The sequence below is a fragment of the Glycomyces arizonensis DSM 44726 genome, from assembly GCF_000482705.1.
Taxonomy (GTDB): Bacteria; Actinomycetota; Actinomycetes; order Mycobacteriales; family Micromonosporaceae; genus Glycomyces; species Glycomyces arizonensis.
Genome location: NZ_AXWO01000016.1, coordinates 1 through 113,625 on the forward strand (window position 1 = coordinate 1; position 113,625 = coordinate 113,625).

The window sequence follows — 113,625 nt, forward strand, 5'->3', positions numbered from 1 at the left end:
TCGCTTGGCCCGCTTGTGGTAGCCGGACTGGTTCGGAATGTACGGGAACAGGTGTCGGAAGTTCTTGCGGGCGTAACGAACCCAGCGGCGCTCGCCTTTGACCTGGAACAGGTGCTGGGCAACCATGAGGCACACCAGCTCGGCGTCGCTGAGCTCCTTCGGCTTTCCGGGCTTTCGCCCCTCCCGGGGGATGACGTGATCGTCAACGACCACGTAGAGTGCGGTCAAGAGGGTCTCGATGTCCTGAGTATTGTTCACACTTCACTCAACGAGACCCTCTCCTGCTGGTCACGACCCGACCGGGTTAGGAATCAATCATCTAGAGCGGCTCGCCGGTCTCCAGCAGGGTCTTCATGCTCGACAGGAGCTGCGGCCAGCCCTGGCCGATCATGTCCCGGACGGTGCTGCCGGGTGCGAATCCGTCGTGGGTCACGGTCAGCTTGACCGCCTCGCCCGCGGGTTCGAGTTCGAAGGTGACCTTGGAGCGCGGCTCGGCGGCGATCGCGGCGAGCGCGTCCTCGTCCACCCCGGCGTTCGCGGCCCACTCGGGCGTGAAGGTGTGCCAGGTGTAGGACAGGCGCCGGGGCGGGTCGCACTCCAGGACCCGCTGGTCGGGGTGCGCGGTCTTCACGCCGTTCTCGACCCAGGTCATCGTCGAGCCGGGCCGCCAGTCGGTGTCGAGGGCGACGCCCCAGTAGCGCTTGGTGAACTCGGGCTCGGTCAATGCCCGCCAGAGCCGCTCGGGCGTGGTCTTGACATGGGTGACGTAGACGAATGCGGTGGTGGTCTCCACGGTCTGCTCCTCCAGTGCGGTCTTCAGGTCGGCCAGCGCTCGCGCCCGTTCGCGGTCGTAGCGGCTGATCCACCGGTCGGCGATGGCGTTGATGGGGGCGGCGTTCAGGTAGTGGAGCTTCTCGCGGCCTCGCCGGGCGGCGGTGACCAGCCCGGCGGCCTCCAGGATCCCCAGGTGCTTGCTGACCGACTGCCGGGCCATCGCCAGGCCCTCGCACAGCTCGCGCAGGCTCAGGCCATTGCGCTCGTTGAGCCGGTCGAGCAGTCGGCGGCGGACCGGGTCGGCCAGCGCCTTGAACACGTCGTCCATTCGCCACTTCCGGATATGCGGATGTTCGGTCGCCTCGATAATAGGCAGCCAAATGGCTGCATGTCAAGCACCTTCCGGATATCCGGAAGTCCGACAGTGTGGCCAGCGGGCCGGAGGGCGGGCCTCAGAGCCTTCCGGCGACGGTCGTGGTCACCTCGGCGACACCGTTTCTGTAGGGAAGGCCCTCGTCGTCGGGGTCCTCGCTCGGCGGTCCGCCGCGCCGCTTCACCGAGGCCTCCTCCAGCGGCAGGGCCATGATCGCCGTGGCCGAGTCCTCCTTGGCGCTGGGCTCGCGCGAGCGCTCCGAGCGCCCGGTCGACATGCGCTCGACCAGGGCCCGCATCATCAGCCACCGCTCGTGCGCGTCGGTCACCAGAGCGGCCCGGCCGTGCACCACCACGCTGCGGTAGTTCATCGAGTGGTGGAACCAGGACTTGGCGAAGACCAGGCCGTCGACGATGGTCGCCGTCAGGCACACGTCGAGGCCCTCCCGGGCGGCCAGTCCCATCGAGGAGCCGGTCGAGCCGTGGAAGTACACCGTGCTCCCCACGCGGGCGTGGAAGGTCGGCAGGATGCGCGGGGCGCCGTCGGGGCCGGTGAAGGCCACGTCGCAGAACAGGGCCTCGTCGAGGACCTGGAAGGCCGGGGCCCGGTCGTAGGCGAGGCGCTCGGCGGACCGCGTTGGGGTGGTGCGGTCGGTCTGGTTGAACAGGGTGCTCATGGGGGGCTCCCGTCGTCTTGTTTTGTACTGGTACAATACCTGAGTTATGTCGGTACATTATCAGATCACGGGCTCGGCCGCGAGCGAGATAGCCGCCAGCGTCGAGGTCGGCGTGCGCGACGGCCACCTGCGGCCCGGCCTCACCCTGCCCGCCGTCCGCAAGCTCGCCGCCGACCTCGGCGTCGCCGCGGGCACCGTCGCCGCCGCCTACCGCCAGCTGCGCCAGCGCGGCGTCGTCGAGACCGGCGGCCGGGCCGGGACCGTCGTGCGCGAACGCTCCGCCTTCACCCCCGCCGGGACCATCACCGTCCCGCCCGGCGTCCTCGACCTCGTCAGCGGCGAACCCGACCCCGAGCTGCTGCCCGACCTCGCCGCCCTCAAACCGCGCGTCGAAGTCGGCCCGGGCGACTACCGCAACGGCGGCCCCTGCCCCGACCTGCTCGACCTCGCCCGCGAGCGCCTCGCCGCCGACGGCGTCCACGGCGAGCTCACCGTCACCTCCGGGGCGCTCGACGCCTTCGAACGCGGCCTGGCCGCCCGGTGCGCCCCCGGCGACACCGTCGCCGTCGAGGAGCCCACCTGGTCCAACGGGCGCGACCTGCTGCTCGCCGCCGGGTACCGCGTCGTCCCCGTCGCCGTCGACGCCGACGGCCCGATACCGTCCGAACTGGACGATGCCTTGGCGGGCGGCGCCCGCGCCTTCGTCCTCACCGCCCGCGGCCAGAACCCCACCGGCGCCGCCGTCTCCTCAGGCCGCGCCACCGCCCTCCGCGACGTCATCGCCGCCCACCGGGGCGCCTTCGTCATCGAGGACGACCACTGGGGCGAGCTGGGCCGCACCCCGCTCCACTTCGTCGCCGACGCCGCCGAGCGGTGGATGTTCGTCCGCTCCGCCTCCAAGCCCTACGGGCCCGCCCTGCGCTGCGCCGTCGTCGCCGCCGACGCCGACACCAAGGCCCGCGTCCAAGGGCGCATGGCCATCTCCCACGGCTGGGTCTCGTGCATCCTCCAGCACTTCGTCATCGCCGCATGGGAGGACGAGGGCGTCGCCGCCCTCGTCGAGGCCGCCGGGCGGCGCTACGCCGAACGCCAGGCCGCCCTGCGCGAGGCCCTCGCCGAGCGCGGCGTCCACGCCTTCGGCCGCTCCGGGCTCAACCTGTGGATCCCGGTCGCCGACGAGACCGCCGCCGTCGTCGCCCTCCGCGACGCCGGGTACGCCGTCGCTCCCGGGCGCTCCTACTCCCTCCGCGGCGAGCAGGGCATCCGCGTCAGCACCGCCCGGCTCGACCCCGAACTCGCCCCGGCGGTGGCCGACGCCGTCGCCGCGGCGGCCGGACCGGTGGCCCCACCGGTCTGACAACTCCAGAAAGGACCCCCGATGGCAACAGCGCGAGAAGCGCCCCCCGACACCGCCGCGATCCAGCGCCGCACCCTGCGCCTGCTGTTCTGCACCCAGATCCTCGGCGGCCTCGCCGTCGGCATCGGCATCGCCTTCGGCGCCCTCCTCGTCGAGGAGATGACCGGCTCGGGCACCTTCGCCGGGCTCGCGCAGAGCCTGTTCGTCGGCGGATCGGCGCTCGTCGTCGTCCCCGCCGTCCGCATCACCGAGCGCTTCGGGCGCCGCGGCGGCCTCGTCTTCGGCTACACCGGCGCCGTCGCCGGAACCGCCGTCGTCCTCGCCGGGATCACCCTCGACACCGCCGCACTCGCCATCGGCGGCTACTTCCTGCTCGGCAGCGCCTCCTACGCCGGGCTCCAATCCCGCTACGCCGGGGCCGACCTCGCCCCGGCCGACAAGCGCGGCACGCACCTGTCGACGATCGTGTGGGCCGCGACCATCGGCAGCGTCACCGGCCCGTCCCTGGCGGCCCTGGCCGAACGCGGCTGGAAGGGCTGGCTCGGCGGCCCCGACTACATCGGCCCCACCGTCGCCATGGGCGTCCTGTGCCTGGTGACCGCGACCGTCCTGTTCGCCTTCCTGCGCCCCGACCCGCTCCTGACCGCCCGGGCGCTCTCCGGCGAGACCCACGCCCCCAGGCGCTCGGTCGCCGACGGCCTCCGCACGGCCCGCGCCGACCCGACCGTCCGCACCGCCGTCATCGCCGCCGCCCTCGGCCACTTCGTGATGGTCGGCGTCATGGCCATGACCGCCCTGCACGTCAAGCACGGCATGGACGATCCGGCCGAGGTGCTCACCGTCGTGGGCTTCATCCTCGGCCTCCACATCGGCGGCATGTACGCCTTCGCGCCGATCATCGGCCGCCTCGTCGACCGCCGCGGCCCCCGGCCGGTCCTGGCAGCGGGCGCCGCCCTCCTCGTCGCCGCCTGCGCCGTCGCCGGGACGGCCTCGGCCGGCAGCCACGTCCAGATCAGCGCCGGTCTCGTGCTGCTCGGCCTCGGATGGTCGGCGATGACCGTCGCCTCGGCGTCCATGCTCACCGGCGCGGTCACCCCCGCCCGGCGCCCGTCCACGCAGGGCTTCTCGGACATGGTCATGGGCCTGTCCGCCATGGGCGCGGGGATCGCCGCCGGGCCGATCACCGAGTATCTGGGCTACGGCATGCTCAACCTCTGCTGCGCCGTGGTGACGCTCGCGGGCGCCCCGCTCCTGCTGCGCGGGCAGCGGGAGGCGGCGCCCGCCTCTTGACCGACCTAGATGATGCCGAGCGCCAGCATCGCGTCGGCCACCTGCGTGAACCCGGCGATGTTGGCGCCCGCCACGTAGTTCCCGGGCGTGCCGTAGTCGTCGGCCGTCGCCAGGCAGCGGTCGTGGATGCCGCGCATGATCTCGGCGAGCCGCTCCTCGGTGTGCTCGAACGTCCACGAGTCCCTGGAGGCGTTCTGCTGCATCTCCAGCGCGCTCGTGGCGACGCCGCCCGCGTTGGCGGCCTTGCCGGGAGCGAAGACGACCCCGGCCTCGGCGAAGAGCCTGACGGCCTCGGGCGTGCACGGCATGTTGGCGCCCTCGGCGACGACCGTGCAGCCGTTCCGGGCGAGGTCGGCCGCGTCGTGGCCGTTGAGCTCGTTCTGGGTGGCGCACGGCAGCGCGATGTCGCAGGGCACCTCCCACACGGTGCCGCCTTCGACGTAGCGCGCGCTGCCGCGCCGCTCGGCGTACTCGGTGATCCGGCCGCGCCGGGTCAACTTCACGTCCTTGAGCAGTTCGAGGTCGATGCCCTTGTCGTCGACGACGTAGCCCGAGGAGTCGGAGCAGGCGACGACGGTGCCGCCGAGCTCGTGGACCTTCTCGACGGCGAAGACCGCGACGTTGCCCGAGCCGGAGACGACGACGCGCTTGCCGTCGAAGGACTCGCCGCGGGACTTGAGGATCTCGTCGGTGAAGAACACGGTGCCGTATCCGGTGGCCTCGGTGCGGACCTGCGAGCCGCCCCAGGAGAGGCCCTTGCCGGTGAGCACGCCGGACTCGTAGCGGTTGGTGATCCGCTTGTACTGGCCGAACAGGTAGCCGATCTCGCGCCCGCCGACGCCGATGTCCCCGGCGGGCACGTCGGTGTACTCGCCGATGTGCCGGTACAGCTCGGTCATGAACGCCTGGCAGAACCGCATGATCTCGCCGTCGGAGCGGCCCTTGGGGTCGAAGTCCGAGCCGCCCTTGCCGCCGCCGATCGGCAGCCCGGTGAGCGCGTTCTTGAAGATCTGCTCGAACCCGAGGAACTTCACGATCCCCAGGTAGACCGTGGGATGGAATCGCAGGCCGCCCTTGTAGGGGCCGAGGGCGGAGTTGAACTCGACGCGGAAGCCGCGGTTGATCTGCACCCGCCCGGCGTCGTCGACCCACGGGACGCGGAAGATGATCTGGCGCTCCGGCTCGCACAGCCGCCGGATGACCGCCGCGTCGGCGTACTGCGGGTGCTTGGCCACCACGGGCCCGAGGCTGTCGAGGACCTCGTGCACGGCCTGGTGGAACTCGGTCTCGCCGGGGTTGCGGCGCAGGACCTCCTCGTGGACGTCGCGCAGTTTCTCGTCCAGACCCGACATCGGATCATCTCCTCTCGTCGGCGGTGTCGCCGTTCGGGGTACCCGCTGGCGGGCGTCGCTCATCGGGATGCCGACGGAAAGCCGTCCCGGCGCGTTCGATCGCGGGCGCGGCTCATCGTCGGCTCACCGACCGCGGCACTGAGGTCGGCGAGGGGCAACCGGTCGGCTCAGCGGTCGGGGTGCGGCGCGATACCGATGGACAACGCTTGCCGACGCCGGTGCACAGTAAGATAGCGTAGTCCCTCCGCTCCCGCGGTGAACTCCCGTCGCGACCGGCGAGGCAGCCACACCACCGCGCCGGGTTCGAGGTCGATCGCGCCGAGCTCGGTGACCAGCCGTCCGCCGCCCGCGAGGACGTGCACGAGGACGTCGAGATCGGGACCGTCGTGGGCGCCGATGCCCCCGCCCGGCGGCAGCGCGATGACGTTCGAGTCGAGGTCTCGCTCGTCCTCCTGGAGCCGCCACACCGCCCCGCTCACGCCGGGCGCGCCGACGTCGGCCGCGAGGGCGGCGGTGTCGGCCAGGACGCGGGGGAGCGGCGTCGAGGCGAGCCTGGTGATCCGGATCCGCCAGTTCCGCTTCTCGCGGGAGAGGTACTCCCAGCCGTGGCCGCCGGGGTGCCTGGCCTCGAACTCGTCGTGCAGGTGCTTCGGGTCGTGGTCGTTGACCAGGACGAGGGAAGCGCCGACCGGCAGCGCGTCGTAGGCCTCGAAGATCGCCGGGTGCTTGTCCGGCTTGCGCATCGCCCGCACGTCGAGTTCCCGCTGCTGATCGGTTCCCTGTGAGGACATTCGCGCTCCCCGCCTCGATGTTTCTACAATGACTGTTTGTGTAAACTATAGCCGTGGTCGCCGCGACCGTGAATCCGCGCTCTCGCCCGACCGAGGACAGCGCGAGGGGAGCGTGGCCGACATGGCCGATGACGACGTGAGACACCCCGCGAGCAGACGGGACGAAGTGCTCCGGACGCTCAAGGAGGCGGCCGGGCCGCTGAGCATCGCCGAGATCGCCGAGGCGCTCGAAGTGCACCCCAACACCGTCCGGTTCCACCTCGACAAGCTCGTCGAACGCGGGCAGGTCGAGCGCGGCCGGGCCGACCGGCGCGTCCCCGGGCGCCCCGCGCAGGTCTTCCGGGCCGCGCCCGGCATGGACCCCGCCGGGCCGCGGCACTACCGGCTGCTCGCCGAGGCCCTCACCCGCGGCCTCGCCGCCGCGCCCGACTCCCGCGCCCGCGCTATCGAGGCCGGACGCGCCTGGGGGCTCCGCTCGGCCTCGGGAGCGGACGCCGCCGCGGGCGCCGACGACGCCCTCGAACGCCTCGCGGCCCTGCTCGACGAGCTCGGATTCGCACCGCAGCGGCAGGGCGGCGCGCAGATCGGGCTGCGGCACTGCCCCTTCCTCGAACTCGCCGCGTCCGGCTCCCCGATCGTCTGCCAGATCCACCTCGGCCTGATGCGGGGCGCCCTCGAAGCCTGGCGCTCGCCGGTCACCGTCGACCGGCTGGAGGCCTTCGCCGAACCCGACCGGTGCCTCGCGCACACCGCCCCGCATTGAAAGGGAACACCGTGAACCCATCGGCACCCGCACTGCGCCCCAATGCCCCATCCAGCAGTGCCCTCTTCAGCAGAGCCTTGTTCACAGGTGGCGTCGTCTGCGTCGTCCTCGGCGGCGTCGTCGCGGCCTTCACCGGGCCGCTCGACCTCGCGAAAGGCAGCTGGGCGGCGGCCTACCTCGTCCTCGTGTGCGGGACGGCGTCGTGCGCGATCGCCGCCGCGCAGGCGCGGCTGATCGGCCGCGCGATCCCGGCGGGTCCGGTCCGGACGCAGGCGGCCACTTGGGCCGCGGGCAACGCGGCGGTCATCGTCGGCACGTTCACCGAACTCCCGCTCGTGGTCGACGCCGGGGCGGCACTGCTGGTGGTGGCCCTGGGCATCGCGTTCGCCCTCACCAGAGGGGCCGCGCTCGGGCTCGCGCTGCGGGCCTACCGGGCCGCGCTGATCGTGCTCGGCGTCAGCATCCCGATCGGCATGCTCCTGGCCCACCTGCGCAATGGTGCCGTCTAACAAACAATGCCATCTGACAAACGCCCCGCCTAATAGCCGAACGCGCTCGGCGCGTTCTGGCCCGCGTCGACGGGGACGACCGCGCCGTTGACGGCCTTCGCGCCGTCCGAGAGCAGGAACGCGATCACCGACGCCACGTCCACCGGGTCCACCAGCTGCCCGCCGGGGAACTCCTGCTCGAACGCGGCGTACTCCTCGGGCCGGTCCACCCGCATCCGGTCCCAGAACCGGTCGGGCACCAGCATCGACCCCGGCGCGACGGCGTTGACGCGGACGCCCTGCGAGCCGAGCTCCCTGGCGAGCACCGCCGCCGCGTGGTTGAGCGCGGCCTTGGTGGCGCCGTACGTCAGCCCCGGCGCGGGCTTCGAGCCCGAGATCGACGACACCAGCACCGCCGAGCCGCTCGTGCGCCGCAGCTGCGGCACCGCCACGCGCAGCGCCGTCATCGCGCCGACCACGTTCACGCCCAGCGTGTAAGCCCAGTCGTCCGGCGAGGTGTCCTTCAGGTGCGTGCCCCTGGCGCCGCCCACGTTGGCCACGATGCCGTGGAAGTCGCCGAGCCGCCGCCCGGCCTCGGCGACGAACTCGACCAGCGTCTGCTCGTCGACCACGTCGAGCGCCCGCGTGAAGACCGGGACGTCGAATTTCTGCCGCAACCGCTCGGCCTCCTCGTTCAGCCGGGCCGCGTCCCGCGCGCACAGTGCGAGCGGCGCCCCGGAGGCCGCCAGGAGGTTCGCCGTCGCCAGACCCAGACCGTGGCTGGCGCCCGTGACGAGCACGGGCCGATCAGAGAAGTCGTAATCGAAGTTCACCTCTCCATCATGGCGTGTGCTGTCACCCCGTCCCCGCGGTCCCGCGCCGCCGGTGAGGCGATCACCGCCAAGTCGCGAGCGGATTGTCGAGCCTGCCCGCGTAGATCAGGCTCTCCTCCTGGTTCCCCAGGTCCACCATCTGCCGGTTGTTATTGAGCTGCAACCGATTCAGGCACGAGAGCGCGAAGGTCTCCTCGAACAGGTCGAAGCGGGCGAACTCCTCGGCCAGCTCGGGGTGGTCGCCCTGGTATCGCCTGACGACGGCCGCGGCCGTGCGCCAGAAGTCCCGCTCGTCGAGCACGCCGTCGGTGTGCAGGATCGCCGAGAGGAACCGCAGGAAGCAGTCCACGACGTCGGTGAGGATCGCCAGAGTCCGCACCTCGTCGGGGACGGCCCCCTTGATGCGCTCGGCCTCCGGCGGCACCGGCATCGACTCGTCGAAGACCGCCGCCTCCTCGCCGATGTCCTTGAGGAACACGCGGTCCACCCGGCCGCCGCGCAGCACCAGGATCACGTTCTCGCCGTGCGGCATGAACACCAGCCCGTACTTGTAGAAGCAGTGGACCAGCGGCACCAGGTAGGCCTCCAGGTAGCGCCGCAGCCACTCGCCCGGCTCCAGGCCGGAGCGGGCGATGAGCGCCGAGGCGAACGGGCGCCCCGCCGCGTCGACGTGCAGCAGCGAGGCCATCGTGGCCGCCCGCTCGCCCGGCCCGAGCTTCGGGACGGGGCTCTCGCGCCACAGCGCGGCCAGCATCTTTCGGTACGGCGAGCCCTTCGGCGCGGCCGCCGAGTAGGCCGGGTGCCGGTAGCCGACGGCCGCCCGCTCGCGCAGGACCGTCACGCCGGACTGCTTCAAGGTCGGGTCGCCGTGGACGAGCCCGGCGATGAAGTCGTTGATCGCGGGCGTGACCTCCATGTACTCGGTCGACAGCCCCCGCATGAAGCCCATGTTCAGCACCGACAGCGCGGTCTTGACGTAGTCCGAGGCGGGCCTGGAGCGGTTGAAGAACGTCCGGATCGACTGCTGCGCCTGGTATTCGTCACCCGTCTCGCCGAGCATCACCAGGCGCCCTTCGGCGATCTCGGCGGCGAACGCCGTCGATATCTTGTTCCGCCACTGCCACGGGTGGACCGGGATGAGGTGCACGTCGTCGAACGTCAGGCCGCGCTCGGCGAGCACCGACGCGAACCGCTCGCGGTCCGCCGCGTCGAACTGCGTCTCCAGGAGCCAGTCGCGCTCCAGCTCGGCCGAGGCGGCGAACATCGCGTGAGCCCGCAGCGCCGCGAGCCACAGCAGGCGCACGCCCGCGCCCGTCTCGGGCGCGAAGGCGCGGTAGTCGCCCGCGGTGAAGCCGAGCCGCCCCGAACCGGCGACGAAGCACGGGTGCCCGCCGGTCATGGCCGCCTCGATCTCCTGGAAGTCCGCGTCGACGAGCGCGGCGGCGCTCGGCTGCGGCACCGCGAGCTGGTAGGCGCCGCGGTTGACGGTGCTGGCGACCTCTTCGAGGTAGACCGGGAGGATCTCCTCGCTCAGCCCGAGCTCGCCGCTGAACGCGATGAAGAACCCGGCGGCGTCCAGCGGCAGGTCCTCGCCGTCCGCGCTCTGGCGGCGCAGCGAGGCGGGGTCGACCGCCCAGTGGTCGAGCGCGAGGCGCTCGGCCCTGAACAGGTACCGCTCACTCCCGCCCGAGAGGACGCAGTGGTCGCCGGCCTGGACGGGCGCGAGCAGCCGCTCGTGGGCGAACTCGCCGATCGCCTTGGCCAGCAAGGCCCTGGTGGCCCGGCGCCAGTGCTCGGGCCGGAGGTGGTCGGTGGGCTCGGTCATGTCGTGAGTCCTCTCGCGGCGGACCGCTCGTAGTCGCTCGGGGTGCAGAAGCTGAGGAGCGCCTTCTTGTCGCTCAACTGGACGGTGCGTTCGGAGCGGAAGCCGACCCAGTCGTTGAGCCGGTGGATCGGGGTGTTCGACGCGTCCGGCTCGACCACGACGCGTCCGGCATTGAAACCGTCGAACAGCAGGTCCATGACGGTGACCATGACGCCCCTGGTGAAGCCCGGGATCGGCGTGTTCGTCGGCGCGGTCAGCACGTGCATGCCGACGTCGCCCTCCCGGACGTCGTAGACACCGGCGAGCTCGGTGCGCGCGGGGTCGTAGACCTCGACGAGGAACGACGAGCGGTAGCGGTGCATGCCGAGGAACGCGAAGTGGTGCTCCGAGGCGGCGATGGCCTCGTGCTCGGCCCACACGTCGGCGATCGAGGCCTCGGCCATCATCCAGTACCTGCACTTGGGGTGCGTGACCCACTCGTGCAGCAGCGGGGCGTCGGCGGCCGGGTCCACCGGGCGCAGCGCGAACTCGCCCAAGCGCTCGTCGCGGCGCTTGAACACGGTCGGGGCGTGCATCATGCAGTCTCCTCGGGTGCCGTGAACTCCTGGAAGGCGATGCGCCGCTCGATCGGGTAGACCTCGCGGCCGGTCATGGCGCGGATGATCCACGAGTTGCGGTAGGCGGCCATGCCGAGGTCGGGGGTGACGAAGCCGTGCGTGGACAGCTCGGCGTTCTGGACGAACACCTCGCCGGCCCCCGCGGCGTCGACGCTGTAGTCGCGGCGGGCGTGCAGGCGGCCGGTGGCGTCGAAGCGGAGCCGGTCGCGGATGCCGTCGAGGAAGGCGGGCGGTTTGCTGCTGTAGCCGGTGGCCAGGACGAGTCCTTCGGTGCGCAGCTCGAAGTCGCGGTCCTGCTCGTGCTGGCGGATGCCGAGGGTGAAACCGTCCCCGGTCCTCGCTTTATCCACAGTGCAATTCGTGAACAGGCGGGTCGCGACCTCGCCGTGCTCGAAGCGCTTGCGGTACAGCAGGTCGTAGATCTCGTTGATGAGCTCCGCGTTGATGCCCTTATAGAGTCCCTTGTGGGCATCGTTGAGCTCGTCGCGCTTGGGCGAGGGCAGCGCGTTGAAGTAGTCGACGTAGTCCGGGCTGGTCATCTCCAGGGTCAGCTTGGTGTACTCCAGCGGGAAGAACCGCGGCGAGCGCGTCACCCAGTTGAGCCGGTAGCCGCCGGGTTCGAGGCCGTCCAAGAGGTCGCGGTAGATCTCGGCGGCGCTCTGGCCGCTGCCGACCACGGTGACGCTGCCGCACCGCCGGAGCCGGTCCCGGTACTCCAGATAGGACGAGGCGTGGCAGACGGTCTCGCCCTCCAGCGCGCGGCACGCGGGCGGCACCCACGGCGGCGTGCCGGTGCCCAGGACGAGCCGCGGCGCGAAGTCGACCCGCTCGCCTTCGGGGCCGGTGCTGCGGACGGCGTACAACCCCTGTCCACCATCCCACTCGACGGCGACCACGTCGCGCTCGAAGTGGAGGTTGCCGAGCCTGCCCGCCGCCCACCGCAGGTAGTCCTGGAACTCGCTGCGCAGCTGGAAGAACGATTCGCGGATGTAGAACGGGTAGATCCGGCCCTGTTCCTTGAGGTAGTTGAGGAACGAGTGCGGCGAGGTCGGGTCGGCGAGGGTCACCAGGTCGGCCATGAACGGCACCTGCATGGTGGTGCCCTCGATGAGCATGCCCGGGTGCCAGTCGACCGACGCCTTGCGCTCCAGGAAGGTCCCGTCGAGGCCGTCGACGGGGTCGGCCAGGCACGCCAGGCCGAGGTTGAACGGCCCCAGGCCGATGCCGATGAAGTCGTGCATCCGCGTCTCGGACATCTATGCCCCCCGGAGCTTCGCGCCGTGCCGGGCGAGCGCGTCGAGGACGGGAACGATGTCATCGAGCGTCGTCTCGGGGTTGAGCAGCGTGAGCTTGAGCGCGGCACGGCCTTCGACGCGGGTGGCGGCGACCATGCCCTCTCCGGCGGCGGCGATCGCCTCGCGCGCCAGACGATGCACCTCGTCATCGGCGCCGGTGAGGCGGAACAGGACGGTGGACAGCTGCGAGGCGGGCGCGGCGGTCTCGAAGCGCTCATCGGCCTCCAGGTGCGCCCACGCCTCGGCCGCCAGGTCGCAGACCCGGTCGAACATCGAGCCGATGGCGTCGGGCCCCAAGGTGCGCAGCGTCATCCACAGCTTCAGCGCGTCCAGGCGCCGCGTGGTCTGGAGGCTCTTGTCGACCTGGTTGGGGAAGACGGCCTCGGCCGGGTTGAGGTAGTCGGCGTGGTGGGTGACGTGCCGCAGCGAGGAGCGGTCGCGCACAATGATCGCCGATGAGCTGACCGGCTGGAAGAACGACTTGTGGTAGTCCACGGTGACCGAGTCGGCGCGCTCGATCCCGTCCACCATGCCGCGCCTGCGCCGGGAGACGAGGAGCCCGCAGCCGTAGGCGGCGTCCACATGGAACCAGACGCGGTGCGCCTCGCACACCTCGGCGATCGACGCGAGCGGGTCGATCGAGCCGAAGTCGGTGGTCCCGGCGGTGGCGACGACCCCGGCCGGAACGAGTCCCTCGCCGCGGCAGGTCTCCAGGGCCGCGTCGAGCGCGCCCGGGTGCATGCGGAAGTGCGCGTCGGCCGGGACGGTGACCACGGCGTCCTCGCCGAGCCCGAGCAGGCGGGCGGCCTTGACGACGCTGAAGTGGCTGTGGGGCGAGGCGAACAGGCGCAGCCTCGGGAGGACCTCGACGCCGCGCAGCGCGGTCTCGCTGTTCTTGCGAACGGTCTCGACGGCCTCGTCTCTGGCAAGGAGCAGCGCGTGCAGGTTCGACTGCGTCCCACCGGAGGTGAAGACGCCGTCGGCGTCGGGGCCGAAGCCGATGCGTCCGGCGGTCCAGTCGATGAGGCGCCGCTCGATGAAGGTGCCGCCCGCGCTCTGGTCCCAGGTGTCCACTGAGGTGTTCACGGAGGCGAGGACGGTCTCGGCGGCGACGGCCGGGAGCGCGACGGGGCAGTTGAGGTGGGCGAGGTAGCGGGGGTGGTGGAACCAGACGGCGTCGCGCAGGTAGAGGTCGCCGATCTCGTCGAGCGCGTCGCCGAAGGTCGGCAGGGGGCGGTCGAGGTCGACCGCGTCGAAGGCGGGCGCGAGTTCGGCGGGGGCGATGCCGGTCCAGGGCCGGTCGACCTCGGCGAAGCGTTCGGAGACCCTTTGGGCCACTTCGGTCATGAGGGAGCGGTAGGTCTCGGTCGAATTCCGATCGAGCAGCGCGGGGTTGGGTGATGAGGGATTGTGTGAGGCGGGGTTGTGTGAAGCGGGATTGTGTGAGGCGCAGTCGTGCAGTGCGGTCGCCCCGGTGGGGGAGTTCGGTGGCGTCGGTGCGAGGCGGAGGTCTGCGGCGCTGGTCGGCACTGAGCTACGTCCTTTCATGGCCGGCCGGTCGCGGCCGGGAGGATGACGGAGGTTAGCCTAACCTAATTATCGCGTCGAGAGAAGGGGGATCCCAGATGGTGATGTTCTCCACTCAGGGGGATGAACCATCCCAAGATCATTTGCTTGCGTGATGGCGCGGTCGCTCGTAGTGTGGGGTCGACGGTCGAGCTCCTCACCACCCGCCTTCCCCCGCAAGGAGAACCTCTGTGACCGAAACACCCGTCCGCTACCGGAACCCGCTCATGGACAGCGCCCGATGGAACGGCGTCGAACTCCGCGACGGCGACATCATCGTCACCACTCCCGCCAAGTGCGGCACCACCTGGACGCAGATCATCTGCGGCCTCCTCGTGTTCGGGCAGCCCGAACTGCCGAAGCCGCTCGACGAGCTCTCGCCGTGGGTCGACGCGTACTTCCGCGACCACGACGACCTCATCGCCGCCCTTGCGGCACAAGAGCACCGCAGGTTCATGAAGTCCCACACCCCGCTCGACGGCCTCCCGTCCGACGGGAGGGTCGCCTACGTCGCCACCGGCCGCGACCCGCGCGACGTCGGCGTCTCGATGGACCACCACATGGCCAACATGGACATGGAGGCGGTCATGAAGATCCGCGTCGCGACGATGGGCCCCGAAGCGGCCGCCTTCGGCGACTCCCTCCCCGCGCCGGCCCCGACCTTCTACGAGCGCTTCTGGAACTGGGTCGACTCCGACGACATCTCCATCAGCCTCAAAGGACTGCTCAACCACATCGGGCAGGTCTGGGAGAGGCGAGAAGAGGACAACATCGTGCTCATGCACTACGACGAGCTCAAGGCCGACCTCGACGGCCAGATGCGGTCACTCGCCGACGCGCTCGGCATCGCCATCGACGAGGAGGTCTGGCCGGAGCTGGTCAAGGCGGCCACCTTCGACGCGGTGCGCGGCAACGCCGAGACCCTCACCCCGGAGAACGGCATCTGGAAGGACAAGGCCGACTTCTTCCACAAAGGCTCCAGCGGCCAGTGGAAAACGCTGTTCGACGAGGACGACCTCGAACGCTACCGCGCACGGGTCAACGAGCTGACCACCCCCGAGATCGCCGAATGGCTCCACCGAGAGCCGTTCTGAGCCTCGGCCGCCCGGACGCGGACACCGCCGTCCGGGCGGCTGCGCTTGCCGCACAACAGCGCTTCACGACAGCGGCTCAGGCCGCGCGCCGCTCGGCGATCCAATCCTCGACGACGCCGGTCATGGTCTCCAGCGGGATCGACCCGCTGGAGAGCACCCGGTCGTGGAAGTGCCTGAGGTCGAACGCCGCCCCCAATTCGCCCCGGGCCCGCTCGCGCAGCTCGCCGATGTGGCGCCGCCCGATCATGTACGCCAGAGCCTGCCCCGGCCAGGCGATGTACCGGTCGACCTCGTTCGCGATGTTCACTTCGGACAGCGCCGTGTGATCCCGCATGAACGCGATCGCCTCGCCGCGCGACCACCCGAAGGCGTGCATCCCGGTGTCCACCACCAGCCGGCACGCCCGCCACGCGTCGAACGAGACCATGCCCAATCGCGCCAGATTCCCGCTGTAGAGCCCCATCTCGTCGGCCAGGCGCTCGGTGTAGAGCCCCCAGCCCTCGCCGAACGCCGTGAAGTACGAGAAGCGGCGGAACAGCGGCAGATCGCCGAGCGTCTGCCCCAGCGCGAACTGGAGGTGGTGCCCCGGCACGCTCTCGTGGAACGCCAGGGCCTCGTACTCGTACCGCGTCCGCGTGCGCGGCTCGTACGTGTTCACCCAGTGCGTGCCGGGCCTGGACTCGTCCAGCGCGGGCACCGTGTAGTAGGCCAGCGTCGAGCCCTTCGCGGCGGCCTCGGGCACCGTCCGCACCTCGCAGGGGGCGATGTCGTATTCCAAGAACGCCTCGGGGAGCGCGGCCTCGGCGCGCCGCAGCGCCCCGGTGACGTCCGCGAGGATCTCCGCGGCGCGCTCGTACCGCAGCGACGCGTCGCCGCGCAGCCGGGAGAAGACCTCGTCGACGTCACTGGTGCCCAGGGCCTTCGCGCCGAGTTCGGCGAACTCCTCGCGCAGCCGCTCGACGGCGTCGAGCCCGATCCGGTGGATCTCCTCGGGCGTCAAGTCGGTGGTCGTGAACTGCCGCGCGGCGGCCAGGTAGCCCGCCTCCCCTTCGGGCACATGGCAGACGCCGACCCGCTCGTCCGGCCGCGCCTCAGGCAGCAGCTCGGTCTCCAGGACGCTCCGCCACCGCGCCAAGGCGGGCCGGACCCGCCGCTCGACAACGCCCGCGGCCGCCTCCCTCCACTGCCGGGCGTCGACGCCCGAAGGCTCGGGCCGCAGCAGCGGATCGTCGTCGAGCGGCCCGGCCAGGTAGTCGTCGAGCTGCCCGATCGAGGCCAGCACCCCGTGGCGGGTCTGGTGGCGGCCTTCGCTCCCGGCAATCCGGTACCGCTCCAGCGCCGCGTCGAAGTAGTCGCCGAGCCCGGCGAGGCGCGCCAGGTAGTCCCGGCTGCGCCGCTCGCCGTCGAGGTTCACGTTCGGGACGCCCGAGAGCATCCGCGACACGACTCCGGCGATCGACGCGCCGGCGCCGACCTCGTGCAGCGCGGCCGTGATCGCGCCGGTCTCGTCCCGCACCAGCCGGTCGAGCATCGAGTGGGTGATCCGGTCCTGGCCTTCCAGGAGCGCGGGGTCGATGCCCGCCAGCGCGTCCCGCGTCTCGGCCAGGTGCGCGAGCCGCCCGCGGTCGCCCTCCCGGCTCGGGTCGGGCAGCCGGTCGTCGTGTCCGGCGATGCCGTAGGCCGTGGCCGCGAGCGGGTTGTCGGCCAAGCGGAGGTCGAAGTAGCGCTGTGCGACCGAGGCGAGCGATGAGTCGGACATGGGACCCCTTCCGAAGGCGCGTCGCCTGCGATGCTATGCGCCGACCGGCCGACCGGCAAGCGCCTGAGCGGTTCAGCGCTTCTTGGCAGGTCGCCACGCCATAAAGCCACCTCTTTCCAGCTTCGGCCCGTGCAGACGCGGGCAATGGTCGTGAAGGCGACGCCGTACCGGCTGGCCAGGTCTCCGTAAGACGCCTTCTCCCGGCCTCTTGCGCGACGAATCGCGCGCACCAGATCGGGAGTGAGCACCCGTCCGCGAGGTCGCATCCGTTCCCTCTCCCAGCTGTCATTCACGTTGTCCTGAGGGGTGCCGAGTTCCAGATGATCAAGCCGCACGCAGAGCCGGTTATCGCAGGAGTGGCGAAGGATGACGCCGTTGTCATACAAGTAGCCGCAGCGCTGCCATGAGTAGATGTGAGCGAGCACGATTCGTTTCTCGGGTGACGGTCCGACCATCTGGCCATACCCGTATGTGTTGACCGTGCTGTTCCAGAGCCGGCAATGCTCTGCCTCGGTTATCTTGCTGAGGAAACGGAGGTCCGCGCAGGTGGCGCGGCGACCGACTGATGGTTGCTCGCTGGTGCGACAGACACAGCCGTCCCACACGCATGCACCGGTGAATAGAGTACGATCGCCCATTGCGGGCACCTCCTGGATAGGTCGTCCGTCATGCCCCGGGAGCGTTGGAGCGCTCGCCGGGGTCTTGTGGTTTGAGGTTTCAGCCTCGTTCCCGAGGTCGCCGTTCGTGGACACCGGTCAACCGGGTGTGATTTCGTCTCCGTGTCTTGAAACGTCAGGCTGGATCACCCATTTGAATATTAAAAGAGCAGGGCTCGCGATACAAGATCAACGGATGGAATAGGTCAAATAGGAATTTAGTTGGTCATCTTGGGGTGCAACGGAATACAGGGCGACATGGCGGTGTCGGAGATTCACCCGGAAGGGTAAGCCGGGCAAGCGGATCGAGGCACGCCGAACGGCGGGCGGTGCCATCAGGCCCCGCCCGCCGCGGCAGCCGCACTAATATCCGCCCGGCGTCTCGGACAGGTCGGACTTGAGGTCGTCGATGCACTTCTCGATGTCGCTGTGGCCCTCGTCCTCGCACGCGTCCTCGGCGGCGTTGTAGACCAGCACGTACATGAGGATGGCGACCGCCAGCGCCACCACGCCGAGGACGATGCCGGTGATCGACATGCCCTTGCCGGAATGGCGCCTGCCGCTGGCGACCAGGCCGATGATGCCGAAGATGATCGCCAGCGCGGCGAGGAAGAACGAGACGATGTTGACGATCGGAATGAACGCCAGGACCAGGGCGATGATGCCGAGGACGAGAGCGGTGACCGCGAAGCCGTTGCTGCGCTTCTGCTCGTGCGCGGCGGGATCGGGCGTATAGGCCATGATGACTCCTTGGCTCGTGATGGGAGCTGCTGGGTCGGACCCGCGTGAGTGTATGGCAACTTCACGGCCCCCGAGCCGTTTTCGAGGCGAAATCAGCGGTCCAGGCCGAGATCCCTTCTCGGGTTCCCGACCATCGTCGCCGGATCCACGATGCGGTCGAAGTCGGCCTCGTCCACGCCGAGCGCGATCGCGGCCTCCCGCAGCGTCGTGCCCTCCTCGTCGGCCTTGTGGGCGATCTCGGCGGCCCTGTCGTAGCCGATGTGCGGGCTGAGCGCCGTCACCAGCATCAGCGAGCGCCCCACGTGGTCGGCCACGCTCCGCTCGTCGAGCTCGGCGCCCTCGACGCTGAAGACCCGCAGCTTCTCGGCGGCGTCGCCGAGGATCCGCGCCGAATGGAGCACGTTGTTCACCACCACCGGCCGCATCGTGTTGAGCTCGAAGTTGCCCTGCGCGCCCGCCGCCGCGACCGTCGAGTCCTCGCCCATCACCTGCAGGCAGACCATGATCGTCGCCTCCTGCTGGGCCGGGTTGACCTTGCCGGGCATGATCGAGGACCCCGGCTCGTTGGCCGGCAGCCGCAGCTCGTGCAGGCCCGAACGCGGTCCCGACGCCAGCCAGCGCATGTCCCCGGCGATCTTCATCAGCGCCACCGCGACGCCGCGCAGCCCGGCGCTGACGGCGACCATCCCGTCGAGCGAGCCCTGGGCGGCGAACTTGTTCGGCGCGGTCACCAGCGGCAGCCCGGTCAGCTCCGCCAGCCGCGCCGCGATCGCCTCCCCGAAGCCCTCGGGAGCGTTCAGTCCCGTGCCGACGGCGGTGCCGCCCTCGGCGAGCTCGTGAATCGCCCCCAGCGAGTGCTCCAGCCGCGCGCACGCGTCGCGCAGCTGCACCGCCCAGCCCGACCACTCCTGGCCGACCGTCAGCGGCGTCGCGTCCTGCAGGTGCGTGCGCCCGATCTTGACCACGTCGACCCACCGCACCGCCTTGTCCCAGATCGCGTCCGCGAGCGCCTCGAGCTGCGGCAGCGTCCGCTCCCGGATCGCGAGCAGCGCCGCCACGTGCATCACCGTGGGGAAGCTGTCGTTCGAGGACTGCCCCATGTTCACGTGGTCGTTCGGGTGGACGGGCCGCTTGGCGCCCAGCTCGCCGCCCAGCAGCTGGCTGGCGCGGTTGGCGATCACCTCGTTGGCGTTCATGTTGGAGTGCGTCCCGGACCCGGTCTGCCAGACGTAGAGCGGGAACTCCCCGTCGAGGTCCCCGGCGATCACCTCGTCGGCGGCCGCGGCTATCGCCGAGGCGATCGCCGGATCGAGCCGGCCCGCGTCGGCGTTGACGAGCGCCGCGGCCTTCTTCACCTGGCCGTAGGCGCGGGCGACGGCCTTCGGCATGCGGTCCTCGCCGATCGAGAAGTGGACCAGCGACCGCTGCGTCTGCGCGCCCCAGTAGTGCTCGGCGGGGACCTCGATCGGGCCCATCGAGTCGGTCTCGACGCGCGTGCCCCTCGCGCCGGTGCCGATCGGGATCGGTTGCAGTTCGCTGTTCGCCATCGCGTCGCCTCCGGCTGTTCGAGACCGCCTGCCGTGTCGATCCGCGGGGCCGTCAGCGACGTCCGCCGCGCGAATCCCGATCGTATCCCCGGGCGCGGCGCACCGGCCGCTCCGCGCGGAAACCGGCCTCAGGTGCCGCCGAGGGCGTCGAGCTTCGCCCGGAGCCGCTCGGCCTCGGCGCCGGCCCCCGCCTCGGCGCTGCGCCGCTCGGCCAGCGTCCACGCCTCGCGCGCCGCGCCGGTGTCGCCCATGGCCTGGTGCGTGTCGCCGACCAGCTCGCGCACCCGCGTCGCCCACCGGGCCGCGCCCGAGGCGCCGAAGCCCTCCAGCGCCTCCCGGTAGTGCCCCAGCGCCGCGTCGTAGCGCCGCTCCAGGTGGGCGACGAGCCCCGACCCGGCGTGCGCGGCGGCCCCCTCACCGGCGCTCGTCCGCAGCTCCTCGAAGCAGCCGCGGGCCGCGTCCAACTCGCCGAGCGCCGCGCTGTGCCAGCCCGCCAGGTGCACGGCCCGGTGCTCCCAGAACCGGTCCGCCGCGTCGCGGAAGCCCCGCCTCGCGACGCGGGCGTGCTCGACCGCCTCCCGGTCGCGCCCGGCGCCCCCGGCCCAGCGGGCGCGCGCGTATGCGGCGAAGCCCCGCGCCCACGGCCCGCCGTCCCGCTCGGCGAAGGCACCGGCCTGCTCCACGCGCTCGCGGGCGGCGCCGCTCTCGCCGAGTTCGAGGAGCGCGATCGCCAGGTAGCCGAGGGAGACGGCCCGCTCCAGCGCGTCGCCGCGCCGCTCGGCGGCCGCCAGCGCCGCGCCCTGGACTTCCAGCAGCTCGCGGCCGCGGTACCGGTCGGTCAACCGCTCGGCCAGGATCCAGCCGAGTTGCCAGACGCGGCGGTCGGTCCGGAAGCCCGCCTCGACGCGCAGCAGCCCCCGCAGGACGGGCCGCTCGGCGTCGAACCACGCCTCGGCCGCCGCCGCGCCGTCGATCGGCTCGATGTGGACGCCGGGCGCGGGCGGGCCGAGGTCGAGCCGGTGCCCGCCCGCGGCGGGGAACCGGTCGGCCCGGTGCGCGGCGTACAGGTAGTGCTCGATCATGCGCAGCGCCGCGGCCCCCCGCTCCGCGTCGAGGACCTCGTCGGCGAAGCACTCGGCGGCGTAGTCGCGCAGCAGGCCGTGCATGGCGTAGCGCTCGCCGCCGAGCCGGTCGACCAGGTTGCCGTCCGCGAGCTCGGCCAGCGCGGCCCGCGCCTCGGCCGGTGCGGCGCCCATGAGGCTCGCCGCCGCGGCCGGGCTCATCTCGGGCCCGGGGTGGAGCCCGAACAGGCAGAACGCCAGCGCGTCCCGCTCGTCCAGCAGCTGATAGGAGCTGTCGAAGACGGCGCGCGGATCGGAGGCGACGTCGGTGGAGACCAGGGCGCCCAGGACGCCGCCCGCGAGCCGGTCGGCGAGGGCCCGCAGCGGCAGCCGCGGATCGGCGGCGGCCCAGGACCCGACGAGCGTGAGCGCCAGCGGCAGCCGCCCGCAGGCGGCGGCGATCGTGGCGACGGCGGCCCCGTCGGCACCGGCCCGCTCCGGGCCGATGCGCCTGGCCAGCAGCGCCTCGGACTCCGCTTCGGACAGCACGCCGAGGTGGACGACCTCGGCGCCCTCGTTCGCGTCGAGGCCCACGAGCCGGTCCCGGCTGGTGACGATCGTGAAACTGCCCGAGGCGGTGGCCAGCAGCGGGCGGACGTGCGCGGCGTCGCGGGCGTTGTCGAGCACGATCAGCACCCGCCGCTGGGCGAGGATCGTGCGGTACAGCCCCGCCCGCTCGTCGAGCCCGGACGGCACCTCCCGCACGCCGAGAGCGGCGAGCGCCTCGCCGAGGACGTCCTCCGGGGCCGCGCGCGGCGCGGCCGGGTCGAAGCCGCGCAGGTTGAAGTACAGCTGCCCGTCGGGGAAGCGGTGGGCGACCCGGTGGGCCCAGCGGACGGCGAGCGCGGTCTTGCCGACGCCGCCCATGCCGGTGACGGCCGCCAGCCCGGCCTCGGCCCCCGCGTCCATGAGGAACCGGTCCAAGGCCCGGATCTCGGTCTCGCGGCCGGTGAAGCGCGGCGTGGTGCGCGGCAGCATCGCCGGGACCGGCGCGGCCCGAGCGGGCTCGGCGGACTCCGCGGAGGCGGCGTCGGGCGGCCGGTCGCGCAGGATCGCGGTGTGCAGCTCGACCAGTTCCCGGTTCGGATCGGCGCCGAGCGCGTCGGCGAGCCGCTCCTTCAACGCCGCGAAGACCTCCAGGGCCTCGGCGGTGCGTCCGCAGGCGTGCAGCGCCCGCATGAGCAGGCCGACCAGGCGCTGGCGGGTGTCGTTCGCGGCGAGGATCTGCCGCAGCTCCTGGATGGCGCCGAGGGCCCGGCCGGTCTCGATGTCGGCGTCGATGCGCTGCTCGAGCAGGACGAGCCGGTACTCGTCGAGGCGGCGGCCGATCGCCCCGGCGGCGCGCCCCGGCAGGTCGGCCAGGGCCGGGCCGCGCCACTCGGCGAGGGCCTCGCGCAGAACGGCGGCGGCCTCCTCGCCGCGGCCCTCCCGGCGCAGACGGCGCGCCTCGGACTCCTTCGCCTTGCAGCGCAGCGTGTCGAGCTCGGACTCGCCGACGCGGAAGCGGTAGGCGCGGCCGACGGTCTCGACGCGGCCGCGCTCGGCGCCGAGCTGGCGGCGCAGCACGCCGACGGTGTTCTGGATCTGCGTCTCCGGGTCGAGCGGCAGGTCGTCGCCGTAGACGCCCACCACGAGCCCGCTGAGGGGCACCGCCCGGCCCGCCTCGTCGAGCAGCAGCGCCAGGACGGTGCTGACGTTGCCGCGGGGGATCGCGGCCGGGCGGCCGTCCACGAGGACCTCCAAAGGCCCGAGCAGGCGCACGTCGAGGGTCATTGGCGTCGTCGCTTTCAGCACCACGGGAAATGGGGGGATTCCCTTCATTCTCCCACAGCGGCACGGGCTCGGCGTCTCGCGAGGCATGACGATCCGATGACCGATCCGTGAGGCGCCGGGCGACGATGCCCGAACGTCTCGCCGAACAAGGGAGGAGCCCACGATGGACCGAATCGCCATCCCCGAGGACTATGAGGACCGCCTCGCGGCGGCGCGCGCCGCGGCCGCCCGGATGCCGGACGGACCCGAGCGCCAGAGCGCCGAGCTGGCTCTGGCGCAGGCGCCGACCCGCGAGCAGTTCGCGCGGGCCGAGCGGGCGGCCTCGCGTGCCGCCGAGCTCGCCGCGCGGCTGACGGCCGCCGGATTCGACGGCACCGACACCGGTCGGGTGGTGTGGCTGCGGCTGGACTACACCGGACGGCTGGGGTCGCTGGCGTTCAGCCCGACGGTCGACCGGCTGAGCAACCGGGCCGTGGGCGGCGCGGTCGAGACGGCCTGGGGCGCGGCCGAAGCGGCCCGCGCCGAGCACGTCATGCGCGTCGAGCGCTCCGGCGCGGACCTGCTCTCGCGGTGCGTGCCCGACCCGCGCTCGGCGGACCTGCGGGAGTGGGTCGCGCGCTCGCCCGAGCGGTTCTCCAGCGACGCCTGCGACGACGACCTGTGCGAGGCCGAGGTGACGCTGGCGGGGAGACTGACCGCGTTCCGGTTCCTCGTCCCCAACGCCACCGTGGACATCGAGTACGAGCGGCTCGCCGCGGAGGCCTCAGGGGCGATCGGGCGGGCGCAGCGGCGCGCGGCCGAGCGCCTGGCCGCGCTCTGCGCCGCCGTGCCGCGGTAGCGGCCCGGACGCGCGCAGGGACCGGCAAGCGCCTGGTCGCCGCAGGCAAGCCGAAGCCCGCCGCCTGCGCGGGCGGCGGGCCGTTTCGGTTCCCTTTCAGGTCCGGTCGGGGCCGGGCGGGTCGAAGCCGGGAAGGGTGAACGGGGGCAGCTCGTCCACCGGCGGCGCCGGAGCCGCGGACGCCTCGTCCCGAGGCGGCCGGTAGTCGGCGTACGGGCTGTCCTCGTCGGTGCCGATGCCCCAGACGTCCTCCTCCGGGTCCTCCACCAGGAACGACTCGCGCTCGTACTCGTCGTCGGGGTTCACCGCGCCGCGCGAGCCGGGGGCGCCCACCATGCCGCCGGGCCCCGGCCTGCCTCCCGGGCCGGTCGGCGTCGTGGGCGAGGCGCTTCCGGACGGGGTGCCGATGAGGCCGCCGACCCCCGCACCGGCGCCGCCACCGGTGCCGGAGGGAACGTCGGCCGACAGGGGACCGCCGCCGCCTCCGATCCCGCCACCGAGGCCGCCGCCACCGGCCAGGCCGCCCGAGAGCTCCTCGTCGCCGGTGAGTTCGGAGGGGTCCCAAGAGCTGTCGTAGTCGGGAATGTCGGGAGTGGTCAGACCGGACGGGTCCGCCTCGTAGGCGGGCGGGCTCGGCGGCACCGAGTTCGGGAACTCGGGGGTCTCCAGTTCGGGCCGCTCTTCCTCAGGGCGCTCCTCCTCGGGCCGCTCCTCCTCGGGCTCCGAGTCCTCGGGAGACCGGTCCTCGGGCCGCTCATCTGTGCCCCGCTCGTCCCTGTCCTCCTCGTCTCTCTCCCGCTCGTCTTCCTCCCGGTCCTCGTCCTCGTCGTCCTTCTCCTCTTTGTCGTCGTTCTCGTCGTCGGACCCGCCGGTGTCCCGTCCTCTCCCGCGGTTCGGCTCGGACTCGTCCTCGCCCGGCCGCTCCTCCTCGCCCACCACCGGCGGGCAGATGGTGGCGCCGGGCCCGCCCTTGTCCTCCAGCGGCTGGAGCCGCTCGGCCGACATGGCCAGGGACGCCCCGGTCACGGTGTCGGTCGCCGTGAGCGCGACCAGGCCCATCTGCAGCCGCACCGTCCCCTCGTCCGCGCGGGCCTGGAACAGCGCCTGGAGCATGGGCCCGAACGACCCCGCCGCGGCGATCGCCGCCCAGTGGACGGGTCCCAGCTCCACCCGCGGCTCGGAGTGCACCACGAACCCGGCGCCGCGATAGGCGGCGTCGGTCGCCTTCAGCCGCTCCACTTGGGAGACCATCTGGGAGCCCCCCGACTGGAGGGACTCGGCGGCCTCGCCCGCCCGCAGGACCACGTCGCCCACATGGGTGTTGACGACGGCGACGTCCTCGTTGAACGCGGCGTTCGCCCGGTCCTGCCAGCCGGAGTTGATATCGGCGACCCTGCTGTTGTAATCCGTCTGGTGCTCGGTCAGGTCGGTCCCCGCCGCGCTCATCGCCGAGGCGTAGTCGACGAACGCGGCCGGATCGGAGGCCAGCGCCTCTTCGTACGTGGGCATGGGAACCTCCTAGTCCCGCCGCCTGCGCGGCAGCTCGCGTCCGATGTCCCTGAACCGCCCGCCCGCCTCGCGGTCGCAGCCGTCCATGTCGTCGGCGCTCCCGGAGACCTGCTCTCCCTGCCAGGCGACGCGCCGCTCCAGGCCCTCGGTGACCGCGCTCAGCGCGGACTGCCAGTCGACGCCCACGGCGCCGGTGAAGAAGCCGCCGTTGCTCGAAGCGGCGTTCTCGGCGGGCGCCTGTACCCGCTCGGAGGCCCGGCGGGCCTCCGGCGCGATCGTCCGCAGGCCGCCACCGCCGCCCCGCACCCGCTCCACTTCCATGTACACGTCCACGCTGTCCTCCTCCGACGCGTCGGCGCCGCGGGCGGGCGCCCGGCGGCCTCCACTGCAATGTGCCTCCGTCCATCACGGACGTGTCCCGACGCGGGCAGTGCGAAGTCATGACGATGTCGTGACGGCCCGGTCTTCCATTGGCCTGCCACCGAGAGCGAGACCAGGGAGGTGCACCGGCATGACCGACGACGGCCTGATCGACGGGTCGGCCCCGAGCGACGCGAGCGGCGACCACGCGGTCCTCTACGAGGCCGATACGCCGACGTACGACGACACCGCGCTCGTCTACGGCGACGGCGTCGTCGACTACAGCGCCATTGACTACAGCGCCATTGACAGCAGTGCCGTTGACGACACCGCCATCGACTACGGCGGCACGCCCTACACCGAGATGACGACCGCGGACCCCAGCTCCGCGATCGCCTTCGGCGACACGTCCGGCCTCGAATCCGGGAGCACCGAGCGCGCCGGATGCACCGCGGGCCTGTGCCCGCACCCGGTCGCCCACCCCGCCGAGACCGACTGGGAGCAGCTGGTCTCGGCCGTCCCGGTCGAAGGCCAGCTCGGCCGGTTCAAGCCCCGCTGCGAAGGAATGTCGTATCCGACCGACGACGACTTCCGCGCCGCGATCAGCGCCGTGCGCCCGCTCGAACCCGACGCGTTCTCGCTCCAGCGCCTGCGCACCGGATGGAACGAGGAGGTCGCCGCCGTCATCGCCGACTGGCCCCGCCTGCTCAAGACCAAGCTCACCGCCCTGTCGGCCGAGTGGGCCGGGGCGGACTTCGACGCGTTCACCGACCAGATCGACCAGACCCGCGCGCTCGTCCAGGGCATCCTCGACGACATCGACGACGCCGAGAGCGAGCTCGAGAACCGCGAAGCGGCGATCTACACGCTCCAAGGCGGCGACTCCGGCGAGATCCCCTACCCCGCGCCGCTGGTCGGCGCCGACGGCGAGTGGACGAACCTGGTCGCCGTCCACGTCAGGCCCGCGTGGTGGCACGGCGACTGCATCACGATGACCTGCGAGGAGGCCGAGCGGGCGCTCGAACTCGGCGGCGCCGACCCGAAGCTCGCCACCGACGTCAGGGCCTTCATCGAGCAGCGGACCGGCGGGCCGCTCACGGCCGAGTCGGCCGTCTCCGAGGTGCGCGTGCTGGCAGGGGAGGAGGCCAGGACGTCCTTCGAGGCCCGCATCACGGCCGAGCTCGCCGGATACGCCGAGCGGCAGGCCGCGATCGACGAGGCGATCGGGGAGAAGCGCGCGGGCCAGAGCGAGGAGCTGGCGTCGATGGCGACCGCGGGGGAGGACCTGCCGTACCCGGCGAGCGCCGACACTGCCTATATGGACACCGCCGCTCCGGTGATGGAGCAGCCCGCCGCGCCGGTCGCTCCGCAGGCGACCCAGGACCCCACCCCCGTTCCGCCCGGCGGCGACGGCTCGGTCAAGACCGCGACGGCCGCCGAGCCCGAGCCCGAGGCGGATGCGTGGGAGACGGCCCCCGAAGACGGGGAGGTCTCCGGCGGCCTCGCCGGCGGCGGCGGATTCGGACTCGGCGGAGGCGGTGGCGGCATCGGCGGCGCCGCGAGCGTGGCGACCCCAGCGGCGATCGGAACCGCGACAGGCGGCGCTTACGGTTTCGGCGGCGCCACCGGAGGCAGGTTCGCCGCGCCGACCGCCCCGGGCGCCGTGCCGTCCGGCGGCGCAGGCCCGGGAGGCGGCGCGGGCGGCCCCAGGACCGCGGTCGTCGGCGGCTCGCGGCAGCAGGAGGCCGACGACCGCAAGCGCCGGACCGAATCCAACGAGGACGAGGACCCCGAAGAGGAGGACCTCGCCTTCCGGGAGACCGAGAACGTCTGGGGCTATGTCAGGCCCGGCGACGACCCGTACATCTAGCGAGGAGGTGCGCGATGGCGCAGCAGCGGCAGTTCGACCCCGAGGCGATCGAGGAGTACCGGCTCTTCCTGGACGAACTCATCGACGCGCTCGAGAACCGGGTGCTCCCGGTGCTGAGCACCGGCACGCTGAGCCGGGCGCCGGCGTTCGGGACCGCGCCCGGCGCGGCCGAGAACGCCGCCGCGCGGTACCTGGAGTTCCACGCCGCCACGTGGCGGAACCTCCAGTACCTGCGCGGGACGCTGCACGGCCTGGAAGCTTCGCTGGCCGCGACCGCGGCCGGCGGGGACGCCGCCGAGGAGGAATCGGCCGTGCTCTTCACGGGCGCCGGGGCCGACCTCGACGGCACCATTGAGAACAGCACGGCGGCGGATGGCACCCTCTGGGGCACTGTGGACAGCGGCACCGCCGAGAGCGGCTATGCTGAGGGCACTGTCATCGGTGACGCCGTCGACGGCGGCTCCGGGGACGCCACCGTGCTGGACTCATAGCGGTCGCCCGGCCCCGAACCAGCGGGACCGGGCGACCGTTCAGGCGCTAGTCGCCCTCGTAGGCCTCCTTGAGGCCCTGGACCTCGATCTTCTTCATCTTGTACATGGCCTGTGTGGCGCGCATGGCGCCCTCCTTGTCGGGGCCGCCGAGATAGCGCTCGGCCTCGGTGGGCCAGACCTGCCAGTTGACGCCCCACTTGTCGGCGATCCAGCCGCACTCGATCTCCCTGCCGCCGCCTGAGAGCATCGCCTCCCAGATGCGGTCGACCTCGGCCTGGTCGTCGCAGTTGATCTGCAGCGACATCGCGTGGTCGTGCTTGGCCGAGTCGTCGCCGTTGATGGCGGTGAACGACTGCCCCGCGAGCTCGAAGTTCACGATCATGGCCTTGCCGGCCGTGCCGTGCGGATCCCCCTCCATGTAGGGGACGGTGCCGGTGACCTCGGCGTCCGAGAAGAGGGAGAGGTAGAACTCGACGGCCTCTTCACCGTCGCCGCTGTACCAGATGTTGGTGACGATCTTCTGCATGATGTCGGTGTCCTTTCGAGCGGGTCGGTGCGTTGTGGGAACTGATTGCATCAGTTGAGACGAGGCGGCGCGCCCGAACTCATCGCTCCGGCGCCTACCGGCCCGTGTTTTTTTAGGGGACGCCCGCCGACCGCTCCGGCGACGAAGTCCGCGCGCCGCGACCTTTGGAGGCGACCCGTTCGCATCACTGGAAACGCCGTGCCGCAAGGGTCGCGACCGCCCCGGAGCGCCCGGACGGTGAGGGGGTGATCGTCTCGACGTGGTGGAGCTCCGCTGACCACCCCGGAGCGCCCGGACGGTGACCGGTGACAGTGGAGTCTCCCGGTACAATCGGTGACGTGCGTCAACCCCTCGACGGCCTCGACCCCGCCGCCGCCGGCTCGGCCCCGCAACTGGTCGCGCTGCTCCGCGAGCTGCGCGCCGCCTCCGGCCTGAGCATCCGCGAGATCAGCCGCCGCGCCAAGGACCGCGGCGACTGGCTCCCCACCAGCACCCTCGCCGCGGTGCTCAACCGCGACTCGCTTCCGCGCGCCGAAGTGGTCGCCGCACTCGTGCGCGCCTGCGGCGGCGACGAGGCCGCGGTGGACGCCTGGCTGGCCCAGCGCGCCCGGATCGCCGCCGCCGACGTCGCCGACACCGGGCACGCCCCGCGCCAGCTCCCGCCCGCCCCGCACGCCTTCACCGGCCGCGAACGCGAACTGCGGCTGATCGACGAGCACGTCCGCGACACCGCGCCCCGCGCGGCCGTCATCGCGGGCCCCGCCGGGATCGGCAAGACCGCGCTCGCCCTCCACTGGGCCCACCGCGCCCTCGACGCCTTCCCCGACGGGCAGCTCTACGTCGACCTGCGCGGCTTCTCCGGCGCCGACCCGCTCGCGCCCGCCCCGGTCCTCCACCGCTTCCTGGCCGCGCTCGGCACCGCCGCCGAGGAGATCCCCGCCGACGGCGACGAACGCGCCGCGATGTACCGCTCGCTGCTGAGCCACCGGCGCGTCCTGGTCGTCCTCGACAACGCCCACAGCCCCGAGCAGTTGCGCGAACTCCTCCCCGGCACCGGAGGCTCGACGGCCCTCATCACCGCCCGCACCGACCTGCTCGGGCTCACCGCCACCCACGGCGTCCCCCACCTGCGCCTCGCGCCGCTCACCCGCGAGGAGTCGATGGACCTGCTCGGCGCCATGGTCGGGCGCGACCGCCTCGCCACCGACCCCGAGGCCGCCATGGGCCTCGCCGCCGCCTGCGGCGACCTGCCGCTGGCGTTGCGCCTGGCCGCCTGCCAGACCCTGGCCCACCCCGAGCAGCCCATCGGCGACCTGCGCGACCGCATCGCCCGCTCGCCGCTGGCGAGCCTCGACCTGCCCGGCGACGAGGCCGCGGGTCTGCGCTCGTGCCTCGACCTCACCCGCGACCGCCTCGACCCCGCCGAACGCCGGGCGCTCAACGCGATCGGCCTCCACCCGGCCACCGAGTTCGAACCGGCCGGGATCGCCGCCCTCACCGGCGCCGAAGCGGCCGACGCCGAGGCCGCGCTCCACCGGCTCGCCGGAGTCCACCTCGCCGCGCCGACCGCCGAAGGCCGCTGGAGCGTCCACGACCTCGTCCGCGCCTACGCCCGCGAGCAGGCCGCGGACCTGCCCGAAAAGGAGGCGGCGCTGGGGCGCCTCTACGACTGGCACCTGGCCGCCGTGGCGGGCGCCTGGAACCCCCTGTTCGGAGTCGGCCCCGAGGTCACCCCAGAGACCGCCGTCCCCGCACCGGCGTTCCCCGGGCCCGGCGAGGCCCTCCAGTGGCTCGACGCCCGCCACAGCGCCCTGACCGAGACCATCCGCCACGCCGCCGCGGGCGGAGCCCACTGGCACGCCGGACGGCTCGCGGCCGCCATGTGGCCCTACCAGAACCTGCGCGGCCTGCACGCCGAGGCATTGGGAGGCCTGGAGGTCGCGCTCGACGCCGACCGGTCCCTCGGCGACCGGAGGCACGAGGTGACGGTGCTCCGCCGACTCGGCGACACCCACCGGTCCCTCGGCGACCTCGACGAGGCCGAACGCCGCCTCACCGAGGCCCGCGACCTGGCGGTCGAACTGGGCGATCAGCGGGCCAGGCTCCTCTCCGTCGCCGCGCTCGGCTGGTGCCGCCTGCGGCGCTGGCGGCTCGCCGAAGCGCGCGCGTGCGCGGCCGAGGCCGCCGAGGGCTTCCGCGAGCTCGGCGAGACCGACCTGGAGGTGAACGCCTTCGACGACCTCGCCCACATCGACCTGCTCATCGGCGACCACGAGAGCGCCGCGTCCGGCTTCGAGCGGTCGGCGAAGACCTTCGCCGACCTCGGCTGGACCCAGAACCTCGCCTCGGCCCTGGCCGGGCTCGCGCGGGTGCGCCTGCGCTCGGGCGACCCGGGCACCGCGTCCGAACTGCTCGAGCGGGCGCTGGACGCCTACGGCAAGGCCGGGGACGAGCACGGCCGGGCCGTCTCCCGTGCCCGCCTCGCCCAGGCCCGCGCCTGCCTGCTCGAACGCGACGACGCCGTCGCCCTGGCCGAGCGGGCCCTCGATGCGATCGCGGCGATCCCGAGCACGGAGGTGCGCCTGGAGGTCCTCAACGCCGCCGGGTTCGCCTACATCAACCTCGGCGAGGCGGCGACCGCCGAGCGCCTCCACCGCGAGGCCGTCGACCTCGCCGAGGCCGCCCCCGACCCGTACGAGGAGGCGCGGGCCCGCCACGGCCTCGGCCTGGCGCTCCTGGCCCGCGGCGACGAGGACGGGGCCCTGGCGCAGTGGGGCAGGTCCCTGCGCCTCCACGAGTCGCTCGGCACCTACGAGCGGGGCGAACTCGCCGCCCTCGTCGACCGGACGCACCGGCTCTGGTCCGAACTGCCGGGCAGCGCGGCTTGAACCGCTTCATCACCGCTTGACTCCGCGGCACCCGGGCCGCGGCCCAGTGGCGCAGTGCGGCGTTGACACCCCTTGACATTGATGTATGCCTATGTTTATTATGGACGACGCTTAACCGATTCACCTTCTGGATCCCCGCTCCCCGAACGCCCGTCGGGCCACGCGAGCCACCGGCACCACCCGCGGCCCGCGCACCGCATGGACGCGCGAACCGCGGCCGCAGGCCCCACCCCGGCGCCGTTCGCCCCAGCACCAACGCAACGCAACCCCTCGCACGAGGGCCCCAGCGTGTCAAAGGAGACGCAAGTGCCTTTCTCTTCCTTCCGCGCGCCGAGGCGCGCGGTCATCGCCATGGGCGCCGCCGCCGTCGCGGCGACGAGCCTCCCGTCCGCGGCCGAAGCCCACGGGCACCGCCCGACGCCGGTCCGGATCGTCGACGACCGGGCCACCCGCGACACCCGAGCGCTCTACCAGTACCTGCTCGACATGCAGGGCCAGGGCATCATGTTCGGCCACCAGCACGACCTGTCCGAAGGCTTCACCTTCGAAGAGCCCGACGGCGAGGCCTCCGACACCGAGGCGACCGTCGGCGACTACCCCGCCGTCTTCGGCTGGGACACCCTCATCCTCCAAGGCTTCGAGAAGCCCGGCGTCTACGGCGGGACCGACGAGGAGAACATCGAGGCCCTGAGCTGGGCGTTCGAGCAGGGCGACGCGCGCGGCGGGATCAACGTCCTCAGCGCCCACCTGCCCAACTTCGTCACCGGAGGGAACTTCTGGGACACCACCGGCGGCGTGGTCGCCCAGATCCTCCCCGGCGGCGCCAAGCACGGGGACTTCAACGCCTTCCTCGACCGCATCGCCGCGGCCGTCAAGGGCGCCAGGCGAGACGACGGCACCCCGATTCCGGTGGTCTTCCGGCCCTTCCACGAGAACAACGGCGGCTGGTTCTGGTGGGGCGCCGGGCACACCACCTCCGCCGAGTACATCGAGATCTACCGCTACACCGTCGAGTACCTGCGCGACACCAAGCGGGTCCGCAACCTGCTCTACGCCTACTCGCCGAACGGCAGCTTCGCGGGCGACCCGACCGTCTACCTCAAGACCTACCCCGGCGACGAGTTCGTCGACATCCTCGGCTACGACTCCTACGACAGCACCGCCGGATCGGCCGAATGGCTCGGCGGCCTCGTCACCGACCTGGCGATGGTCGTCGACCTCGCCGCCGAGCACGGCAAGGTCCCGGCCTTCACCGAGTTCGGCGAGTCCGGCGAGGAGGGCCGCAACCTCCAGTGGTTCACCGACGTCCTCGGCGCCATCAAGGCCGACCCGGTCGCCAGCCGCGTGTCCCACATGCTCACCTGGGCCAACTTCGGCGGCGACAGCCGCGCCTACGTCCCCTATCCGGGGCACGTCATGGAGCCGGACTTCGTCGACTTCTACGAGGACCCCTACTCGCTCTTCGTCTCCGACCTCGAAGGCGTCTACGGCGCGCGCACCAGGGCCGTGGCGAGCGCGCCGTTCATGCACCTGGTGACCCCCACCGACCGCCAGCAGATCGCGGCCGACGAGACCACGATCCGGGTGCGCCTGACCTCGGCGCACTCCCGGAAGGTCACCTACGCGGTGGGGGAGGGGCGGCCCGTGGAGCTGCGCCGCGACGAGGAGGGCTTCCACTCGGGGGTGTGGGCGATCGACCCGGCCCTGCTGGAGGGCAGCTCGGTCACCGTCACCGTGAAGGCCAAGGCGTGCGGCGAGACCTACACCGACTCGGCGCTGGTGCTCCTCGGCGAGGTCGAGCCGCTCCCGGCCGGGTGGGTCGACGACTTCGAGGGCTACTTCGGCGACGACGTGACCCTGAGCGAGTCCTACAGCCACATCAACACGAACACGACGAGTCTCTCGGCCGACCACAAGGCGTCGGGGTCCTACGGCCTGGCGTACGCCTACGACTTCACCAGCGCCGGGTACACCGGCATCGGCAAGTCGGCGGGCCCGGACTGGACCGCCTTCACGAGCCTGCGGCTGTGGATGCGGGGCGACGGCTCCGCGAACGGCGCGACGTTCCAGGTCGTCGCCGACGGGGCCTATTTCGAGTACAACGTGCCGCTGTCCGGCACCGCCGGGCAGGAGATCACCGCGCCGTTCGCCGATTTCGCGCCCGCGCCGTGGGACACCGCCCACGCCGACGCGGTGCTCGACGCCGCGCACCTGGCCAAGGTGACGGCGTTCAACCTCTACCTCGGCCACGGCACCGACGCCCCGACCACCGGAGTCGTCTACTTCGACGACATCCGCGCCGAATAGGAGGGCGACTCGCCGCCGAAATCCGAGGGGAAACAGGGACGTGCCGTAACGTCACGAACGCTCGGCATGTTCCCCGCGTCAGCCCTTCGATTACCAGTCGAATGCACTGTGTTCCTCGCGTCAGCGGGGTTTCGAATCTGGCCGAGCAACACGAAAGCCGTTGTCTGCAAGTGAGACGACGGCTTTCGTCGTGTGGCTCCCCTCCTTCGGGCCTATGCGGAACTATCCCCGCAGGTAACGGCCCTGAGCAACCGCCTCGCGGTCCTTGCGGGAGTTTTCTAGCTTAGAGCTGTGCTAACTTAGAGAACTTCTAAGTCAGATGCAAGGGGTGAGGTGACATGCGCAAGGCACCATTTGTAGGGCGCAAACGGGAGATGGCAGACCTGAAATGGCGGCAGGACCTGGTCGAACGCAGTGGGGAAGGCGTAGCCGTCGCCATTCGTGGCCGTAGGCAGGCGGGCAAGTCGAGACTCGTCGAGCAGTACTGCGTCGAAGCGGCACTGCCGAGGCTCTACTTCCAAGCGAGCAGGGGGGTGGGCACCGCCGAATCGCTTGAACTGTTCATGGCGGCGCTTCGTGCATCCGACCTGCCCGGTGCCTCCACACTCCCGAACGCGGTGCCGCGAACGTGGCTGGAGGCGTTCGAGCTGCTCGCGCTCGCCCTGCCCGAGGACCGCATTTCGATCGTGGTCATCGACGAGATCCCCTGGCTGTTCCAGCAGGATTCGCGCCTGGAAGGCTATCTGCAGACCGCATGGGACCGGCTGCTCAGGAGCAAGCCTGTGCTGCTGTTGCTGGTCGGCAGTGACATCCACATGATGGAGGCGTTCATCGGCTACGACCGTCCCTTCTACGGGCGAGCCGACCCCATGGTGGTCAAGCCGCTGAACCCCGCGGACACCGCGGAGCTGACCGGCTTGGAGGGGGCGGACGCGCTTGACGCCTACCTGATCACGGGCGGCTTCCCGGGGCTGTGCAGAACTTGGGACGCGGGTTCGAACGCCTTGGAGTACTTCGCCGCGCAATGCCGCAGAGTGGCGAGTCCGCTGTTCACGATCGGTGAGCAGATGCTGGACTCCGAATTCCCGCAACCGGATCAGACCCGCAGGGTGTTCTCGGCGATCGGGAGCGGGGAGCGAACCTTCGGCAACATCGCCGCCCATGCGGGAAGGGGTCCGGATGAACCGATCAAGTCGGGCTCGCTCGGCCCGATCCTCAACCGGCTCCATGACAAGCACGCGATCGCGTTCGACCAGCCTCTCGCCACGCGGCCCGGCAACGGCGGCAAGCTGTACCGAGTCGCCGATTCGTACCTGCGGTTGTACTTGGGGATGCTCGCCGCGGCCCATGAGGAAGTGAAGCGCGATCGTCATGAGCAGGCGCTGCAGATGATCAAGCGGCGGTGGGAAAGCTGGCGCGGACGGGCGATCGAACCGGTAGTCCGCGAGGCGCTCGCTCGCGCGTCGTCTTCGGAGGGGTTCCCGTGGCCTGAGTCGGTCGAGGTCGGCGGCTGGTGGCCGCGAAGCTTCGATCCCGAAGTGGACCTCGTCGGTGCGGACCGAGCGCCCGTCGCGAGGAACGTCTTCTATACGGGCTCGATCAAATGGCTCGGCACGCCCTTCGACCGCCACGATCTGAGCAGCCTGAGGAAATCCGCTGGGGCGGTTCCCGGGGCCCCGGAAGACGGGAGCGGGTTGGTGGTGGCCAGTCGATCCGGTGTGGCTGAAGGTGTATCCGCTGATCTGGTGTGGGGGCCGGAGAACATCTTGGCCGCGTGGGCGTGACGCGAGTAGAGAAACGAAAAAGCCCGGACCGGCCTGCGCCGTCCGGGCTGTGCTCGCCGCTGTCTCAAGGCGGCTCCCCTCCTTCGGACCTATGCGGACCTATCCCCGCAGGTAACGGCCCTGAGAACCCGCCTACCGGCCCTAACAGCCACCAAACCCGACTCCGCGATAGCCGAAGTTCGCGGCTCGGATCGGGTCAGACCATCACCGTGACCGGTGGGTGCTCCGGGTCGAGGCCGCAGTGGAAGATCTGGAGGTCGTAGCCGCGACCGAGGTAGACGTCGACGGAGCCGTATCGGTTCTTGACATCCGCCGCGCCGTCGCGCTCCTCCAAAGGCATCCGGGTCGACGTCGGCGAATCCATACAGCGGTGCGGGCCGGCTTGCCGAGCTCGGGCCGCATGGCGGCGAGATCGCAGGGGCGGTCAGGCGTGGTGAAGGGCATCGAGAATCCAACGGTCGGAGGTATGTACCGCTCGGAAATTAGCAACGCCGTACGACAAGACGACGAAAGGCCGGTCAGGAGACCGGCCTTTCTGTGTCTGCTCCCCGAGTTGGACTCGAACCAACAACCTACCGATTAACAGTCGGTGGCTCTGCCAATTGAGCTATCGGGGAAGGAATCCGCTCGGTTGAACGCCGTGCGAACCGGATACGAGCGTACAGGATCGGCGCGTCTCTGTGCCACGGGGGGCGGTGTGGTCTGGGTCCAATCCGGGACGCCGTCACCCGTTCGAATGCCGTCACCTTGTCGCCCAAGTTCCGCGAAAGGCACTCATATCCTCCGTGACGTGCTCATTTACCCGGTCGCGTTTCCGTCATGAACCGCCGGGGCATCCCACCATGAGGCAGAATGACCGCTATACGCGACAGCGCCAAGTGACGGCTCGTGGACTCGCCGAGACCGAGTGCATGCACGGTCCTCGAGCTCACCGACAGGGAGGCAACCACATGCGCAAATGGTATTTCGTGGCCGGACTGGGGATCGGCTACATCCTGGGGGCCAAGGCGGGGAGGGAACGCTACGAGCAGATCATGAACTGGACCAGAGAGGTCACCGGCAACGACAAGGTCCAGCACGTGGCGAGCACCGTCCGCGACCAGGCTGGCCGGGCGAAGGACGCCGCCCAGGACAAGATCAAGGGCACCAAGTTCGGGGACATCGTCGAGGGGTTCTCCTCGAACGGTCCCGAGCACCCCAGGGCGGAGCCGTGGGACTCGGCCGGCGTCACCACGCCGACGCGCAGCGACCGCGAGATCCGCGAGGACGCGCCGGGATTCTGACGCGCACGCATCGAGCGGCGGGCGGGGGCCGCGGCCCCCGCCCGCCGCTCTTTTTCATGCGTCCTTCTTCACCGGCGCGCTGAGCCGCAGGTCGCCCACTGAGCGGCCCGCCTCGACCGTCCACGTCCCCGGGACGGTCCGCCAACCACCCTGCGCCTCGTCCCACACCTGGAACGAGCGCTCCTCGAGCGCCACGGCCACCTCGGCGGACTCCCCGGCGTCGAGCGCGACGGCCGCGAAACCGGCGAGCCGGTGGGCCTCGATGCCGCCGGGCACCTCGGCGCCCGAGTCGGGCGCCAGGTAGACCTGGACGACCTCGCGTCCGGCCCGGGTGCCGCCGTTGCGGACCCGCACCCGCACCTCCTCGCCCTCGACGCGCAGGTCCTCGTAGACCCATTCGGTGTAGGACAGGCCGTGCCCGAACCAGTACGCCGGTTCGGCGCCGCCGCGCCGCTCCCAGGCGCGGTAGCCGATGAAGACCCCTTCGTCGTAGTGCAGTTCGCCGTCCTCGTTCGGCTTGACCTGCGTGACGGGAGCGTCGGCGAGGGTCTTCGGCCAGGTCGTCGGCAGCCGCCCGCCAGGTTCGGCGCCGAGCAGCACGTCCGCCAGCGCGTGGCCGCCTTCCTGCCCGGGGAACCAGGTCAGGAGGATCGCGGCGACGTCGTCCCTCCAGGGCATCTCGACCGGGGAGCCGGAGTTGACGACGACGATCGTGTTCGGGTTGGCCGCGGCGACGGCGGCGACCAGTTCGTCCTGGCGCCCGGGCAGTCGCAGGTCGGGCCGGTCCCAGCCTTCGGATTCGGTGAGCGCGGTGGTGGAGACGACGACCACGGCCACCTCGGCGTCGCGGGCGGCCTCGACGGCCTCGGCGAGGAGCCGGTCCTCGTCGGGTCGGGGCTCGGCGTGCATGAGGCCGAACATCACCGAGGGCGGGAAGCCGGGCGGGGACGGGAGCGGCTGGTACTCCAGGCTCACGTCGATGGTCTGGCCCGCTTCGAGGTGCACGGTGCCGCGCGCGACGCCGGGACCGAAGAACGACTCGAACGGGTCGTCGGGGTTGACCGCGTAGTCGTCCTCGAACACGGTCCGCCCGTCGACGACGAGCTTGAGACGGCCCGAGCCGCGGGTGCCGAAGGTGTGCTCGCCGGTGGCGGTGGCGGTGTAGGTCCCTTCGAGGACGGCGTGGTCGAACTCGTCGTAGGTCATGCCGCCGGGGACGTAGCCCATCCATTTGACCTCGCCGCTGGCCAGCGGCTCGGCCGCCGGCTCGGTGCCGTCGGCGGCGACGGGCCGCACGCGCAGGTCGAAGCCGTTCTTGGCGTGCAGGATCTGCTCGAACAGGTCGACGCCGCGCCGGTAGTCGACGCGGTCGCCGAGGCGTTCGCGCAGCCCGTCGAGCGGGGAGGCGACCTGTTCGGGGAAGACCGTGGCCGAGCCGCCGCCGAGGACGCGCGCCTCGGCCGCGGCCGGGCCGATGAGTGCCAGGCGGTGCACGACGTCGGCGGCGAGCGGCAGCTGCGGGGCCTCCTCGCCGTCGGGGACGTCGTTCTTGGCCAGGACGAAGGAGCGGCGGGCGATTTCCCGGAGGAAGTCGCGGGCGTCGCCCGGCCCCGCGGCCGGTTCGGTGACGGCGGCCTCGACGCCGTCGAGTGCGCCGACGCGCGCGGCGAGCATGAGCACGCGCCTGACGGCGGCGTCGACGTCGGCCTCGCCGGCGCGGCCCTCGCGCACCGCTTCGGCCAGCGGCGGCCCGTAGACGGTGTCGGGGCCCGGCATCGCCACGTCGAGTCCGGCTTCGATGTCCTCGGCGGTGTGGCGGGCGGCGCTCCAGTCGGAGACGTTGAAGCCGTCGAAGCCGAACTCGTCGCGCAGGACGTCCATGAGCGCCTTGTGGGCGGTCATGGTGGTGCCGCCCACGGAGTTGTAGGCGGTCATGACGCCCCACGGCCGGACGGAGGCGGCGACCATCTCGAAGGGCCTGAGGTAGAGCTCGCGGAGAGTCCGCTCGTCGATGATGTTGTCGACGGTGAACCGGTCGGTCTCGGCGTCGTTGGCGACGTAGTGCTTCATGGTGGTGCCGACGCCGCCCTCCTGGACGCCCGCCACATAGGCCTCGGCGATGCGCCCGGTCAGGTAGGGGTCTTCGGAGAACGCCTCGAAGTGCCTGCCGCCCATGGGGGAGCGGTGGAGGTTGATGGTGGGGGCGAGGAGCACGTGGACGCCCTTGCGGCGGGCCTCGGCGGCGAGGAGGTGCCCGATCTCGCGCACGAATGCCGGGTCCCAGGAGGCGGCCTGGGCGGTGGGGCTGGGCAGTGCCAGCGACGGGTCGGCGACGGTCCAGAACCGGCCGCGCACGCCGATGGGCCCGTCGGAGAGGGTCATCGAGCGCAGGCCGATCTCGGGGACGGCGATCAGCCGCCACATGTCGAGGCCGGAGAGGAGGGCGGCCTTGGTGTCGAGGTCGAGCTCGGCGAGCGCGGCGTCGACGGCGCCGTCGTAGTCGGGGCGGTCAGGGGGGATCGTCCATTCGGGGTCACGCATGGCATGGCCTTTCCTGAGTCGGGTGCGGGCGACGTCGCTACAGAGTCGTCGGTAGGTGATGTTACCGACTTGTTCTTAACTAGTCTGTAGGGCAACGATCCCGCCTACCCGTCTGTGAGATGCCGATGTCGTCAGCACCCATATCGTCCAACGGCGTACGGCACGGCGCCCGAGGCCGGGCCCGCCGCGAGGAGATCCTCCGTGCCGCGATCGAGGTGATCGCCGAGCGCGGCTTCCGCGGCTCCAGCATCGCCGCCGTCGCCGAGAAGGTGGGCCTGACGCAGCAGGGCCTGCTCCACTACTTCCCGACGAAGGATGAGCTGCTCATCGCGGTGCTGCGCCAGCGGGACGAGTGGGACACCGGGGACGAGCCTGAGTCGGTGGGGCGCGACTGGGCCATGGCCAACCTCGAGACGCTCATGGAGGCCAACGCCGCCCGCCCCGAGCTCATCCGCACGTTCTCGGCGCTGCTGGGGGAGTCGGTGACCGAGGACCACCCGGCGAGCGCGTACTTCCACGACCGCTACCGGGGCACCAGGGAGGACATGGAGGCGATCGTCCGCCGCGAATGGGGCGAGCGCCTCCCGTCGGGGCTCACCGCGGCCGAGGCCGCGCCGCTGCTCGTCGCCGTCATGGACGGCCTCCAGTTCCAGTGGCTCCACGAGCCCGAGGCGGTCGACCTGGCCGCGTCGTTCCGGGCCTTCGTCAGCCTGCTCGGCGTGCGGGCCGCCGAATGAGCCTGCCCGCGCTGGACGCGCTCGCCTGCCCCAACTGCGCCGGACCGCTCGCGCAGACCGACCGGCGGCTCCACTGCCCGCAGGGGCACTCGTTCGACCTCGCGAAGCAGGGCTACGCGCCGCTGCTCGCCCCGGGTGCCAACACCACCACCGGCGACACGGCCGACCAGGTGGCCGCCCGCGAGGCGTTCCTGTCGTCGGGGGCGTACGACCCGCTGATGGAGGCCGCCGCCCGCGCGAGTCTGACCGACGCGCCCGGTGTCGTCGTCGAGCCCGGCTGCGGCACCGGCCACTACCTGGCGGCCGCGCTCGACGCCGACGAGTCCCGCGAGGGGATCGGCCTGGACACCTCGAAGTACGCGCTGCGGCGCACCGCGCGCAGGGTGCTGCGGCGAGCCGCCGGAACTCAAGGGCGGCTCGCCGCAGTGCTCGCCGACGCGTGGACCCGACTGCCGGTCCAGGGCGGCGCCGCCGCCGCGGTCCTCAACGTCTTCGCTCCCCGGAACGCCGACGAGATCGCGCGGATCCTCCACCCGACGGGAGTGCTGGTGGTGCTGACCCCCCGGCAGGACCACCTCCGCGAACTCGTCGACGCTCTGGCGTTGCTGAGCGTCGACCCTGCGAAACCGCAGCGGACCGCCGATCAGCTCGGCGCGGCGTTCAGCGCCGAGCGGACCGACGAGCTTCGATATTCGATTCGATTGGGACGCGAGGACGCGCTGCGCCTGGTCGCCATGGGGCCCAGCGCCCGGCACCAGGACGCGGCGGCCCTGGCCGCGGCGGTGGACCGGCTGCCCGAGCCGGTCGAGGCCACCGTCTCGGCGACGGTCACCCGCTGGCGCAGGCGCACATGAAAGCGACCGTCGCCCGGCGACGCGGCACAGCAGAACACGAAGCCCCTGGTGTCCCGCCGACCCATCGCCGCGCCGCCGAACGGCGGTCATTCCCCCGGATGGTTGGCCTTGTCCTCTTTTGTCACAACCAGTACGGTACGGAGCATCACCTCGAAGCACCTGGAGATGAGTTCAGTGTTTGATCAGAGAAGGGCCGCCGCGTTCTTCAGCGCCGCGGCCCTGGCCGCCCTCCCCGTTCTCGCCGCATGCGGCACCGGCGACGCCGGCGCCGAGCCGCTCCCCGAAGACCCCGGCACGCGGCAGCTCGGCGTCGAGGTCATCGACTCCTTCGACCACGACGCGGCCGCCTTCACGCAGGGGCTCGAACTGCGCGACGGCGTCTTCTACGAGAGCACCGGCCTCTACGGCTCCTCGGACATCCGACTCGTCGACCCCGGCACCGGCGAGGTCCTCGATGCCGAGGCGCTCCCCGACGACGAGTTCGGCGAGGGCCTCACCCTCACCGAGGACGCGGTCTGGCAGATCACCTGGCAGGAGGGCGTGGCCTACCAGCGGGACCTCGACACCTTGGCGGTCGTCGACACCGTCGCCTACGACGGCGAGGGCTGGGGCATCTGCTATGACGGCGACCGCCTCGTCATGAGCGACGGTTCGTCCACACTCACTTTCCGCGACCCGGTGACCTTCGAAGAGGAGGGCGCCGTCGAGGTCACGCTCGACGGCGAGCCGCTCGAAGAGATCAACGAGCTCGAATGCGTCGGCGGCCAGGTGTGGGCCAATGTCTGGCAGACCGACCAGATCGTCCGCATCGACCCGGGCACCGGCGAGGTCGGTGCCGTCGTCGACGCCTCCGGCCTGCTCACCGAGGAGGAGTCGTCGTCGGCCGACGTGCTCAACGGCATCGCCGCCGCCGAGGAGGAGGGCACGTTCTACATCACCGGAAAGCTCTGGCCGCGCCTGTTCCTCGTGCGATTCGCATAGGGGGATCGGTTACGGGCCGAAAGTCCGGCCGTTACGCCGTATTGCGCCCGAAAACCGGATGCGCCATGATGACGTCATGGCCATCACACCCCTAGACCGATTGCTGGAATACAACATGCACCTCTTGAAGGACTCCGGGCACCCCCGTCTCTTCGCGGCCTGGTGGCACGACCTCATCACCGCCGCGGCCTCGGCCTGGTTCTTCGGCGGGCTCGTCGCCGCCGTGCAGGCCGGTGAGAGCGGCACGTCGGACGCGTCCTTCACCTGGTGGCACCTGGTCTTCTACACCGGGTACCTCGCCACCGCCGCATGGATCGCCTACCTGGCGGTGCGCTCGCACCGCGCGGACGGGCGCACCGGGCTGGCGGCCGTCCCGCACGGCTACGGCCCCGCCGTGGTCGGCGTCCCGCTGTTCCTCGTCTCGGCCCTGGCGGACCTGATCTGGCACGGCGTCTTCGGCGCGCCCGGCTCGCTCGACCTCCTGTTCAGCCCCCCGCACCTCGGCCTGGCCGTCAGCGGCGTGCTCATCGTCGCCTCGCCGTGGCTCTCGGCGTGGCGCCGCGACGCGCTCGGCGCCGAACCGGAGGCGGTCGGCGCCCACCTGCGCTTCGCCGCCCCGGCGCTGTCGCTCGGGTACGTGTTCTCGGCGGTGGTGCTGCTGGTGTCCTACGGGATCGCGTTCGCCTGGAGCCCCCGCGAGGTGGCCTCGGGCCTCGGCGAGGCCGACGGGGCGGCCGGGTGGGCGGTGGCCGCGAGCGTCATGTTCACCACGCTCGCCGTGCTCGCCCTCGTGGTGGTCGCCTCGGGCAGGTTCGTCCTGCCGGTCGGCTTCTTCACCGTGGCGTTCGTCTTCCCGGCCTTGATGGCCGGTGCGAACGCGGGCTTCGAGAACGGCGCCTTCGCGGTGCTGTTCCTCGTCTCGGGGGCCCTGGCGGACCTGCTGACGTGGCTGGTGCGCCCGGACCTGCGCCGCCGCAAGGACCTGATCACCTTCGCGGTGATCTGGTCGCTCCTGACGTGGCTGGCGTACATGATCATCGTGCTGGCGGCCGAAGACGTGTGGCCCGCGGTCGAGATCACCACGGGCGCACCGATAGCGGCGGCCTTGATCGGCGCGGCGTTCATGCTGGTGATCCAGCCCGACCACCGCGAGGCCGCGCCGCCGCGCCCGGCTGAGCCGTCACCGTTCGACGAGGTCATCGCCCGCGCGAAGGCGATGACGGCCCACCGCGGCGACCAGGTCTAGCCCGCCGGCCTTCAACGGCGCAGCGCCGCCAGGCTCTCGGCCAGGAGCGCCTCGGAGATGAACTCCGAGTGGGTGCCCTCCTTGCGGCAGGCGAAGGCGCCCGCGACGCGGCCCGCGTCGATCGCCGCCGCGAGGCCGTCGCCGCGGCGCCTGGCCCACAGGAAGCCGGAGACGAAGGCGTCCCCGGCGCCGTTGGAGTCGACCGGCCGCCACGTCGCCCACTCCGGGACGGCCGCGCTCAGCTCGGCTACGGGGTCGATCGCGTCGTAGGCGGCGAGTTCGCCGCCGCGTTCGAGGACGTACCCGCCCCGCTCGCCGTCGGTGGCGATCACCAGCGAGGCCCGGCCGTTGTCGAGGATCCAGCGCATCGCCTTCTCCGGGGAGCCGCCGAGCTTCGCGGCCGACAGGAACACCGTGTCGGCCCGCAGCGCGTACTCCTTGTGGTGCTCGGACTCGCCGTCCCAGGCGTGGAGGTCGGTCGAGACCGGCAGTCCCAGGCGCTCCAGATCGTCGTGCATGTCGCGGTTGATGTTCGTGATCGACATGTGCACGTGGTCGGCCTGAGCGAGGTGCGGCAGATAGAAGTCCCGCGGGATCCGCAGGTCGGGGGAGTGGCGCCCGTCGTAGAACGAGTAACGCCGCCCGGCGTCGTCGACCAGGTTCACCGACCGCGGCGTGCCGCGCGGTGAGACCAGGTGCCTGAAGTCCAGCCCCTCCTCGGCATAGCGGCGCAGGATCAGCTCGCCCTGCTGGTCCTCGCCGATGTAGTCGATGAAGCGGGTGGCCAGTCCCAGATGGAGACTCCCCAGGGCCACGCCGTTGCCGGTATGGGCCACGTAGTCCCGGATCGGCTCCACGCCGAGGTTGTCGCCCTCGCCGATCGCGATCTCGGGAACGCGGACGATCGTGTCCACGCCGACGCCGCCGACCACCAGAATGTCGAGTACGTTCTTGCTCATCTTGTCTATGCCTTCCAATTTATTGGAATCTTTTGCGCTGGGTAACCCTAAGGCCGGCATGGCAGAAAATCAAGGCCCAGTCAACAGCAAGGAGCACCACCATGGTCAACCTCGCCGTCATCCACTACTCGCAGACCGGCAATGTATACGAAATGGCGAAGACCGCCGCCGACGAGGCCGCCGAGGCCGGAGCCGAGGTCAGGCTCAGGAAGGTCGCCGAGCTCGCCCCCGCGGAGGCCATCGCGTCGAACCCCGACTGGGCCGCGCACGTCGAGGCCGTCGCCGACGTTCCCGAGGCCTCGCTCGACGACCTCGAATGGGCCGACGCGGTCATGTGGGGCACGCCGACCCGCTTCGGCGTCCCGTGCGCCCAGCTCAGGCAGTTCGTCGACCAGACCGGCCCGCTGTGGCAGCAGGGCAAGCTCGCGAACAAGGTCATGTCGACGTTCGTGTCCACCCAGACCAGCCACGGCGGCCAGGAGTCGACGATCCTGGCGATGAACAACACCTTCTACCACTGGGGCGCGATCATCGTCGGCATCGGCTACACCGACCCGGCGGTGTTCAACCTCGAACTGGGCAACCCTTACGGCGCCAGCCACATCGGCAACGCCGGGGCGGTGGGGGAGCACCAGCGGCTCGCGCTGTCGATCCAGGTCGGCCGGGTCCTCGACATCGCCGCGAAGCTCACCGGCGAATGAGCGAAGGCCGGGCCCGACGGCGTCCGCCGGGCCCGGCCCCTTCCTGTTTCCCAGTGTGCGGCTTAAGCGGTCGCCCTGCGGCGGATCGCGTAGGCCAGCGCCGCCGCGCCCAGCGCGGGCCCCCAGATCAGGAACGGGAACACCGCGATGAGCTCGGGGTGAGCGCCCCACAGCCCCGTGGACGGGATGGAGATCCCGGCGAGCGTGAACAGGTAGGCCACGATCACGGCCGGGACGATCGCCACCTTCGGCGGCACCGCTCGGCCCCGCAGCCGCGGCACCCAGTACGGCCACCGCTCGCCCCACCGCTGGGCCAGCCCGAGGCACAGCACGCCGCCCGCGAGGCAGGAGAAGCCGAGCAGCAGGCCCCACAGCCGCAGCCCCGGGTTGGCCGCGAGCTCGTCGGCGCTCACCAGGTACGGCCACGGCGTCAGCCACGACATCCGCGACAGCCCGTACGGCAGCGAGCAGGCGAACGCGAGGTACGCCGCCGCCTTGCCCCACCGCTCGGCCCGCTCCGGGGCCAGCCACCCCGGGGCCGGGCGCTCGGCCCGGCGGCGGCGCAGCAGATCGGCGGTCACGCCCGCCCAGGCGAGGCCACCGGCGGCCGACCACACCTCGGCCAGCGGGTAGACCCCCATGTCCAGCAGGCCGCCGCTCAGATCGCCGAGCAGATCGGCGAGCGTGGAAGGCGCCAGCGTGCCCTGGACGACGAGCGCGGCGACCACCGCGGCCACGAGCGCCGCCGCCACCAGCTTCATGGCGGCGCCGCGCGCCACCAGGACCGAGCCGACGGCGAGCACCGCGGGCATGAAGAACGCCGCGAGGTACCCGGCCATGGCCAGCAGCATCATCGTCGGCACCAGGAGCGCGAACACCGCCGCGTACGCGGCGGTCGCCGGCCACAGCCGCGGCCTGGCGCGGGCCAGGAGGAGGCCGCCGAGGCCCGCGGCGATGAGCAGCGACGGCGCCAGGGCGCCGGGGAACGCGTCGGGGAAGACGATCCCGGCGCGCTCGTTCGGGTGCGTGAACGGGCCGCCGCCGGATGCGGCGAGCTGCCACAGTCCGAGCGGGACGGCGGTGAGCGACCAGAGGAAGGCCGCGAGGGCGGCCGGTCGCCTCGTCGATTGAACGGTGTCGTGTGTCATGGGGCAAGCCTCGGCGAAACGCCGCCGCGCGCCCTCCCTCTGCGGAGCGGACGCGCTCCCCCGCCCGGGGGAAACCCATGAGTCCACTCCGACAACACTGTCCTCATCAGTCACGGAAATGACATGAATACACACGCGCCCGCCATTGCCGCAATGCCGCCGGAATGCCGATTCCCATCGAACACAATGAATCCGAAAGGCGTGTACCGAAAAGGTCACGGAGCCATCACATATCGGGCCGCGTGTGGTCACGGTGGCTGGCGCGCCTACCCCTGCTGCAATAGTGTGTAACTCACATCACGTCAACCTCCACCTACATGGCGGATGCACATCTCGAACACAACCTAGGAGAAGCCATGTCTCGCTTTCCCCGGGCATTGCTGGCTGTAGCGACCGCGGGTGCCACAGCATTCGCCTTCGCAGCGTGCGGCGGCGCCGATGACGACGAATCCGGAAGCTCCGGCGGCGCCTGCGACGGCACCGGCATGAAAGTCGGCACGATCCTGCCGCAGACCGGCTCACTCGCATTCCTCGGCCCCCCGGAATTCGCCGGCGTCGACCTCGCCATCGAAGAGATCAACGAAGGCGGCGGCGTCATCGGCGAATGCGTCGAAGTCTTCCACGAGGACTCCGGCGACACCACCACCGACATCGCCAGCCAGTCCGCCGACTCCCTGATCGCCCAAGGCGTCAGCGCCGTCGTCGGCGCGGCCTCCTCCGGTGTGTCGTTCCAGTTCATCGACAAGCTCTACGGCGAGGGCATCGTCCAGATATCCCCGGCCAACACCTCACCGGACTTCACCACCTACGAAAGAGGCGACTACTACTTCCGCACCGCCCCCTCCGACGTCCTCCAAGGCCGCGTCCTCGCCGACCAGATCATCGCCGACGGCCACGAGCAGGTCGCGATCCTCGCCCTCCAAGACGCCTACGGCACCGGCCTGGCCGCCTCAGTCGAGGAGAACATCGTCGAGTTCGGCGGCGAAGTGGTCATGAAGACCATCTACGACCCCAACGCCTCCGAGTTCTCCGCCGAAGTCTCCGAACTGGCCGCCGCCGACGCCGACGCGGTCGTCCTCATCACCTTCAACGAGTTCACCAACCTCGCCCCCGAACTCGTCGAGAACAACCTCAGCCCCCAAGACCTCGGCTGGTACATGGTCGACGGCAACCTCTCCAACTACGGCGACCAGTTCCCCGAAGGCATGCTCGAAGGCACCAGAGGCACCTTCCCCGGCGCCGACCCGGCCGGCATCCGCGACCGCCTCCTGGAGATCAACCCCGACCTGACCGACTTCACCTACGGCCCCGAGTCCTACGACGCCACCCTGCTGCTCGCGCTCGCCGCGCAGGCCGGCGGCTCCTACGACTCCGAGACCATCAAGGACAACCTCGTCGACGTCAGCCGCGAGGGCACCAAGTGCGAGACCTACGCCGACTGCCTCGAACTGCTCGACAACGGCGAGGACATCGACTTCGACGGCCAATCCGGCCCCATCGAGTTCTCCCCCGAAGGCGACGTCACCGCCGCCACCATCGGCATCTACGAATACGAGGCCGACAACACCTACGTCAACATCGACTACCGCTTCCAAAGCCTCGAATAGCCAGACCCGACGGCAGGCCGCCCCGGTCCGAACCGGACCGGGGCGGCCTATTCGTTCAGCGGGCCCGCCCCAGCGTCCCGAGATAGAGCTCGACGACCTTCGGATCGTCGATCAGACCCTCACCCGGCCCCGTATAGGCACTGCGCCCCTGGTCCAGAACGTAACCGCGGTCGCAGATCTGCAGACACCGCCGGGCGTTCTGCTCCACCATGACCACCGTGACCCCCGTCCCGTTGATCTGCTTCGTGTTGTAGAAGACCTCGTCCTGCATCGCCGGAGACAGACCCGCCGACGGCTCGTCCAGCAGCAGCACCGACGGCTCCATCATGAGCGCCCTGCCCATCGCCACCATCTGCCGCTCACCGCCCGACAGCGACCCCGCCCGCTGCGCCCGCCGCTCGGCGAGCACCGGGAACAGACCCGAGACGAAGTCGAACCGCTCCCTGAACCGCTTCGGACGCAAGAACACCCCCATCTCCAGATTCTCCTGGACGGTCAGCGAGGGAAACACGTTGTTCGTCTGCGGCACGAAGCCCACCCCGCGCGGCACCAACTGGTGCGCCTGATGGTTCGTGATCACCTCCCCCCGCAACGTCACCGTCCCCGAACGGATCCCCACCAACCCGAAGATCGCCTTCAGCAGCGTGGACTTCCCCGCCCCGTTCGGGCCGATGATCCCCACCAGCTCGCCCTCATCGGCGTACAGATCCGTCCCGTTCAGAATCGACACGCCCGGGATGTACCCCGCGACGACCTCATCGGCGCGCAGCAGCGCCCCCCCGGCCGCCACGAGATGCCCCTCACGGCTGCACACCTCCATCGCCGACTCGTCCTCCACCGGCGCGTCAGGCTCGGTCACGAACACCGGCGGCCTCGCCTCCGGATCGGACGAGTCCGCCTCCGGCGCGACGGCGGCCGCGTCCTCGGACGGCGCCTCCGCGCCGACCTCATTCATCTCCTCATCGGACATGCCACGCCTCCTAACGCGCCGCGCCGTCATGATGCGCCCCGAGATAGGCGTCGATCACGCGCGAATCGGACGAGATCTGCTCCGGAGTGCCCTCGGTGATGACCCGGCCCGCGGCCATGACCACCGCCCAGTCGGCGATCTCATGGACCATGTCCATGTCGTGCTCCACGAACAGCACCGTCATCCCCTCCTCCCGCAACTCCTTGATGTGGTCCAGCAGCGACTCCTTCAGCGCCGGGTTCACCCCCGCCATCGGCTCGTCGAGCATGACCATCCTCGGCTCCAACATGAGCGCCCGCGCCATCTCCAAAAGCTTCCGCTGACCGCCCGAGAGCTCCCCGGCGTAGTCGTCGCGCTTGTCCGCCAACTGGAACCGCTCCAGCAGCCCCAACGCCCGAGCCCGGTTCGCCGCCTCCTGGCCGCGCCACAGCCACGGCAACAACCCCGCCCACATCCGCTCACCCAGCTGCCCGGTGGCGCCGATGAGCATATTGTCCAGCACGGTCATCCGCGTCAACGCCTTCGTCAACTGGAACGTCCGCACCATCCCCGCCTGCGCCACCTGGTACGAACGCAGCCGCTTGGCCGAGCGCCCATCGAACTCCCACGTGCCCCGGCTCGGCCGGTCGAACCCGGTCAGCAGATTGAACAGCGTCGTCTTCCCCGCGCCGTTCGGCCCGATCAGCGCCGTGATCGTGCCGCGCTCGATCTCCAAGCGCTCCACATCGACGGCCACCAGACCACCGAAGGCCCGCCTGACACCCGAAGCCGACAGGATCGGATCCGGCTTGGCCACACCCGGCTCCGGCGCCACATCGGCGAGCGCGTCCACAGCCGCCTGATGCGCCTCCCGGCGCTCGACCTCGCTACCTGACATCGAGCATCAGCTCCCTTCGATTGCCGAGAATGCCCTGCGGCCGGAAGATCAACAGCAGCACCATCCCCAGACCCAACAGGAAGAACACCAGCGGACCCACCTGCGTCCCCGACAAGACGCTCGACGGGATCAACTCGGCCCGGATCGCCTGGTTCAGCGACTGCGAGAACAAGTTGTAGAGGAACCAGAACAGCGCCGCCCCCAACACCGGACCGAACAGCCGCGCCGCCCCACCCAGAATCAGCACCACATAGAAGTAGAACGTGAAATCGGTACTGAACGTGTCCGGCTGCACATTCGCGCGACTCAACGCGAAGACGAACCCCGCCGCCGCACCGATGATCCCACCGATCACCAACGCCTGCATCTTGTAAGCGAAGACGTTCTTGCCGAGACTGCGCACAGCCTCCTCGTCCTCCCTGATGCCCTTGAGGACCCGCCCCCACGGGCTGTGCACGAGCAGACCGATCACGAGCAGGAACACCGCCACCAGCGCCCACCCGACCGTCATCACCCACAGATCCCGGTCGGAATACTGGAAGTCGAACAGCCACAGATCGACGATGAGCCGCCCGTGGTCCATCGAGACGAACCCGAACGACCACGTCGCGTCCTTGCTGTACGGACTCATCGCGAAGAACGGCTCACTGAAGCCGCGCATCCCGTCCGAACCGCCCGTGTACTCGGCCCAGACCGTCGAACGCGCCAACCGCCGCACGATCTCCGCGGCGGCGATGGTCACAATAGCCAGATAATCGGCCCGCAACCGCAGCGTCGGAATACCCAGCAGCAGCGCCATGACCACCGCCGCGAGGAACCCGACGAGGACCCCCCACCCGAACGGCAGCCCCGCGGCCACCACCGTGAGCGCGAGCCCGTAGGCCCCCATCGCCGCGAACGCCGCCTGCCCGAAATTGAGCAGCCCCGTATAGCCGAACTGGACATTGAGCCCGATCGCCGCCAACGCGTAGATGAGCATGGTCGGGCCGATGGCCTGCGTGAGCGCCTGACTGAAGACGAAGTGCCAATCCATTGCGGTCTCCTAACCTCAGCCGATCCGCTCACGGCGGCCCAGGATGCCCTGCGGCCGCGTCAGCATGACGACGATGAGCACGGCCAACGCCCCGACATACTTCAACTCGGGCGAGACCACCAACGTGGACATCTGCACGAAGACACCGATGAGCATGGCGCCGATGAACGCCCCGAACGCCGTCCCGAGCCCACCGAGCACCACCGCCGAGAACACCAGCAGCAGCAGATGCTGCCCCATGTCGAACTTGACGCCGTCATTGATCGACAGGAACACCCCGGACATCGCCGCCAGAGCCCCACCGATCGTCCACACCAGACGAACCACCCGGTTGACGTCGATGCCGGTCGACGCCGCCAACGACGGATTGTCCGCCACCGCCCGAGTCGCCTTGCCCAACCGCGTGAACACCAGAGCGGCCCCCACCGCCGAACACACCAACGCCGCGATCAAGCCCGTGTAGACCTCCTTCGGAGTGATCACCAGCCACCCCAGATCCCACGGCTCCTGCCCGACATACTGCGTGTAGCGCTCCCGCTCACCGCCGAAGAAGAACAACGTCGCAAAACGGATGAGCATCGCCACACCGATCGAGATGATCATCATCGAGATCAAACCCGTACCGCGCCTGCGCAAAGGACTCCACAAACCCCAGTCCTGCAGCCAACCGAACAACGCCCCCGCCGCGACCGCCCCGATGACCGCGATCCACACCGGAAGCCCGAACGTGACATTCACCAGCAGCGCCACGACACCGCCGAACGTGACCAGGTCGCCGTGCGAGAAGTTCGTCAACCCCGTCGTACCGAAGACCATCGACAGCCCCACCGCCGCCAAAGCGATCATCAACCCGAAATGGACGCCACTGAACAGGAGACTCACCGCGCGCTTCGCGCCGCCGGTGCCCTCCAGATCCGGATCGACCTCCTCCTCGGCCTCGGCCCCGGCGACAGGCTCCTCGCTCTCCTCGCCGCCCTCCGAATCACTCGGCGACTCGCTCTCCAACGGCTCAGCATCCGGATCGAGCTGCGTGTCCAGCGGGAACAGCACCGTCCGAACCGCCGAACTCACCTCAACCTCCAACTGCGGGCGGGCATTGCGCACCAGCAGACCGCCCGGCAGCGTCGACTCGTCCAACGTGACGATGTACGTGCCGGGCGCGTCCAGCGGAACCAGCCAAGTGCCGTCCTCGCCGCTGGCGACCGTGGCGATCTCGACGCCCTCGGCATCGGCCACGGTGATCTCCACGCCGGCGATCAGATTGTCGTCCTGGTCCTTCAAGGTGCCCTTGACGCCGACGTCCTCTTGCGCCTGGGCGGTGCCGCTCACCCCCAAACCCAGCAACAGGCCGGCCAGCGCAGCCGACAGCATCAATACCGCTCGTCTCAAGGGGCCCCCTCGGAGGTTCGGGCACCGCGGGGCGTCGTGCAGGGTTCGAGAGGCGCCCAACGGTGCGAGTGAGCCGAATCTTAGGGGAGATGTGTGCCACAACTACACCTGTCGTTATGAAACCGTTGCCAAAGTGGCGCAGATGTTATCGAGCGACCGGCAGAAAACGGCACTGCCACGGCATATCTATACTCTTCAATCGTTGAGCACCAGTGGACACCATCCGGCACACCGGTCGCAACGCTCGGCGGCGCCGAGCCCCTCCGGACACCGCCCGAGCCGGAGGTGTGAGAAGATATTTGCCGCTTGGGGCAGTAGCTCAGCTGGTTAGAGCGAACCACTCATAATGGTCAGGTCGCGGGTTCAAGTCCTGCCTGCCCCACGTTAAAGGCCCTGTTTTTGCAGGGCCTCTTTTATTGCCATCGATCTGTTCTGTCGCCTTTCGGACACCTGTTGCCGCGTGTCGCTCGATTGAATCGTGTGTCCTGCTCGATAACTTGTTCACGTGTTGCGAGGTTCCGTGTCCGGTTGTATCCCGAGACGGCTCAGGAGCAGTTCTTGAGCCGCACGTTGGGGTGCGTCCGGGTGGTCTGGAACCAGGTGCTCAACTGGCGCAAGGAGCGCTGGGCCAAGGAAGGCACGTTCGGTTCCTACCGCGATACCTCGGGCTACCTGACCAAGCTCAAACGCCATCCGGACTTCGAGTTCCTTCGCGAAGTCTCCGCCGTTCCGCTCCAGCAGGCGCTGCGGCATCAGCACCGCGCATTCGAGTCGTTCTACGCCAAGCGCTCCAACTTCCCGCGCTTCAAGTCGCGCACGCACCGCGGCAGCGCCACATTCGCCAAGACCGCCTTCAAGATCAGAGACGGTCAGCTGCACTTGGCGAAGATGGAACAGCCGGTCCGGTGGGTGTGGTCGTTCGACATCCCGGTCGATGAGCTGGCGGTTTCGAGCGTCACTGTCACGCGCGAGCCTGACGGGTCGTGGTGGGCCGCGCTGTGCGTGGAGCTCAGTGAGGAGCAGACTCCGGAGCCGCCCGAACCGACCGGGAAAGCGGTCGGGATCGACTTGGGGATCCACACCTTCGGAACCCTCTCGGACGAGGAGGCCGAGCCGCTGGAGGCGCCCGATCTCCGTCGCAAGGAGGCCAATCGCCAGCGCTATCAGCGGCGGATGGCCCGGAAGCGGAAGGGCTCGGCCAACCGCGACAAGGAACGCAAGAAGGTGGCCCGGGCCTACCGGAAGGAGCGTCAGGCTCGCGAGGACATGCTCCAGAAGGCCACCACGCGGTTGGTCGAGGAGTACGACACGATCTGCGTCGAGGACCTTCATATCGCGGGTCTGATGAAGAACCGCAGGATCGCGCGCCACATCGCGCGTATGGGATGGAGCCGCTTCCGAAGGCTGCTCGAGATCAAGTGCGAGCGGGCCGGGAAGCGGCTCGCGGTGGTCGACCGCTGGGAGCCGACCAGTAAGCGTTGCTCGAATCCGGGTTGCGGATTCGTGCTCGATGAACTTCGCCTGGAGGTCCGCAAGTGGACCTGTCCGGGCTGTGGTGCCCGGCATGACCGGGATGTCAACGCCGCGAAGAACATTCTTGCCGCCGGGCTGGCGGTGTTGGCCGGGAAACGGGGTTCGGCAGCGCCTGGAGCGCTGCCGAACTCTGCGGTCGACAAAGCCTGTGGAGCTTATGTAAGACCTCGGGGGCTCTCACCTCCGAGGCAACGGGCTGCGAAGCAGGAAACCATCCTCAGTGATGAGGTGAATCCGCTCTGAGAGTGGGAAAGCCAAGAGTGACCTGCTCTGACTCTCAGTGAGAATGCCAAGAGCGGGCCTCTTTGACTCTCTGCGGGAAAGCCAAGAGTTCCGAGCTCTGACATCGCCCTACCAGGGGACGGTCTCGCCGTCCACGTAGTCGACGTGGCCGTCGCACACGAAGGTCCCGCTCGGGCCGTCGTCGCCGATCAGGGCCATGTCGATCGCGATCTGCGCGGCCTCCTGGACATTGCGGTCGCCTCGGTTGTCGTTGAAGTCCGTCTTCGTGAAGCCCGGCGTCACCGCGTTGATCTTGATCGGAGTCTCCCTCAGTTCGATGCTGTAGGAGACGGTGAGCATGTTCAGCGCCGACTTCGAGGCTCCGTAGGCGCCGGGTTGCAGCCAGCTCGGGAGGTCGTCGCGGGTCATCGTGGCGAGCGAGCCGACCTCGCTGGAGACGTTGACGATCCGGCCCGCCTCGGATCTGCGGACCAGCGGCAGGAACGCGTTGGTCACCGCGATGACGCCGAACACGTTGGTCTCGAAGATCTTCCGCGTCGTGGCGACGGTCAGCTCGCTGGTGTTCCAGCCGCCGTCGGCCAAGGCGATTCCGGCGTTGTTCACGAGGATGTCGAGCTTGCCGTAGGTCGCTTCGACGTGTTCGGCAGCGGCGGTGATGGTCTGCCGGTCGGTGACGTCGAGGCGGACGAAGGCGGCGTCGTGGCCTTCGGCGCGGAGCTTCGCAGCGGCCTGCTCGCCGCGTTCGGGGGAGCGGGCGCCGACCAGGACGGTGACGCCCGCCTTTCCGAGGCCCTGTGCGGTGGCGTATCCGATGCCCTTGTTGGCGCCGGTGATGAGTGCGATCTTTTCGGTCATACCGCGATCCTCCGGCGGTTTCGCGCCGCCGCAAAGAGCACCGCTTGTGGTGGTACCGGTGGTACCTGGTTCAGCGGCGCGGCATGCGGCAGGCTTGGGGGCATGGACCGACAGCAGCTCGCCGACTTCCTGCGCGTGCGTCGCGCGGCCATCCGCCCCGGCGACGTGGGCCTGCCGGAGGGGTCCCGGCGCCGCACGCCCGGTCTGCGGCGTCAGGAGGTGGCGCAGTTGGCGGGGATCTCGGTGGAGTACTACATCCGCCTGGAGCAGGCCAGGGGCCCGAAGCCGTCGCGGCAGGTGCTCAACGCGTTGTCCCGCGCGCTGGTGCTCAATCGCGACCAGCGGGCCCATCTGTTCCATCTGGTCGACGAGCCGCCGGAGGCGGTCGCGCCGGGCCGCGAGGTGCCGCGCACCGTGCTCGATCTGCTCGCCGGTCTGGACGATTTCCCGGCGTATGCGGTCAATGCCGGCTACGACATGCTCGCGTGGAACCGGACGGCGGACGTGTTCATGGGGTACCTGTCGCGGCTGCGTCCCGAGGAGCGGAACATCCTGCGGTCCTCGTTCACCGGTCCGGGCGCCGCCGCGCGCCTGGCCGACGCGGAGCAGCGGGCGTTCGTGCGCGAGTGCGTGGCGGACGTGCGCGCGAGTCTCGCCAGGAATCCCGGCGACGGGGAGCTGCGTTCGCTCGTGGAGGAGCTGTTGCGTGCCAGTCCCGAGTTCGGGGCGATGTGGGCCGATCACGAGGTGGCGGTGCGGCGTGCGCGCACCAAGCGGGTCGATCATCCGCGGCTGGGGCCGGTCGAGTTCGACTGCCAGGTGCTCATGGTTCCCGGGTGCGAGTTGCGGCTCATCGTCTACGTGCCCGAGCCCGGTTCGCCGTCGGCCGAGGCGTTCGCCGCGCTCGCCGAGCAGGTCGCGGAGGAGACGGAGACCGGTGTCCTGCGTCCCTGACTAGCGCGCGACAGACATCACGTCGGGAATTCATCTCCCGGTCTCCCGCCACGCCAGGGCGCCGCTTACCCTTGGATCACAGGAGTCCCGCACTGCGTCTGTTGTGACCGGTCAGGTGCCGAAGGCGTCGGGTGCTCCTCGTCTTTCCCTTCACTCTCGACCGGAGCCGCTCCATGCGTTTGCCGCTGTTCGCCATGGCCGTGGGGTCGTTCGGCATCGGTACCGCGGAATTCGTCGTCATGGGCATCCTGCCCGCCATCGCCGACTCCGAGCATGTCTCCCTGGCCGACGCCGGGACGCTGGTGACCGCCTATGCCGTCGGCGTCGTCGTCGGCGCGCCGCTGCTGACCGTGGCGACGACGCGGTTCTCCCGCAAGCGTCTGCTCATCGCGTTCATGGCGTTCTTCGCGGCCGCGAACCTGCTGACGGCGTTCGCGCCGACCTTCGAGGTGCTCGTCGCCTCCCGGTTCGTCGCGGGGCTGCCGCACGGCGCCTATTTCGGGGTCGCCGCGGTGGTCGGGGCGAGTCTGGTGCCGTTCGAGCGGCGCGCCCGTGCCGTTTCGGCGGTCATGGCGGGTCTGACGATCGCCACCGTCGTCGGTGTCCCGCTCAGCGCCTTGGCGGTGGATCTCATCACGTGGCGGCTCGTGTTCGTGGTGATCGCCTTGATCGCCGTCGCCGCGATGATCGCGGTGGAGCTCACGGTTCCTGACACCGGCGGGATGGTCCGCCCGACGCGTCCGGGCGCGGAGGTCCGCGCCCTGCGCAGCTCCCGCGTCGTTTTGACGCTGCTGACCGGGATGATCGGTTTCGGCGGCATGTTCGCCTGCTACACGTATCTGACGCCGCTGTTGTCGGAGGTGACCGGCTTCGGTTCGTTCGCGGTCGCGTGCACGCTTGTGGTGTTCGGCCTGGGGATGACGCTCGGCAACATCGCGGGCGGCCACGCGGCCGACCGGTTCCCGCTGCGCGGCCTGTTCGCCGCGTTCTTCGCGATCGCGGCGGTCCTGGCGGTCATGGCCTTCACCGTCGCCTCGCCGGTCATGGCCGTGGTGTGCGTGTTCGCCATGGCGTTCGCCTCCTCGAACGTCAGTCCCATTCTGGCGCGGATGCTGCTCGACGGCGCGCAGGAGGCGCCGTCGCTGGCGTCCTCGCTGCACCATTCGGCGTTCAACGTGGCCAACGCCAACGGTGCCTGGCTCGGTGGGCTGGTCCTGGGCGCCGGTTTCGGCCTGACTTCGCCGCTGCTGGTGGGTGTGGGGCTGTCGCTGGCCGGGCTCGTGCTGTCGTTCGCGCTGGCGGGTGCGGTGCGGGCGGCGGATCGGCGGCCCGCACCGGCCCCGCCGCTAGGGCACCAGCACCACTTTGCCGGTCGTGCCCCGGTCCTCCAGGGCGCGGTGGGCGTCGCCCGCGTCCGCCAGCTTGAACGTGTGCACGGCGGGCGCGAGGTGCCCGGCGGCCAGTTCGGCGAGCGCCCGTTCTTCGAGGCGGCGCAGACCGCCGAGCTTCGCGATCAGTTCCGGGCCGAGCGCTGAGGTGACGGTCAGGCCCCGTGCGGTGAAGTCCTCGTCGGAGGCCCTGATGGGTCTGCCGGAGGACCATCCGAACACGATCACGCGTCCGCCGGTGCCGAGGCGTTCGAGCGCGGCGCGCCCGGCGTCGCCGCCGACCGAGTCGTACAGGAGCGTGGCCTTGCGGCCGCCGAGTGCAGTGGTGTTGAGTGCAGTGGTGTTGAGCGCGCTGTCAAGGGCTTTCGTCCAGTCTTCGGCGCGGTAGTCGACGGCCGCGTCGGCGCCGTTGGCGGTGACCTGCGCGGTCTTGTCGGGGCCGCCTGCGAGGCCGATGACATGCGCGCCCGCTCGCTTGGCGGCCTGTACCAGCAGTGTGCCGAGGCCGCCGGCGGCGGCGGGGATGATGACGACGTCGTCTGCGGTCGGCGGTCCGACTTCGAGGATCATGAGTGCGGTGCGGCCGGTGCCGATCATGGCGACGGCGGCTTCGAAGTCGATCTCGTCGGGGAGTTCGTGTACGGCGTCGACGTCGCGGACGGCCTTTTCGGCGTAGCCTCCGGCCGCGAAGCCGAGGTGGGCCACCACGCGCCTGCCGATCCACGACTCGTCGACGCCCTCGCCGACGGCGTCGACGACTCCGGCGCTCTCGCGGCCGGGCGTGGTCGGCAGTTCGGGCGGGTCGTAGGGCATCTTGCCCCGGTCGCCGGAGCGGAAGACGGTGTCGAGCAGGTGGACGCCGACGGCCCGGGCGTCGATGCGGACTTGGCCTGGGCCCGGTTCGGGGTCGGGGGCCTGTTCGTAGCGGAGCACCTCGGGGCCGCCGAACTCGTATTGGCGGATGGCGTGCATGTCGTTCCTCGTTTCGCTGTCGGCCAGTGGTGGCGGCAACGCTACGGGCGGCCCGACTGGCGCCGCATCCGTCAGTCGACTGGTCTCAGGAGACCTCGCCGTCGATGCGGGAGGCGGCCGCGGGTTCGGGCAGGCGGAACATGCCGAGGAATCGCTCGGCCATCGCCTGGTCGCCTTGGAGGGTGATGCGTCCGGCGTGCAGTGAGACGTCGAGGCTGCGTCCGCCGAGGGTGAGCCGTTTGAGCGTCTCGGCGTCGGTGCGGATGACCGCGTGCGGGTGCTCGGGCCGTCCGGGGGCCAGGAGGAGCTGGGAGTCGATGATCTCGGCGATGAACGGCCGGTCGCCGATCCACAGTTCGAACGCGGCGTCGAAGCCCTGGGCGGCGACGGGCATGAACAGGCCGCGCAGCGCGAGGATGAGCGCGTCGGTGCCGATGGGGGCGTCCAGCGGCATGGCGGCCGAGCGGGCGCCCCAGCGCAGCAGCCGGACGATGAGGCCTTCGAGTTCGCGGCCCCATTCGGTCAGCTCGTACACCTTGGAGGCCGCCGGCGGCGGGAGCCGCCGCTTGGTGATGACGCCGTGCGATTCGAGTTCGCGCAGGCGCTGGGAGATGACGTTGGCGCTGGCGCCGTGGAGGCCGCCGCGCAGGTCGGTGAAGCGTTTGGGGCCGAGGATGAGTTCGCGGACGATCAGGAGCGACCAGCGTTCGCCGACGAGGTCGAGGGCGTGTGCGGCGGGGCAGCCGTCGCCATAAGTGCGCAAGGGTTTCTCCAGGTCAGACGAGTGAAGGTTGTCTGCTTCGATCATAGGGTATCGATCAGGGAGTTCTTCATCCTGATTCGGGACCATAAGATCACGTGATCATAACGTGAGGTTGTGGCGAAACCGGCGGCGAGGCCGGGGCCCTTGCGCTCGCCGCCTCGGGTCGGGCACTATGCACAGGTGCCTGAATTGACCGCATCCTCGCTCATGGACCACCACCGCGCCGCTTCGACGCTGAAGGACCTGCTCGAAGGCAACGGCCGTTTCGTCGCCGGGAAGCCCCGCTACGCGCGTGACATCACCTCGGCGCGCGAGGCCGCCCCAGGCCAGGAGCCCGCCGCCGTCGTGTTCACCTGCATCGATTCGCGCGTGACCGCCGAGTCGGTGTTCGACTGCGACTTCGGGCAGCTCCTGGTCGTCCGCACCGCCGGGCACGTGCCGGACCGGGCCGCGGTCGGCTCGCTCGAGTTCTCCGCCGCCGTGCTGAACGTCTCCCTGGTCGTCGTGCTCGGCCACGAGCGCTGCGGCGCGATCCAGGCGGCCCTCCAGGCCGTCGAGAGCGATGAGCACGACCCCCGCGCCGACTACCTGGTCGAGCAGCTGTGGCAGCCGGCCTCCCAGGCCCTGTCCGAGGCGGGGGAGGACCACGACACCGCCTCGCACGCGCTGCGCCTGCAGGTGCGGCGCACCGTCGCCGACTTGAGCCGCCGCTCCTCCCTGGAGGGCGTGCTCGTTGTCGGCGCGGTCTACGACTTGGACACCGGAGTCGTGTCGCTGGTCGACGAGAACTGACACAATCGGGGCATGACCGATCAACCGTTGACCGAAGCCGAGATCGAGTTGGCGCTTTCCGAGCTGCCCGGCTGGAATCACACCGGCGACCGCCTGGAGCGGTCGTGGACCTTCGAGGGGCACCTCGCCTCGGTCGCCGCCGCGACCGCGGTCGGGTGGCTGCAGGAGCAGCGAAACCATCACGCGGACTTGACGATCCAGTACAACAGGCTGACCGTCTCGACCACGACGCACTCCGCCGGGCACAAGGTCTCCGCAAAGGACGTGGAGCTGGCGCAGGCGGTCTCGGAACTGCTCGGGCAGCCGCCGAGCGGAACCTGAGGAATGCGCATTTCCCTCTGCTCTGGCATGATTGAGCCAGAGCAGGTGGGGAGGGTGTCATGGACGCCTATGCATCTCGCGCCTCCAAGACCGACAGGCGGATCACGCTCGACAGGCTCGCGGTCGCCCGTCGACGGGGGTGGATCGACACGCAGGAGTACCGGCTGCGCCGCCAGCTGGCGCGCCGCGCCGAGAGCGTCGCGGAACTCCAGGCGCTGCTGTGGGACCTCGACGATCTCACGACCGGCCGCGACCACTGGCGCTACGGCCGCTGGAGGGGCCCGGTCAGGAACGGGCGCGAACTGGAGATCCAGCGGTTCGTCGGGGCGCTGCTCTTGATCGTCGCCCTCGTCGTCGTGGTGGCCGTCGTCTACGCGACCATCACCGTGGTCAACGTGTGGCGGTGAGCGCGGCCAACTTCGAGCGCAGACTCGCGAGCGCGTCGGCGATCCACGGCATCTGGAGCGGGTCGGTCGAGACCAGCGCCGCGAGCCGCTCCGAATCGGACGAGCCGTACAGGCCCGGCACCGCCACGCGCAGATGCAGGTCCGCCTGGTCGGTCCCGAACGCCGACCCCGGCAGCACGCCGACGCCGAACTCGTCGAGCAGCACCCGCGCCAGGTCGGCGCCGGTCCTCACCGACCAGCGCTCCTCCAGCGCACCGCGCAGCGGCGCGAAGTCCGGCCAGACGTAGAACCCGCCCTGCGGCGCCTCGACCGCGCAGCCGGCCTCGGCGAGCACGGCGGCCACGCCGTGCGCCACCGTGCCGTGCAGGCGCCTGGCCGCGGTGATCCGGTCGGCCAGCTCGGGCGGGTCCGACCAGGCGTAGGCCGCGGCGTGCTGCATCGGCATCGGCGTCGAGGACCACACCTCGGAGGCGGTGCCGCGCACGGTCTCTCGCAGGCGTTCGCCCAGGTCGGAGTCCGGGAACCGGGCCGCGCCGATGCGCCAGCCGCCGAGCGCGTAGTTCTTGCTCAGCGCCGTGGTCGTCACCGTCCGCTCCGGGGCCCACGCGGCCGGGGAGGGGAAGGGACCGTCCTCGAAGACCAGGTCCCGGTAGATCTCATCGGCCACGATCACCAGGTCCAGCTCGCGCGCCGCCTCGCACAGCGCCTTCACCGAGCCTTCGGAGGCCAATCGCCCGGTCGGGTTGTCCGGCAGCGTGCACACCACGACGCGCGGGTCGCGGCCCTCATCGCGGGCGGCGTGCACCGCCGCTTCGAGCCCGTCGGCGTCGGGCACGCCGCCCTCGCCTTCGGGGACCGGCACTCGGATCGGGTCGCGGCCGAGCAGGGTGGCCTGGGCCGCGTAGGACACCCACGCCGGGCGCGGGACGACGACGTCGCCGCCGGTGGCGTGGAGGACGGCGAACAGCAGCGGTTTGGAGCCGGGCCCGAGCAGGACCCGGTCGCGGTCGGTGGTCAGTCCGCGGCGGGTCCAGTAGCCCGCGGCCGCCTCGCGGGCCGAGCCGATCCCGGCGACGGGGCCGTAGGACGTCTCGGCCGCGGCCCGTGCCAGGCGCTGTCCCAGCAAGGGGTGCACCGGGATCCCGGCCTCGCCGAACGCGAGTGCGAGCACCTCCTCCCCGGCGGCGCGGCGGGCGGCGATCGTTTCACTGGCGGCGAGTGTGGCTGAGACGGTCACGAGAGTCTCCTTCGCGGAAGTGCTGTACGGCCCCAGACTGATACCGCCAGAGCATCATTGCAAGTATCTCTGGCTGTTGGCGAGCGTAAGATTTCCTTATGCTTGACGTGCGCCGACTGCGGCTGCTCTACGAGTTCGCCGCGCACGGGTCGATCGCCGCCACCGCCGTGGCCACCGGCCAGACCGCCTCGGCCGTCTCGCAGCAGCTGGCCGCCCTGGAGCAGGAGACCGGCGTCGCGCTCCTGGAGCGCACCGCCCGCTCCGCCCAGCTGACCGACGCCGGGCGCCGCCTCGTCGAACACACGGGCGCCATCCTCGAGGCCATCGACGCCGCCGAGACCGAGCTGGCCGCCGACGCGGCCGAGCCGAAGGGCCGGGTCACCGTCACCGCGTTCCCCACCGTCGCCGTCGCCCTCGCCGGGCCGATCGTGCGCCGCCTGCGCCGCTACCCCGAGCTGACGATGGTGCTGCGCCAGCAGCTCACCGTCGACGAGAGCCTCTCGCGGGTCCGCTCCGGCGAGATCGACCTCGCCCTCATCGACGACTGGTCCGGCATCCGCCGCCCGCCCACCGTCGGCCCGCTCACCTACCACCACCTCGTCTCGGACCCGCTCGTGGCGGTCCTGCCGACCGGGCACCGGCTCGCGGCCGAGCGGGAGCTCTCGGCGCACGCGCTGTCGGGCGAGTCGTGGATCGCCTCGCCGCAGGGGGAGCCCTCGCGCATGGCGCTCGACCGGCTGTGGCGGGCCGAGGGCATCACCGCGCCGGTCTCGGAGTTCGAGGGCCTCGACACGATCCTCACGTTGGTGGCCAAGGGCCTCGGCGTCACCGTCGCGCCGTGGATGGCCGCCGTCGAGCGGCGCGACGTGGCGGTGCGGCGCGTGGCCGAGCCGCTGACGGGCCGCGACGTCTACGCCGTGCACCGCACGGCCTCGACCGGGCGCCCGGCGGTCATGGCCGTGCTCCAGGCGCTGCACCAGGCGGCCAGAAAGCTCATGTCCGCCGCCGACCGGTTCTGATCAGCGCAGATGCGAAGGCGGGTACGGCGAATCCTCCTCGTCCCACGCCTCCTCTGAAGTCCGCGGCTCCGGCAGCGGCCGCTTCGACGCCTTCGGCGCCTTCGGCTTCGGCGGCTCGCGCCTGGCCACGGCCGCGGCCAGCCACGTCGTGATCGGCACGGCCGCGATGAGCCCCAGCGTGCCGACCACCGAGCGGGCGATCTCGGTGGCGATCGTCTGGCTGGTCAGCACCTGGCCCAGTGGGCGGTCGGCCGCGGCGATGAGCACCAGGAGCGGCAGCGACGCGCCCGCGTACGCCAGCACGAGCGTGTTGATCACCGACGTCAGGTGGTCGCGCCCGACCCGCATGCCCGAGCGGAACAGGCGCGAGCGTCCCCACTTCGGGTTCGCCTTGGCCACCTCGTCCACCGTGGCCGCCTGCGAGACGGTGACGTCGTCGATGACGCCGAGCGCGCCGATGAGGATGCCCGCCAACAGCAGCCCCGACATGTCGATCGGGTACTGCATCGCCAGCGACGCGGTCTCCTCGTCGAGCACGCCGTTGAGGTGCGCCAGGTGGACCGCGCCTCCGGCGAGCGCGCCGGTGAGCACGAGCGAGGCGAGCGTCCCGAGCACCGCCACCGTGCTGGTCCGGTTCCACCCGTGCGAGACGTACAGCGAGACCAGCATGATCGCCGCCGCTCCGATGACGGCCACCGGCATCGGCGAGCGGCCGTCCAGGATCGCCGGGACGATGAACAGCAGCACCACCGCGAACGTCATGCCGAGGCTCACCAGCGACCGCAGGCCCTTCCAGCGTCCGAATGCGACCACCGCGAACGCGAAGGCGATCACCAGTGCCCACAGCGCGCTGGAGCGCTCGTGGTCGATGATGTGGTACCGCTGCTCGCTCACCGAGTCCGGCGTGTAGATCAGGACGACGTCCTGTCCGGCCTCGACCTCGACGGCGCCCGGTCCGGCGGGGATGTCGACCAGCGCCTCGGTGCCCGCGTCGGGCCCCGATCGGAGGCGCACCAGGACGTCGCCGCAGCGGTCGGCCTGGAGCTGCTCGGACAGCGGGGCCTGCGCCGGGTCGCATTCGGTCTCGTGGACGGAGATGACGTGCCCCTCGACCTCGGTGCCGAAGCCCTGGTCCTCGGCCTCCCCGGCGCCGGAGGGCCACAGCAGGACGAGGCCGAGGACGGTGGCGAGCGCGGCCGGGACCAGGACCCACAGGGCCGCTCTGGGCACGGCGTCAGTCGGTGCGAGATGCTCTCGAGTCACCCGTGAGAGCATACGGGCCGCCCGGGGGGTTTCCCGGGCACCGACCCGCCGCCGCAGGTGGCATCGGCACCCATGCCACCTGCGGTCACGTGCTGTAGCGCTCTAGTCGCTAAGCGTCGACGTGGTTCATCCAGCGCACCGCCGAGTAGTTTCGCCACAGTTGCAGCAGTGCCGGGTCGCCGCTCACCGTGAGGTCGTCGAAGGGAAGCCGGTTCCACAGCGCCAGGTACAGCAGCTCGACCGGGCCCTCGATGGTGCAATGAGGCGATTCGACCTCGTTGAACGTCACCAGGGGACCCATGTCGGTCGGATGGATGTACCAGTCGCCGTGTCCGGGGGGCAGATCGGTCGCGTGGACGTGGAGCACCGACGGGTGCAGGGCCCGCACCCGGCTCGACGCCCGCCCGTGGAAGCCCAGCAGCAGCTCGTCGATGCCGTCGGCCGCGAAGTCCCGGTTGACCGGGGAGATCTCGTCTCCCCTGGCCTGCTCGGCGTCCACGCGGTGGATGGTCGTCTCGTGGGCTTGGCGCCGCACCCAGAACCGCCGCGAGGACTCCGATGGGAACACCTGCCAGCACTGGAGGTCGTCAGGGGCGGCCTCCAGCGTCCGGGCGAGTTCGCCGACCCCCAGACGGACCCAGTCGACCAGCAGCTCGTCGTGCGGCAAGGGCCCCACGACATGCTGGAACTCGCGTCGACGGGGGTCGTAGGGCAGGGCTCCTGCGACAATGGCCGTCGCCCATCGGTGGACCGTTCCTATATGGGTCAACAGGTCCTTGACGCTCCAACCGGGGCAAGTCGGCACAGCGGCGTTGAGCGCGAGTTCTCCTCCCGCGATGGCGATCCGCTCCCCCTCGGTACGCAGCATGTTGATTTGATCGCCGATATTCATCCACAGCAGTCTTTCACCTGTGTCGTGAATTACGCAAGTTAGGACCGTGAACCGATACGGAAGTGTTAAATCGGTCGACCCCCGGTGGGCGGGATCTAGGTGCCGAAGGCGACCTAAGGCGCAAAACCGGTAGGGCCCGAATCCGATAGGCTCGCTGCTCATGGCCAAGCTGCAACACCGGCTCATCGTCGTCACCGACGTCACCGGGTGTCCCAGACCGCTTGCGGCGCAAATCGGGCGCGCCCTGCGCGGCGGGCCGTTCGCACTGCTCCTGCGGGACAAGCACCTCGCGTGGGAGGACCGGCGGCGCCTGGCCGAGCGCCTGGAGCCCGTCCTGGCCGCCTCCGGGGCCGAACTGGTCGTCGCCGACCCGCCCGAGGCGGTGCGCGCCGCGCACCTGTCGGCCGCCTTCCCCGTTCCCGTGCCGCGCCCGGCCTGCCTCGGCAGGTCGGTCCACGCCGGGGAGACGGTGCACGACGATCTGGACTACATCACGTACTCGCCGATCTGGGCCTCCGGCTCCAAGCCCGGCTACGGCCCGCCCATCGGCCTCGAAGGCCTGGCCGAACGGGTCGCCACCAGCCCGGTGCCGGTGTACGCGCTCGGCGGCGTGACCGGCCCCGACCGCGCCCTCGCCGCCCGGGAGGCGGGCGCGGCGGGGGTCGCGGTCATGGGCGCGGTCATGCGCGCAAGGGAGCCCGAGCGCGTCGTGGCGGCCCTGCGGGCCGCCCTCGAACCGGTCTAGACGCCCGGTTCGAGGAGGCTCGGGTCAGGCCCGGTCGAGCCCGTTCGCGGCGATGACCTCGGTGTAGAACTTCGCGCTCGCCTTCGGGATCCGCTCCTGCGTCGTGTAGTCGACGTAGACCAGGCCGAAGCGCTTGTCGTAGCCGAAGGCCCACTCGAAGTTGTCCATCAGCGACCAGGCGGTGTAGCCGCGCACGTCGGCCCCCTCCTCGATCGCGTCGTGGACGGCGGCGATGTGCGCCCTGAGGTAGGCGACCCGTTCGGTGTCCTCGACCTCGCCGTTCGCGTCCGGCCCGGTCGCGTAGGCCGCGCCGTTCTCGGTGATCATCGTCGCCACGCCGTAGTCCTTGTGGACGCGCACCAGCAGGTCGGTCAGGCCGCTCGCGTCGATCGGCCAGTCCATGTCGGTCCGCTCCAGGCCCTCCGGCGTCCAGTTCGCGATCCCGCCCGAACCGGGGGCCACCGCGCTCTCGGGCGCGCCCGGGGCGTTCTTGACCCAGGTCGGGTTGTAGTAGTTGAGGCCCAAGAGGTCGATCGGCTGGTTGATCGTCTCCAGGTCGCCGTCCTGGACGAAACTCCAGTCGGTGTGGTGCGCGGTGCGCTCGATGACCTCGGCGGGGTAGACGCCCTTGAACAGCGGGTCGAAGAAGACCCGGTTGGACACCGCGTCGGCGTAGCGCACGGCCTCCTCGTCGCCGCGGCACTGCGCCGGGTTGAGCACGATCGAGACCTGCTCGGCGCCCGCGGCGCGCAGCGCCTTGGTGGCGAGACCGTGGCCGAGCAGCAGGTGGTGGACGGCGGCGAGCGCCGCGCCCGGCTCGGTGCGGCCCGGCGCGTGGTGGCCGTTGCCGTAGCCGAGGTAGGCCGAGCACCACGGCTCGTTGAGCGTCCACCAGGTGTCGACCCGGTCGGCCAGGCGGGCGCCGACGATCGCGGCGTACTCGCCGAACCGCTCGGCGGTCTCGCGCACCGGCCATCCGCCGTGGTCCTCCAGCGTCTGCGGCAGGTCCCAGTGGTAGAGCGTCGGCATCGGCTTGATGCCGGCCGCGGTGAGCTTGTCGACGAGCCGGTCGTAGAAGTCGAGCCCCGCGGGGTTGGCCGGGCCCGAGCCGTCGGGCTGGATCCGGGGCCAGGCGATCGAGAAGCGGTAGGTGTCGACGCCCATCGACCGCATGAGCGCGATGTCCTCGTCGACGCGGTGGTAGTGGTCGCAGGCGACCCGGCCGGACTGGCCGCGCCAGGTCTTGCCGGGGGTGGCCGCGAAGGTGTCCCAGATGGACGGCCCGCGGCCGTCCTCGGTGGCGGCGCCTTCGATCTGGTAGGAGGCCGTGGCGGTGCCCCAGAGGAAGCCCTCGGGGAATTGGAGCTGCGGCATGGAGCGCACCTTTCGGGTCCGGGGGGCGGCTGTCGCGCCAGTTCTTCAAGTTTCCAGCGTTGCCGATGATACGGTGATGTCACCGCTCCCATGCACCGGGATCGGACAGGTCTCGATAGTGTCGCTTTGCGTAACGATTCGGTAATTTAGCCTTGACACGTCATGTAATCCAGCGCACCATTTCACCGTCGTTCCAGGCGGCGGGTGAGGCAGTTCCACACGGGGCGGGCGGTGCGCGAGCAGGACCGAATCGACGGTTCACGAGCTTTCGCCGAGCTGTGCGACTCCGACCGGAACATGGGAGGCAGTCGGACTCGCCGGGCGACCAGCATCTGCATAGAGAGGGAAACCCCGATGAGCAAGACCCGACGACTGATGGGCCTCACGGCTGCCGCCAGCGTGTTCGCGCTCGCCGCGGCCGCGTGCGGCGCCCCCGAGGACGATGGGGAGGGCCGGGGCGAAGTGCCCGACGACGCCCAGGACTGCGCCAACTACGAGGACTACGGCTCCTTCGACGGCGAGACCGTCTCCATCATCGGCTCCATCCGCGACACCGAGGCCGATGAGATGATGGAGGGCTGGAGCTACTTCGAGAAGTGCACCGGCATCACCATCGACTACGAGGGCACCGGCGAGTTCGAAGCGGACATGACCGTCCGCGTCGACGGCGGCAACGCCCCCGACATCGCCCTGTTCCCGCAGCCGGGCCTCATGCAGAACTTCGTCGACGACCTCGTCCCGGCCTCCGAAGAGGTCACCGCGCTCGCCACCGAGGGCTGGAGCGAGGACTGGCTCGACTACGGCACCATCGACGGCACCTTCTACGCGCCGCCGAACTCCGCCAACGCCAAGTCCTTCATCTGGTACTCCCCGTCGTTCTTCCAAGAGGGCGGCTACGAGATCCCGACCACCTGGGACGACCTGATCACCCTGTCGGACAAGATCGCCGCCGACGGCGTCAAGCCCTGGTGCGTCGGATTCGAATCCGGCGCCTCCACCGGCTGGCCGGGCACCGACTGGATCGAGGACATCGTCCTGCGCGAGGGCACCGACCTGTACGACCAGTGGGTCAACCACGAGATCCCGTTCAACGACCCGAAGATCGTCGCCGCCATCGAGAAGGCCGGCAGCATCGTCACCAACGAGGACTACGTCTTCAACGGCACCGACACCATCTCCTCGACCGCGTTCCAGGAGGCCGGCTACCCGATCCTCGACGGCGACTGCGCGATGTACCGCATGGCCTCCTTCTACGGCGCCATGTGGCCTGAGGGCACCGAGGTCGCCGAGGACGGCGACGTGTTCGCCTTCCGCTTCCCCGAGAAGAACGAGGGCGACAACACCATGCTGGTCGGCGGCGAGTTCGTCGCCGCGTTCCACGACAGCGAGGCCATCGAGGCCACCCGCCAGTTCCTGGCCTCCGAGCTCTACCACAACGCCCGTCTCCAGACCGGCCCGTGGAGCACCGCCCGCCAGGGCGTGGACCCGGCCAACGCCACCACGCCGATCAACGAGCTCGCCACCCAGATCCTGACCGACCCGGACGTGACCGTCCGCTTCGACGGTTCGGACCTCATGCCCGGCGAGGTCGGCGCCGCCTCCTTCTGGAACGGCGTGATCGAGTGGGTCGACGGCGCCAAGGACGCCCAGCAGATGGCCGACGACATCGAGGCCTCCTGGCCCCAGTAGCCCGATCGAGACCATGACGGTGCCGAGCGCGGCCGCCCGCGGCCGCGCTCGGCACCGTATCGACACACCTGGAGACAGAAAGTGACCATCTCCGATCTCACCGACCGGTTCGGGCTGCTGGCGGTCGGCCTCGCGGCCTTCGTGGTCGTCATGCTCGCCCTCTACGGACTGGCCGAACTCGCCTCGCGCAGGAACCGCAGCCGCCTCGTCGCCACCGTCTTCCTCTTCCCGGCCGTGCTGTTCCTCGGCGTCGGCCTCGTCTACCCCGCGGTGCGCACCGTGGTCATGTCGTTCTTCAGCGACGACGGCTCGGCGTTCGTCGGCTTCGAGAACTACGGCTGGGTCTTCTCGAACGACGACGCCCTGCAGACCCTCGTCAACACCGCCCTGTGGATCGTCATCGTCCCCCTCCTCTCGACCGCCCTCGGGCTGGTCTACGCCGTCCTCGTCGACGGCAGGAAGGGCGAGCGCGTCTACAAGGCGCTCGTCTTCCTCCCCATGGGCATCTCCTTCGTCGGCGCCTCCATCATCTGGAAGTTCATCTACGAGTACGACGCCTCCGGCGCCCAGATCGGCCTGCTCAACCAGGTCCTGGTCTGGGTCGGCATCGACCCGGTCAACTGGCTCCTGAACTTCCCGTTCAACAACTTCCTGCTGATGGTCGTCCTCATCTGGATCGAGGTCGGCTTCGCCACCGTCGTCCTCTCGGCCGCCCTCAAGGGCGTGCCCACCGAGATCATCGAGGCCGCCCGCATCGACGGGGCCAGCCCCAGCGAGATCTTCTGGAACGTCACCGTGCCCTCGATCCGCTCGGCCATCGTCGTCGTGGCCGTGACGGTCTTCATCGCCACCCTCAAGCTGTACGACATCGTCAAGGCCATGACCGGCGGCCACCACGGCACGGACGTCCTCGCCCAGAACATGATGGACCAGGCGTTCCGGCTCGGCAACGACGGACGCGGCGCGACCATGGCGGTCCTGCTGTTCGTCCTCGTCATCCCAGTCGTCATCTACCAGGTGCGCAACATGCGCCGCCAGGAACTGGAGGCCCGATGAGCGTCAAGACCGAACCTTGGGCGCCGAAGCGGCCCGCGACCGACTCGGGCCTCGGCGAGAGCAGCGGCGAGCGCCTCCGGCGGATCCTGACCAGCCGCCTCGCCAGCATCGTGGCCATCGTCATCGCGGTGCTGTGGACGATCCCCACCGCGGGCCTGTTCATCACCTCGTTCCGGCCCGAGAACGACATCCGCGAGTCGGGCTGGTGGACCGTGTTCACCGACCCGAACTTCACGCTCGAGACGTACAACTACGTCCTCTACAGCGACTCGGCGGGCGGCGGCCTGGTCAAGAACCTCATCAACACCGTCGTCATCACCATCCCCGGCGTGCTCGTCCCGGTGGCGTTCGCGGCGATGGCCGCCTACGCGCTGTCCTGGATCGACTTCAAGGGCCGCAACACGCTCTACATCGCGATGTTCGCGCTCCAGGTGGTGCCGCTCCAGATGGCGCTGATCCCGCTGCTGTCGTTCTTCAGCCGCGGGCTGGCGATCGGCGACTTCACGATCATGCCCGCCTGGGAGCTCGACGGGGTCGACACCATCGTCCAGGTGTGGATCGCCCACTCGATCTTCGGCCTGCCGCTGGCGATCTTCCTGCTGCACAACTTCATGCGGGAACTGCCCCGCGACGTCATGGAGGCGGCCCGGATCGACGGCGCCAGCCACTCGCAGACCTTCCGCAAGGTCGTCCTGCCGCTGATGACGCCCGCGCTGGCCTCGATCGGCATCTTCCAGTTCCTGTGGGTCTGGAACGACTTCCTCGTCGGCCGGACCTTCGCCCCGCAATCGGCGGCGAAGCCGCTGACAGCGGTGCTCGGCGACATGGCCGGCACGTGGGGCTTCGGCTGGGTGCGCCTGCCGGCGGCGGCGTTCATCGCCATCATCGTCCCGCTGATCGTGTTCCTGCTGCTCCAGCGCTACTTCGTCCGCGGCCTGCTCGCGGGCAGCGTCAAGGGCTAGCGGACTTCGAACCACGCCGGCGGCGGCCCGACCGGGCCGCCGCCGGCGTTTTCGTCGTTCCCGCCCGAGCAGAGCGGAAGACGTTCGCCGCCGCCGCCCGAATGCGCACTCCGCCGCCTCGCGAATCGCCCCGAACGGGACGCCTCCGCCGTCCCGTCCGGACGTTCGGCGCCCCGGGCGACAGGCCGGACCGATCGGCCGTCTCCGCCGGTTGCGGTGCGGAAAGACCCGCTCTGGCGACGGCGCGGGACACCCGTGTGACGCGCGTGTAATTCGCTCAGCGGCCGATTGGCGCCTGGATCCGAACAGTTCCTGGAAAACTCGTCCGAATGGCCGATGGACATCCGAGAATCTATGGAAAGCCGGTATCGCCACACCCACCAGCGATCCAGGAGTAGCCATGAATCCCACCAATGGTGAGTTGCCAGAGGAATTCCGTCGGACCGCCACCGAGCCGGTGAGATCCGAGCCCGCGCCTGAGGAACCTGAGGCGCCCAGCAGCGAGGCGTCGCTCGAAGCCGAGACCCTCGGCAACGGCTGGCTGCTGCTGGGCATCTTCCTGCTCGTCACCATCGGCGTCCTGATGCTGCTCATCTTCGCTTCGGGCGGCAACGCCAACTCGTCGATGATGCTCTAGCGGCGGCGGCCACTGCGCCGGTCGTCCGCGGCCCGCGCCGGGCACGGCAGTGAGAAGATCGTGCCGTGGAAACCTGGCGTGGAATTGACGCGACGCCCGACCGCTGGCCCGCCTCGGTGGTCGCGATCGGCGTCTTCGACGGCGTGCACCGCGGTCACGCGGCCCTGATCCGGACCGCCGTCAAGGCCGCGGACGAACGCGGCGTCCGCAGCGTGGCCGTCACCTTCGACCCGCATCCGACGGCGGTGGTCGCGCCGCACGCGGTCCCCGCCCAGCTCACGAGCGTGGAACGGCGCGTCGCGCTGCTCGGCGCCCTCGGCGTCGACGGCGTGTGCGTCCTGCCGTTCACGGGGGACCTGTCCCGGCTCAGCCCGGAGTACTTCGTGCGCCACGTCGTGGTCGGCGGCCTGCACGCCGTCGGCGTCGTGGTCGGCGAGAACTTCCGCTTCGGCCACAAGGCCGCCGGAGACGTGAAGCTCTTGGCCGAACTCGGCCGGGAGTACGGCTTCGAGGTGCTCGCGCAGCCACTGACGGCCGACGCCGAAGCGTTCTCCTCGACGCGCGTGCGCGCCCGGATCGCCGAAGGCGACGTGGCCGCGGCCGCCGAGGTCCTCGGCCGCGACTTCGGCGTCGAAGGCACCGTCGTCCACGGCGCGGCGCGCGGCGCCGACCTCGGCTTCCCCACCGCCAACATCGCGACGGCACCGGGCTCGGCGATCCCCGCCGACGGCGTCTACACCGGGTGGCTCCACACCGGCTCGCATCGCCTGCCCGCATCGATCAGCGTCGGCACCAACCCCACCTTCGACGGCGGCGAGCGCACCGTCGAGGCCCACCTCCTCGACTTTTCCGGCGACCTCTACGGCGAGGACGTCCGGCTCGACTTCGCCACGCGCCTGCGCGGCCAAGTCGCGTTCGACAACGTCGACGACCTGGTCGAACAGATCGAGACCGACGTCGCACAGACCCGTGCGGCCTTGGGCCTGGAGCAGCGGCGCTGGTAGAGTGGCCCGGTCCGCGCGGCGCGCCGCCGGACCCGACCGGTCTGCACGACGCCGCGGACCCGGCCGGATCGAACCGACACTCAGAATTGAGGGATCATGGCGCTCGAAGCCGACAAGAAGGCCGCGATCATCCAGGAGTACGCCACCCACGAGGGCGACTCGGGCTCGACCGAGGTCCAGGTGGCGCTGCTGACGGCCCGCATCAAGGAGCTCACCGCCCACGTCCAGGAGCACAAGCACGACCACCACTCGCGTCGCGGCCTGCTCCTCCTGGTCGGCAAGCGCCGCCGTCTGCTGAAGTACCTCCGCAACGAGGACATCACCCGCTACCGCGCGCTCATCGAGCGTCTCGGCATCCGCGGGTAGAGCGGACCGGATGCAACAAGGGATCGGCCCGCCCGTCCCCGGCTCGCGCCGGGCCGGGCGGGCCGATCCGCGTCCGCCCCGCCCCGCCGTCCGGTTTCCGTTCGCGGCTGCCGCCGCGCCCGCCGGATAACGTAGGGTGGACTGAGAGCATCAGCTCTGCCACAGTGCCTCCCGACGAGGCACGGCGCGGCTCGCCAGAGACCGCCGGTCCTCGGTAGTGGCACCCGGACCGTCCCATCGCAGATCGGGACGCCGCTCCGTGTGCTTCGATCGAAGACCGGCCCCAGCATGGCAAGGCGCGCTCCGAACCACACATGAGGAGTCACACACTCAATGTCCGAAGCAACCCAACGGACGCCCGAGGCCTACAACCTCGGCGAGCACCACGCCACCGCCGTCATCGACAACGGCTCGTTCGGCACCCGGGAGATCGTCTTCTCCACCGGCCGCCTCGCCAAGCTCGCGCAGGGCTCGGCCATCGTCCAGATGGACGACACCGTGGTCCTGGCGACCACGGCCGCGTCGAAGAGCCCGAAGGAGCACTTCGACTTCTTCCCGCTGACCGTCGACATCGAGGAGCGGATGTACGCCGCCGGGCGCATCCCCGGCTCGTTCTTCCGCCGCGAAGGCCGCCCCAGCGAGAACGCGATCCTCACCTGCCGCCTGATCGACCGCGGCCTGCGCCCCTCCTTCGTGAGCGGCCTGCGCAACGAGGTCCAGGTCATCGGCACCATCCTCGCCGTCGACGAGCGCGACGAGTACGACGTGGTCGCCATGAACGGCGCCTCCATGTCCACCCAGCTCGCCGGGCTGCCGTTCTCCGGCCCGCTCGGCTCCACCCGCGCCGTCCTCATCGGCGAGCAGTGGGTGTGCTTCCCGACGCTCGAGCAGATCGAGCAGGCCACCTTCGACATGGTCGTCACAGGGCGAGTGCTCGACTCGGGCGACGTCGCGATCATGATGGTCGAGGCCGAGGCCACCGACAACACCGTCAAGCTCATCGACGGCGGCGCCACCAAGCCCACCGAGGAGGTCGTCGCCGGCGGCCTCGAAGCGGTCAAGCCGGTCATCGCCGAGCTGGTGCGCGCCCAGTCCGAACTCGCCGGCGTCGCCGCCAAGCCCGTCGCCGACTACCCGCGCTTCCCCGACTACCTCGATGACGCGTACGCCGCCGTCGAGTCGTCGGTCTCCGCGGAGCTCGACCAGGCGCTCCAGATCGCCGACAAGCAGGACCGCGGCACCGAGCTCGACCGCGTCAAGGCGGTCATGCTCGAGAAGCTCGGCGCGGACTTCGAAGGCCGCGAAGGCGAGCTGTCCGCCGCGCTGCGCTCGCTCACCAAGAAGCTGGTCCGGGGGCGCGTCATCGCCGAGGGCGTCCGCATCGACGGCCGCTCCCCGGTGGACATCCGGCCGCTGTCGGCCGAGGTCGGCATCCTGCCGCGCGTCCACGGCTCGGCGCTGTTCGAGCGCGGCGAGACCCAGATCATGGGCGTCACCACGCTGAACATGCTGCGCATGGAGCAGGCCATCGACACGCTGTCGCCGGTGACCAAGAAGCGCTACATGCACAACTACAACTTCCCGCCGTACTCGACCGGCGAGACCGGCCGCGTCGGCTCCCCGAAGCGCCGCGAGATCGGCCACGGCGCGCTCGCCGAGCGCGCCCTGGTCCCGGTCCTGCCGAGCCGCGAGGAGTTCCCGTACGCGATCCGGCAGGTCTCCGAGGCGCTCGGCTCGAACGGCTCGACGTCGATGGGCTCGGTCTGCGCCTCGACGATGTCGCTCATGACCGCGGGCGTGCCGATCAAGGCCCCCGTCGCGGGCATCGCGATGGGCCTGATCAGCGAGGAGAGCGACGGCGAGACGAAGTACGTCACGCTCACCGACATCCTCGGCGCCGAGGACGCCTACGGCGACATGGACTTCAAGGTCGCCGGGACGGCCGAGTTCGTCACCGCGCTCCAGCTGGACACCAAGCTCGACGGCCTCCCCTCGGAGGTCCTCGCGCAGGCCCTCCAGCAGGCCAACGACGCCCGCCACGCGATCCTCGACGTCATGGCCGAGGCCATCGCCGAGGTCGGCGAGCTGGCCAGCACGGCCCCGCGGATCACCACGCTGAAGATCCCGGTCGACAAGATCGGCGCGGTCATCGGCCCGAAGGGCCAGACGATCAACTCGATCACCGAGGAGACCGGCGCGGACGTCACCGTCGAGGACGACGGCACGATCTACGTCGCCGCCGAGAAGGGCTCGCAGGCCGAGGCCGCCGTCGAGATGATCAACGGCATCGCGAACCCGACCCTGCCGAACGTGGGGGACCGGTTCCTCGGCACCGTGGTCAAGACCACCGACTTCGGCGCGTTCATCTCGTTGGTGCCGGGCCGCGACGGCCTGCTGCACATCTCGAAGGTCGGCGACGGCAAGCGCGTCGACCGCGTCGAGGACGTGCTGGGCGTCGGCGACAAGATCGAGGTCGAGATCGGCGACATCGACAACCGCGGCAAGATCTACCTCGACAAGGTCTACCCGGAGGGCCAGGAGCCGGAGGGCTACAAGAAGGGCCGCCCCGAGCGCCGCGAGGGCGACCGCGGCGGACGCGGCGGCGACCGCGGCTCCCGCGGTGACCGCGGCCCGCGTCGCGACGGCGGCGGACGCCGCGGCGACGACGACCGGCCGCGTCGCTCGGACGACGACCACGGCGGCGAGCGCCGTCGCCGCCGGACCCGCCGCTCGGAGGACTCCGGAGGCTCTGAAGAGTAGATGAGTCGTCCTCAGACTCGAACGCTCATGGACAATCCGCTGGGCGGCACGGTGCGACGCACGGTGCTGCCCAGCGGATTGACCGTGCTGACCGAGGCGATCCCCGCGATGCGCTCGGCGTCGGTCGGCGCCTGGGTCGGCGTCGGCGCCCGCGACGAGGCCCCCGAGATGTCGGGCGCCTCGCACTTCCTGGAGCACCTGCTGTTCAAGGGCACGGCCAAGCGCTCGGCCGCCGAGATCTCCGAGGCCATCGAGGCCGTCGGCGGTGAGTCGAACGCCTACACCGCGCGCGACCACACCTGCTTCTACGAGCGGGTCCTCGCCGACGACCTGCCGCTGGCCCTCGACGTGCTCGGCGACGCCGTCTCCAGCTCGCTGATCGCGGCGAAGGACGTCGAGACCGAGCGCGGCGTCATCCTCGAGGAGATCGCCGCGTCGGTCGACGAGCCCGCCGAAGTGGTCCACGAGCTGTTCAACCGCGCCGTGTTCGGCGACGGCCCCATGGGCCGCGACATCGCCGGGACGGTCGAGTCGGTCCGCGACCTCACCGCCGAGCGGATCCGCGGCTTCTACCGCCGCCACTACCTGCCCTCGAACCTGGTCGTGTCCGTCGCCGGAGGCGTCGACCACGACGAGGTCGTCAAGCTCGCCAAGGAGGCCTTCGCGCCCCTGCCGCCCGGCACCCCCGAGCCGCCGCGGCGACGCCGCGACGACCTCCCCGAGCGTCCCGAACTGCTCGCGGTCGAACGCGAGGACACCGAGCAGGCGCACCTCGTCGTCGGCTGCCGGACCATGTCCCGCAAGGACGACCGCACCTACGCCCTCGGCGTGCTGAACAACGTCCTGGGCGGCGGCATGTCCTCGCGCCTGTTCCAGTCCATCAGGGAGGAGCGGGGCCTGGCCTACACCGTCAGCTCCTCGACCTCCTACTTCGGCGCCACCGGCTCGTTCAGCGTCTACGCCGGATGCGCCCCCGACAACGCCCGCGAGGTCCGCGACCTCGTCGCCGCCGAGCTCGGGCGCGTGGTGAACGAGGGCATCACCGAGGAGGAGCTGCACCGCGGCAAGAAGATGTACCAGGTGGGCGTGCTGCTGGCGCTGGAGGACTCCGGCTCCCGCATGGACTGGCTGGGCCGCGACGAGCTGCTGTACGGCGAGCTGATGAGCGTCGAGGAGGACCTGGCCCGCAACGACGCGGTCACCATGGACGCCGTGCGCGCGGTCGCCGCCGATATCCTGTCGCAGCCGATGACGACCGCGGCCGTGGGGCCGTTCGACCGAGGAGCGTTCGAATGATCAAAGTGGGTGTGCTGGGAGCGCACGGCCGGATGGGCACGGCCGTGTGCGAGGCCGTCGCCGACGCCGACGACCTGGAGCTGGCCGCGGCCGTCGACCAGGACGAGCCGCTCGGGAAGCTCACCGACGCCGGCGTGGACGTCGTCGTCGACTTCACGCTGCCGAGCGTGGTCATGGACAACCTCGCCTGGTGCTTCGACCAGGGCCTGCACACCGTCGTGGGCACCTCCGGCTTCGACGAGGCCCGGCTCGACCGGGTCCGCGAGATGCTCGGCGCCGACCCCGACGTCGGCTGCGTGATCGCCCCGAACTTCGGCATCGGCGCGGTGCTGATGATGCAGTTCGCCGCGAAGGCCGCCAAGCACTTCTCCTCGGCCGAGATCGTCGAGACCCACCACCCGCGCAAGGTCGACGCCCCCTCGGGCACGGCCCTGCACACCGCGCGATTGATCGCCGCCGCCCGCGCCGAGGCCGGCTGCCCCGAGATGCCGGACGCGACCGCCGAGGACGCCACCGGCGCCCGCGGCGGCGAGGTCGACGGCGTCCACGTCCACGCGATCCGCTCGGCCGGCTACGTGGCGAGCCAGGAGGTCCGCTTCGGCGGCCCCGGCGAGCGCTTCACGATCAGCCACGACTCGCTCGACCGCGCCGCCTTCATGCCGGGCGTCCTCCTCGCCGTCCGCGAGGTCCCGGCCCGCCCGGGCCTGACGGTGGGCATCGACGACCTCCTGGAGTGAGCCTCGACATGTGAGGGTTTGGCGTGTCGCTTCGCGGCGTGACATAATGATCAAGTTATGTTCGGGCGGTGACTTGGAAAATCAACCTTCACGATGAAGTGAGAGCTTGGCTTGTAGTGCTGGCGGAAAGCGATCCGGAAAGTGTTGAGCTTATCGACCAGGCCATTGATCATCTCGGCAACGAAGGACCGACGACCGGAAGGCCGCTCGTGGACCGGATCAAAGGCAGCAAGTTCCAGAATATGAAAGAACTTCGACCTGCTTCGGCCGGTCGCACGGAGATTCGGATGCTGTTCGCGTTCGATCCCGTCAGAGAGGCGATCGTGTTGGTGGCCGGAGATAAATCGGGCCGGTGGGAGAGTTGGTATCGCCAGGCGATACCGATCGCCGATGCAAGATTCGCAGAACACCTTACGATGCTGAAGGAGGAGGGCGGCAATGGCTAAGTACTCGACGTGGGAAGAGGTCAAGGCGCAGATACGCGCCGTTGATCCGCGAAGTGACGCTGAACGCGAGGCGGGTAGAGAAGCCGCACGCGCACGTCATGAAGCGTACGTCCGCGGCTACCAGCTCTCCGAGATGCGCAAGGCCGCGCAGCTGACGCAGGCCGAGCTCGCGGAGCGGCTCGGTGTCACGCAGGCGCGGGTCTCCAAGATCGAGTCCGGCGATGTCTCCGGCATCGATATCGTCCGCGGCTACGTCAACGCGCTCGGTGGTGAAGTCGTCCTGACCGCCACCTTGGGGGACAAGACCTGGAAGGTCGTCTGACCGGACCGCTTCGAGGGGGCGGCCCGCCGCCTCAGCGCGCTCCCGTGGAGTATCTGCGGAGCCTGCTCCACTGCCACAGCCATATCAGCGCCAGCACGACCACGAGCGCGGCCACGGCCACGGCGATCCAGACCCACGCGTTGTGCTGCTCGGCCTCGGCGTGGAGCTCGTACTCCTCGCCCGGGCTCATCCGCCAGGTCACGGTGCGCCCTTCGAGTTCACCGTTGTGCTCGGTGACGTCGGCGGGGAAGTTGACGCTGATGATGATCTCGGCCTCGGCGAGGGCCTCGGACGGCAGGAAGCCGGTGGTCCGCAGGTCCCAGTAGCCGTCGAGGACGTAGCGGCGGTTCTCGTGGCCGAGGTGCAGGTAGCCCCATTCGTCGCCGCCGAGGTCGGCGAAGTCGCTCAGCGGCCGGTCGGCGAAGGTGGCGCTGCGGCCGACGTAGCCCTCCTCGCGGTAGTCGCTGTGCTCGGCGTCGGGGACGCCCTCCAGCAGCGCCTCCAGGAAGTCGTCCAATTGGGACTTGTCGATGGCGGTCCCGCCCGAGCGGACCTTACTGAGGAACTCCTCGCTCCAGGCGGCGGTGAGGGTCCCGCCGACCGTGTCGTCGGACCGCACGTCGAGCCGCAGGTCGAGCCTGAGGCAGCCGGTGGCGGCGAACAGGACGGCGAGGGCGAGGGCGGCGGCCAGGGCCGCCCGCTTCGTGAGACCCGGCATGCTCAGAGCCTAAACGCGAGCGCGCCGCGGACCGCCGGTTTCGCCTAGATCGGCCCTCGGCGACGCGCGGGGCTACGCTGTGAGGCGGGAGGCATCGTGTGCGCAGTTGAGGAGGCGACCCTGGAGCGCCCGCGGAAGCGGCGCCCGAACGCGGTCGCGCGGTGGACGAACCACCTGTTCGCCCAGCCCTGGCTCGCGCCGGTGGCGGTGCTCGTCTGCTTCGCCGCGGCGGCGGGCGGGGTCGTGGCGACGAACCCGACCGACAACACCGGGCCTTCGACGTGCCTGGTCAAGATGCTCACGGGCTTCGACTGCCCCGGCTGCGGCGGCACCCGCGCGTTCTACTACCTGCTGACGGCGAACCTGCCCGAGGCCGCCAGGCACCACGCCATGGCCGTCTTCGCCGCGCCGTTCCTCGTCTGGATGTACCTGTCGTGGGCGCTGCCCCGCGTGGCGCCGAAGGTGAGGTGGAGGCTGCCGACGTTCCACCTCACCCCGAACGTCCTGACGTCGTTCCTGATCGTCTGGGGCGTGTTCTTCCTGGCCCGCAACCTGCCGTGGGAGCCGTTCACGTACTTCTACGTCTAGGCCTCAAAAACCTGGGCCCCCGCGCGGTCAGTGGTAGGCGTTCGCCCGGTGCAGGTAGATGTCCCCCGAGACCGACCTGGCCCGCACCTCCAGGCTCGTGCCGTCGTTCGACGGCGCCGGGGAGGTGTCCCCGGCGGCGAGCTCGGAGGTCACGGTCCCGGCCTTGGCGTCCAGGTCCATCCACACGTCGGTGCCGGACACGACCCCGATGCTGACGCGCCCCGAGACGGTGTTGGCCCGGCAGGTGCCCGACTTGAGCGCCCCCAGCTCGATCGCCCCCGACAGCGTGTTGACGCGCGCCGAGCCGTCCAGCTTCTCGGCGATGACCGCGCCCGCGACCGTCTTGGCCGAGAAGTCCCCTCCTACGTGGTCGGCCCGGACCTGGCCCGAGGCGGTGTTGGCGCGGAACTCGTCGGCGGTGTCGATGACGCTGACCGAACCGGAGACGGTGTTGGCGCGCACGCTGGCGGCGTGCTCGACGGTGGCCGAGCCCGCGACGGTGTTGATCGAGACCGGCCCGAGCCTGCCGTGCAGGCTGATCGGCGCCGAGGTCGACTTGATCGCCACGTCGGAGCCGACCGGGACCTTCACGGCGACGTGGACACCGATCTGCTTCTTGAACAGCCAGTTCTGCGGCTTCTCGGGCGCGACGACGCGCAGGTGCCCGTTCTCGAACTCGACGCGGGCCAGGTCGGCGGCGTCGGTGTCGCCGTCCGACTTGCGCTGCGCCGGCTTGATCTCGACCAGCACCTGGTCGGACTCGTGAGCGGTGACGGTGGCCGATCCCTCGGCGAGGGTGATCGACGCGGTGATCGGTCCGTCGTTGGTGAATTCGGTGTACTCGTTCATGAGTTCCGCTCTCTCGCTAGGCCCGGGCGTAGCCGGTGATGCGTTGGCTGTATCGCGCGCCGCTGGCGGGGCCGGACGAGCGCGACGTGTGGACGGCGGTGTTCACGGCCCGCACGAGCCAGGAGTTGACCGAGGCGCCCTCCGAGGAGGCGGCCCGCTCGACGCCCTCCTTGAGCGACTCCGGCAGGCGTAGCGTGATCCGGGCGACGTCGTCGTCTCCCGGCGGGGCCGGGGGCGGCGCGGCCTCGGCGGCCTCGACATCGGTGACGCGCAGGTCGACCTCCTTGCCCCGCACGCGCAGGTCGACCGAGGCGGACGAGCCCGCCTGGTCGAGCCCGGCCGTGATCTCGGCGGCGGCCTCGGAGAGCGCCTCCATGAGCGCGAGCCGCGCTCCGGCGTCGAGGGCCTCTGACAGCAGTTCGGCAGTCCGCGCGGCGTCTTCACCCGCCGGCGCGGCGGCGGCGGTGAGGCTCCGGCGGAGCGATTCGATATACGGCGTCAAGTCCATGACACCATAATGACATCACTTTTGATGTCTGTCAAGTGATGGCGGTGACCCCTGATGCCTCTGCGTCGCACGAATGTGGAAAACCGCTGGTGGACCGACGCGGCCATCGGGTAGAGATGACAAGGGGGCACCGCAGGGCGCGGCCGAGGCCACAGCAGTCCTCCGAGTACGCTCATAGGGCTATCACCAGCAGTGAGCACACCGACCACGAAGGGGAACGGGGCATGCCCGAAATCGTACCGATGGACGTCCGACTCATCGCCTGGACGCACTTCGAGGCCCCGGACGACATCCCCTGGACCACCGACGCCGACGGCGGGGAGGCCCTCGCCGAATTCGCCGGCCGCGCCTGCTACCAGTCCTGGAAGAAGCCCAACCCCAAGACCGCCACCAACGCCGGCTACCTCGACCACATCCTCCAGGTCGGCCACCTCTCCGTCCTCGAGCACGGCAGCGTCACCTTCTACATCGGCGGCATCTCCAGGTCCCTCACGCACGAGCTCATCCGCCACCGCCACTTCTCCTACTCCCAGCTGTCGCAGCGCTACGTCCCCGAGCGCGACGCCTCCATGGTCGAACCCGAGGTCATCGCCTCCGACCCCGAACTCCACGAGCGCTTCCTCGCTGCCGCCGAGGCCGCCCAGAGCGCCTACGACGACCTCCTCGAAGGACTCCAGAAGAAGTTCGCCGACGTCGCCAACCCCACCCTGCGCCGAAAGCAGGCGCGCCAGGCGGCGCGATCAGTCCTGCCCAACGCCACCGAGACCCGCATCGTCGTGACCGGCAACTACCGCGCCTGGCGCCACTTCATCGCCATGCGCGCCTCCGAGCACGCCGACGTCGAGATCCGGGCGTTGGCCGTCGAATGCCTGCGGCAGCTCAAAGACAAGGCCGCGAACGTCTTCGCCGACTTCGAGATCGCCACCCTCGGTGACGGCTCCGAAGTGGCCCACAGCCCCTACGTCACCGAGGGCTGAGAGGGCCGGGCCGCGGCCCGCGAAGGCACCCGAAGCCGCCCGAGACGGCGGCGGAACTTGAGACAGTTGAACAGACGAGCGGCCGGGCAGCGACTACCGGGCCGCCGCAATCAGTATTGGTGAAAGCACATGCGCAACGTGACCCGCCCGTTCGGGCGCACCTTGGCGGCCATGATCACGCCGTTCACGCCGTCCGGCGAACTCGACGTCCACGGCGCCGCCGAACTGGCCCGCTACCTCGTCGACGAGCAGGGCCTCGACGGCCTCGTCCTCAACGGCACCACCGGTGAGTCGCCCACCACCACCGACGCCGAGAAGGCCCAGCTCGTCGAGACCGTCGTCGACGCCGTCGGCGACCGCGCCCACATCATCGCCGGGGCCTCCACCTACGACACCCGCCACTCGGTGCGCCTCGCCCAGGAGGCCGAGAAGGCCGGCGCCCAGGCGCTGCTCCTGGTCACCCCCTACTACTCGCGGCCGCCGCAGGAGGGCATCGAGGCCCACTTCAGCGCCATCTCCGGCGCCGTCGAGCTGCCGTGCATGCTCTACGACATCCCGCCGCGCTCCAGCGTGCCCATCACCGAGTCCTCCTACCTCCGCCTCGCCGAGAACCCGCGGATCATCGCCGTCAAGGACGCCACCGCCGACCTCTCGGCCTCCCAGCGGATCCGCGTCGCCACCGGCCTGACCTACTACTGCGGCGTCGACGCGCTCAACCTCGCCGCCTACGCCACCGGGCAGGTCGGCGTCGTCTCCGTCATCGCCCACCTGGTCGGCAAGGAGATCAACGCCATGTTCGACGCCTTCGACGAAGGCGACGTCGAACGGGCCTCGGCGATCAACGACGCCCTCCTGCCCGCGATGCGCGCCCTCCAGGGCCCGGCCCAGGGCGTCACGGCCGTCAAGGCCGCCCTCGCCCAGCGCGGCCTCCCGGGGGGTGAGCCGCGCCTGCCGCTGCCGGCCGCCAGCACGGTGATCGCGGATTTCATCGCTGAAAACCTCGCGAGCATCAAGGAGGTCTGATGAGCCTGACCAGACCCGACAACCTCGGCGAACCCGGCCCGCTGCCCGACGGCGGCCTCCGCGTCATCCCCCTCGGCGGCCTGGGCGCCATCGGCCGCAACATGACCCTGTTCGAGTACGAGGGACGACTCCTCATCGTCGACTGCGGCGTCCTGTTCCCCGACGTCGAGCAGCCCGGCGTCGATCTGATCCTGCCGGACTTCACGCCCCTGCTCGACCGCCTCGACGACATCGAGGCCATCGTCATCACCCACGGGCACGAGGACCACATCGGCGGCATCCCGTTCCTGCTCGAACACAAGAACGACATCCCGCTGGTCGGCTCCAAGTTCTCCGTCGCCCTCGTCGAGGCGAAGCTGCGCGAGCGGCGCATCAAGCCGGTCAGCACCACCGTCACCGAAGGCGAGTCGATCGAACTGGGCCCGTTCGGCCTGGAGTTCCTCGCCGTCAACCACTCGATCCCCGACGCGCTGGCCGTCGCGATCCGCACCGGCGCCGGACTCGTCCTGCACACCGGCGACTTCAAGATGGACCAGCTGCCGCTCGACGGGCGCATCACCGACCTCGCCGGGTTCGCCCGCCTCGGCGACCAGGGCGTCGACCTGCTCCTGTCGGACTCGACCAACGCCGAGATCCCCGGCTTCGTCACCTCCGAGCGGGACATCGGCCCCGTCCTGGACAAGCTGTTCGAGGACGTCAAGGGCCGCATCATCGTCGCCTCCTTCGCCAGCCACGTCCACCGCGTCCAGCAGGTTTTGGACGCCGCCTGGGCGCACGGCCGCAAGGTCGCGTTCGTGGGTCGCTCCATGGTCCGCAACATGGCGATCGCCCGCGACCTCGGCCTGCTGCGGATCCACGAGGGCCTGCTGGTCAACATGGACGAGGCCGTCAGGCTGCCCAATGACGAGATCGTGTACATGTCCACCGGCTCCCAAGGCGAGCCGATGAGCGCGCTGGGCCGCATGGCCTCCGGCGACCACCGGCACATCACCGTCGAGCCCGACGACACCGTCATCCTCGCCTCGTCGCTGGTGCCCGGCAACGAGACCGCCGTCTACGGCGTCATCAACCGCCTCGCGCGCACCGGCGCCAGCGTCATCCACAAGGACGTCGCGAAGGTCCACGTCTCCGGGCATGCCCCGGCCGGGGAGCTGCTGTACGTGCTCAACAACGTCAGGCCCTCGAACATGATCCCGGTGCACGGGGAGGCCAGGCACCTCCAGGCGCACGCGCGCCTCGCGATCGACTCCGGGGTCCCGGCCGACCAGGTCATCGTCATCGAGAACGGGGATGTCGTCGATCTCCTCGACGGGCGCGCCTCCTTGGTGGGGCACATCCCGAACAACCTCGTCTACGTCGACGGCCTGTCCGTGGGCGACGTCGGCGAGCCGGTGCTGAACGAGCGCCGGGTCCTCGGCGACGGCGGCTTCATCGCCGCCACCGTGGTCATCGACTCCGAGAACGGCAAGGTCGTCGGCGGTCCGACGGTCTCGGCGCGCGGCTTCTCGGAGGACCCGAAGGCGTTCGAAGGGGTGCTGCCGCTCATCGACGACGCGATGGAGCGCGCCGCCGCCGACGGCGTGAGCGACCCGCACCAACTCCAGCAGATCCTGCGGCGCGTCGTCGGCAAATGGGTCAACGACACCTACCGCCGCCGCCCGATGATCGTCCCGCACGTGTTGGAAGTGTGAGAGCTCACTATTTTCTCGCCGGTTTCGCGGGCGTGACTACGCCGCGCCCGCGCCGGTATACTTTACGGTATGACCATGACGACGATCAAAGTGCCGATGACATTGCGGGACCGACTCCGCAGGTTGGCGGACGAGGACGGCTTGACACTCGCTCAGGAGATCGAGCGCCTGCTGGACAACACCGCGCCGCGCCCGAAACCCACTATCGGTGGTTTCCACAGCGGTAAATCGTGGTCGACCATAGACGCTGATGAGGAGCTCCTCGAAGGATTCGGCGAATGAGGGCGACCATCGTCGATTCGAGTGCGATCATCGCCCTCTTCGACGAAGACTCTGAGCAACATCAGGAGGTTGCGAAGGCGGTACAGCGCTCTGAAGGCTCCTTGGTCGTATCACCGTTCGTCGTCGCCGAAACCGACTACATGCTCTATCGGCGAGTTGGGCGCAGGGCAGCCGCCAAGTTCAACGACGATGTCGCACTGGGCGCCTTCGAGCTTGCGAGCTGGACTACCGCCGACCATGCAGAAGCCCTCCAAGTGGTCCGTTCATTCCCCGGCGGGGATTACATCGGCGCAACGGACGCCTCGAACGTCGTGCTCGCCGACCGGTACCGGACGACCGACATAATGACCCTCGACTATCGGCGCTTCCGGAGACTGCGGCCGATCTGGGGTCCCGACTATTTCAACCTGCTCCCACTCGACGAAGTCGGCTGACCGTTACCGAAACCCGCCAGGTACTCGTCGGTCCGCTCGGAGAAGTCGGGGTCCCCACTGGTGAAAGTAGGGACGTCGTCATGGTCCATGGGGTCGGTCCGGAAGGCGTAGACCGGTGCTTCCTCCTCGCCGTACGGGCGAATGACGGCGATCGGCGTCCCATTCTCGATGATGGTCACCGATGTGCCCGCCTCCACTCGCGCCAGTATCTGCCCGGTGTGCCGGTTGAGTTCCTGCACAGTCGTCTCCATGCGCTGATTGTGCTACGTGCAGTACGTGAAGGGACTCAGGCTCTCGGGCGGATCGGGAGCGGGTTCGGCGGCTCGATGCGCAGCTCGTTGACGACCATGTCCGACGGCGCGTTCAGCACGTCGATGACCGCCTTCGCGATCGATTCGACGCTCGTGGCCCGCTCCAGGTCGTAGTCCGAGCCGAACTGCTCGCGGACGCTGCGCTGCATGTCGGTCTTGAAATGCGAGGGGTACACGCTCGTCACGCGCACCCCCGCCGCCCGCTCCTCGCCGCGCAGCGCGTCCGCCAGCGCCTTGACCGCGTGCTTGCTGGCCGCGTACGAGCTCCAGCCCGGCCCGGCGCTGAGTCCCGCCCCCGAGTTGACGAACACGACGTGCCCGCCCGAGGCCCGCAGCGCCGGCAGCAGCAGCCGCGTCAATTCCGCGACGGCCACGACGTTCACCGCCATCGTCCGCTGCCACCACTCCAGTTCCTGCCCGCCCACCGGCGCGATGTGCGCGATCCCGGCATTGTGGACGAGCGCGTCCAAGTGCTCGATCCCCAGTCCGGCCACGGCGTCCTCAATGGCCTCCGGCCGCTCCAGGTCGGCGATCAGCCGCCGCTCGCACGGCACCCCGTCCAGCGCTTCCTCGCTGCGGGCGTGCGCGATCACCGCATCCCCGCGGGCGCCGCACTGCTCGGCCAGGGTCCGCCCGAGTCCGCGCCCCGCTCCGGTCACCAGAATCGTCTTCGGCATGCGCCCACCCTAGTCGAGTTCCCGTTCCTCCTCGCCGCAACGGACGGCGGCGTGCGGGCGGTAACGTATGGGGCATGATGGCCAGGACTTCCGGCGGAGCTCGCAAGGCCGCCCGCAAGCGGACCGCCGCGCGGCGGCCCGCCGGCTCCGGCGCCAGGAAACCGGCGAAGAAGGCCGCCAAGAAGGCGGCGAAGAAGAAGACGGCGGCCAAGAAGACCGCCCCCGCCCAGCGCGGCAAGCAGAACGCGGCCCGCGCGGCCGCCAGGCAGCGCCGCGCCGACGCGATCCCCGGCCCCCTCGAAGCCCTCGGCCTCGGCCTGCGCGGCCTGTGGGTCGGCACCGCCCGCGCCACCGGCTGGATGGCCCGCTCGGTCGGACAGGAGGCCGCCACGGCCCGCGACATCGACCCCGCGCACCGCCGCGACGGCCTCGGCCTGCTCCTGATGGCCGTGGCCATCGTCCTCGCCTGCGCCGTCTGGTTCGACGTCGCCGGCCCCATCGGCGAGCACCTCGCGTTCGGCCTCGACTGGTCCCTCGGCCTCGCCACCCGCGCCCTGCCGGTCCTGCTCGTCCTGTGGGGCCTGCGCGTCATGCGCCAGCGCCCGCCCGAGGACGCCCACGGGCGCTCCCTCGTCGGCTGGAGTGCGATCTGGCTCTCCAGCCTCGGCCTGCTCCACCTCATCTCCGGCCTGCCGACCGACATGGGCGAGCGCATGGCCGCCGGAGGCCAGATCGGCTGGCTCGTCGGCAGCGGCCTCGCCCTCGGCGTCTCCGCCTACGTGGCCTTCCCGCTGCTGGTGCTGCTGCTGCTCTTCGGCGTCCTCGTGACGACCGCGACCCCGCTCAACCAGGTCCCCGGCAAGCTCAAGGGACTGTGGGAACTGGCCACCGGCAAGGTCGACACCTATGAGGACGAGGACGGCGACCAGGCCACCGAGCGCCGCGTGCGCGCCAGCGACGCCGCCAAGCGCCTCAAGGAGGAAGAGGCCCGCAACGTCCACCGCCCCACCACCGTGCTGCCGCGCCTCTCGCCCGAAGAGGTCCCCGAGCTGGGCGTCGAGGCCCCCGACGAAGGCGAGTCCGAGCCCGTGCCGCGGCGCGAGCCGCCCAAGCACTCCGCGCCGCCCAAGCGCGTCGAGCAGCCCACGCTCTCGGAAGGCTCGGCCGCCATGGACGGCGACTACCGGCGCCCGTCGGTGGACCTGCTCAAGCCCGGCGCGGCCGCGAAGAAGCGCTCGAAGGCCAACGAGACGGTGATCGCCGCCCTCCAAGAGGTCTTCGGGCAGTTCAACGTCGACGCCGCCGTCACCGGCTTCACCCGCGGCCCCACCGTCACCCGCTACGAGGTCGAGCTCGGCCCGGCCGTGAAGGTCGAGCGGATCATCCAGCTCGCCAAGAACATCGCCTACGCGGTCAAGAGCTCCGACATCCGCATCATCAACCCGATCCCCGGCAAGAGCGCCGTCGGCGTCGAGATCCCCAACTTCGACCGCGAGGACGTGGCCCTCGGCGACGTCCTGCGCTCCCGGGAGGCCCAGGCCGACGACCACCCCATGATCGTCGGCCTCGGCAAGGACGTCGAGGGCGGCTTCGTCCTCACCAACCTCACCAAGACCCCGCACATGCTCGTGGCGGGCGCCACGGGCTCTGGGAAGGCACTTGCCCTCGCGACCCCTATTTCGACCCCTGACGGCTGGTCGACCATGGGCGAACTGCAAGTCGGTGACCGGGTATTCGATGAGCGCGGTGTACCCTGCACCGTTATCGCGGCGACCGAGGTGATGGAAGACCGGCCCTGCTACGAGGTGGAGTTCTCCGACGGGAGCACCATCATCGCCGATGCGCGGCACCAATGGGCGACCACTACCAGAGCAGGGCGGGTTCAGCGGGCTCGCTGGAAGGACGACTCCTATTGGACCGAAGACGAGATTCTCTGGATCAAGGAACGGGCGTACGCCGCGCTGTCCGAGCCCGATCGGCCAGTGTCGACCGCTGACGTGCGAGCCGAGGTCGGCGATCGGTTCGAGAACGTCCTCTACCAGGTAGTCCAGGACATGCCCCTCGACGGCAGGGCGACGACGAGCTATGTCAGGAACGGCCGCACCATCGAGCGGACGGTGCCGGGCCGGTCGCGCCATGCCATGTATGAGGCACTGGCGGACCGTGTCGCGATGCCCGGAAGGTCCGCGAGGAGGCGTGCAGCAGATCAGAGGCCCGTCACCACTGAGGAGATCGCCTCTACGCTCCGAGTCCGATCAGGTGGTCAAATCTGGGCGAACCACGCCGTCGCGGTCGGCGATGCGCTCGATCTGCCGGAGGCGGATCTGCCCATCGGGCCCTACACGCTCGGGTGCTGGCTCGGCGACGGCACTTCAGGGACCGCCGGCCTCACTTGCGCAGACGAGGACATCCTCGACCGGATACGCTCCGAGGGGTACGAAATCACCAAGCATTCCGCTGCTCGAATGGCCTACACGATCTCGAACGCGCCGGAACGTCGACGGAGGGTTCGCGAAGCGATCGCCCTTGCCGAGCGGGGCGTCGGCTTGGCGCGTGCGGCCCGGCACGTCGGTGTCGGCGTCGCCGCGGTGTGCGCTGCGGCGAGAGGGAGATTCGCCGTCGGACGCAGTGGAGGGGGTGTGCTCGACTCGACTCCCCGCCCGCCGTACAGGACTATGAGCTCACTGTTCCGCGAGATCGGACCGAAGCACATTCCCGAGCGGTACCTGCGCGCTTCCGAACGGCAGCGACGCGATCTGCTGGCCGGCCTCCTCGACACTGACGGGACCGTCTCGAAGAGGGGGAACATCACCTTCGCCGTGACGAACGAGCGGCTGGCGCGCGACACCCACGAACTGGTGCTGAGCCTCGGATACCAGGCCACGCTCGGTACCAGGCCGGTGAAGGGGGCGCGTCCGGGGACATCGGTGTGCTACATGGTCAGGTTCACCACCGAGGACAGGGTGTTCCATCTTTCACGGAAAGCCGAACGGCAGCCCGCTGCGACCGGGGGGACCACCCGTGAGCGCTATATCGTCGACGTCCGTCCGACCGCATCGGTACCGGTGCGGTGCATCCAGGTCGACAGTCCGAGCCGCCAGTATCTGGCGGGCCGGTCGTTCATCCCCACGCACAACTCGAGCCTCATCAACACTTTGTTGGCTTCGCTGCTGACGCGGGCCACGCCCGAGCAGGTGCGGCTGCTGCTCATCGACCCCAAGCGCGTGGAGCTCACCAACTACGAGGGCGTCCCGCACCTGGTCCACCCGATCGTCACGAACCCGAAGAAGGCCTCGGACGCCCTCCAGTGGGTCGTCAAGGAGATGGACATGCGCTACGAGGACCTCGCGAAGGCCGGTGTGCGCCACGTCGACGACTTCAACCGGAAGGTCCGCGCGGGGGAGATCAAGGCCGAGCCGGACGCCGAGCGCGAGCTGCGGCCCCACCCCTACCTGCTGGTGATCGTCGACGAGCTGGCCGACCTGATGATGGTCGCCGCCAGGGACGTCGAGGACGCGGTCGTGCGCATCACGCAGCTGGCGCGGGCCGCCGGGATCCACCTGGTGCTCGCGACGCAGCGGCCCTCGGTGGACGTCGTGACCGGCCTGATCAAGGCGAACGTGCCCTCGCGCCTGGCGTTCTCGACCTCCTCGCTGGCGGACTCGCGCGTCATCCTCGACCAGCCGGGCGCCGAGAAGCTGGTGGGGCGCGGCGACGGGCTCTTCCTGCCGATGGGCGCCTCGAAGCCGGAGCGCATCCAGGGCGCCTGGGTCTCCGACGACGAGATCGACGCGCTCGTCGAGCACGTGAAGTCGCAGATGGACCCGCAGTACGTCGACGAGGTCACCGCCCCGGCCGGGGCCAAGAAGGAGATCGACGCCGAGATCGGCGACGACCTCGACCTGCTGTGCCAGGCGGTGGAGCAGGTGGTGACCACCCAGTTCGGCTCGACGTCGATGCTCCAGCGCAAGCTCAGGGTCGGCTTCGCCAAGGCCGGGCGTCTGATGGACCTGATGGAGACGCGCGGCGTCGTCGGGCCCTCCGAGGGCACGAAGGCCCGCGACGTGCTCGTCAAGCCCGAGGACCTCGACGGCGTGATCGCCTCGATCCGAGGCGAGTGACTCAGGAGAAGTCGACCTCGAGCGTGTGCGTCTTCTCGCCGGAGATCGGCATCTCCACGCCCTCGTCCGGCCACGCGATCGGCCCCTTGGGGCTGAACTCGAGGGTGAACTGGAGGGCGTCGGCGGGGATGTCGTAGCTCATGTGGTAGGTCCGCAGCTCGCCGCCGTCGCCCCAGTCCTCGGCGTCGTAGTCGACGTTCGCGACCGCCAGTTCGCCGTCGGGGCCGGTGACCTTCAGCGTCGCCGCGGGGTCGATCTCCCAGACCAGGCCGCTGCCGGAGTGCAGCCATATGAAGCTGACCGACAGCCGCGCCCGGTCGAGCTCGGCGACCCAGCCCTCCCCGGGGGCGTAGACCGCGCGGTCGGTGACGAAGTTGGTGCTGTACGTCCAGCCGTCGACCGAGTACTCGTAGCCGCCGCTGGACAGGAACGCGTCGACCGAGTTCTCGACGTAGTCGGTGGTGACCTCGTTGTCCGAGCCGTAGTACAGGCCCTGGATGAGGTCGGCGCGGGTGCGGGAGCGCAGGTCGATCGACTGGGTGCGCTCGGAGTCGGTGACCTCCAGCGTGATCGGGGCGTCCTTCGCGGCCACCGTGAAGTAGACCGACCCGGGGGCCGGGACCTCGCCGGTGAAGTCCCACTGCCGCTCGCCGATGGCGAGCCGGGCGTCGAGGTCGGTCTGGGCGTCGACCTCGTACAGGCCCTCGTGGCCGGGCTCGGGCGCGAACTGCACCATCGTGAACTCGTAGCCCTCGGCGGGCGAGAAGAGCGTCGCGTCCTCGCCGAACAGGTATTCGAGCTGGAAGCCCTCGGGGATCTCGGCGAAGGAGGCCACGCATTCGACGCGGAGCGCGAAGTGGGCGCCGATGAGGGTGCCCTCCTCGTCGGCCAGGCGCGAGGCGTCGCCTTCGGGGCAGACCGAGACGGGGATGTCGTTTCCGACCTCCGTGTAGCCGGCGCGGGTGTGCAGGGTGCCGGTCGGCACTTCGCCGCAGGCGCCGAGGGCCAGGGCGGCGATCGCGGCGGCGGTCAGGGCCGCGGTCCTTCGCGCCGCCGTGGGGAGGGCAGGGTTTATACGGACGGTGTTTATGCGGGCAGGGGGGATGCCAATGGGGGACATGGGACAAGCCTATGGCATCACCGCAACGGCCGATGCGGCGTCGTACTGGGAAGACGCCCGCACCACGGGCCCGGCCCGCGGCAGCGGGGGATTGTGAGGGGGCTGCGCCGATTCAGGCGGTTTGACGAGGCGACCGGGCGTCCGGCCGCGGTGACGGGGGAGACGCCCGCGCGGCCCGTAGGGAGAGGTGCGCCACTCTACCGCCCGCGCACGCTGCGGCCCCCGCCGCCGCCCGGACGGTTCCCGGGGCCGCTGGGTACGCTTTCGTGGTGTCATCAGCTCAACCGGCCGCCAAACGCGTCGCGGTCCTCACGCTCGGCTGCGCCCGCAACGAGACCGACTCCGAAGAACTGGCCGCCCGCCTGGCGGCGGGGGGTTGGCGCATCACCGATGACGGCGAGAACGCCGACGTCGTGATGGTCAACACCTGCGGGTTCATCGAGCAGGCCAAGGCCGAGTCCATCGACGTGCTGCTGGATGCGGCGGGCACCGGCGCGAAGGTCGTCGCCACCGGCTGCATGGCCGAGCGCTACGGCGACGAGCTGGCCGAGAGCCTGCCGGAGGCCGACGCCGTCCTCGGCTTCGACCACTACCCCGACATGGCCTCCCGCCTCGACGACGTCCTCGCCGGACGCAAGGTGGCCTCGCACCGGCCGGCCGACCGCCGCAAGCTCCTGCCGCTGGCCCCCGCCGACCGGCAGGGCGCCGCGGCCGTCGTGCCGGGCCACTCGCGCACGCAGCAGGCGTCCGAGGCCGCCGACGTCGCCGGAGCCCCGGCCCACCTGACGGTGCTGCGCCACCGCCTCTCCGAGGGGCCCGTCGCGAACCTCAAGCTCGCCTCCGGGTGCGACCGCCGCTGCACCTTCTGCGCGATCCCGTCCTTCCGCGGCTCGTTCGTCTCCCGCACCCCCGAGGAGATCCTCGCCGAGGCCGCCTGGCTCGCCGCCGACGGCGTCAAGGAGCTCAACCTCGTCTCGGAGAACACGACCTCCTACGGCAAGGACCTCGCCGACCCGGCCGCCCTGGAGCACCTGCTCGACCGGCTCGCCGCGACCGACGGGATCGAGTGGATCCGCCTGTCCTACCTCCAGCCCGCCGAGCTGCGGCCCGGCCTGATCGAGGCGATGCTGCGCATCGACAAGGTCGTGCCCTACTTCGACCTGTCCTTCCAGCACTCCTCGGCGCAGGTCCTGCGCCGGATGCGCCGCTTCGGCTCCACCGAGTCGTTCCTGGCGCTGCTGGAGCAGATCCGCGAGCGCGAACCGCGGGCCGGCGCCCGCACGAACGTGATCGTCGGCTTCCCCGGCGAGACCGAGGCCGACGTCGAGGAGCTCATGGGCTTCCTCTCCGAGGCCCGGCTCGACGCCACCGGCGTCTTCGCCTATTCGGACGAGGACGGCACCGAGGCGGTCGGCCTCGACGGGCACGTCGAGGAGGACGCCGTCGCCGAGCGGGTCACGCGCGTGTCGATGCTCGTGGACGAGCTGGTCAGCCAGCGGGCCGCCGACCGCGTCGGCGAGACCATGACCGTCCTGGTCGAATCCGTCGAAGACGACGGCGTGGACGGCCGCGGCGCCCACCAGGCCCCCGAAGTCGACGGCTCGATCGCCCTGGTCGGCGAGGTCGACGGCCTCTGCGTCGGCGACTTCGTGACGGCGAAGGTCGTCGACTCGCACGGCGTCGACCTGGTGGCCGAGGTCGTGGAGGAGTCCTGGTGAAGGCCGACCCGCCCCCGGTGTCGCCGTGGAACATCGCCAACGTCGTCACGGTGGCGCGGATCTTCCTCGTCCCGGTCTTCGCGGTGGTCGTGGTCGTCTCCGGCATGGAGCACTCGGGCTGGCGGATGCTGGCGTGCGCGCTGTTCGTGTTCATCTCCGCGACGGACTTCGTCGACGGCTGGCTGGCGCGCTCGCGCGGCCTGGTGACCGAGTTCGGCAAGCTGGCCGACCCGATCGCCGACAAGGCGCTCATCGGCACCGCCCTGGTGCTGCTCAGCTTCTACGACGCCCTGCCGTGGTGGGTCACCGTCGTCATCCTGGTCCGCGAACTGGGGATCACCGGCCTGCGCATGGCGGTCCTCAAGCACGCGGTCATCGCCGCCGGGCGCGGCGGGAAGCTCAAGACCGTGCTGCAGATCGCCGCCGTGGCCTGGTACCTGTGGCCGTGGCCCGAGCCGTTCGACCTGGTCGGACCGTGGCTGATGGGCGCGGCGGTGCTCCTCACGGTCGTGACGGGAATGGATTACCTCTGGAAGGCCTTTAAATTGAGGGAGAGCGAGTCGGGGCGAACGCGCTAGGCTTGCAGAACCCACTCAGGCTCGGCGGAACGGAGTCACGGCTCACAAGCTTCGCCAAGTGGACGACAGCGGCGTGGAGGAGAGTTCGATGGTGTTGCTGCGGGAACTTTTGGGAGAGACCCTGCGTCGGCGCCGCCGCGCCCAGAAGCGGACGCTCCGCGACGTCTCCAAGCAGGCCAATGTCAGCCTCGGGTACCTCTCGGAGATCGAGCGCGGCCACAAGGAGCCGTCGAGCGAGCTGCTCGCGTCGGTGTGCGGGGCCCTCCAAGTACGCCTGAGCGAGGTCCTCGCCGAGGTCTCGCGCGAGGTCGCGACCCATGAGAAGCAGCTCGACGGCACGTCCGGCAAGACGCGCTCGGTGGCGGTGCTGCCGCTGCCGCGCGACAAGGAGGCCATCGAGGAGCAGTCCCGCCGCCGCCGTCACGGACCGCCCGCTTCCATCGCCCAGGCCCGCCCTCGTCACCGGCGTGGCGAAGTGACCGATTCGGTGGTCCGCGCGGCGGCCTGAACACGACCGATGATGTAGTTTTGGCGCATGAGGCGTCACCCTGTCGCACATTGTCGGCGGGGATGTCCGACACTATAGGTACGTCGGCGTTGAAGACATCACCGAAGGGACCCCGATAATGGCCAATCCGTTCGTCAAAGGCTGGAAGTACATGATGGCGCTCTTCGGCGCCAAGATCGACGAGCATGCCGACCCCAAGATCCAGATCCAGCAGGCGATCGAGGAAGCGCAGAAGCAGCACCAGGTGCTGGTCGGGCAGGCCGCCTCGGTGATCGGCAACCAGCGCCAGCTGGAGATGAAGCTCAACCGCTCGATGGCCGAAGTGGAGCGCCTCCAGGCCCAGGCCCGCCAGGCGCTGGTGCTGGCGGACAAGGCGCGCGCCGAGGGCGATGAGGAGAAGGCCCAGCAGTTCGAGCAGACCGCCGAGGTCCTGGCGAGCCAGCTGGTCTCCACCGAGCAGTCCCTCGAGGACATGAAGACCATGCACGACCAGTCCCTCAACGCCGCCGAGCAGGCGAAGAAGGCCGTCGAGAACAACCAGATGATGCTCCAGCAGAAGCTCCAGGAGCGCACCAAGCTGCTCGGCCAGCTCGAGCAGGCCAAGATGCAGGAGACCATCGCCTCGTCCCTGGAGTCGATGTCGCAGACCGCCGCGCCCGGCAACGTCCCGAACTTCGAGGAGATCCGCGACAAGATCGAGGGCCGCTACTCCAACGCCATGGGTCGCGCCGAACTGGCGAGCAACTCCGTCGAAGGCCGCCTCCTGGAGGTCAACCGCGCCACGCGCGACATGGCCGGCGCCTCCCGCCTGGAGCAGATCCGCGCCTCCCTCGAAGGCGACCAGCTCTCCGGCTCGGGCAAGGCCAAGCCCGCCATCGCCTCCAAGGAGACGGTCACCAACGACCGCCTCGCCGACATCCGCGCCAGCATGAACGAGGGCGAGGGCACGGCCGAGGCCGACTCCGCCAAGAGCTGACCCTCCGGGAGGAACCCCCATGGACGCCAAGGCCCGCAAGCGCGCCGTATCACGCTTGCGGTCGCGGTTGTCCTCGGCGAGGTTCTGGACCGTCGTCTCCGGCACCACCGTCGCCGGATCCGCGTTCTTCCTGCCCGTGGGCGGCGTCGCCGGATCCGACGGGGTCTGGGTCGTCGCCGCCGGCTTCTCCACCGCGCTGGCGGCCGTCCGCTGGCTCGACTACCGCCGCCTGGCGCGCGTCATGCCCGCCGAGCGCGAGACCCTCGAACTCCACGGCCCGGCCGGGCTGCGCCAGGAGGCCCGCGGCTTCCTCGGCGAGGCCGCCGACACGCTGCGGCGCGGCCGGATGCGCTCGCAGTTCCGCCGCAGCGCCGCCTTCGGCCCCTACCGGCGCCTCGAACGCGCCAGTGTCACCGCCGAGCGGCTCGCGCAGCGCCTTCAGGGGAACCCCGACGCCGCGGCCGCGCTGGCCGGGGCCGCCAAGGCCGGGCCCGAGCTGTTCCAGTTGGCGCTCGCGGTCCGCGACGTCGAGCAGTCGATCGACATCGCCTCCGGCCCGAGGCAAGGGGCGCTGCGGGCCGACCGGGACCGCCTGATCGAGCGCCTGGAGGCCGGCGTGAGCGCCTATGAGGACATGGTGGTCGCCGCGGGGGAGTGCCTGGCCGGTTCGGTCGGCCTGCGCGAGGCCCTCGCCGCGAACTCGGCCGACGCCACGCTGGAGACCCTCGCCGATGCCGCCGACCGGCTTCGCGCCGCGGGCGCCGCGGCCAGCGAGATTCGCGGAAAAATCCAACTTCAGTAACGTGAAATGCCCTAATTTGATCTAATCTGGGGCGTGAAAACCAAGTATCCACGCGCCGCGGCGATCGCCGCCGCCGCGCTCCTGCCTCTGGCAGTGCCCACGGCCGCGCAAGCGGACGACGCTCTCAGCGAGCCGGTCCTCATGCACTTGAAGGACCATCCCGACCTGTCGCTCGCCTGGAAGGGCGACACCGCCGTGCTCGACACCGAAGGCGACCGGTGGGCCTTCAGGTCGGTCGAGTCCTACGACGACCTCGGCGAGTACCTGATCGTCCACGACGCGACCGGCCAGTGCCTGTCCGTCGCCGACGCGACGGAGCAGAGCGACGACGAGTCCTCGGCGTCGTCGGAAGACGCCGTCGAATCGACGGAGGAGACCGAGACCGACGCCGAAGCATCGGCGCGGCCCGAAGGCACCGAGTTCTCCGACGAGCGCTCCGAGACCGCCGCCGAGTCCTCAGAAGCAGCCGAGGACACCACCGAAGCGGCGGAGGAGACCGAAGGCACCACCGAGTCCTCCGACAAGACCGATGCCGAGACCGACGCCGAACCGCAGAAGGAGGGCGACACCAACGCACCGTTGACGCTCACCGACTGCGCCGACGCCATCGAGTGGACCATCGTCCTCAACGACAACAAGGACGACTACCGCTTCGCCACGCCCGACGGGCGCTACCTCGGCATCGACCGCGACGCCGATGTCACCGAGGGCGCCGAGGTCTTCGCCGTCGCCGTCAAGTCCAGCCGCCACGCCCAGGAATGGCGCTTCGAGACACCCGTCGAGCCCACGCCGGAGCCCTCGACGCCCGAGCAGACGACCCCGGTCGCGCAGCCGAACCTGCCGCAGACCGGCGTCGGCGTGGCGGCCATCGGCGGCGTCGGCCTCGCCGCGGTCGCGGCCGGAGGGGCCATGGCCCTGTGGTGGCGGCGCCGAGCGCTGCGCGGCGGCCAGTGGTGACACACTGATTCCCACATGACGGGAAATGGTGGCCTGCTGGAAGGCCCGGTGGCATACTTCCAACCGTGACCTTCCAGCTCATTATCGGCTGCGGGCGCCTGGCGGAGCATCGGCACTAGATGCCGTCGCCAAGCGCCAGACCTCCTGCGTTCGCAGGGGGTCTTTTTCGTTGGGGCCAAGCGATCGTTCAGGCGGCCCCCGCAGCGGCAGAATCGGAATCCTGAAACTTATCTGGAGCACAACGTGACGCAAACACACACCGTCGGAGAGTTCCACGTCTTCGACACGACGCTCCGCGACGGCGCGCAGATGGAGGGCCTCCGCTACTCGGTGGCCGACAAGCTGGCCGTCGCCGAACTCCTCGACGAGCTCGGCGTCGACTACATCGAAGGCGGCTGGCCGGGGGCGCTCCCCTCCGACACCGAGTTCTTCGCCCGCGCCGCCGAAGAGGTCAACTTCAAGCACGCCAAGCTCGTCGCCTTCGGCATGACCCGCCGCGCCGGGACCACCGCCGCCGCCGACCCCGGCTTCACCGCGCTCCTGGACTCGCGCGCCCCCGCGATCTGCCTGGTCGCCAAGTCCGACATGCGGCACGTCGAGCAGGCCCTGCGCACCACCCCCGAAGAGAACCTCGCGATGATCACCGACTCCGTCCGCACCGGGCGCGAGGCCGGCCGCGAGATGTTCATCGACTGCGAGCACTTCTTCGACGGCTTCCGCCACGACCCCGACTACGCGACGCTCGTGGTGCGCACCGCCCTCGAAGCGGGCGCTGAAGCCGTGATCCTGTGCGACACCAACGGCGGCTCCATCCCCTCCCGCATCACAAGTGCGGTCACTGCCTTGCGCGCCCGCCTCGGGGCCGATCTGCCCCCCGAGCGCATCCGCCTCGGCATGCACGCCCAGAACGACACCGGCTGCGCCGTCGCCAACACCCTCGCCGCCGTCGAGGCCGGCGTCATGCACGTCCAGGGCACCGCCAACGGCTACGGCGAGCGTCCGGGCAACGCCGACCTGTTCAGCGTCATCGGCGGCCTGGAGACCAAACTGGGGATGCGCGTCCTCCCCGACGGCTGCCTGGAGAAGATGACCCGCATCTCGCACGCCATCGCCGAGATCGCGAACATGACCCCCAACGAGCACGCCCCGTACGTCGGCCACGGCGCCTTCGCGCACAAGGCCGGCATCCACGCCTCCGCGATCAAGGCCGACCCGGCGCTCTACAACCACATCACCCCCGAGACCGTCGGCAACGACATGCGCATCCTGGTCACCGAGATGGCCGGGCGCGCCTCGGTCGAGCTCAAGAGCCGCGAGCTCGGCGTCGACCTCTCCGGCGACAAGGCCGCTCTCGACAGGATCACCAGGCGTGTCAAGGAACTCGAGGCGAAAGGCTGGTCCTTCGAGGCCGCCGACGCCTCCTTCGAGCTGCTCGTCCGCGACGAGGTCTCCGGCGGCCTGCCCCGCCCGTTCACGCTCGACACCTACCGCGTCATCGTCGACCACGACCCCGAGGGCCCCACCGTCGCCGAGGCCACCGTCCGCCTCGACGTCGATGGTGAACGCGTCATCGCCACCGCGCAGGGGAACGGCCCGGTCAACGCCCTCGACGCCGCCGTGCGCGGCGCCCTGGCCGCCCGCCACCCGCGCCTGGCCGAGCTGAGCCTCTCGGACTTCAAGGTCCGCATCCTCGCCGGGTCCACCGGCACCGACGCGGTCACCCGCGTCCTGATCACCATGGGCGACGGCGAGACCGAGTGGACGACCGTCGGCGTCGCCCCCAACCTCATCGAGGCCTCCTGGAACGCCCTGGCCGAAGGCCTCGCCTACGGCCTCAACCGCCGGTAAGCGCAAGCGGACGGCCCCGGCGCACTCGCGCCGGGGCCGTCCGCTTGCGTCTACTCGAAGACCGCCAGTCGCTTCTGCTGCATCACGCCGCCGCCGAACATCGTGAACGACCCGCCCGCCGCCAGGCTCGCGCCGCCCGGATGCGGCTCGAGGTCCCACACGCCGATGACGCCGTTCGCGTTCGGGTTCCACGACAGGAGCGCCCCGCTCTCGTCCACGGCCAGGAGCTTGCCGCGCTCGGCCTTGACCCCGTCGACGCATTCGCCGTGCGGACCGGCGTTGTCCGTGACGCAGGCCTTGTCGAAGTGCCCGCCCGCGATGATCGCGTCGCCCCACACCGCCACGGTCTGCATCCCGCCGTCCACGGCCTGGTACCACAGGGCCCGGCCGGTCATGTCGAACGCGCGCACCTCGCCGCCGCGCCCGTCCAGCGCCGCGTACACCCGGTCGCCGTCGACCACGACCTGCCGGGTCAGGACGTACACGTCCGCCTGGAAGGTCCGGTCGACCCGCCCGGTGGACGGATCGAGCGCCGCGAGGTGCGCGAACTGCTCCTCGCCCTCGACGTCGCTGAACCCGCCGGAGACGTACAGCCGCCCCTGGCCGGCTTCGAGGTCGCGCACCGAGCCGTCCGCCAACCGCGGCGTGAACGAGTCGACCACCGCGCCGTCCTCGGCGCTCACCGCGGCCAGATACCGCTGCGCGAGGCCGCCGACCGACGTGAACTGGCCGCCCAGATAGACCCGGTCGCCGAGCGGCTCCACGGCGAACACCCGCGCCGACGGCCGCGGCCGCCAGCTCTCGTCCAGCTCCCCGGTGCCCAGGTCGAAGCGGGCCACGCGCGGCATGGACACGCCGTCGACGTGCCGGAAGCCCCCAGCCGCGTACAGGTACTCGGAGGTGGTGACCACCTCGTTCACCACCCCGTCCAGCACCGGCGCGAACGGCAGCAGCTCGCCGCTGGAGGAGTCGACCGCCGCCAGGTAGTAGCGCCGCGAAGCCGTGCCGTCGACGTCGATGGCGCGCGTGAACGCGCCGCCCGCGTACACCACGTCGCCGTCGTAGGCGACCTTGTGGATGTCGTCGTTGAACGAGGCGCTGGCCACGGGCAGGTCGGATCCGATGGCACCGGCGGGGAACTGGGAGGCTATCACCAGGCAGAGCAGGGCAGAGAGTGTGATCAATCGGCGCACCACGGCAGTCTCCCATGAGGACTGGCGCGCGGGCCGCATTCGACGCGGCGAGTCCGCCGCCAGTGCGCGCACCGCCGTTATGGCCGCTTCGTACTAGAGTTGACGGCGTGACTTCCTACAAGACCGATCGCGCCCGTGCCGCGGCCTACGCCGCGAACTCGGCGGTGTACTCACGGCGCCGATTCGTCTCGGGCCTGTTCCTCGGCCTCGTGATCCACGTCCTGCTCGCGCTGGCGCTCGGCTTCGTCCTGGTCGACAGCATCGGCGCCTCCGCCGCCGCCCGGCTCGGCTCCACCACGCTCTCCTGCCTCATCGCCACCCCGCTGACCTGCGCGCTCGGCTTCGCCATCGGCCTGTCGGCGCGCCTGCGCCGGCTCGGCATGGGCCTCGTCGTCGGCGCCCTGATCGGCACCGCCGCCATTGTGGGCCTGTTCTGGTTCACCGCATAGTCGCTTCACCGCCCGAGCGCGCCGAACTAAGCTGAGGTCGACAGCTTCGACCGAGTCTTAGAGAGGGGCGCAGTGTGCGCATCGCACGGATCGCTCACCCCACCGGCATGTCATTCGCGGTACTCGAAGGGGAGGGCCCCGGCGCGACCGCCGCAGAGATCGAGGGCCACCCGTTCGCCCAACTCAAGATGACCGGGCAGCGGTGGGCGCTCGAGGACGTGCGGCTGCTCGCCCCGATCCTGCCGTCCAAGGTCGTGTGCGTGGGCCGCAACTTCGCCGACCACGCCGCCGAGCTCGGCAACGAGGTCCCCGCCGAGCCGCTCATCTTCATCAAGCCGTCCACGTCCGTCATCGGCCCCGGCGAGGCCATACGGCTCCCGGCCGTGTCCGACCAGGTCGAGCACGAGGCCGAACTGGCCGTCGTCATCGGCCTGCCCGGCGCCCGCGGCGTCGACAGGGAGACCGCCGCCGCCTCGATCTTCGGCTACACCTGCGCCAACGACGTCACCGCCCGCGATCTCCAGCGGAGGGACGTCCAGTTCACCCGCGCGAAGGGCTTCGACTCGTTCTGCCCGATCGGGCCCTGGATCGAGACCGACGCCGACGTCTCCGGCGCCGAGGTCCGCTGCGAGGTGAACGGCGAGGTCCGCCAGCTCGGATCGACCAAGGACATGGTCTTCGACCCGGCCACGCTCGTCTCCTACATCTCCCAGATCATGACGCTGCTGCCCGGCGACGTCGTCCTCACCGGCACGCCCGCCGGAGTGGGGCCGCTCGAAGGCGGCGACGCCGTCGCCGTCTCCGTCGCCGGCATCGGCACGCTGACCAACCAGGTGGTCCCCAGTGAGTAACGTCCGCACCCGCTTCTGCCCCAGCCCCACCGGCCTGCCGCACGTCGGACTCGTGCGCACCTGCCTGTTCTCGTGGGGCTACGCCCGCGCCAAGGGCGGCGAGTTCGTCTTCCGCATCGAGGACACCGACGCCGCCCGCGACACCGAGGACTCCTACAACCAGCTCGTCGAGGCGCTCTCGTGGCTCGGCATGGGCTGGGACGAGGGCCCCGACATCGGCGGGCCGCACGCGCCCTACCGCCAGTCGCAGCGCTCGGACATCTACGCCGACGTCGTCAAGCGCCTGGTCGAGGGCGGCTACGCCTACGAGGCGTTCTCCACCAACGAGGAGGTCGAGGCCCGCCACAAGGCCGCCGGGCGCGACCCGAAGCTCGGCTACGACAACTTCGACCGGGACCTCACCGAAGCCCAGAAGCAGGCGTTCCGCGACGAAGGGCGCAGGCCGGTGTACCGGATGCGGATGCCCGATGCGGACATCACCTTCGTCGACGCCGTCCGCGGCGAGGTCACCACGCCCGCCGGAACCGTGCCCGACTACGTCATCGCCCGCGCCGACGGCTCGCCGCTGTACACGCTGACCAACCCGGTCGACGACGCGCTCATGAAGGTCAACATGGTCACCCGCGGCGAGGACCTGATGTCCTCCACGCCCCGCCAGATCGTCATGTGGCGCGCGCTCATCGAGCTCGGCCTGGCCGAGGAGGTGCCCGAGTACGCGCACCTGCCGCTCATCGTCGACGAGCGCGGCAAGAAGATGTCCAAGCGCGACCCGCGCTCGGACCTGCTGAAGTACAAGCTGGAGGGCTACCTGCCCGAAGGCGTGCTCAACTACGTGGCGACGCTCGGCTGGTCGATCGCCGCCGACCGGGACGTGTTCACCGTCGCCGAGTTCCTTGAGGCGTTCGACCTGCACGACGTGAAGTCCAACCCGGCGAGGTTCGACGAGAAGAAGTTCGACGCGATCTGCGCCTCGCACTTCCGCATGGTCCCGGCCGATGAGCTGACCGAGCTGCTCGTCCCCGAGCTCCAGAGGCGCGAACTGCTCGACGGCGAGCCGAACGAAGCGGAGCGGCACGTCCTCGACGTGGCCGTCCCGCTCGTGCAGGAGCGGTGCACGACGCTCGCGCAGGCCGCCGAGATGCTGCGGTTCCTGTTCTGCGGCACCGAGGTCGAGCTCGACGAGACCAGCGCGAAGAAGACCTTCAAGGACGACGCCGCTCAGGTCCTCGACGCCTCGATCGCCGCGCTCGAAGGGGCCGAGTGGACCACCGGCGCGATCGAGGAGGCGTTGAAGGCCGCGCTCGTCGACGGCATGGGCCTCAAGCCGCGCAAGGCGTTCGGCCCGGTGCGGGTGGCGATCAGCGGCAAGACGGTCTCACCGCCGCTGTACGAGTCGATGGAGCTGCTGGGCAAGGAAGTGAGCCTGGCGAGGCTCCGCGCCGCCAGAGCGACGCTGTAGCACCAGGCCTCTGTAACACCGGGGCTCTGTAACACCAGGCCCGAGAACCGGTCCCGCCGAGGCGGGGCCGGTTTCGTCGTTTCCGAAGGCCGCACACGCACGACACCGCTACTGTGCAATGCATGGTACCGTGTTAAGCGTGGATAGATCGCAACTGCTCAAGGGGCTGCTGGACATCATCGTCCTGCGGGTCTTGGAGACCGAGGACGGCTACGGCTACGAGATCCTGCATCGGTTGCGGGCGGCGGGATTCGACGAGCTCGGCGACGCCTCGGTCTACGGCACGCTGCGCCGGCTCTACCGGGCCGGGTACCTGTCCACGTACGTCCAGCCCAGCGAGTCGGGGCCGCACCGCAAGTACTACGCGCTGACCGAGCCCGGCAGGAAGTACCTGCACCAGATGCGCGACGCCTGGGAGGACGTCAGCGCCAAGATGCGGGCCTTGTTCGACACCGTGAACGGCACAGCCGAGAAGGGGCAATCATGACCGACACTCCTCAAACGAACACGGACATCATGGACTACCGCCTCGCGGTCGAGCGCCACCTGGCAGACCTGCCCGCGCCCATCCGCGAGGACCTCCTCAACGGCTTGGAAGAGCACCTGGCCGAGGTCTCCGCGGACTTGGAACCCGGCGTGCCGCTGTCGCACCTGCTGGGGAGTCCCGAGGCTTACGCCAGGGAACTGCGCGAGACCGTCGAGGTGCCGAAGGGCGGCGTGGCGGAGCGGTTCCGCCGGGCCGTCCTCGTTCCGGTGACAGACAGGCTGAAGAGCGCGTCCAACCGGTTCGCAAGGGGAGCGGGACTCGGTGATTTCGACGATCTTCGCAAGGCGCTCAAGCCTGCGTGGTGGGTGCTTCGCGGCCTCATCGCCGCGATGCTGACCTGGTATCTCATGTTCGGGACGGGCGCTGCCGTGACCTATCCGGTCATTCGGACCGAATTGTTCATCGCGGCTTCTCTGATCGGGGCCGTGCTGCTGTTCGTCTGGCTGTCGCTGCGGCTCGGCGTGCGGTCGCAGAACTGGAGTCGCAAGTATCGAGTGCTCGTGACGGTCGCCGGGCTCTACCTCCTCTACGGGGGCTGGGCGACCTTCGCTTCGTCGTTCATCGACGATGCCCTGTTCGACACGCCTATCACCATGACACAGTCCACGACCACCGACTTCGATCACGCACAGGACATCTACGCGTACACCGAGGACGGCGAACTCCTGACCGACATCTACCTGTTCGACGAGGATGGGGAACCGCTCATGATCGGCGACCCCTCGTCCTGCGAATACGAAGGGACGAGCCCGTTCGCGGAGGAGACCGATCTGCCCGGCCAGGGCTCGCCGCCCTACGGATACGACTCTCGCTACGGCTACCTGTACCCGCTGTGCATGCCCGACGACGACTCGACCATGCTGCCTGAGCCCGAAGGCGCGGCGACCTCGTCGCCGTCGCCCAGTGGAGAGTCCTCCACGACGCCGGTGGAGACGCCGAGCGGCGAATCGCCCACGATACCGACTCAGGACTGAGATCCTCACGTTTCGGAGGAAATTCCGGTCGGCTACGTCCTTATCGCTTAGCGTGACGGCATGAAACGACTGTCACCAACCTGTGATATTGCCCTCTGTAGACCTTGGTGGTCGAAGTTCTGCCAGCTTGCGGAGTGTCAATGGGCCGAATGGACGAACCAGATGCGCTGTCGTTCGGTCGCCGGGAGCCTTGCGCGCGATAGCGTAGGTATCGGTCAAAACGGTCGAACAATGGTTTCGTCCCCAAACGCGAGTGTGCCGTATTGGCGTGATTACTCGCAGGCAGGACCCTGTTATCGGTGGTCTCTAGCCTTACGCGGGTGCTTCAACCCAAAAAGCTGACCCAGGCGAAGCACGCGGCACACGAGGCGCCCACCCCAGGGTTCCCCAATGTCCTCAGACACCGCGTCTTCGCGTCCATCGCCGCCACCGTCGTCGCCTTCACCTCGGCGACCACGGCCGGTGCGGCGATCACCAACACCGACGACCGGAGCGAATCCGAGCGTCTGGCCTCCGACATCGTCGCCGAGGCCGCCGCGGCCGACCCGCAGTGGCAGGAGGTCCCCGTCATGGAGACCATCCTGCCGGTCAAGAACCAGGGCACCAAGGACGTCGAGAAGTCCGAGGCCGCCGAGATGCCGGAGGAGGAACCGGTCGAGCCGGTCGAAGAGGAAACCTCCGAAGCGTCTTCAGGCCCGTCGGTCGACATCGCCGCCGACTGCTCCGAATACTCCGGCAACAAGGCCGTCGGCTGCACCATGACCCTCGACGCCGGCTGGGGCCTCGACGAGTTCGCCTGCCTGGAGTCCCTGTGGGACCGCGAGTCCGGCTGGAACGAGCAGGCGTACAACGAGGGCTCGGGCGCCTACGGCATCCCCCAGGCCCTGCCCGGCGACAAGATGGCCGCCAACGGCGACGACTGGGAGACCAACCCGGCCACCCAGATCTCCTGGGGCCTGGACTACATCGAGGGCCGCTACGGCAGCCCGTGCGGCGCGTGGTCGCACTCCGAATCCAACGGCTGGTATTAAAGCGCCGCCTCCAGCCGGTTCATCAGGAACAGCAGACTCCCGTCGAGGTGGGCCGCGTCCTGGCTGCCGTCGGCGTCGGTGAACGCCGTCACCGTGTACTGCTCGGTGTAGTCCAGGCGCGTCCCCTCACCGGCGGGCTCCATCTCGACGGTCACGAGCGAGACGTAGCGCGTCAGGCCGTTGATCGCGAACCGGTAGGCGAACACCAGGCGCCGCCGCTCGACGACGTCGAAGATGCGGGAGCTCCATTCGAGCTGCTCGGTGGTCCCCGCGACGTCGCTGACGCCGCTGGCGGTCTCGCCGCCGCCCGGCCTGAAGTCGAGCTCGTGGCCGGTCGAGCCGGGCATGCGGAACCAGCGGTCCCGCGCCTCCAGGTCGGCGAAGGCGGCCCACACGCGCTCCGGCGGCGCCCCGAGTTCCCTCGAGATCGCCGCCGTACCGTGCACTGCCCTATCGATTTCGTCGCCCGCCAGGGCCTGGGGTGAAAGCTCGGTCGCCATCGCCCAACCCTACGTCGGCGGGCGAACTAGCAGCCGACGTCGAACGACGCCGCCGGGCCGGAGGCTATGAAGCCGAACACCTCCTTGCTCGTGCCCGCGTCGACGTGGGCGTTCCATTCCACGTCGGAGGCCGTGACGGTCGAGCCCGACTGCGATATGTCGACGTTCCAGGAACTGGAGAGCTGCTGGCCGCTCGGCCACTGCCACGACAGGTCCCAGCCGTCGACGGCCTGGTCGTCGGCGTGGATCGTCACCGAGCCCTGCCAGCCCGAGCCCCAGTCGTTGACCACCGCGACGCTCGCCTGGCACGAGCCGGACGGCGGGTCGGTCGGGTCGTCGGGGTCCTCGGTCTCGTCGGGCGGATCGGTCGGCTCGGAGCTGCCGCCGCCGATGTCGAGCGAGTAGCTCTCGGTGCTGAACCGGTTCCCTCCGGCGGACGAGGTGATCTCGTAGCCGAACTGGATCTGGTCGATCCGCACGTCCGGCATGCGCCCGGTCTCGTAGAGCCACTGGGCGATGTCGCTGATGCCGACCGTGGTCGAGGTCGTGTTGCCGCTGCGGACGAAGCTGTAGACCTCGTTGGCGCCGTTGTTGCCCCGGTAGTAGTCCCACGTGTGGCCGCCGACGGTCACGGTCGTCTCGTAGCTGCCGAGCGGCCCCACCGGGCCGACCTTCGCCAGCCAGATCATGATCTCGTGCTCGTGACCGTTGCCCCACACGTCGTAGGTGGCGTTGTAGGCGACGCCGCTGCCGCCGCTCGGGGCCTCGAAGGTGACGCTGCTGTCCACTTCGGGCATCTGGCTGACCTGCTCGCCGAGCGTGTAGGAGACGTTCGGGTAGCTCTTGATGCCTCCGGTGTTCGGGTGGTCGGCGTCGACCCACCAGTGCGACTGGTCGACCGCCGAGATCGTCTGGGTTCCGGCCCCGGAGCCCCAGATGTTGTTGTAGAGCGTGTAGTCGCCGAACATGGTGTTGCCCCACTGGTCGCTGGAGGTCCAGGTGGGGGAGGTGTGGTCGGCGTGCGCGGTGTAGGCCGTGGAGGCGGCCGAGACGGCCAGCGCCAGGGCCGCGAAGGCGCCCGTCACCGCGATCTTCCACGGTCGTCTCATGCGTGGTTGCTGTTTCATGTCGTGCCCTTGTGCTCGGGGCGGGAACGCGCGGATGCCGGGAACGACCGCCGCTGCCGCCGGGGAGGCCGACGCCGCCAATTAATATTGACGAACGTCACTACAATCTCAGTGTAGGGTCGGCCGGGCCCGGGCGCAATGCGCCGCCGGTTCCGCGGCGGCTTCGCTAGAGCGGGGCGTCCGAGAGCCGCGCCGCCGACGAGGCCCGCACCGAGCGCAGCAGCAGCCGCGCGTCGCCGAGCCGGCGCTTGAGGCGCCGCTCCAGGCCCGCGATCGGCGTGAGGTTCTGCGGGGCCCGCGCGTCCTTGTGCGCGGCCGACCCCAACGGCGGCAGCGCCGCCGCGGTCGCGTCGGCGAGAGCGATCGCCGCCTCCTCACTCAGCGCGTCGGCCGCCTCGATCCGCGCCACGCCCGCCCAGCCGCGCGACCCGGCCCCCGGCAGTCGCAGGTACCACGAGTAGCGCGGCCACGTCGTCATCAGATAGAACACCGGCGTGCGCTGCCCCGGCCGCAGCCGCTCGACGACGCCGTTCAGCGGCCCCTGCAGATACGACCGGTGGTGGCTCTTGATGTAGCCCACCGCGTTCGGGAGCCTGGTCCGCCCGCGCAGCGTCCCGTCGAGCACGGACAGCTCGGCGTCCGCGGCGACGGCGGCGGCGACCTTCGCCTCCAGCGCCGCCATCGCGACCTGGCTCGCGGCGATCAGCTCCGCCGAGTCGGCCGCGTCGGTCTTGCGGTACGGGTACTGCCCGAAGTCGGTGCCCGGGTCCAGCGGGGCGAACAGGCCGCGCTCGACGGACGACTCGATGACCGCCGAAGCCCCGCCGTCGAGGTCGCACACGACCGCACCGGCCGCCCACGAGACGCACACGCCCGGCCAGCGGCCGGTCTCGTCGCTCAGCTCCACGCGCGCGTCCACGCGCCTGACGCCGTCGACCACCAGCAGCCGCCTCGGGCCCGAACTCGGCGCGTCGACCGGCATCCAGCCCTTGACCGGCATCTCGACCTCGGCGTTGACCGTGGCCGAGTCCGAGCGGGACGGCGACTCGGCGTTGTCCGCGAAGGACGGGTCCCACGCGTCGACGGTGATCTGCACGGCTACTCCATGGTCTTCTCGACGTGTGAACCCTTGGCGTCCTTGAGGATCCGGAACCGCACCGGCACGCGCTCGGCGAGGTCGGCGACGTGCGTGACCAGGCCGACCGTGCGCTCGCTGGAGACCGTCAGCGCCTCCAGCGTGCTGGCCACCGCGTCCAGCGTCTCGGGGTCGAGCGTGCCGAAGCCCTCGTCGAGGATGATCGACTCCAGGCACGCCCCGTCGCGCGAGAGGCTCGCCAGCTGGTCGGACAGCGCGAGCGCCAGCGACAGCGACGCGGCGAACGTCTCGCCGCCCGACAGGCTCCGCGCGGGGCGCGCCATGTCTGCGTCGTGGTGGTCGACCACCCAGAAGTCCTGGTCGCGGTAGATCAGGTCGTACTGGCCGCCGGTGATGCGGCTGAGCATCACCGTCGCCCCGGTCACGAGCTCGTCGAGCGCCTCGCTCAGCAGCCACTCCATGAACCGGCGCGCCTCCAGATGCGTCGCAAGCGCCTTGGCGACCTCCGTCTCGCGGGCGTAGCGGCGCGTCTCGGCGTCGAGCTCGACGCGCTGGCGGCGGGCCTCGGCCAGCCGCTCGGCGGCCGCTCGGGCCGACTCGACGGCCGCGGCGTGCGCGGCCACGTAGTCGCCGCCGGTGCCCGTGCGCGGGACGGCGACGTCGAACTCGGCCATCGCGCCGAGCAGTTCGGCCCGGAGCGTGGCGGCGCGCCCGTCGAGCGAGTCGAGCTCCTCGCGCGCGGCCCCGCGTTCGGCGGTGGCCCGTTCGAGCGCCCCGGCCGCCCAGTCGACGAGCCGCTGCCAGCTCTCGGCCAAGTCAGTGCCCGCCGCGGGCGGCCCGAGGACGGCCACCTGGTCCCGGGCGTGCCCGAACTCGCGCCACGCCCGCTGCTGCTGCTCTTCGGCCCCCGCCTTGCGCTTCTCGGCCTCCCGCAGGGCCCGGCGCGCGGCCTTGAGCGCCGCGGCGGTGCCGCCGAGCAGCTGCCTCGCCTCGGCGGCGGCTTCGCGGCGGCCTTGCAGCACACCGGCCTCGGGCACGTCCTTGAGCTTGTTCTCCAGGCGGCGGCGCTTGACGTCGAGCTCGGTCAGGCGCTCCTCGTAGCTGTCGAGGCGCGCCTGGAGGTTCACGACCGCGGCCTGCGCGTCCTTGTACTCGGCGGTGGCCGTCTGCGACGCCTGCTGGGCCTCCTCCAAGGCCGCCGAGAGGTCGCGCTCGGGGACGGCCTCCACGGGCCGGTCGCACACCGGGCAGTCCTCGCCGCCGACCAGTTCGGCCCGCAGCGTCCCGGCCAGGTCCGCCATGCGGGCCTTGTGGACGGCCGCGTGCTGGATCTCGACCTCCTCGGCGGCGGCCCCTTCGAGCTCCTTGGCCTCGTCGTACTGGTGGCGCAGCTCCTCGGTCAGCTCGCGGCCGGTCTTCAGGCTCGTCTCGGTCTCACCGAGCTCCTCCCACGCCTTGAGCTGGCGTTCGATGAGCGCCAGATCGAGCCCGTCGAGTTCGGCGCGGAGCCGTTCGTCCTCGGCCTCGGTCGCCTCGACCTCGGCGGCCTTCGCCTTGACGCGCTCGGCCGCGTCGGCGACCTGCGCGGCGACGTCGTCGACGCCGCCGGGCCGCTTGATGTACGTCAGGGACGCCAGGTTCGCCTCGGCCTCGCTCGAACGCCTGCGGGCGGCCTCGGCGGCCGTGTCGAGCCCGTCGAGCGCACCGGCCTTGTCCCGCACCGACTCGGTGAGCTTCTCGAGCTTCTCGACCCGCAGCGCCGCCGCCGATATGTCCTCGTCGGACACCTGCGGGACCTTCTGCAGCTGCGCCTCCAGGGTCCGCTGCGCGGTGGCGGCGGCGTCGCGCCTGGCGCCCGCGAGCTGCTGGACGCGCCGGTAAGCGCTGTGCCCCAGGAGGTTCTCAAGAATCTTGCGCCGGTCGGCGGCGGTGGCGTGGAGGAACTCGGCGAACTCGCCCTGTGGCAAGAGCACGCACTTGGTGAACTGGTCGAACGGCAGCCCCACGATTCGCTCGGCGGCGGTGCTCACCGTCGACGGACTCCCGGCGAGCGCCCTGCCGAGGCCCTCGACCAGCTCGGTGTCGTCGGCCGGGTTCACCCCCTCGGGCAGCTGCTCCAGCGCGGCCATCGTGGTCTTGACGTTGCCGTTCTTGTCGCGGCGCAGGATCCTCGTGGCCACGTAGTGGACGCCCGCGGCGGCGAACACCAGCCGCACCCGGCCCTCCACCGCCGACGGCGCGATCGCGTGCTGCGTGGTGTTGTTGCGCCAGCGCGGCGTGCGCCCGTACAGCGCGAAGCACATCGCGTCGAGCACCGTGGACTTCCCGGCGCCGGTCGGCCCGGTGAGCGCGAAGAAGTCGACATCGGTGAAGTCGAGCGTCGAGGCCTCGGTGTAGGAACCGAAGCCGTGCATGTCCAACCGGATCGGCCTCATGACGACTCCTCTGCCGCGACGGTCTGCGTCTCCTCGTACAGCTCGGCGAACAGCTTCGCCACCGCCGGGTCGTCGTGCCCGTTCTCGGCGAGGTAGGCGCCGAACAGCTCGCCGGGACTGCGCCCCGAGCGCCGCTGCCGCGGCGCGGCCGCGTCGGCGCGCATGACCGGGTCGATGTGGATCTGCACGGCACGCGGGAACAGGTCGGCGACCTCGCCGCGCAGCCCCGCCCTGGCCGGCTCGGTGACGAACACCCGCAGCCACGCCCGCTCGTCCACTTCGGCCTTGCCCAGCTCCGCGAGCGTGCCCCGCAGCGTCTTGAGCGGCACCGCCGCGGTCAGCGGCACCTCCCGCACCCGCGCCGGAGTGTCCGCGGTGACGTCGACGATCGTGACGCTCGGCGCGTGGTCCTCCTCGCCGAAGTCCACCGCCAGCGGCCCGCCCGAGTACCGGATCGGGCACGGCCCCTCGATCTTCTGCGCCTTGTGCAGGTGCCCGAGCGCGACGTAGTTCGTCGAGGCCGGGAAGACCGCCGCAGGGACCGCGTAGTCCGCGACAGTGTGGACCTCCCGCTCGCCCCCGCCGACCCTGCCGCCCACGACCGTCAGGTGCCCGCAGAACAGGTCCACCTCGTCGCCGCTGAAGCCCTGCGAGAGCGCCGACACCATGCGCCGCAGGTGATCGGCGTAGGCCGACTCGGTGTCCGCCGTGCTCAGCTCGAACAGCTCGGCCGCCCGGACCGCGTACCGCTGGCTGACGAACGGCAGCGCCGCGAGCCGCCACCGCTCCCCGCTCGCCGTCTCGCCGGTGACGAGATGGTCGGCGGCCTTGCCGATGCGGCCCCGCAGGTGGATCCCGGCCGCGGCGGCCCACGCGCGCAGCGCTTCCAGCGCCGGTCCGTTGTCGTGGTTCCCGGCGATCGCCACCACCTCGGCGCCCGTGCCGCGCAGCGCCGACAGCGTCGCCGTCAAGAGCTTCTGCGCGGCGCTCGAAGGCGAGGCCGTGTCGTACAGGTCCCCGGCCACGATCACCAGGTCCACCTGCTCGGTGCGAGCCGTCTCGACGATCTGGCCGAACACGGCCCGCTGCTCGTCCAGCCGCGCCCGGCCCTTCAGCGTGACGCCGACGTGCCAGTCGGAGGTGTGCAGGATTCGCAAGGCGGGCTCCTAAAACGGGATGTCGTCATCGTCGTCGTCACCGGCGGTGGCGAGATCGAACGGGTCGACCTTCGCCGTCACCGACCGCGCCGACGACGCCGGGGCCGAACCGGCCTCGGCGGGCCTGGTGGCCCACGCCGGGAACGGGAAGTTCACCACCAGCGGCACCGGCAGCTCCGGCTGCCCGACGAACATGGTGCCCGGCTTGGCCATCAAGACCCGCTGCCGCTGCGCCTGCGTGAGGAAGCCGTACTCCGGGCGAGTCGCCTCGGCCGAGTCCAGCCGCCCGACGACGCGCACGGCCGAGTTCGAGGCGATGCGCCGCTCGACCTCGCTGGCGGTCTGCTGCGCTCCGATGAGGATCACCCCGAGCGACCGTCCGCGCTCGGCGATGTCGAGCAGGATGTCCTTGATCGGGCTCGTGCCCTCCCTGGGCGCGTACTTGTTGAGCTCGTCGAGGACCACGAACTGGAGCGGCCGGGCCGTCCCGGCCTTCTCCTTGCGCTCGAACTCGCCGCGCAGCACCACGCCGACGACGAACCGCTGCGCCCGGTCCGGCAGATTGTGCAGGTCCACGACGGTCACCTGCGCCTCGGAGGCGATCACGCCGCCCCGCGGCGGCAGGTCCCCGCGGATGAGCCGCCCGATGTCCCGCCCGGAGGCGATGAGGCGCCGGATGAACGCGTTGACGGTGCCCAGGCCGATCGCCGAACCGGCCCACTCCACGCGCGTGGCGTCGTCCGAGAGCCGCTCGCAGATCATGTCGACCAGGTCCCGGTACGTCGTCAGCAGCTGCCCGTCGAGGGCGACCGAGCCGTTGTCCTTCGGCCTGGCCTCCTTGCGCAGCCGCGCCGCCACCTGGTGCACGACCATCGTGTACTGCTGGCGGTCGTCGTCGGCGTCGGCGAACACGAACGGCAGCAGCCCGCCGGAGCAGAACTCGGCGAGCGTCCAGTAGAACGCGTCGACGCCGGTGGACCGGCACGCCACGTCAGGGACGCCGTTGTTCGTGCCCTCCCGCGGCGGCGCGAGCACCTCCACGGACTTGAACGCGCCCGGCGCCATCCCCAGCCGCCGGTACGTCTCGCGGATCTCGTCGTCGATCCTGGTGTTGTCGTGGTCGAGCAGCAGCAGGTCCTCGCCCTTGACGTTGAAGATCAGCGCCTTCGTGTTCGCGGCCTCGGCGCCGATCGCGCCCGAGTGCAGCAGCGAGTACAGCAGCCACGTCGCGAACGACGTCTTCGTCGCCACGCCCGAGATGCCCGAGATGGACACGTGCGCGCCCCTGGTGCCGTCGAGGAAGTCCGCGTTGAGGAACACCGGCTGGCCGTCCCGCGAGAACCCCAGCGGCACTTGGCGCTCCATGCCGTCGAAGTACAGCGCCCGGTCCCGCTCCTCGCCGGTGGCGCGCTCGACCGCGGCGCCCGGCGTCGGCGGCACGAACACCTCCGGCTCCACTCGCGTCACCGTGACCTCGGCGGCCTCCTGCACCTGCGCGGGCAGGAGCCCTCCGGCGATGTCGAACACGTCGGAGTCGAACTGCGCCCCTTCATGTCGGCTGCGGACCGCGGTGACCACCCCGGAGATGCGGACGGTCCCCACGCCGGGGACCTCCCGCTCGGTGGTGAGCACGTCGTCGAGCTGCGCGTACGCCTCCGGGCCGACGCCGACCCAGAACGAGAGGGGCGTGGCGTCCTCGGTGCCGAGCACCCTGCCCACCGAATCACTCATGCGACTCATCCTCTCAGGTATCGCAAGATGAGGTTGCCTTCGGCTTCGATGACGTGTCGCAGCCGCAGCCGACGGGCCGCCTCGGACGCCCGCCCTTCGGCGGCCCGGATCGGGCCCGCGCCCACCAGCAGCGGCGACACCGTCAAACACAGCTCGTCGACCAGGTCGGCGGCGATCAGCTCGCCGAAGACCCGCGGCCCGCCCTCGCACAGGACCTGCCGCAGCCCCCGCTCGCGCAGGACCCCGAGCGCGGCGCGGTAGTCGATCTCGCCGTGGCCGACCGCGACGACGTCCGCGATCTCCCGCAGCGACTCCATGTGGCCCACGGCGGCGTCGGCCGCGCAGATCACGATCGGTCGGCGCGGCGCCTGCTCGAACAGCCCCGACTCGGGGTCGAGCCGGGCCGACCGCGACGCCACCGCCATCACCGGCTCCTCGGGAAGCCCCCGCTCGGATCGCCAGGCCACCCGTTCGGGGCTCAGCGTCAGCGGTCCGTATCCTTCGGCGAGCACCGTCCCGGACCCGGCCAGCAGCACGTCGCAGCCGGCCCGCAGCACCTTGAAGACCCGCTTGTCGGCCTCTCCGGACAGTGGGCCCGACAGGCCCTCCAAAGTGGCCGCGCCGTCGGCGCTGGTCACGAAGTTCACGCGCAGCCAATCCTCCTCCGGAGGCGCGTACGCGTCGTAGAGTTCGGCCTCGCTCAGCTCATCGAGCCTCAGAAACTGCACATCTGGCACGGCCACAACCTAACCCATGGGCCCGACAA

The 113,625-nt window shown here is 70.5% G+C and carries 101 protein-coding genes, 2 tRNA genes and 3 pseudogenes; 58 read left to right on the forward strand and 48 right to left on the reverse strand.

Annotated features, from left to right (window positions below):
• The 3 genes and pseudogenes from H613_RS26265 to H613_RS26270 all read right to left on the reverse strand — a co-directional run.
• A pseudogene (locus H613_RS26265) lies at positions 1 to 258 on the reverse strand (IS982 family transposase); the annotation flags it as partial.
• Between the two features lie 61 nt (positions 259 to 319).
• Positions 320 to 1,102, reverse strand: a complete 783-nt coding sequence (locus tag H613_RS0112410; protein ID WP_026924041.1) for an ArsR/SmtB family transcription factor — start codon at positions 1,100 to 1,102, stop codon at positions 320 to 322.
• A gap of 124 nt (positions 1,103 to 1,226) precedes the next feature.
• Positions 1,227 to 1,823 carry a pyridoxamine 5'-phosphate oxidase family protein gene (locus H613_RS26270; RefSeq protein ID WP_051393298.1) on the reverse strand — a complete coding sequence of 199 codons (597 nt, stop codon included), beginning with the start codon at positions 1,821 to 1,823 and terminating at the stop codon, positions 1,227 to 1,229.
• Between the two features lie 46 nt (positions 1,824 to 1,869).
• On the opposite strand from H613_RS26270, the gene H613_RS0112420 reads away from it, so the two are divergent.
• Both H613_RS0112420 and H613_RS0112425 read left to right on the forward strand, forming a co-directional pair.
• Complete coding sequence (locus H613_RS0112420; protein WP_026924042.1) at positions 1,870 to 3,180, forward strand: aminotransferase class I/II-fold pyridoxal phosphate-dependent enzyme; 1,311 nt, start codon at positions 1,870 to 1,872, stop codon at positions 3,178 to 3,180.
• A 21-nt stretch (positions 3,181 to 3,201) separates the two neighbouring features.
• Positions 3,202 to 4,470: an MFS transporter gene (locus tag H613_RS0112425; protein WP_026924043.1), complete on the forward strand. Its 1,269-nt coding sequence runs from the start codon at positions 3,202 to 3,204 to the stop codon at positions 4,468 to 4,470.
• A gap of 5 nt (positions 4,471 to 4,475) precedes the next feature.
• Here the strand turns inward: H613_RS0112425 and gdhA are convergent, their stop codons facing one another.
• Both gdhA and H613_RS0112435 read right to left on the reverse strand, forming a co-directional pair.
• Complete coding sequence (gene gdhA / locus H613_RS0112430) at positions 4,476 to 5,822, reverse strand: NADP-specific glutamate dehydrogenase (RefSeq protein WP_026924044.1); 1,347 nt, start codon at positions 5,820 to 5,822, stop codon at positions 4,476 to 4,478.
• A gap of 167 nt (positions 5,823 to 5,989) precedes the next feature.
• Positions 5,990 to 6,613, reverse strand: a complete 624-nt coding sequence (locus H613_RS0112435) for a DUF2249 domain-containing protein (RefSeq protein WP_026924045.1) — start codon at positions 6,611 to 6,613, stop codon at positions 5,990 to 5,992.
• A gap of 121 nt (positions 6,614 to 6,734) precedes the next feature.
• Here H613_RS0112435 and H613_RS0112440 point away from each other — a divergent pair, with 121 nt between their 5' ends.
• Positions 6,735 to 7,376, forward strand: coding sequence for a helix-turn-helix transcriptional regulator (locus H613_RS0112440; RefSeq protein ID WP_026924046.1), 642 nt, complete (start codon positions 6,735 to 6,737; stop codon positions 7,374 to 7,376).
• 77 nt (positions 7,377 to 7,453) lie between these two features.
• Complete coding sequence (locus H613_RS0112445; RefSeq protein ID WP_035737970.1) at positions 7,454 to 7,885, forward strand: hypothetical protein; 432 nt, start codon at positions 7,454 to 7,456, stop codon at positions 7,883 to 7,885.
• A gap of 29 nt (positions 7,886 to 7,914) precedes the next feature.
• Here the strand turns inward: H613_RS0112445 and H613_RS0112450 are convergent, their stop codons facing one another.
• From H613_RS0112450 to H613_RS0112470, 5 genes are all read right to left on the reverse strand, one after another.
• Positions 7,915 to 8,697 (reverse strand): SDR family NAD(P)-dependent oxidoreductase, encoded by a 783-nt coding sequence (locus H613_RS0112450; protein WP_026924048.1) that lies wholly within the window; start codon positions 8,695 to 8,697, stop codon positions 7,915 to 7,917.
• Positions 8,698 to 8,758: 61 nt separating this feature from the next.
• Positions 8,759 to 10,522, reverse strand: a complete 1,764-nt coding sequence (locus H613_RS0112455; RefSeq protein WP_026924049.1) for an IucA/IucC family protein — start codon at positions 10,520 to 10,522, stop codon at positions 8,759 to 8,761.
• Entirely contained in the window at positions 10,519 to 11,100 is a 582-nt protein-coding gene (locus H613_RS0112460) for a GNAT family N-acetyltransferase (RefSeq protein WP_211234802.1), read from the reverse strand. The genes H613_RS0112455 and H613_RS0112460 overlap by 4 nt, the downstream gene beginning before the upstream one ends.
• Positions 11,097 to 12,395: a lysine N(6)-hydroxylase/L-ornithine N(5)-oxygenase family protein gene (locus tag H613_RS0112465; RefSeq protein WP_026924051.1), complete on the reverse strand. Its 1,299-nt coding sequence runs from the start codon at positions 12,393 to 12,395 to the stop codon at positions 11,097 to 11,099. Before H613_RS0112465 ends, H613_RS0112460 begins: the two co-directional genes overlap by 4 nt.
• Positions 12,396 to 13,982 carry a pyridoxal phosphate-dependent decarboxylase family protein gene (locus tag H613_RS0112470; RefSeq protein WP_439330246.1) on the reverse strand — a complete coding sequence of 529 codons (1,587 nt, stop codon included), beginning with the start codon at positions 13,980 to 13,982 and terminating at the stop codon, positions 12,396 to 12,398.
• Between the two features lie 209 nt (positions 13,983 to 14,191).
• Between H613_RS0112470 and H613_RS0112475 the strand changes: the two genes are divergently transcribed.
• Positions 14,192 to 15,094, forward strand: a complete 903-nt coding sequence (locus H613_RS0112475; RefSeq protein ID WP_026924053.1) for a sulfotransferase domain-containing protein — start codon at positions 14,192 to 14,194, stop codon at positions 15,092 to 15,094.
• Positions 15,095 to 15,170: 76 nt separating this feature from the next.
• Here H613_RS0112475 and H613_RS26275 read toward each other — a convergent pair whose 3' ends face one another.
• The 5 genes and pseudogenes from H613_RS26275 to H613_RS0112500 form a co-directional block, all read right to left on the reverse strand.
• The gene (locus H613_RS26275; RefSeq protein ID WP_035737946.1) at positions 15,171 to 16,853 is read right to left on the reverse strand and encodes a DUF885 domain-containing protein; all 1,683 of its coding nucleotides are present in this window, start codon (positions 16,851 to 16,853) and stop codon (positions 15,171 to 15,173) included.
• 302 nt (positions 16,854 to 17,155) lie between these two features.
• Positions 17,156 to 17,491, reverse strand: a pseudogene (locus H613_RS32795) (HNH endonuclease); the annotation flags it as partial.
• Between the two features lie 381 nt (positions 17,492 to 17,872).
• The gene (locus H613_RS26280) at positions 17,873 to 18,250 is read right to left on the reverse strand and encodes a DUF4190 domain-containing protein (RefSeq protein WP_026924054.1); all 378 of its coding nucleotides are present in this window, start codon (positions 18,248 to 18,250) and stop codon (positions 17,873 to 17,875) included.
• A gap of 92 nt (positions 18,251 to 18,342) precedes the next feature.
• The gene (locus tag H613_RS0112495) at positions 18,343 to 19,797 is read right to left on the reverse strand and encodes a class II fumarate hydratase (protein ID WP_026924055.1); all 1,455 of its coding nucleotides are present in this window, start codon (positions 19,795 to 19,797) and stop codon (positions 18,343 to 18,345) included.
• 128 nt (positions 19,798 to 19,925) lie between these two features.
• On the reverse strand, positions 19,926 to 22,691 hold the full coding sequence (locus H613_RS0112500; RefSeq protein WP_035737948.1) for an AfsR/SARP family transcriptional regulator: 2,766 nt from the start codon (positions 22,689 to 22,691) through the stop codon (positions 19,926 to 19,928).
• Between the two features lie 163 nt (positions 22,692 to 22,854).
• Here H613_RS0112500 and H613_RS0112505 point away from each other — a divergent pair, with 163 nt between their 5' ends.
• Positions 22,855 to 23,529 carry a hypothetical protein gene (locus tag H613_RS0112505; RefSeq protein WP_026924057.1) on the forward strand — a complete coding sequence of 225 codons (675 nt, stop codon included), beginning with the start codon at positions 22,855 to 22,857 and terminating at the stop codon, positions 23,527 to 23,529.
• A gap of 96 nt (positions 23,530 to 23,625) precedes the next feature.
• Here the strand turns inward: H613_RS0112505 and H613_RS29260 are convergent, their stop codons facing one another.
• Positions 23,626 to 25,038 carry a WXG100 family type VII secretion target gene (locus H613_RS29260; RefSeq protein ID WP_051393300.1) on the reverse strand — a complete coding sequence of 471 codons (1,413 nt, stop codon included), beginning with the start codon at positions 25,036 to 25,038 and terminating at the stop codon, positions 23,626 to 23,628.
• Between the two features lie 9 nt (positions 25,039 to 25,047).
• Positions 25,048 to 25,371 (reverse strand): hypothetical protein, encoded by a 324-nt coding sequence (locus tag H613_RS0112515; RefSeq protein ID WP_026924058.1) that lies wholly within the window; start codon positions 25,369 to 25,371, stop codon positions 25,048 to 25,050.
• 178 nt (positions 25,372 to 25,549) lie between these two features.
• Between H613_RS0112515 and H613_RS0112520 the strand changes: the two genes are divergently transcribed.
• Both H613_RS0112520 and H613_RS0112525 read left to right on the forward strand, forming a co-directional pair.
• A complete protein-coding gene (locus H613_RS0112520) occupies positions 25,550 to 27,268 on the forward strand; it encodes a hypothetical protein (protein WP_026924059.1) in 1,719 nt (572 codons plus the stop codon).
• 14 nt (positions 27,269 to 27,282) lie between these two features.
• Complete coding sequence (locus H613_RS0112525; protein ID WP_026924060.1) at positions 27,283 to 27,759, forward strand: hypothetical protein; 477 nt, start codon at positions 27,283 to 27,285, stop codon at positions 27,757 to 27,759.
• A gap of 46 nt (positions 27,760 to 27,805) precedes the next feature.
• Here H613_RS0112525 and H613_RS0112530 read toward each other — a convergent pair whose 3' ends face one another.
• Positions 27,806 to 28,285, reverse strand: coding sequence for a VOC family protein (locus H613_RS0112530; protein ID WP_026924061.1), 480 nt, complete (start codon positions 28,283 to 28,285; stop codon positions 27,806 to 27,808).
• Positions 28,286 to 28,623: 338 nt separating this feature from the next.
• Between H613_RS0112530 and H613_RS0112535 the strand changes: the two genes are divergently transcribed.
• The 3 genes from H613_RS0112535 to H613_RS0112545 all read left to right on the forward strand — a co-directional run bounded on the left by H613_RS0112535 (position 28,624) and on the right by H613_RS0112545 (position 35,264).
• Positions 28,624 to 31,173 carry an ATP-binding protein gene (locus H613_RS0112535; protein ID WP_026924062.1) on the forward strand — a complete coding sequence of 850 codons (2,550 nt, stop codon included), beginning with the start codon at positions 28,624 to 28,626 and terminating at the stop codon, positions 31,171 to 31,173.
• 306 nt (positions 31,174 to 31,479) lie between these two features.
• Positions 31,480 to 33,480 carry a glycosyl hydrolase gene (locus tag H613_RS0112540; RefSeq protein WP_026924063.1) on the forward strand — a complete coding sequence of 667 codons (2,001 nt, stop codon included), beginning with the start codon at positions 31,480 to 31,482 and terminating at the stop codon, positions 33,478 to 33,480.
• Between the two features lie 374 nt (positions 33,481 to 33,854).
• Positions 33,855 to 35,264 carry an AAA family ATPase gene (locus tag H613_RS0112545; protein ID WP_211234803.1) on the forward strand — a complete coding sequence of 470 codons (1,410 nt, stop codon included), beginning with the start codon at positions 33,855 to 33,857 and terminating at the stop codon, positions 35,262 to 35,264.
• Between the two features lie 196 nt (positions 35,265 to 35,460).
• On the opposite strand, the gene H613_RS30875 is transcribed toward H613_RS0112545, so the two are convergent.
• Together H613_RS30875 and H613_RS0112555 are read right to left on the reverse strand one after the other, a co-directional pair.
• The gene (locus H613_RS30875; RefSeq protein ID WP_156925997.1) at positions 35,461 to 35,604 is read right to left on the reverse strand and encodes a hypothetical protein; all 144 of its coding nucleotides are present in this window, start codon (positions 35,602 to 35,604) and stop codon (positions 35,461 to 35,463) included.
• A gap of 204 nt (positions 35,605 to 35,808) precedes the next feature.
• Positions 35,809 to 35,881 (reverse strand) — tRNA-Asn (locus H613_RS0112555).
• Positions 35,882 to 36,214: 333 nt separating this feature from the next.
• Between H613_RS0112555 and H613_RS29265 the strand changes: the two genes are divergently transcribed.
• Positions 36,215 to 36,547: a YtxH domain-containing protein gene (locus H613_RS29265; protein WP_051393301.1), complete on the forward strand. Its 333-nt coding sequence runs from the start codon at positions 36,215 to 36,217 to the stop codon at positions 36,545 to 36,547.
• Positions 36,548 to 36,601: 54 nt separating this feature from the next.
• Here H613_RS29265 and H613_RS0112565 read toward each other — a convergent pair whose 3' ends face one another.
• Positions 36,602 to 39,088, reverse strand: a complete 2,487-nt coding sequence (locus H613_RS0112565) for a glycoside hydrolase family 3 protein (RefSeq protein ID WP_035737951.1) — start codon at positions 39,086 to 39,088, stop codon at positions 36,602 to 36,604.
• Between the two features lie 125 nt (positions 39,089 to 39,213).
• On the opposite strand from H613_RS0112565, the gene H613_RS0112570 reads away from it, so the two are divergent.
• The 4 genes from H613_RS0112570 to H613_RS0112585 all read left to right on the forward strand — a co-directional run bounded on the left by H613_RS0112570 (position 39,214) and on the right by H613_RS0112585 (position 42,906).
• On the forward strand, positions 39,214 to 39,825 hold the full coding sequence (locus tag H613_RS0112570) for a TetR/AcrR family transcriptional regulator (protein ID WP_026924066.1): 612 nt from the start codon (positions 39,214 to 39,216) through the stop codon (positions 39,823 to 39,825).
• Complete coding sequence (locus tag H613_RS0112575; protein ID WP_026924067.1) at positions 39,822 to 40,679, forward strand: putative RNA methyltransferase; 858 nt, start codon at positions 39,822 to 39,824, stop codon at positions 40,677 to 40,679. Before H613_RS0112570 ends, H613_RS0112575 begins: the two co-directional genes overlap by 4 nt.
• 174 nt (positions 40,680 to 40,853) lie before the next feature.
• The gene (locus H613_RS0112580; RefSeq protein WP_211234804.1) at positions 40,854 to 41,660 is read left to right on the forward strand and encodes a glutaminyl-peptide cyclotransferase; all 807 of its coding nucleotides are present in this window, start codon (positions 40,854 to 40,856) and stop codon (positions 41,658 to 41,660) included.
• A 76-nt stretch (positions 41,661 to 41,736) separates the two neighbouring features.
• Positions 41,737 to 42,906, forward strand: a complete 1,170-nt coding sequence (locus tag H613_RS0112585) for a hypothetical protein (protein WP_156925998.1) — start codon at positions 41,737 to 41,739, stop codon at positions 42,904 to 42,906.
• A gap of 11 nt (positions 42,907 to 42,917) precedes the next feature.
• Here H613_RS0112585 and H613_RS0112590 read toward each other — a convergent pair whose 3' ends face one another.
• On the reverse strand, positions 42,918 to 43,865 hold the full coding sequence (locus tag H613_RS0112590) for a carbohydrate kinase family protein (RefSeq protein WP_026924070.1): 948 nt from the start codon (positions 43,863 to 43,865) through the stop codon (positions 42,918 to 42,920).
• Between the two features lie 101 nt (positions 43,866 to 43,966).
• Between H613_RS0112590 and wrbA the strand changes: the two genes are divergently transcribed.
• Complete coding sequence (gene wrbA, locus H613_RS0112595) at positions 43,967 to 44,566, forward strand: NAD(P)H:quinone oxidoreductase (protein ID WP_026924071.1); 600 nt, start codon at positions 43,967 to 43,969, stop codon at positions 44,564 to 44,566.
• Between the two features lie 62 nt (positions 44,567 to 44,628).
• On the opposite strand, the gene H613_RS29270 is transcribed toward wrbA, so the two are convergent.
• Positions 44,629 to 45,714, reverse strand: coding sequence for a hypothetical protein (locus H613_RS29270; RefSeq protein ID WP_026924072.1), 1,086 nt, complete (start codon positions 45,712 to 45,714; stop codon positions 44,629 to 44,631).
• Positions 45,715 to 46,070: 356 nt separating this feature from the next.
• Between H613_RS29270 and H613_RS26300 the strand changes: the two genes are divergently transcribed.
• Complete coding sequence (locus H613_RS26300; RefSeq protein WP_035737954.1) at positions 46,071 to 47,321, forward strand: ABC transporter substrate-binding protein; 1,251 nt, start codon at positions 46,071 to 46,073, stop codon at positions 47,319 to 47,321.
• Positions 47,322 to 47,376: 55 nt separating this feature from the next.
• Here the strand turns inward: H613_RS26300 and H613_RS0112610 are convergent, their stop codons facing one another.
• From H613_RS0112610 to H613_RS0112625, 4 genes are all read right to left on the reverse strand, one after another.
• Entirely contained in the window at positions 47,377 to 48,141 is a 765-nt protein-coding gene (locus tag H613_RS0112610; protein WP_035737986.1) for an ATP-binding cassette domain-containing protein, read from the reverse strand.
• A 160-nt stretch (positions 48,142 to 48,301) separates the two neighbouring features.
• Positions 48,302 to 49,168 (reverse strand): ABC transporter ATP-binding protein, encoded by an 867-nt coding sequence (locus H613_RS0112615; protein ID WP_051393302.1) that lies wholly within the window; start codon positions 49,166 to 49,168, stop codon positions 48,302 to 48,304.
• Positions 49,158 to 50,201, reverse strand: coding sequence for a branched-chain amino acid ABC transporter permease (locus tag H613_RS0112620; RefSeq protein WP_026924075.1), 1,044 nt, complete (start codon positions 50,199 to 50,201; stop codon positions 49,158 to 49,160). Before H613_RS0112620 ends, H613_RS0112615 begins: the two co-directional genes overlap by 11 nt.
• Before the next feature lie 15 nt (positions 50,202 to 50,216).
• Positions 50,217 to 51,572, reverse strand: coding sequence for a branched-chain amino acid ABC transporter permease (locus tag H613_RS0112625; protein WP_026924076.1), 1,356 nt, complete (start codon positions 51,570 to 51,572; stop codon positions 50,217 to 50,219).
• A gap of 326 nt (positions 51,573 to 51,898) precedes the next feature.
• Between H613_RS0112625 and H613_RS0112630 the strand changes: the two genes are divergently transcribed.
• Positions 51,899 to 51,972: transfer RNA gene (locus H613_RS0112630), tRNA-Met, on the forward strand.
• A 98-nt stretch (positions 51,973 to 52,070) separates the two neighbouring features.
• On the forward strand, positions 52,071 to 53,366 hold the full coding sequence (locus H613_RS0112635) for an RNA-guided endonuclease InsQ/TnpB family protein (RefSeq protein ID WP_281171192.1): 1,296 nt from the start codon (positions 52,071 to 52,073) through the stop codon (positions 53,364 to 53,366).
• Positions 53,367 to 53,474: 108 nt separating this feature from the next.
• On the opposite strand, the gene H613_RS0112640 is transcribed toward H613_RS0112635, so the two are convergent.
• Complete coding sequence (locus H613_RS0112640) at positions 53,475 to 54,221, reverse strand: SDR family oxidoreductase (protein WP_026924078.1); 747 nt, start codon at positions 54,219 to 54,221, stop codon at positions 53,475 to 53,477.
• Positions 54,222 to 54,323: 102 nt separating this feature from the next.
• Between H613_RS0112640 and H613_RS26305 the strand changes: the two genes are divergently transcribed.
• Positions 54,324 to 55,175: a helix-turn-helix transcriptional regulator gene (locus tag H613_RS26305; protein ID WP_035737956.1), complete on the forward strand. Its 852-nt coding sequence runs from the start codon at positions 54,324 to 54,326 to the stop codon at positions 55,173 to 55,175.
• A 194-nt stretch (positions 55,176 to 55,369) separates the two neighbouring features.
• Positions 55,370 to 56,488, forward strand: a pseudogene (locus tag H613_RS32100) (MFS transporter); the annotation flags it as partial.
• Between the two features lie 33 nt (positions 56,489 to 56,521).
• Here H613_RS32100 and H613_RS0112655 read toward each other — a convergent pair.
• The gene (locus H613_RS0112655) at positions 56,522 to 57,535 is read right to left on the reverse strand and encodes a zinc-binding dehydrogenase (protein WP_026924080.1); all 1,014 of its coding nucleotides are present in this window, start codon (positions 57,533 to 57,535) and stop codon (positions 56,522 to 56,524) included.
• An 85-nt stretch (positions 57,536 to 57,620) separates the two neighbouring features.
• On the reverse strand, positions 57,621 to 58,298 hold the full coding sequence (locus H613_RS0112660; RefSeq protein WP_026924081.1) for a winged helix-turn-helix transcriptional regulator: 678 nt from the start codon (positions 58,296 to 58,298) through the stop codon (positions 57,621 to 57,623).
• A gap of 180 nt (positions 58,299 to 58,478) precedes the next feature.
• On the opposite strand from H613_RS0112660, the gene H613_RS0112665 reads away from it, so the two are divergent.
• Genes H613_RS0112665 through H613_RS0112675 form a run of 3 tightly spaced genes read left to right on the forward strand, consistent with a single transcriptional unit; the run spans position 58,479 to position 59,818 of the window.
• Positions 58,479 to 59,090: a carbonic anhydrase gene (locus H613_RS0112665; RefSeq protein WP_211234806.1), complete on the forward strand. Its 612-nt coding sequence runs from the start codon at positions 58,479 to 58,481 to the stop codon at positions 59,088 to 59,090.
• A 12-nt stretch (positions 59,091 to 59,102) separates the two neighbouring features.
• On the forward strand, positions 59,103 to 59,411 hold the full coding sequence (locus H613_RS0112670) for a 4a-hydroxytetrahydrobiopterin dehydratase (protein ID WP_026924083.1): 309 nt from the start codon (positions 59,103 to 59,105) through the stop codon (positions 59,409 to 59,411).
• A 59-nt stretch (positions 59,412 to 59,470) separates the two neighbouring features.
• Entirely contained in the window at positions 59,471 to 59,818 is a 348-nt protein-coding gene (locus H613_RS0112675) for a DUF1707 domain-containing protein (RefSeq protein ID WP_026924084.1), read from the forward strand.
• On the opposite strand, the gene H613_RS26310 is transcribed toward H613_RS0112675, so the two are convergent.
• A complete protein-coding gene (locus H613_RS26310; RefSeq protein ID WP_035737958.1) occupies positions 59,802 to 61,055 on the reverse strand; it encodes a pyridoxal phosphate-dependent aminotransferase in 1,254 nt (417 codons plus the stop codon). The genes H613_RS0112675 and H613_RS26310 overlap by 17 nt on opposite strands.
• 98 nt (positions 61,056 to 61,153) lie before the next feature.
• On the opposite strand from H613_RS26310, the gene H613_RS0112685 reads away from it, so the two are divergent.
• Positions 61,154 to 62,074, forward strand: coding sequence for a LysR family transcriptional regulator (locus H613_RS0112685; protein WP_026924085.1), 921 nt, complete (start codon positions 61,154 to 61,156; stop codon positions 62,072 to 62,074).
• On the opposite strand, the gene H613_RS26315 is transcribed toward H613_RS0112685, so the two are convergent.
• Complete coding sequence (locus H613_RS26315) at positions 62,075 to 63,337, reverse strand: YibE/F family protein (protein WP_211234807.1); 1,263 nt, start codon at positions 63,335 to 63,337, stop codon at positions 62,075 to 62,077.
• A 109-nt stretch (positions 63,338 to 63,446) separates the two neighbouring features.
• Entirely contained in the window at positions 63,447 to 64,205 is a 759-nt protein-coding gene (locus H613_RS0112695; RefSeq protein ID WP_169731991.1) for a maleylpyruvate isomerase family mycothiol-dependent enzyme, read from the reverse strand.
• A 184-nt stretch (positions 64,206 to 64,389) separates the two neighbouring features.
• Here H613_RS0112695 and H613_RS0112700 point away from each other — a divergent pair, with 184 nt between their 5' ends.
• A complete protein-coding gene (locus tag H613_RS0112700; protein ID WP_035737959.1) occupies positions 64,390 to 64,974 on the forward strand; it encodes a thiamine phosphate synthase in 585 nt (194 codons plus the stop codon).
• A 24-nt stretch (positions 64,975 to 64,998) separates the two neighbouring features.
• On the opposite strand, the gene H613_RS0112705 is transcribed toward H613_RS0112700, so the two are convergent.
• The gene (locus tag H613_RS0112705; RefSeq protein ID WP_026924088.1) at positions 64,999 to 66,348 is read right to left on the reverse strand and encodes a GH1 family beta-glucosidase; all 1,350 of its coding nucleotides are present in this window, start codon (positions 66,346 to 66,348) and stop codon (positions 64,999 to 65,001) included.
• A gap of 354 nt (positions 66,349 to 66,702) precedes the next feature.
• Between H613_RS0112705 and H613_RS0112710 the strand changes: the two genes are divergently transcribed.
• The 11 genes from H613_RS0112710 (at position 66,703) to H613_RS0112760 (ending at position 77,623) form a co-directional block, all read left to right on the forward strand.
• The gene (locus tag H613_RS0112710; RefSeq protein ID WP_051393305.1) at positions 66,703 to 68,037 is read left to right on the forward strand and encodes an ABC transporter substrate-binding protein; all 1,335 of its coding nucleotides are present in this window, start codon (positions 66,703 to 66,705) and stop codon (positions 68,035 to 68,037) included.
• A gap of 81 nt (positions 68,038 to 68,118) precedes the next feature.
• On the forward strand, positions 68,119 to 69,093 hold the full coding sequence (locus tag H613_RS0112715; RefSeq protein ID WP_026924090.1) for a carbohydrate ABC transporter permease: 975 nt from the start codon (positions 68,119 to 68,121) through the stop codon (positions 69,091 to 69,093).
• A complete protein-coding gene (locus tag H613_RS0112720) occupies positions 69,090 to 70,055 on the forward strand; it encodes a carbohydrate ABC transporter permease (protein WP_026924091.1) in 966 nt (321 codons plus the stop codon). Before H613_RS0112715 ends, H613_RS0112720 begins: the two co-directional genes overlap by 4 nt.
• Before the next feature lie 400 nt (positions 70,056 to 70,455).
• Positions 70,456 to 70,692, forward strand: coding sequence for a hypothetical protein (locus H613_RS0112725; RefSeq protein ID WP_156926002.1), 237 nt, complete (start codon positions 70,456 to 70,458; stop codon positions 70,690 to 70,692).
• A 65-nt stretch (positions 70,693 to 70,757) separates the two neighbouring features.
• Complete coding sequence (locus H613_RS0112730; RefSeq protein ID WP_026924093.1) at positions 70,758 to 71,696, forward strand: bifunctional riboflavin kinase/FAD synthetase; 939 nt, start codon at positions 70,758 to 70,760, stop codon at positions 71,694 to 71,696.
• Positions 71,697 to 71,792: 96 nt separating this feature from the next.
• Positions 71,793 to 72,062, forward strand: a complete 270-nt coding sequence (gene rpsO / locus H613_RS0112735) for a 30S ribosomal protein S15 (RefSeq protein WP_026924094.1) — start codon at positions 71,793 to 71,795, stop codon at positions 72,060 to 72,062.
• A gap of 333 nt (positions 72,063 to 72,395) precedes the next feature.
• Complete coding sequence (locus tag H613_RS0112740; protein ID WP_026924095.1) at positions 72,396 to 74,822, forward strand: polyribonucleotide nucleotidyltransferase; 2,427 nt, start codon at positions 72,396 to 72,398, stop codon at positions 74,820 to 74,822.
• Between the two features lie 27 nt (positions 74,823 to 74,849).
• On the forward strand, positions 74,850 to 76,118 hold the full coding sequence (locus H613_RS0112745) for a M16 family metallopeptidase (RefSeq protein ID WP_245598548.1): 1,269 nt from the start codon (positions 74,850 to 74,852) through the stop codon (positions 76,116 to 76,118).
• The gene (gene dapB, locus H613_RS0112750) at positions 76,115 to 76,855 is read left to right on the forward strand and encodes a 4-hydroxy-tetrahydrodipicolinate reductase (RefSeq protein WP_035737960.1); all 741 of its coding nucleotides are present in this window, start codon (positions 76,115 to 76,117) and stop codon (positions 76,853 to 76,855) included. The genes H613_RS0112745 and dapB overlap by 4 nt, the downstream gene beginning before the upstream one ends.
• A 68-nt stretch (positions 76,856 to 76,923) precedes the next feature.
• On the forward strand, positions 76,924 to 77,301 hold the full coding sequence (locus tag H613_RS0112755; protein ID WP_026924098.1) for a type II toxin-antitoxin system RelE/ParE family toxin: 378 nt from the start codon (positions 76,924 to 76,926) through the stop codon (positions 77,299 to 77,301).
• Positions 77,294 to 77,623 (forward strand): helix-turn-helix domain-containing protein, encoded by a 330-nt coding sequence (locus tag H613_RS0112760; protein ID WP_026924099.1) that lies wholly within the window; start codon positions 77,294 to 77,296, stop codon positions 77,621 to 77,623. Before H613_RS0112755 ends, H613_RS0112760 begins: the two co-directional genes overlap by 8 nt.
• Positions 77,624 to 77,654: 31 nt before the next feature.
• Here the strand turns inward: H613_RS0112760 and H613_RS0112765 are convergent, their stop codons facing one another.
• Positions 77,655 to 78,341 (reverse strand): LppM family (lipo)protein, encoded by a 687-nt coding sequence (locus H613_RS0112765; protein WP_026924100.1) that lies wholly within the window; start codon positions 78,339 to 78,341, stop codon positions 77,655 to 77,657.
• A gap of 96 nt (positions 78,342 to 78,437) precedes the next feature.
• On the opposite strand from H613_RS0112765, the gene H613_RS0112770 reads away from it, so the two are divergent.
• The gene (locus tag H613_RS0112770) at positions 78,438 to 78,929 is read left to right on the forward strand and encodes a DUF2752 domain-containing protein (RefSeq protein ID WP_051393306.1); all 492 of its coding nucleotides are present in this window, start codon (positions 78,438 to 78,440) and stop codon (positions 78,927 to 78,929) included.
• Positions 78,930 to 78,956: 27 nt separating this feature from the next.
• Here the strand turns inward: H613_RS0112770 and H613_RS0112775 are convergent, their stop codons facing one another.
• Both H613_RS0112775 and H613_RS0112780 read right to left on the reverse strand, forming a co-directional pair.
• Entirely contained in the window at positions 78,957 to 79,778 is an 822-nt protein-coding gene (locus tag H613_RS0112775; RefSeq protein ID WP_026924102.1) for a DUF4097 family beta strand repeat-containing protein, read from the reverse strand.
• A gap of 16 nt (positions 79,779 to 79,794) precedes the next feature.
• A complete protein-coding gene (locus tag H613_RS0112780; RefSeq protein WP_026924103.1) occupies positions 79,795 to 80,286 on the reverse strand; it encodes a hypothetical protein in 492 nt (163 codons plus the stop codon).
• Between the two features lie 224 nt (positions 80,287 to 80,510).
• On the opposite strand from H613_RS0112780, the gene thyX reads away from it, so the two are divergent.
• The 5 genes from thyX (at position 80,511) to H613_RS0112805 (ending at position 84,693) form a co-directional block, all read left to right on the forward strand.
• Positions 80,511 to 81,263: an FAD-dependent thymidylate synthase gene (gene thyX / locus H613_RS0112785; protein WP_026924104.1), complete on the forward strand. Its 753-nt coding sequence runs from the start codon at positions 80,511 to 80,513 to the stop codon at positions 81,261 to 81,263.
• Between the two features lie 129 nt (positions 81,264 to 81,392).
• Positions 81,393 to 82,286 (forward strand): 4-hydroxy-tetrahydrodipicolinate synthase, encoded by an 894-nt coding sequence (dapA, locus tag H613_RS0112790; RefSeq protein ID WP_026924105.1) that lies wholly within the window; start codon positions 81,393 to 81,395, stop codon positions 82,284 to 82,286.
• Positions 82,286 to 83,977 (forward strand): ribonuclease J, encoded by a 1,692-nt coding sequence (locus H613_RS0112795; RefSeq protein WP_026924106.1) that lies wholly within the window; start codon positions 82,286 to 82,288, stop codon positions 83,975 to 83,977. Before dapA ends, H613_RS0112795 begins: the two co-directional genes overlap by 1 nt.
• Before the next feature lie 69 nt (positions 83,978 to 84,046).
• Complete coding sequence (locus H613_RS26320) at positions 84,047 to 84,259, forward strand: hypothetical protein (protein ID WP_156926003.1); 213 nt, start codon at positions 84,047 to 84,049, stop codon at positions 84,257 to 84,259.
• Positions 84,256 to 84,693 (forward strand): PIN domain-containing protein, encoded by a 438-nt coding sequence (locus tag H613_RS0112805; protein ID WP_035737962.1) that lies wholly within the window; start codon positions 84,256 to 84,258, stop codon positions 84,691 to 84,693. Before H613_RS26320 ends, H613_RS0112805 begins: the two co-directional genes overlap by 4 nt.
• Here the strand turns inward: H613_RS0112805 and H613_RS0112810 are convergent.
• Together H613_RS0112810 and H613_RS0112815 are read right to left on the reverse strand one after the other, a co-directional pair.
• On the reverse strand, positions 84,657 to 84,944 hold the full coding sequence (locus H613_RS0112810) for a type II toxin-antitoxin system Phd/YefM family antitoxin (protein WP_084546581.1): 288 nt from the start codon (positions 84,942 to 84,944) through the stop codon (positions 84,657 to 84,659). The two genes, H613_RS0112805 and H613_RS0112810, sit on opposite strands and share 37 nt — an antisense overlap.
• 35 nt (positions 84,945 to 84,979) lie before the next feature.
• Entirely contained in the window at positions 84,980 to 85,681 is a 702-nt protein-coding gene (locus H613_RS0112815; RefSeq protein WP_026924109.1) for an SDR family oxidoreductase, read from the reverse strand.
• A gap of 74 nt (positions 85,682 to 85,755) precedes the next feature.
• Between H613_RS0112815 and H613_RS32885 the strand changes: the two genes are divergently transcribed.
• The gene (locus tag H613_RS32885; protein ID WP_084546582.1) at positions 85,756 to 89,802 is read left to right on the forward strand and encodes a DNA translocase FtsK; all 4,047 of its coding nucleotides are present in this window, start codon (positions 85,756 to 85,758) and stop codon (positions 89,800 to 89,802) included.
• 1 nt (position 89,803) lies between these two features.
• Here the strand turns inward: H613_RS32885 and H613_RS0112830 are convergent, their stop codons facing one another.
• A complete protein-coding gene (locus H613_RS0112830; protein ID WP_156926004.1) occupies positions 89,804 to 90,922 on the reverse strand; it encodes a hypothetical protein in 1,119 nt (372 codons plus the stop codon).
• A gap of 266 nt (positions 90,923 to 91,188) precedes the next feature.
• On the opposite strand from H613_RS0112830, the gene rimO reads away from it, so the two are divergent.
• The 7 genes from rimO to cimA all read left to right on the forward strand — a co-directional run bounded on the left by rimO (position 91,189) and on the right by cimA (position 98,309).
• Positions 91,189 to 92,640 (forward strand): 30S ribosomal protein S12 methylthiotransferase RimO, encoded by a 1,452-nt coding sequence (rimO, locus tag H613_RS0112840; protein WP_026924112.1) that lies wholly within the window; start codon positions 91,189 to 91,191, stop codon positions 92,638 to 92,640.
• Entirely contained in the window at positions 92,637 to 93,218 is a 582-nt protein-coding gene (pgsA, locus tag H613_RS0112845) for a CDP-diacylglycerol--glycerol-3-phosphate 3-phosphatidyltransferase (protein ID WP_211234808.1), read from the forward strand. The genes rimO and pgsA overlap by 4 nt, the downstream gene beginning before the upstream one ends.
• A gap of 88 nt (positions 93,219 to 93,306) precedes the next feature.
• Entirely contained in the window at positions 93,307 to 93,726 is a 420-nt protein-coding gene (locus tag H613_RS32375) for a helix-turn-helix domain-containing protein (protein ID WP_084546590.1), read from the forward strand.
• Positions 93,727 to 93,844: 118 nt separating this feature from the next.
• Entirely contained in the window at positions 93,845 to 94,702 is an 858-nt protein-coding gene (locus tag H613_RS0112855; protein ID WP_026924113.1) for a PspA/IM30 family protein, read from the forward strand.
• A 19-nt stretch (positions 94,703 to 94,721) separates the two neighbouring features.
• Positions 94,722 to 95,504: a phage shock envelope stress response protein PspM gene (pspM, locus tag H613_RS29275; RefSeq protein ID WP_051393307.1), complete on the forward strand. Its 783-nt coding sequence runs from the start codon at positions 94,722 to 94,724 to the stop codon at positions 95,502 to 95,504.
• A 33-nt stretch (positions 95,505 to 95,537) separates the two neighbouring features.
• Positions 95,538 to 96,461: a prolipoprotein diacylglyceryl transferase gene (locus H613_RS0112865; protein ID WP_026924114.1), complete on the forward strand. Its 924-nt coding sequence runs from the start codon at positions 95,538 to 95,540 to the stop codon at positions 96,459 to 96,461.
• Between the two features lie 243 nt (positions 96,462 to 96,704).
• A complete protein-coding gene (gene cimA, locus H613_RS0112870) occupies positions 96,705 to 98,309 on the forward strand; it encodes a citramalate synthase (protein ID WP_026924115.1) in 1,605 nt (534 codons plus the stop codon).
• 50 nt (positions 98,310 to 98,359) lie between these two features.
• Here the strand turns inward: cimA and H613_RS0112875 are convergent, their stop codons facing one another.
• Positions 98,360 to 99,493 (reverse strand): PQQ-binding-like beta-propeller repeat protein, encoded by a 1,134-nt coding sequence (locus H613_RS0112875; protein WP_169731992.1) that lies wholly within the window; start codon positions 99,491 to 99,493, stop codon positions 98,360 to 98,362.
• A gap of 116 nt (positions 99,494 to 99,609) precedes the next feature.
• Here H613_RS0112875 and H613_RS0112880 point away from each other — a divergent pair, with 116 nt between their 5' ends.
• The 6 genes from H613_RS0112880 (at position 99,610) to H613_RS31715 (ending at position 104,813) form a co-directional block, all read left to right on the forward strand.
• The gene (locus H613_RS0112880) at positions 99,610 to 99,951 is read left to right on the forward strand and encodes a hypothetical protein (RefSeq protein ID WP_026924117.1); all 342 of its coding nucleotides are present in this window, start codon (positions 99,610 to 99,612) and stop codon (positions 99,949 to 99,951) included.
• A gap of 74 nt (positions 99,952 to 100,025) precedes the next feature.
• Positions 100,026 to 100,802 (forward strand): fumarylacetoacetate hydrolase family protein, encoded by a 777-nt coding sequence (locus H613_RS0112885; protein WP_084546584.1) that lies wholly within the window; start codon positions 100,026 to 100,028, stop codon positions 100,800 to 100,802.
• Positions 100,795 to 102,261, forward strand: coding sequence for a glutamate--tRNA ligase (gene gltX, locus H613_RS0112890; protein ID WP_026924119.1), 1,467 nt, complete (start codon positions 100,795 to 100,797; stop codon positions 102,259 to 102,261). Before H613_RS0112885 ends, gltX begins: the two co-directional genes overlap by 8 nt.
• 118 nt (positions 102,262 to 102,379) lie before the next feature.
• A complete protein-coding gene (locus H613_RS26345) occupies positions 102,380 to 102,748 on the forward strand; it encodes a PadR family transcriptional regulator (protein ID WP_439330247.1) in 369 nt (122 codons plus the stop codon).
• Positions 102,745 to 103,782, forward strand: coding sequence for a DUF1700 domain-containing protein (locus tag H613_RS0112900; RefSeq protein WP_156926006.1), 1,038 nt, complete (start codon positions 102,745 to 102,747; stop codon positions 103,780 to 103,782). The genes H613_RS26345 and H613_RS0112900 overlap by 4 nt, the downstream gene beginning before the upstream one ends.
• Before the next feature lie 320 nt (positions 103,783 to 104,102).
• The gene (locus tag H613_RS31715; protein ID WP_051393310.1) at positions 104,103 to 104,813 is read left to right on the forward strand and encodes an aggregation-promoting factor C-terminal-like domain-containing protein; all 711 of its coding nucleotides are present in this window, start codon (positions 104,103 to 104,105) and stop codon (positions 104,811 to 104,813) included.
• Here the strand turns inward: H613_RS31715 and H613_RS0112910 are convergent.
• From H613_RS0112910 to H613_RS26360, 7 genes are all read right to left on the reverse strand, one after another.
• Positions 104,810 to 105,313, reverse strand: a complete 504-nt coding sequence (locus tag H613_RS0112910) for an SRPBCC domain-containing protein (RefSeq protein WP_084546585.1) — start codon at positions 105,311 to 105,313, stop codon at positions 104,810 to 104,812. The genes H613_RS31715 and H613_RS0112910 overlap by 4 nt on opposite strands.
• A gap of 26 nt (positions 105,314 to 105,339) precedes the next feature.
• Positions 105,340 to 106,422 (reverse strand): GH12 family glycosyl hydrolase domain-containing protein, encoded by a 1,083-nt coding sequence (locus H613_RS26355; RefSeq protein ID WP_084546586.1) that lies wholly within the window; start codon positions 106,420 to 106,422, stop codon positions 105,340 to 105,342.
• Positions 106,423 to 106,606: 184 nt separating this feature from the next.
• Positions 106,607 to 107,536, reverse strand: a complete 930-nt coding sequence (locus H613_RS0112920) for a hypothetical protein (RefSeq protein ID WP_035737963.1) — start codon at positions 107,534 to 107,536, stop codon at positions 106,607 to 106,609.
• 2 nt (positions 107,537 to 107,538) lie between these two features.
• On the reverse strand, positions 107,539 to 109,971 hold the full coding sequence (locus tag H613_RS0112925) for an AAA family ATPase (protein WP_026924123.1): 2,433 nt from the start codon (positions 109,969 to 109,971) through the stop codon (positions 107,539 to 107,541).
• On the reverse strand, positions 109,968 to 111,128 hold the full coding sequence (locus H613_RS0112930; protein WP_026924124.1) for an exonuclease SbcCD subunit D: 1,161 nt from the start codon (positions 111,126 to 111,128) through the stop codon (positions 109,968 to 109,970). The genes H613_RS0112925 and H613_RS0112930 overlap by 4 nt, the downstream gene beginning before the upstream one ends.
• Before the next feature lie 9 nt (positions 111,129 to 111,137).
• Positions 111,138 to 112,868 (reverse strand): ATP-binding protein, encoded by a 1,731-nt coding sequence (locus tag H613_RS0112935; protein WP_035737965.1) that lies wholly within the window; start codon positions 112,866 to 112,868, stop codon positions 111,138 to 111,140.
• Positions 112,865 to 113,596 carry a pyrimidine reductase family protein gene (locus H613_RS26360; protein ID WP_035738017.1) on the reverse strand — a complete coding sequence of 244 codons (732 nt, stop codon included), beginning with the start codon at positions 113,594 to 113,596 and terminating at the stop codon, positions 112,865 to 112,867. Before H613_RS26360 ends, H613_RS0112935 begins: the two co-directional genes overlap by 4 nt.
• Positions 113,597 to 113,625 lie beyond the last annotated feature (29 nt).

Bases quoted from the DNA above. Each gene is read 5' to 3' on its own strand.
- H613_RS0112410 (WP_026924041.1), bottom strand. From the start codon at position 1,102: ATGGACGACGTGTTCAAGGCGCTGGCCGACCCGGTCCGCCGCCGACTG.
- H613_RS26270 (WP_051393298.1), bottom strand. From the start codon at position 1,823: ATGAGCACCCTGTTCAACCAGACCGACCGCACCACCCCAACGCGGTCC.
- H613_RS0112420 (WP_026924042.1), top strand. From the start codon at position 1,870: ATGTCGGTACATTATCAGATCACGGGCTCGGCCGCGAGCGAGATAGCC.
- H613_RS0112425 (WP_026924043.1), top strand. From the start codon at position 3,202: ATGGCAACAGCGCGAGAAGCGCCCCCCGACACCGCCGCGATCCAGCGC.
- gdhA (WP_026924044.1), bottom strand. From the start codon at position 5,822: ATGTCGGGTCTGGACGAGAAACTGCGCGACGTCCACGAGGAGGTCCTG.
- H613_RS0112435 (WP_026924045.1), bottom strand. From the start codon at position 6,613: ATGTCCTCACAGGGAACCGATCAGCAGCGGGAACTCGACGTGCGGGCG.
- H613_RS0112440 (WP_026924046.1), top strand. From the start codon at position 6,735: ATGGCCGATGACGACGTGAGACACCCCGCGAGCAGACGGGACGAAGTG.
- H613_RS0112455 (WP_026924049.1), bottom strand. From the start codon at position 10,522: ATGACCGAGCCCACCGACCACCTCCGGCCCGAGCACTGGCGCCGGGCC.
- H613_RS0112460 (WP_211234802.1), bottom strand. From the start codon at position 11,100: ATGATGCACGCCCCGACCGTGTTCAAGCGCCGCGACGAGCGCTTGGGC.
- H613_RS0112465 (WP_026924051.1), bottom strand. From the start codon at position 12,395: ATGTCCGAGACGCGGATGCACGACTTCATCGGCATCGGCCTGGGGCCG.
- H613_RS0112470 (WP_439330246.1), bottom strand. From the start codon at position 13,982: ATGAAAGGACGTAGCTCAGTGCCGACCAGCGCCGCAGACCTCCGCCTC.
- H613_RS26275 (WP_035737946.1), bottom strand. From the start codon at position 16,853: ATGTCCGACTCATCGCTCGCCTCGGTCGCACAGCGCTACTTCGACCTC.
- H613_RS26280 (WP_026924054.1), bottom strand. From the start codon at position 18,250: ATGGCCTATACGCCCGATCCCGCCGCGCACGAGCAGAAGCGCAGCAAC.
- H613_RS0112495 (WP_026924055.1), bottom strand. From the start codon at position 19,797: ATGGCGAACAGCGAACTGCAACCGATCCCGATCGGCACCGGCGCGAGG.
- H613_RS0112500 (WP_035737948.1), bottom strand. From the start codon at position 22,691: ATGACCCTCGACGTGCGCCTGCTCGGGCCTTTGGAGGTCCTCGTGGAC.
- H613_RS0112505 (WP_026924057.1), top strand. From the start codon at position 22,855: ATGGACCGAATCGCCATCCCCGAGGACTATGAGGACCGCCTCGCGGCG.
- H613_RS29260 (WP_051393300.1), bottom strand. From the start codon at position 25,038: ATGCCCACGTACGAAGAGGCGCTGGCCTCCGATCCGGCCGCGTTCGTC.
- H613_RS0112520 (WP_026924059.1), top strand. From the start codon at position 25,550: ATGACCGACGACGGCCTGATCGACGGGTCGGCCCCGAGCGACGCGAGC.
- H613_RS0112525 (WP_026924060.1), top strand. From the start codon at position 27,283: ATGGCGCAGCAGCGGCAGTTCGACCCCGAGGCGATCGAGGAGTACCGG.
- H613_RS0112530 (WP_026924061.1), bottom strand. From the start codon at position 28,285: ATGCAGAAGATCGTCACCAACATCTGGTACAGCGGCGACGGTGAAGAG.
- H613_RS0112545 (WP_211234803.1), top strand. From the start codon at position 33,855: ATGGCAGACCTGAAATGGCGGCAGGACCTGGTCGAACGCAGTGGGGAA.
- H613_RS30875 (WP_156925997.1), bottom strand. From the start codon at position 35,604: ATGCCTTTGGAGGAGCGCGACGGCGCGGCGGATGTCAAGAACCGATAC.
- H613_RS29265 (WP_051393301.1), top strand. From the start codon at position 36,215: ATGCGCAAATGGTATTTCGTGGCCGGACTGGGGATCGGCTACATCCTG.
- H613_RS0112565 (WP_035737951.1), bottom strand. From the start codon at position 39,088: ATGCGTGACCCCGAATGGACGATCCCCCCTGACCGCCCCGACTACGAC.
- H613_RS0112570 (WP_026924066.1), top strand. From the start codon at position 39,214: ATGTCGTCAGCACCCATATCGTCCAACGGCGTACGGCACGGCGCCCGA.
- H613_RS0112575 (WP_026924067.1), top strand. From the start codon at position 39,822: ATGAGCCTGCCCGCGCTGGACGCGCTCGCCTGCCCCAACTGCGCCGGA.
- H613_RS0112585 (WP_156925998.1), top strand. From the start codon at position 41,737: ATGGCCATCACACCCCTAGACCGATTGCTGGAATACAACATGCACCTC.
- H613_RS0112590 (WP_026924070.1), bottom strand. From the start codon at position 43,865: ATGAGCAAGAACGTACTCGACATTCTGGTGGTCGGCGGCGTCGGCGTG.
- wrbA (WP_026924071.1), top strand. From the start codon at position 43,967: ATGGTCAACCTCGCCGTCATCCACTACTCGCAGACCGGCAATGTATAC.
- H613_RS29270 (WP_026924072.1), bottom strand. From the start codon at position 45,714: ATGACACACGACACCGTTCAATCGACGAGGCGACCGGCCGCCCTCGCG.
- H613_RS26300 (WP_035737954.1), top strand. From the start codon at position 46,071: ATGTCTCGCTTTCCCCGGGCATTGCTGGCTGTAGCGACCGCGGGTGCC.
- H613_RS0112610 (WP_035737986.1), bottom strand. From the start codon at position 48,141: ATGGAGGTGTGCAGCCGTGAGGGGCATCTCGTGGCGGCCGGGGGGGCG.
- H613_RS0112615 (WP_051393302.1), bottom strand. From the start codon at position 49,168: ATGTCAGGTAGCGAGGTCGAGCGCCGGGAGGCGCATCAGGCGGCTGTG.
- H613_RS0112620 (WP_026924075.1), bottom strand. From the start codon at position 50,201: ATGGATTGGCACTTCGTCTTCAGTCAGGCGCTCACGCAGGCCATCGGC.
- H613_RS0112625 (WP_026924076.1), bottom strand. From the start codon at position 51,572: ATGCTGTCGGCTGCGCTGGCCGGCCTGTTGCTGGGTTTGGGGGTGAGC.
- H613_RS0112640 (WP_026924078.1), bottom strand. From the start codon at position 54,221: ATGACCGAAAAGATCGCACTCATCACCGGCGCCAACAAGGGCATCGGA.
- H613_RS26305 (WP_035737956.1), top strand. From the start codon at position 54,324: ATGGACCGACAGCAGCTCGCCGACTTCCTGCGCGTGCGTCGCGCGGCC.
- H613_RS0112655 (WP_026924080.1), bottom strand. From the start codon at position 57,535: ATGCACGCCATCCGCCAATACGAGTTCGGCGGCCCCGAGGTGCTCCGC.
- H613_RS0112670 (WP_026924083.1), top strand. From the start codon at position 59,103: ATGACCGATCAACCGTTGACCGAAGCCGAGATCGAGTTGGCGCTTTCC.
- H613_RS0112675 (WP_026924084.1), top strand. From the start codon at position 59,471: ATGGACGCCTATGCATCTCGCGCCTCCAAGACCGACAGGCGGATCACG.
- H613_RS0112685 (WP_026924085.1), top strand. From the start codon at position 61,154: ATGCTTGACGTGCGCCGACTGCGGCTGCTCTACGAGTTCGCCGCGCAC.
- H613_RS0112695 (WP_169731991.1), bottom strand. From the start codon at position 64,205: ATGCTGCGTACCGAGGGGGAGCGGATCGCCATCGCGGGAGGAGAACTC.
- H613_RS0112700 (WP_035737959.1), top strand. From the start codon at position 64,390: ATGGCCAAGCTGCAACACCGGCTCATCGTCGTCACCGACGTCACCGGG.
- H613_RS0112705 (WP_026924088.1), bottom strand. From the start codon at position 66,348: ATGCCGCAGCTCCAATTCCCCGAGGGCTTCCTCTGGGGCACCGCCACG.
- H613_RS0112710 (WP_051393305.1), top strand. From the start codon at position 66,703: ATGAGCAAGACCCGACGACTGATGGGCCTCACGGCTGCCGCCAGCGTG.
- H613_RS0112720 (WP_026924091.1), top strand. From the start codon at position 69,090: ATGAGCGTCAAGACCGAACCTTGGGCGCCGAAGCGGCCCGCGACCGAC.
- H613_RS0112725 (WP_156926002.1), top strand. From the start codon at position 70,456: ATGAATCCCACCAATGGTGAGTTGCCAGAGGAATTCCGTCGGACCGCC.
- rpsO (WP_026924094.1), top strand. From the start codon at position 71,793: ATGGCGCTCGAAGCCGACAAGAAGGCCGCGATCATCCAGGAGTACGCC.
- H613_RS0112740 (WP_026924095.1), top strand. From the start codon at position 72,396: ATGTCCGAAGCAACCCAACGGACGCCCGAGGCCTACAACCTCGGCGAG.
- H613_RS0112745 (WP_245598548.1), top strand. From the start codon at position 74,850: ATGGACAATCCGCTGGGCGGCACGGTGCGACGCACGGTGCTGCCCAGC.
- dapB (WP_035737960.1), top strand. From the start codon at position 76,115: ATGATCAAAGTGGGTGTGCTGGGAGCGCACGGCCGGATGGGCACGGCC.
- H613_RS0112760 (WP_026924099.1), top strand. From the start codon at position 77,294: ATGGCTAAGTACTCGACGTGGGAAGAGGTCAAGGCGCAGATACGCGCC.
- H613_RS0112765 (WP_026924100.1), bottom strand. From the start codon at position 78,341: ATGCCGGGTCTCACGAAGCGGGCGGCCCTGGCCGCCGCCCTCGCCCTC.
- H613_RS0112775 (WP_026924102.1), bottom strand. From the start codon at position 79,778: ATGAACGAGTACACCGAATTCACCAACGACGGACCGATCACCGCGTCG.
- H613_RS0112780 (WP_026924103.1), bottom strand. From the start codon at position 80,286: ATGGACTTGACGCCGTATATCGAATCGCTCCGCCGGAGCCTCACCGCC.
- thyX (WP_026924104.1), top strand. From the start codon at position 80,511: ATGCCCGAAATCGTACCGATGGACGTCCGACTCATCGCCTGGACGCAC.
- dapA (WP_026924105.1), top strand. From the start codon at position 81,393: ATGCGCAACGTGACCCGCCCGTTCGGGCGCACCTTGGCGGCCATGATC.
- H613_RS0112795 (WP_026924106.1), top strand. From the start codon at position 82,286: ATGAGCCTGACCAGACCCGACAACCTCGGCGAACCCGGCCCGCTGCCC.
- H613_RS26320 (WP_156926003.1), top strand. From the start codon at position 84,047: ATGACCATGACGACGATCAAAGTGCCGATGACATTGCGGGACCGACTC.
- H613_RS0112805 (WP_035737962.1), top strand. From the start codon at position 84,256: ATGAGGGCGACCATCGTCGATTCGAGTGCGATCATCGCCCTCTTCGAC.
- H613_RS0112810 (WP_084546581.1), bottom strand. From the start codon at position 84,944: ATGGAGACGACTGTGCAGGAACTCAACCGGCACACCGGGCAGATACTG.
- H613_RS0112815 (WP_026924109.1), bottom strand. From the start codon at position 85,681: ATGCCGAAGACGATTCTGGTGACCGGAGCGGGGCGCGGACTCGGGCGG.
- H613_RS32885 (WP_084546582.1), top strand. From the start codon at position 85,756: ATGATGGCCAGGACTTCCGGCGGAGCTCGCAAGGCCGCCCGCAAGCGG.
- H613_RS0112830 (WP_156926004.1), bottom strand. From the start codon at position 90,922: ATGTCCCCCATTGGCATCCCCCCTGCCCGCATAAACACCGTCCGTATA.
- H613_RS32375 (WP_084546590.1), top strand. From the start codon at position 93,307: ATGGTGTTGCTGCGGGAACTTTTGGGAGAGACCCTGCGTCGGCGCCGC.
- H613_RS0112855 (WP_026924113.1), top strand. From the start codon at position 93,845: ATGGCCAATCCGTTCGTCAAAGGCTGGAAGTACATGATGGCGCTCTTC.
- pspM (WP_051393307.1), top strand. From the start codon at position 94,722: ATGGACGCCAAGGCCCGCAAGCGCGCCGTATCACGCTTGCGGTCGCGG.
- H613_RS26345 (WP_439330247.1), top strand. From the start codon at position 102,380: ATGCATGGTACCGTGTTAAGCGTGGATAGATCGCAACTGCTCAAGGGG.
- H613_RS0112900 (WP_156926006.1), top strand. From the start codon at position 102,745: ATGACCGACACTCCTCAAACGAACACGGACATCATGGACTACCGCCTC.
- H613_RS0112910 (WP_084546585.1), bottom strand. From the start codon at position 105,313: ATGGCGACCGAGCTTTCACCCCAGGCCCTGGCGGGCGACGAAATCGAT.
- H613_RS26355 (WP_084546586.1), bottom strand. From the start codon at position 106,422: ATGAGACGACCGTGGAAGATCGCGGTGACGGGCGCCTTCGCGGCCCTG.
- H613_RS0112925 (WP_026924123.1), bottom strand. From the start codon at position 109,971: ATGAGGCCGATCCGGTTGGACATGCACGGCTTCGGTTCCTACACCGAG.
- H613_RS0112935 (WP_035737965.1), bottom strand. From the start codon at position 112,868: ATGAGTCGCATGAGTGATTCGGTGGGCAGGGTGCTCGGCACCGAGGAC.